The sequence below is a fragment of the Paenibacillus sp. JT31N7 genome, from assembly GCF_059692095.1.
Genome location: NZ_JCAUAT010000004.1, coordinates 287,774 through 403,116, shown reverse-complemented (window position 1 = coordinate 403,116; position 115,343 = coordinate 287,774). Strand labels below are relative to the sequence as shown.

Genomic DNA, 115,343 nt, shown 5'->3' with positions numbered 1-115,343 from the left:
GCCTCGATACTGTCTTCATGCACGAGTGAGACGGTACAGCCCCCAAAGCCCGCTCCCGTCATCCGTGAGCCGAGAACGCCCGGGACGGCCAGTGCGGCTTCCACCATCACATCGAGCTCCCGGCATGTAACTTCGTAAAGATCGCGCAGAGATTCGTGAGATGCGGTCATCAACCGGCCGAAGGCTTCCAGGTCATTGGCTTTCAGCACGTCTATCGATTTCAGCACGCGGTCGATTTCCTCCACGACATGCTGCGCTCTCCTCCGGACGGTGTCGTCCTTAATGGCATCCTTGTTCGCCTCGAACTGCTCCAGGCTGATTTGGCCCAGAAGCGTCAGATCCGGGAATCGGGTTTGCAGGTCCAGGACAGCCTGCTCGCACTGGCTTCTGCGTTCGTTGTATGCCGAATCGACGAGGCCGCGGCGTTTGTTCGTATTGCCGATCACAAGCTTATAGCGGCCGCTTTGAAAAGGCACGAGTTCATATTCCAGAGTGTCGCACATGAGCAGAATCGCGTGATCCTTGCGCCCGTTGGCAACGGCAAACTGGTCCATGATGCCGCAGTTTACGCCCATGAACTCGTTTTCCGCTTTCTGAGCAAGCAGCGCCAGCTCAACCCGGTCGGCCGGATATCCCTCCGCTTCCAGCAGTCCGTAACCCGTGACCACTTCAATGGAAGCCGAGGATGAAAGACCGGCCCCGTTCGGAATTTCACCGTGATACAGCATATCGTAGCCGGACCGAGGGCCTTGGCCTTTCTGCCGGAGCTGGGCGACGACGCCCTTCGGGTAGTTCATCCAGTCGTCTTCTTCCCGGTAGACTACATCGTCCAGGGAACAAGACCCTTTATGAGTGAAATTCGTGGAAGCCATGCGAAGCAGACCTTCCCCATTTTTGCGCAAAAGAAGGGTAGTGCCGAAAGTCAGGGCAGCCGGAAACACATAGCCCCCGTTGTAATCGGTATGTTCCCCGATCAGATTGACACGGCCGGGAGCATGGAAAACTGTGATTTCTTTTTCCGCGCCTCCGTAAAGCTCGGTGAATTGTTTTTTGAGGAGATTAAGATCGGCCATTTCGGCACCGCCTTTAAGTAGAGTTATATACAGCTGAGATTTTGATGGGTCAGGGCTTCATTCTTCTATCTTCAGTATAAGCGCGAACCTCTACAAGTCCTATGGAATGATGTAAGGATCATATGGAAAAATGTGATGTCGGATGTACTCAGGAGATGATAGGATGAAAGGACAGCGGAGGGTGCGAATCAAGCTTCTTGTCCGGAGGTACACCGGAAAATAACGCCCGACCTTGCGCCGCTTGCCGTCCCGTTTTTTTAACTCATTATCGCAAACAGAAGGATGTGAAGTCCAATGAAGCGCGAACCCACTTACTATGTCGTGTCCAACCCCGAGCCGCCGGAAGATTCGGCTCTTCATATACTCTTCTCCGGGGAAAGCCAGACCAGACCGCTCCACCGGCTGGGGCCGAAGGTGTACGATTATTTCCTCATCCATACGGTTATCTCCGGAAAGGGGTGCTTTACCGCGGCGGGCCGGGAGCGGCTTCTCGGCCCCGGCGACAGCTTCTGCATCGCGCCTGAGCAGCTCGTCGGTTACGAAGCCGACGAAGCCGACCCATGGCGCTACTGCTGGCTGGCCGTCACCGGTTCGGAAGCGGCGGCCCACATGCGCAAGGCCGGCTTCACGCCGGAGCAGCCGGTAATTCACACGGCGCATGCGGGCAGCCGTGTTCCGGCGCTTTTCCGACGCATGCAGCGCGCGCTAAGGCATAAGAGCGGCACGGCCTCGCTTCGTGCGCTCGGCTATCTTCATCTGCTGCTCGCCGAATATGCCGATGCGTCACGGCCGCCCTTACCCGAACCGGGTAAGGCGCATTCCCGTTCCCGGACGGAGGTGACGGTGCAGCAGATGCTGCATTACTTGTCCGCGCAGTATGCCGAGGACATCTCGATCGAGTCCATGGCCGAGGCGCTCGGCTACAACCGGGCTTACCTGTCCCGGCTGTTCAAGGAGCACACCGGCCAGACGCCGGTGACTTTTCTGTCCAAGCTCCGTGTCGATAAAGCCCGTCAGCTTCTGCGGGAGCGGCTGGAGCTGACGATCGAGCAGATTGCTTTTTCCGTGGGATTCCGTGACCCGCTTTACTTCTCTAAACAGTTTCGGAGGTGGTACGGCCTCTCCCCTACGGAATACCGCAGCGATATGATACGTATGTAACTAGTGGAATCGGGATTTACGCGGTTTTTTATAATAACTTTCGCAGCATCCACCGACCAAAGAACGGTTCTCGCAAAGGCAGGTAACCGATCCGATCCCCTCTCTTAAATTTCATGTGGTATAATTTACCTTAACTTTATCGGGGAGGAACCTATGACTTTTCCAGTGTATATTAACCTCGGTTTTATCCGGCTGCATCCCCATTTGGTTTTTGAAGCGCTTGCTTATTTTATCGGATTCCGGCTTTATCTCTATACCCGGAGCAAGGAAAAACTCCAGGCAAGTCAGGCTCTCTGGATTCTCGTCGGTGCCACGCTGGGTGCCGCTGCCGGATCGAAGGTGCTTTACTGGCTGGAAGACCCCGCCTTGACCCTGCAGCGCTGGAACGACGTGTCGTATCTAATGGAAGGCAAGACCATTGTCGGAGGGCTCCTGGGAGGGCTCATCGGCGTGGAATGGACCAAAAAAAGAATCGGGCACACCCGTTCCACGGGAGATGATATGGCGCTGCCGCTCCTTGCCGGGATGATGATCGGAAGAATCGGCTGCTTTCTTACCGGTCTCGATGATCATACTTACGGAACCCCGACAGACTGGGTAACAGGTGTCGACTTTGGCGATGGAATCCTCCGTCATCCCACTCAGCTTTACGAGATCGCCTTCCTGCTTCTTCTGGGTATCGCCATCGTCCTGCTGAAAAACCGGGCCAAGCACGGATCTGTTCAACTGCCCGACGGGATGTCGTTCATTATTTTCATGGGAGGCTACCTTCTTTTCCGTCTGCTGATCGATTTTATCAAACCGACTCCCCACCCGTATGCCGGTCTGAACAACATCCAGCTCGCGTGCCTGGCGGGCCTGATCTATTACACCCTGCTTCTGCGGCGTAAGCTTACTGCGAAACCTACCTTAATACGGAAAGGAACCTGACTTCCATGCCTACCAAAAACCGTCCTTATTTGTTCTACGAACTCACCAACAGCATCTGCTCCCAATGTCTCCGTAAAGTGGAGGCCAAGGTCATTATCGAGGATGAGAATGTTTATCTGCTTAAATACTGCGGCCGGCACGGCCGGGAAAAGGTTCTGATCTCGGACGACGCGGAGTATTACAAGCGGTGCCGCGAATTTTTGAAACCCGCGGAAATGCCCCAGCACTGGAACACCCCGATCCGTTACGGATGCCCGTACGATTGCGGGCTGTGCCCGGATCATGAACAGCACAGCTGCCTGACGCTCCTTGAAATTACGGACAAATGCAATTTGCAGTGTCCGATCTGCTATGCCGAATCTTCTCCGAAACGGGAGACCTGGCGCTCTCTCGAGCAGATCGAAACGATGCTTAACGCCATCGTACGGAACGAAGAAGAACCGGATATCGTGCAGATCAGCGGAGGCGAGCCGACGATCCATCCCCAATTTTTCGAAATTCTCGATCTGGCCAAAACGAAACCCATCAAGCATCTTATGGTGAACACCAACGGGCTGAGAATCGCCCAGGACCGGGAGTTCGTGCGGCGGCTGTCCCAGTATATGCCGGGATTCGAGCTGTACCTCCAGTTTGACAGCTTTGAAGAAGAGGCCCTCCGCGAGCTGCGCGGGGTAGACCTGCGTGATGTGCGCCGTCGTGCGATCGAACATCTCAACGAGTTCAATATCTCCACCACCCTCGTGGTGACGCTAAAAAAAGGACTCAACGACTCCGAGGTCGGCGATATTATCCGTTACGGGCTGCAGCAGCGCGCGGTCCGGGGCGTAACGTTCCAGCCGGTTCAAGTTGCCGGCCGTACCGAAGCGTTCGATCCGGCCAAAGACCGGCTGACACTCAGCGAAGTGCGCCGGATGATTATCGAACAATCCGGTATTTTTCAGCCGGAAGATATCATACCGGTTCCGTGTCACCCGGACTGCCTCGCCATGGGATATGCTCTGAAGCTGGGAGGGCAGGCCATACCTCTGACTGGAATGATCGATCCTCAGATTTTGCTGGAAGGCGGGCGCAATACGATCGTATTCGAGCAGGATCAGACGTTAAAGGATCAAGTCTTCGACCTATTCTCGACCGCTCATTCTCCCGAGTCGTCGGCGCTTTCTCTTAAAAATCTGCTCTGCTGCTTGCCGTCCGTCGCCGTACCGGAGCATATCGGGTATGACAATGTGTTCCGCGTGCTGATTATGCAGTTCTTGGACCCATACAATTTCGATGTCCGTTCCGTAAAAAAATCTTGTGTGCATATCGCCCATCCCGACGGAAGAATCATCCCGTTCGATACGTATAATTTATTTTACCGTGACGGCCGTGAAGCCCTGTTGGAGGAGCTGCGCGCGGAGACAGGAGGGCTCGCATGAGCGATTATAAAAAAGATCCGGCCGAGAGCGGTATGCAGCCGGAGGCGGGAGCTTCATCCGAATCCGGGAAGGAAAAAGAAGCGGAATCCACCTGGAATTCCGAATCCGGAGATCATTCGGCGGACACCGTCTTCGATCAAACTTCCTCTCAGCAGTCTCGCGAACATGGCGGGTCCGGCCCGACCCGTCGTCCATGGAAAGGACTCGATGTCTGGAAAGGAATCGGCTGGGTGGCGCTCGGCCATCTCCTATGGCTCTTTGCCATTCCGATGTACTTTGGGATCGGCATCGTACAGATGATCTATGTTTTGCCGCTTCTCCTTATTTACAGCAAACGGACAGCCATCGTTCAAGGAATTCTTATAGGAGCGGGCATCACGTTTCTTTTGAATGCCGCTTGCTTCGGTTATGTGATGTTTAGTTTGGGCTGATCTCTCTTTCAGAGCCAGGAGTAGAGAACTGCCGGAATGGAGGCCGCTAGGTGAAAAAACGTCCGTTGGTGATCGTCTTTCTTCTGGCTTTGGTCAGCTGGGCCGGAAACCTATGGGTTTATGAAAAAAATCAGCTGCCGGAGCCTGTCTTTCTTTCACATTTTATTGATCTCCCCCTTGAACGGGGAACCAGCTTTCAGCTTTCCTATCTGGAGAATCACAGAGGTCTTCACATTGTAAATGTAGAGGTTCCTGAGCTGCTCCATGCATCCGTCCATTTTCTAAATAAAAACCAGTATACCTATCAAAATTATCAAACGGTGCTGATCGCTCTGGAACCGCAGACCCAAGAAGCAAACCAGCCTGCAGCACCTCTGCATATTACGCAGGTTCGCGCCTGGCTGAGTAACGGAAGCTCGCGAATGTTGGATATCGGTCACGTCACCCTCACGCCAAAGGCTAAAAATCCCGCCGATCGCTCCTTGTTCGAATTTTCAAGCGGCGGCACTTCCAACCAGAATGTCGGGTATGCTCTTGCGACGGCCAAGGAAGACCTGATACTGACAGGGATTGAAAACGCTTATCCGGATCAGAGCTCCCCGCGAATGAACTTGTATATCGATGCTCTCTCTTTGGAACAGGAACCTGGTTATCTGACCTCTCTGCGATCCGGAGATAAGGTAGAGGTGGAGGGACTGCCCGCCGAAGACATTTCATTTCCTTTAGCCGTAAAAAAGGGAAGCTACGTGCGCTTATCTTACCGTTTCGAAGACGCAAACACAGATACACCGGAACATAAAGGCACAATAGAATTTAATCAGATCGAAAAGACCGTACGGTTCAAAGTGCAAGCTCCCGACGGCTTTAAAGACGACATGGCGGTACATATACGCTATGAGGCCGATCTAAGCGATTCGGACATCAAAAAGATCGTTCAAACCGGAAGGGAGCTGCCCTGAGTTGAGTCGTTTGTATTCTCGGATAGCCTGGGGATTGACCCTCATTTTCCTTCACTTTCGCATTCAATCCGTGGATCTGCTTCCGGACTTCATCGGATTTTGGATGGCCGCTTCCGCACTCGGCGAGCTGGGAAAGCAGGAGCAAGCGTTCCGGATAGCGCGCCGGTTCGCTATTCCGCTTATTTTTTTATCGCTGCCTAACGTAATCAACCTCGGCGGTGCCCCGGTTACAGACCAACCATTTTCTTTCTTCTGGTTCTCGCTTGGACTGGTCAACTCGGCGCTCTTGCTCGCCTTCATCTATTATCTTTGTACCGGCATTATCTCTGCCGCTTCCAGAAATAGTCTTGCCGAGCTGGCACAAAGCGCTCATATCCGCAGGTCCGTTTTTTTGGCGTTCATGGGAGCCACGCTTATACTAAGCCCCCTGGTACTGAACATGCCGGAGGCCTGGCAAATTCTCCTGATTGCTCTAGGCATAGTCGGATTTTTGTCGGGAATCTCCATTATCCTGCTGCTGCGCAGGGCAGGCCAACTGTTGGGACCGCTGGAATCCGACATATCCACTGGAGAAAGTCCAATTCATGACGAGGACAGGGATACGTAAAAAGTTTCCCGCTTCCTGGCCAAGTTAACTGAGTCCCCCGCCCGCGGAGAATTAAAAAAAGCTGCTTTCCTTTTAAAGGAAAGCAGCTTTTGCTTCGTTGTCTTTTCCGGCTTAACGCTTACCCGGATCGTAAGGTTCGCCGAGGGCGGCAGGCGGATAAGCACGGCCGACCGCACCGGCAAGTACCAGAATGGTCAAGACATACGGGAGCATAAAGATAAATTCTTGCGGAATGCTCTGCGACCATTCGAACAGCTGCACATAGTTCCGGATCGCCTGGGAAAGACCGAAGAAGACGGCGGCTCCGAGCGCTCCTACCGGGTGCCACTTACCGAAGATCATGGCAGCCAGGGCGATGTAGCCCTGGCCCGAGATGGTGTTATGCGAGAAGTTGCTTGTCGTCGTCAGGGCGATCGTCGCTCCGCCCAGTCCGGCGAAAGCGCCGCTCAGCATAACGCCGATATAACGCATGCGGCGTACATTGACACCGACGGTATCAGCCGCACTCGGGTGCTCCCCGACGGAACGGAGACGCAGACCGAACGGCGTTTTGAACAGTACATAATAGGATACGGCCACAAGAATCAGCGCGATATAGGTGGTCGGGTAGGCCGTGAAAATACCGTAACCGAGTACCGGGATTTGCGAGAGACCCGGGATCGCCCATTTGCTGAATACTTCCGTCAGCGTTTCCGTTTGTCCGGCCCCCTCGAAGAGGAGCTTGACGAGGTAGACCGTTACGCCCGCCGCCAGGAAGTTGATGACCACACCGCTGATGACCTGGTCCGATTTGAACGTGATGGTCGCAACGGCATGGATAAGCGAAAACAAAACCCCGAATACGAGCGCCGCCAAAAGTCCGATCCACGGGGACATGCTTCCCATGCCGGCTTCCTGTGCGTAGAACGTGCTGACCGCCGCGGCGAACGCGCCGGATACCATCAGGCCTTCCAGTCCGATGTTGGTGACCCCGGAACGCTCCGAGAAAATACCGCCAAGGGCCGCAAAAATGAGCGCCGTGGAAAATACCAGCGTTGTATTGATCAGCTGACCCAAAATATCCAAACTCATCTAGACCACCTTCTCTTTCTTACGCTTGAAATAGAGAGGGGCAATCACCCAGCGCACGATGCCTTGTGCGGCTACGAAGAAAATGATCGAACCGATCACGATCCGGATCAACTCCGGCGGCACATCGGCGCCAAAGCTCATTCCCGCGGATCCGTAAGTCAAGATACCGAACAGAGAAGCGGCAAGAAGTACGCCGAACGGATTCGTCAGCCCCAGAAGGGCAACCGCGATTCCGTCGAAACCGTAGCCCGGCGATGCCGGCATAACGGTCTGGTAGTGGAACACGCCCAGCACCTCGAACACACCGGCCAGACCGGCAAACATTCCGCTGAAAAACATGGCTTTGATGATGTTCTTGTTCACATTCATCCCCGCATATTCAGCGGCATTCGTGTTGTGGCCTACGGCACGGAGCTCGTACCCCTGCTTCGTCTTCCACAGGAAGAAGTAGAAGAACACGGCGGCAAGGATGGCGATAAGCGTCCCCCAGTGCAGACGGGCGTTATCAAACATAGCCGACAGCCACTCTAAACTAACGGAAGCTGTAGGCTGAATATCAACCGAGCGCTGCTGGCCTTTCAGGAGCAGGAAATGGTTGACCGTGTAGTTCGCCAGATACAGAGCGATCCAGTTGAGCATGATCGTGGTGATAACTTCGTTCACGCCACGCTTTGCTTTCAGATAGCCGGCGATAGCCGCCCATAGTCCGCCGAGAAGGGCACCCACGATAATGGCAAGCGGCGCGTGAATGATAGCGGGCAGTCCGCCCAGCTTGATGCCGACGAAGGAAGCCCCTGTCATCCCGACGATAAACTGGCCCTCTCCGCCGATATTAAAGAGACCCGCACGGAAAGCGAAAGCGACGGCAAGCCCCGTCAAAATGAGCGGGGTAATCTCGCGGATCGTCTCGCCGAAATCGTACATATTTCCGAATACCCGCGAAAACAGCGAGGAGTATGCGGTTATGGGATTGTACCCGCCCGCCAGCATAACGATGGCGCCGAATACAAACCCGAGCACGATGGCCGCGAGAGGAATGATAGCGGAATCCCGCATAAAAAACTTCATTACTTTATTCATGGGTCACACCTTCCCGCTTCATGCTGCCGGCCATCATCAGGCCAAGTTCCTGATCGTTCGTTTCTTCCGGCAGAACTTCCCCGACTATTTCCCCTTCGTAAATGACCGCAATGCGGTCCGATACGTTCAAAATCTCGTCCAGCTCGAAGGAGATCAGCAGTACCGCTTTGCCCTGGTCGCGCTGGGCGATGAGCTGCTTGTGCACGAATTCGATAGCGCCTACATCTAGGCCGCGGGTCGGCTGCGCCGCGATAAGCAGATCCGGATTCCGGTCGATCTCCCGGGCGATAATCGCCTTCTGCTGGTTCCCCCCGGAGAGAGAACGCGCTTTCGTATGAATGCTCGGCGTACGGACGTCGAACGCTTCGATAAGCCGTTCAGCCTGCTTATCAATCGCCTCGTAATTCAGAAAACCGCCGCGGTTAAAAGCGGGACGATGGTATGTCTGGAGCACCATGTTTTCACTCATGGAAAAGTCGAGAACAAGCCCGTGTTTATGCCGGTCTTCGGGAATATGGGACACACCCGCTTCCGAAATATGACGAGGTGACCGGTTGACGATTTCTTGGTCCAGCAGCTTGATCGATCCGCTGTCCACTTTGCGCAGACCGGTCAGCGCTTCGATCAGCTCGCTCTGCCCGTTGCCGTCCACGCCGGCGATTCCGAGGATTTCTCCGGCTTTCACATCGAAGGACAATCCGTTCAAAACCGGCAGCCCGTCGTGCGATTTCGCATTAATGCCGCGCACCTGCAGAACAGGACCTTTCGGCTGCGCAGGCTTCTTGTCGACTTTGAAAGAGACGCTCCGCCCGACCATTTTCTCGGCCAGCTCGCGTGTTGTCGTCTCGGACGTTTTGACGGTATCGATCACTTTACCTCTGCGGATGATCGTAACCGTATCGGAAATTTGCATAATTTCCTTAAGCTTATGCGTAATGAGGATGATAGACTTGCCTTCGGCAACGAGACGTTTCATGATATCCATCAGCTCAGTGATTTCCTGGGGAGTCAAAACCGCTGTCGGTTCATCGAAAATAAGGATGTCAGCACCACGATAAAGCGTCTTCACGATTTCGACACGCTGCTGCATGCCGACGGAAATATCCTGTATTTTAGCATGGGGGTTTACTTGAAGGCCGTACTGTTCGGAAAGCTTTCTGACCTGTTCGGCTGCCGATTTGTAATCAATGTTCATGCCTTTCTTCGGTTCCATCCCCAAGATGATGTTCTCGGTAACGGTAAACGGCTGAACCAGTTTAAAATGCTGATGCACCATCCCGATTCCAAGCTCGATCGCCTTGTTGGGGCTGTCGATCAGAACCGGCTGGCCATTGACTTCGATACCGCCTTCATCCGGCTGGTACAAGCCAAAGACAATATTCATCAAGGTCGATTTACCCGCGCCGTTCTCTCCAAGGAGGGCGTGAATCTCCCCTTTTTGCAGCTTAAGAGAGATGGAATCGTTTGCGACAATTCCGGGAAAACGCTTTGTGATTTGCTTCAACTCAACGACAGGGGTCGCTGCACTCATGAAATCACCCTTACTAAGGTTATTGGTAGAAGGTCTGGAAAGTAAGAACAAGGCCAGTTATGCAACCAGCCTTGTTGTATGCTCCATCATAAAAACGTACATAAATATGCGTCATGCTACATGGTGAAAAGGGTGCGGTCTACACGAAATCTTATTGCTCGGGAACTTTGATTTCGCCTTTGATGATTTTCTCTTTATACTCGTCTGCAAGCTTGAGTACATCCGCAGGAACGTTCTTGCTGGAAGTGGAAGCAAGGCCTACGCCGTTGTCTTTCAGACCCAGCGTTACAGGAGCGCCCGGTTTGAAGTTGCCGTCAACGACCATTTTGGAGTACTTCGTTACCGCTTCTTCAACGCCTTTAACCATGGAAGTCAGAGTCACTTGATCGCCGAACTCCAGGGATTGGTCTTTGTCAACGCCGATAACCCATACTTTTTTGCCTTGCTTGATGCGGTCGTTCGCTTCGTTGAATACACCGTTTCCTGTTGCTCCGGAGGAGTGGAAAATGATGTCCGCGCCGTCGTTGTACATAGTGGCGGCTGCCGCTTTGCCAAGGTCAGGCTTATCGAATGCGCCCGTGTAGTTGATCAGGACTTTAGCTTCCGGATTTACAGCCGCAACGCCTGCTTTGAAACCGGCTTCGAAACGTTTGATAACCGGAATGTCCATACCGCCGACAAAACCGATTTTATTGGATTTCGTCATTTTTGCCGCTACCACGCCGACCAGGAAAGAACCTTCGTTCTCGGCAAAAGTGATGGATTGAACGTTCGGAGCTTCTACCACGTTATCGATGATGGCGAAGTTAGCCGTCGGGTTTTGCTGTGCTACGGCTTTCATAGCGTCCGCGATAACGAAGCCGATACCCCATGTCAGGTTGTATTTACCTTGTACAAACTGATTCAGGTTAGGAACATAATCGGAATCCGCTTTACTTTGCAGATACTTCGTGGAGATGCCTGTATCTTTCTTCAGCTTCTCCAGCGCTTCCCAAGCGGATTGGTTGAAGGACTTGTCGTTTACGCCGCCAACGTCAGTTACCATGCCGATTTTCACATCGGACTTCTTCTCGCCGCCGGATGCATTACCGTCGTTTGGCGCTGTGCCGCCGTTGTCGGCCTTCTTGCCGCAGCCTGCGAGTACAAGCGTGAATGCCAGCATCATGACCAGCGACAGCTTGAAAAATTTCTTCATAAAAGTAAAACCCCCTGTTTGGTTTTTGTAAGCCTAATCCCTATCCCATAGTATTGGATGCGAATTGTAAAAATATGTCGAGAGGATTAGGTTATTTATACCGCGTAACCGATTATACATCTTGGGTAATCCAAAATCCACAACTAAATATACTGCGGTTAATTAAAATTTTTTGTCACCGAGAAAACGCTGCCAAGCCAGGCGGCAAAAGAGTCCCGCACCCCAAGGGGGACGGCTCTTTTCAGCTATCAGATCAGCAGATTAAACAGGGTGGGATCGTTATTAATTTCGACATAATTGATATCTTTTTTGGATAATCTCGAGATGAGGCCTTCGTAATCGTCTTTGTTTTTCAGCTCAATGCCGACCAGGGCCGGCGCATTGTCCCGGTTCGTTTTTTTCATATACTCAAAACGCGTGATGTCGTCGGTCGGTCCCAGCACTTCTTCGAGGAACTCTCGGAGCGCTCCGGCCCTCTGGGGAAAGTTGACAAGGAAGTAATGCTTGAGCCCTTCATAAATGAGAGAACGCTCCTTAATCTCCTGCATGCGGTCGATATCGTTGTTGCCGCCGCTGATCACGCACACTACGTTTTTACCCGCAATTTGGCTGCGGTAAGCATCCAGAGCCGCTACTGACAGGGCTCCGGCCGGTTCGATGACAATGGCATTATTGTTGTACAGATCCAGAATCGTCGTGCATTCCTTGCCCTCCGGCACCAGCACGATGTCGTCCAGCACGCGCCGGCAGATTTCGAACGTCATTTCGCCGACCTGCTTGACCGCCGCTCCGTCAACGAACTTGTCCACCGTATCCAGAGTCACGACCCGGCTCGCCTCCATGGAGCGCTGCATGCCGGCGGCTCCTTCAGGCTCCACGCCGATCACGGCGGTTTCCGGAGATACGGCCTTCACGTAAGTGCCGACTCCTGCCGCAAGTCCTCCGCCACCGATGGACGTGAAGATATAGTCAGGCGACACCGGCATCTGATTCAGCACTTCCAGGCCGACCGTCCCCTGACCGGCAATCGTCCGCACATCGTCGAATGGGTGGATGAAGACTTTATCCTCACGTTCGCAGTATATGCGGGCCTGAGTGGACGAATCGTCGAAAGTATCGCCGATCAGGACCACTTCTACATAAGGCCCTCCGAACATTTTGACCTGGGAAATTTTCTGGCGCGGAGTCGTGGTGGGCATAAAGATCTTGCCCTCGATCCCCAAATGGTTGCAGGAATAGGCGACTCCCTGGGCATGATTTCCTGCGCTTGCGCAGACGACGCCCCGGCCCCGTTCCTCCTCCGTCAAACTTTGAATAACGTTGTAGGCACCGCGTATTTTAAAAGATCGGACGACTTGAAGGTCCTCTCTTTTCAAATAAATATTGCAGTCGTACTGCCTGGACAGAAGCTCGCTGCGCTGAAGCGGCGAAGGCTCAATCACCCGGCTTAGCGCATGGTTGGCGCGTATGATTTCTTCAACTGTGACTGTGCTCGGATTGCTCACGACAGGACTTCCTTTCCGCTGTGGTAATGGTATTCCGATTATTGTAGCACAAGTCGGGGTTTTAGCGCTTGTCTCTGCCGAAAATAAAGAAACCCGCCTCCCGGCTCAATCCGGGAAACAGGCTTCAGATGCGGAAAGGCGATGAACATCACCCTGGGGCGCCGGGGCAGATCATGCCGAACACCGACACAGCGCTTAGTCCTCCAGCTCGGAAGCCGGGCGTCTGCGCCTGAATTTCGCCAGAAATTCGTACACGACGGGTACGATGATGAGCGTCAGCAGCGTCGACGAGATCAGCCCGCCGATCACGGTAACGGCTAGACCCTTGGAGATGAGGCCGCCGCTTTCGAATCCGAAAGCCAGTGGCAGAAGGGCGCCGACGGTAGCGAGAGCCGTCATCAGGATAGGCCGCAGCCGGGTAGCGGCCGCCTCAAGGAGCGCCTCGCGCGTTCTCATGCCGGTCTTTTCGTTATGAATCACCCTGTCCAGCAGGACGATGGCATTCGTGACGACAATGCCGATCAGCATGAGCGCCCCCATCATGGCCGACACGCTCAAGGTCTCGCCTGTCACAAGAAGGGCGACAATAGCGCCGATGATCGTGAAAGGCAGCGAAAACAGAATCGCAAACGGAGTCAGCGCCCCGCCGAAGAACATGACGAGCACGAGATACACGATAGCGACGGCCGCGACCATAGCTAGACCGAGCTGGGAGAAGGTCTCGTTGATCTGTTCCGTTACTCCTCCGAAATCGACGCGTACGGAAGCAGGAAGGCCGAGCTTGTCAATCTCGCTCTTCAGTCCTGTCGAGGCCGCGCTCACATCCTTGGAAGTAATATCGGCCGACACCTCGGCGTACAGTTTCGTATCCCGATGGGTAACCGCATGGGGTGACTGCCCCTCCTCTACTTTGGCCACGTCCTTAAGAGGGACCTCCACACCAAGCGGGGACGTGATGGTGCTGTTCTCGATCGCCGATAGATCGGCGTACGTTTTTTTGTCGGCTTGTACATAAACCTCGACCTCTTTGCCCTCGACACCGATCTTGGTCAGAACGGGACGCTCGCGTTCCCGTCCGAAAGCCGTGGCGATCTGTCCGGCCGTCAAGCCGAGCTTACTGAGCTTGGCCGGGTCGGCGACGATCGTGTACTGGTCGTATGATTCCGAGAGACTCGAGCCGACCTTATCGAATTCCGGCCGGTTTTTCATTAGAGCCTGAATTTTATCCGCAGCCGCACGGATTTCGTCCAGCTTCTCTCCGTAAACGTAGAGGCTCAGCTTGCTGCCCCCTACGCCGCCTCCCATATCCATCGGCTTCCAGCTGCCGGGAACGGTATCCGTCAACCCCTGGACCAGCCTCTGTTTCTCAGCCGTAAAATCGGCGAATTCGGGATCGTATTCCACATAAAAAAGCGCGGACTTGGACGGCCCGGGCGACATCGGATTCTGGCCGCCCACCGAGTACTGCAGATTTCGGACCCCGCTGCGTCCAAGGACATATTTCTCCGCTTCCAGAGCCCTCCGCTTCACATCGTCCAACGTCTCGCCCGGAGAAGGCGTGTACGTCACCATCGCATATTTCTGCTCTTCCTCCGGAAGAAAGCTGACGCCGACCCGTGTAGCCAGCAGAAGGCTGCCGGCGAGAAGGAGAATAGCCGTGCCGAAGGCGATGAGTTTATGATTCAACGTTTTGTCCAGGACCCGCCTGTAAAAGCCCCCCAGACGGCCGGTTTCGTCATGGCCGCGGCGGCTTTGGCCTTTGCCGCGGACGCGTAACCGGACCGATTCGGCCGGGTCCATGCCAAGCGGAAAGCCAGCGGGCGCGCCTCCTTCCGCATAGGCGGGAACCGGAGCCGGCCCCATGCGCTCCAGCCTGCGGCGGAACATGGAATGCCCCAGCATCGGCACGATGGTGATCGCGACTAGCAGCGAAGCAAGGAGCGCGAACACCATCGTCAGGGCGAAGGGCAGGAACAACTGCCCCACTGGACCGCTCACGAAGCCCAGCGGCAGAAAGACCGCAATCGTCACGATAGTCGACGAGAGGATGGGCATAAACATCTCCCGCGTCGCTTCGCGGATTAGGGCTTTGCCTCGCAGCGGATCGGACGGACTGGACATCCGCCGGTAGATGTTCTCGATGACGACAATCGAGTCGTCGACGACGCGGCCGATGGCGACTGTCATCGCTCCCAGCGTCATGATGTTCAGCGTGATGTCCATCTGCTGCAGCAGCAGGATGCCGATAAGCAGCGACAGCGGAATCGAGACAATGGAAATCAGCGTCGTCCGCCAGTTGCGCAGAAACAGCATGATGATCAGTACGGCGAACAAAGCGCCGAATACGGCCTTGCTCAGCATCGTGTTAACCGAATCCTCGATCGGCTTGCCTTGATCGAGCATGATCACAGTCTCCACGCCGCTGTTCGCCTGCTGGAACCCCGCGGCCTTCGCCTTGACGGCGTTCACGACGTCCACCGTGTTCGCGTCCGGCGCCTTCACGACCTGGATGCCGATGGACTCCTTGCCGTTCGTGCGGGAGATCGAGTCGGCCCGGTCGGCCAGCTCGATTGCGGCCAGCTCGGCAAGCTTCACGGTCGGCAGACCGGCCGCTCCCGCTGCCGGAGGCGCTGCGCCGCCTCCCCTGCCGGTGCCTGCGGCGCTGCCCGGGACGGCTGCCGCACCTGCACCGGGTGCTGCACCTGTGCCCGGTGCCGCGCCCGACGCCGCACTGCCGCCGGCGGCTCCGGGTGCTCCGCCTGCACCGCCGGCTGCCGCTCCGCCGGTGCCTGCCTGGCTTGCGGCGCCCTCCGAACCGGCTCCGCCGGGAACGAGCGGAATCTCCAGATTCCGCAGGTCTTCTATGCTCTTCACGTTGCCGTCGACGACGAGGGTTTTCTCCGTCCGGCCTACTTCATATAGGCCGAGGGGGACCTGTACAGCCGCACCCTGGATGATTCCTTTGACAGTCTCCTCGCTCAGTCCGTAGGCCTTCAGCTTGTCACGATCAAAAGTCAGCCGGACTTCCTGCTGGTGCTGGCCCGAAATCTCCACGCTTGCCACGCCGGGAATCCCTTCCAGCGCCGGAAGCAGATCGCTTTCGATCTGCCGGGTCAGCTCGTCCAGCGACTGCTTGTCTCCCGCTACACTCAGCGATACGACCGGAAATGCATTTATGTTGATTTTGGATACTTTCGTTTCCTGCGCACCGCTGGGAAGCACAAAATCGGCGACCGCTTCTTTCACTTCGGAAGCGGCCTTGTCCATGTCCTTCTTGTACGAATATTCCATCACTAAGGAAGATACGTTTTCCATGGATGTCGAGCTTACAACGTCTACACCGTCCAGGCTCCGGACCTTCTGTTCGAGAGGGCCCGTAATCCGGTCGGCCACATCTTCCGGTGCAGCACCGGGATATACCGTTGTAACGGTAAGAACAGGCACTTCCAGATTCGGAAGCGTCTCCTGCTTCATGCTGAGACCCGCGTAAATACCCGCAGCCGTCACAAGAATCGTCAGCAGCCAAATAACCAGCTTATTGTTCAGAGAATACCGGATAATTCCTCTCACTATTTTCACTCCTGTCTGTTCGTCTGATATGTGCGCTGTAAAAACAGTGACTCCTTAAATAAGGGTAATCCTGCGAATCTCCCTGAGCAATAGAGCCCGACTCAATTCCTGCAAGTTACGGAGGTCTCCTGCCTATTCTCCTTTTTTCCCAAAAAAAAGACTGCCGAACCCGGCAGTCCCATAATTTTTTATTCAGTTGTGCACAACGAAGGTTAACGCTTCTGTAAATACCGGTAGAACGCTGTCGCCGCCTGAGCGCGCGTCACTTCAAGCTTCGGACTGAACTTGCCGCCGTCCGCGCTCATGATGCCCATTCCGGTCACGATTGCGGCGTTCCCGATGTTTTTCAGCTCGGAAGCATCCGCAAAGTTACGGTTAAAGACGTTATCGAACTCCGTCAGCTTCTTGTAGTTCAGCGCACGGACGATCAAAGAAGCCATTTCCTCACGGGTGATCGGCTGGTCCGGATTGAACTCATCGGACGTCCGGTCGATCCACTTGCGGTCCAGAGCCGTTTCTACATAGGAGAAGTACGCGCTGCTTTTCCCCACGTCCTTGAACGAATTGCTGCGGCCATCCATCGCTCCGGCCGGATAATACCCGCCGCCGCTGTCGGCGATGACGAGCATCTTGATGAGCTCGCCGCGCTTGATGGACTGGTCCGGCTTGACCTTGCCGTCTTTCACTTCGAGGGCTTGATAATCAAGCATCAGTTGGAGCTCATTTTGCGCCCAGTGGCCGGCGATATCGTCAACTTTCACCGGCTCCAGAGAGATCACCTCACCGGTATCCCGGCTGCGCCATTTGCCGCTCTCCGCATCAAGGAAATACGCGGAGTTTTCGTATTTGTTCTCCAGCGTGTAAACAAGCTGAGCTTTCTGATTTTGGCTGTCCGCCGGATATTTGGCGGAAGCTACGAGAACGTTGTAACGCTCAATAGGAATTCCCGGCGGAATTTGACCTTCGATGCCGACGCTCTGGTAAACCAGGCGAAGCTGATATTGGGAAAGCAGAAGCTCTTTCGCCTTGTCTTTATCCAGAACGGCCGGTTTCTTGGCCGGGAACGCCAGCTTGCTAATATTCACGTAGCTGTTCTGGACTTCGCCCGTCCGTTTATCCACGCCTACATGGATATTGTCGTTCTCTACCCGTACTCCGTCAACGAACCGGGAGAACAGGAAGGTATACGTATTATCCTGGTCGATCCCGACGATTTTGCCGTCCGTTTTGGGAGCTTCCGTCGTTTCCAGCACAAGCTGATGTGTATAAGAAGGGATCGTTTTCTTGACGAAATCAACCGCCTTCCCTTTCGCTTCTTCAAAAGAAACTTTAACTTCCTCCGGCTTGATCGTACGGCTGGAACTATAGTCATAATTAGAGAAGTTCGTCAGTTCACCGGTTTTGGCGTTGATTGCCAGAGACACGTAACCTCTGTTATCCTTCGCTCCGTCTTTGCCCGGGAGCGCCCATTGGAAATTCCAGTTAGCTTCCGTCTGTTTCGTGGATTCGTTCTCGTATTCGCTGTAGTTCGCTTCTTCAAGCTTGGCATCCGCCGGGATTTTAACCAGCTGCTGGGCCCGCTTAAGCGCGGCTTCCTTCGTCGTTACCGCCGTTCCCGTGCCGCTCTGAGGCTGTTCGGTCAGTGCCCTGACGGCGGCGGGAGCTTTGCTCTCATACAGCGGCTTGCCCGTTTTGGCATCAATCTGAAGCGCCGCCATGCTGTAGGAAATCGCCGGTTTGAGTTCCTTCGACTGGTAAGGAATGAGGTATTGAAGCACCGGTTCCGCTTGATTGCGGAATGCTTTGTCAGCCTGCTCCGAGGTGATGACGCCTTCCTTTTTATCGAAAGCCGCATCCTTATCCCAATACACGCGGTAATCGGAAAGACGGCCTTCGCTGTCTACGGCCACCGTGATATTGTTCTGAGGGAACGGAACACCGTCCACCACTCTTTCGAAAGTAAACCGGTAATCTTCGTATACAGTCAGCGGAGTTTTGCGTGAAGATTCGCGCAGGTCGTTGTATTTCACCTGCTTTTGAAGCTCGGGACTTAATTTCGCTATGTAATCGGATGCGATTGTTTTAGCTTGATCCAAGCTGGTTTTCGGCGGGTAAACGGGCTTGCTGTCGGGATTTTTGCTGCTGAAATTGTACCCGAGCAAAGCGCCGGAATCCGCATCCAGCGTATAGGACAAATAAGAATAATAGTCTTTCTTCTCTTTATGGCTGAAATTCAGGTTCCAAGCCTTTGCTGGCTTGCCGCCGAACCCCCGGGACACGCTTAAATTAGCTCCCTGCAAAGAGAAGCCTTGCGGCAGGGCAACGTATTTTTTAGCCAGCTCGACGGCCTGCTCTTTAGTTACCTTTACCTCTTCCTGGGAAATGTCGATCTGCTCTTTCCCTTGATCCGAAACCGGATTCGCAACAGATGCGGACGCCCCCGTAACCGCTTTGCTCGCCATAACCGGCGTAACCGTGCCGAACAGCAGTGCGGAAGTGACCACTGCCGTACCTGCTTTCAGAATAATTTTCAAACGGACCTGCCTCCTTCGAATAGGTGGAATGGAACATACTGGATTCCAGTTCTCACCATCTGAGACGGACAAATCCGGGCAAAGGTTGCGGAAGAATCCCCCATTCCGTAACCTGTTACTTTTTTGTCATTTCTCTACGGTTTGCGGTAGGGCTCGTAGCCTTCTTCTTCCCTCTTCATATCGTTAAAATGCCGCCGTCCAGCCGCTTGATCCCCCTTACGGAAGAAAGATCCTCGGCAAGCTTCAAACAGGCGAGATCTTTACGTTTGGCCTCCACCATCACATCCAGCCGGTCCAGTCCTTCCTCCTTGCATGCTTTCAGAAAAACAAGCAGCGGTCCCGCTTCCGCATAATCGGCATGGGAGCGGAAGTCTTTGTCGTTCTTCGGCGAGGAAACATGAATTTTCATCGGCCGGTCCTTCCATGTCTCCGCGATTTGCGGAATCAAATCGATACCGGCCCGGGAAGAGGGATTGCACCAGTCGTGATGAAGATCGAACATCATGGGAACCCCGCTTCGCTGACACACGGACAGCGTTTCTTCGGCGGTGTAGGTTTTATCGTCATTTTCCAAAGTCAGCCTCTTCAAAATGCGCCCCGGTACCCGCGGCAGGTTCGAGACCAGACGTTCGGCCGAGGCCCGTTTGTCCCCGTAGGCTCCGCCCACATGAATATTCATGATGCATTCGCCGCCCATCCCCATGCCGTCGAGAATGTCCGCATGATAGTCCAGGTCGCGTATCGCGGCTTCCACCACCGCATCCGAACCGTTGAGCAGCGTAAACTGGTTGGGATGCATGGACAGCCGGATATCGTGGCGCCGGGCAAAAGCCCCCAGCTCGGCAAGCTGCTCCCGGTACACTTCCCTGACACCGATATGGACATCGGGATGGGTGGCGAGCGGGATCAGCGAGGAACTGAGCCGGTACAGGCGGATCCCGTGCGCCGCATTATAATAAAGAATTCTGCGCGTAGCTTCCAGATTGCGACGCCCTACCTCGATCGCCTTTTCGAGCGATTCTTCGTACGGTCCTTCTTTGAACCGCTTATAAGTAAACGTAGAGCTTGGTGTAGTGTGATAGATAGCCAACGCCTGCGATACGTAGCCGATGCGAACCTCCAAGCTTCTCACCTCTTCTTCAGGTTTCCCGTACCCAAGCTTTTTACCCCGGCGCTTCCGAGTTGTATCTCCTGAGTGAGTGAAGAGGTTGTGCGAATTTGGCAGGCATACACCTTCCGGGGGCGGCAGATATTATTCCCGTATGGTTGTCAGCCTGGGCGTGCCGGAGCCGGGCGCCTCGATAAAACACAAATCTACCGCATTCCGCAGGAGGGTTCCTTCATGTCTACGCTTCTTTATATTACGGCACATCCGCATGACGACCGGGCTTCTTACAGCATGGCCGTCGGCAAAGCGTTTCTCGATGCTTACCGCGAAAATCACCCAGAAGACGATATCGTAGCCCTGGACCTGTATAAAGCGTACATTCCGCAAATCGATACGGACGTGTTCAGCGGCTGGGGCAAGCTGCGCTCCGGCAGTTCGTTTGATCAGCTCTCGGAAGAAGAAAAGAAAAAGGTGACCCGTTTCGGCGAACTGACGGATCAATTTGTGGCGGGCGACAAATATGTTTTCGTCACTCCGATGTGGAACTTCTCCTTCCCTCCCGTTATGAAAGCCTATATCGATACGATTTGCACGGCGGGCAAAACGTTCAAGTATACGGAGAAAGGCTCGGTCGGCCTGCTCACCGGCAAAAAGGCGCTGCACATCTACGCATGCGGCGGCATCTATTCGGAAGGTCCAACAGCCGGCTCGGACTTCGGAAGCCCGTATTTGAAAACGATCATGACGTTCTTCGGCGTGCCGTCTTTCGAAACGCTTTATGTGGAAGGCATGGCCCAGTTCCCCGACCGCGCCGAGCAGATTAAACAAGACGCCATTAAAAATGCGCAGGAGAAAGCACGGACGTTTTAATCCAAAAAGACTCGTACCGGCAGTGCGGATGAAGAATGTTCCGTCGCTGAACAGAGAAAAACCCGTAAATCGCAGATTTACGGGTTTTCTTGCGTTCATGGACGCCGCGGCGTCCCGGATAGGAGCGCTAAGCTTAGTAGCGTTCGCGTCTGATCAGCGAAATGTTGTACGCCGACACCAGCAGACCGACAATTCTCGTTACATAACCGACGAGCGGAATGTAGCTGAGGAAGGCCAGCACGATGTTGACGACAGCCGGCAGCAGCGTCCGGTTGCTGTTGATCAGGCCAATCACGGCGCTCACGAATACGAGAGGCACCACCCAGCCGCCGGACCATAGGAATCCGAACGGGATAAGGCCGACTACATAGCCGATGATAATTCCGATTTCCACAATAAGTTGAACCACATTCAAAACGCGTTTCGTTTCCGAACTCACGATAAATCCCTCTTTTCGCAGGCGGCCGGCGTGTTGACGAGTACGCCCCGTCCTATATAATTTCCAAAATGCCAGGGTGTGACTCTCGGGCTGGACAACCTTGCACAAACGCAGGAGCAGTCTGCGAATCACGCAAGCGTTTCACCCCGATTCTTATTCCCCATAATTTAATTTACGTACCGGGGCGTCTACGCGTTTCATGCGTCCGCCTTATTTTCTCCTAATTATACCTTAATTTTTATAAAAAGAGACCCCATTTTTTTCCGGGCTCAATAGAAAATATATAAAAGCGAAGGGAACCGCTCATCCCGTGTCCTCGGTGAGCCGTGCGAAGTCTAGAAGCGTACCGCGGCACCGTTCATCCGTGTGAACCCGGCGGGCAGCGATAACAGGCCGGGTTCACGCCGAGGCATCGCGGCTTTTTACGTAGAAGCCGCGATGCCGGTAGTTACGCCGCCCGGCGCAGCGCCGCCGCCCTGCTGCAGACGATACATCTGGGAGTACCGCCCGCCCATTTCCAGCAGTTCCTCGTGATTCCCCCGTTCCACAATCTCACCGCGGTGCAGGACCAGAATCAGATCCGCGCTGCGGATCGTAGACAGCCGGTGCGCGATGATGAAAGTCGTCCGGCCTTTCTTGACGACATCGAGCGCGGCCTGGATCACGGCCTCCGTCTCCGTATCGATGTTCGCGGTCGCTTCGTCCAGGATCAGAATCGCCGGATCGAAAGCAAGCGCGCGCGCAAACGAGATCAGCTGCCGCTGCCCCGCGGAGAGCGTGCTTCCTTTTTCGAGCACGGGCTCGTCGAAGCCTCCCGGCAGGTTGGCGAATATGCGCTCGCCGCCGACATCGCGCAGCGCCGCGTTCACCTTCTCCCGGGAAATCGTGCCGTCCCCGAGACTGACGTTGCTCGCAATCGTGCCCGTGAAGAGAAACGGATCCTGCAGCACGATTCCCATGTGTTGACGCAGAAGCTGCTTGGGCATGGCCGTGATATCTTGGCCGTCCACCCGGATCGTTCCTTTCTGCGGATCATAGAACCGGAACAGAAGGTTCATAATGGAGCTTTTGCCTGAACCGGTATGGCCCACGAGCGCCACGGTCTGGCCCTGCTTCGCATCGAAGGAGATGTTCTTGAGCACGTAATCTTCCTTGTAAGCGAAGGAAACCCGCTCGAAGCTGACATCGCCTTTGTAACGCGGCAGCCGGCCTTCGGTCACATCTTCTCCCGGTTCATCCATCAGCTCGAACACGCGTCCCGCCGAAATGATCGATTGATCGAGCGTCGCAAGCTGATTCACCATCCCGGTGATCGGCTGGAAGAGCCGGTTCAAGTAATCGATGAAGGCGTACAGCACCCCGAAGGAGATTACCGATTCGGCTCCCGTTCCCATTGCGGCGCCTCCGAAATGCCAGAGCAGCAGCGCGAAAGATATGTTCCGCAGCACTCCGACCAGGTTATGGGAGGTGAAAGCGTTCAAGCTTTGCAGCTTCTGCTGGTGCTTGAGATAATCCTCGTTGAGCGTTTCGAACTCCTCCATCGTTTCTTTCTGACGACGGAACGCACGGATGATCGTCATCCCCTGGATGGCTTCATTGATCATCCCGTTAATGTCGCTTAAGCGCGATCGGATGATTTTGTTGTACCGCGAAGCGTACTTGCGGTAAACGATGACCCAGACGACCAGCAGCGGGACGATCAGAAGACAGATCGCGCCCAGCTTCGGGTCCAGAAGAAATAGGGCGATAAAGATACCCGTGATATACACGAAGCCGGTGAAAAAGTTCGCCAGAACCGTCACAAACAAGTCGCGCACGGCCTCGGTATCATTGGTTACCCTGGATACGACCTTTCCGGCCGGAAGATTGTCGAAATAATGGATGGGCAGCCGCTGAATTTGCCTGTACACATCCAGCCTCAGCTTCTGGATAACGCGGTTCGCGGAAACCTGAAGCATATACCGCTCTCCGAAAGTGAAGACAGCCGCTACGGCCAGCAGCCCGAGATAAAGCAGGGCAAGCTGGATTAATTTGGCCAGTTCCGGCCGGTAGAACACATACAATTCGCCTTTGGTCAGCGACTTCGCCTCGTATACGGCGTTCTCTCCGCCTCTCGTAACCGTCAGCTTGCCGTCCTGCCAGGACCGCTGGCCGTCGAAGGCGATCGGCCCGTTAACGAAAACGAATCGCGTGCCCACCTGAAGCAGCCTGGCTTCGTCACCGCGCACTTCGCCTTCCGCGAAACGGTCTCCGCGTTTGTAAAAGGCGTCCCCGTAGGGCACCGTGTCCCCTTTTGCCACGGTATTCCCGGCATTGCCGGTTTCCTGCCGGACTTTGTACCAAGACTGCTCGATCCCGAGAATATGGGTGTCGATCATACGCTTAGCGATAAAAGGACCCGACAGCTCTGCCGCTACCGCGACGGTAAGCATAATAAGAGCAAGAATAAACAATTTTTTATGATGAAGTGCGTACTGCACCAATCGTTTGCCTGTGTGCAAGGCCGATCACCCCGCTTCCGTCAAATTGGATTCGACCTGCTGGCGCTCGTACTGTTCCTTGTACCAACCGCCCAGCGCCAGCAGTTCTTCATGGGTTCCCGCTTCGACAATCCGGCCCTCGTCGAGAACAAGAATCCGGTCCGCGTGCTCGATGGCGGACAGCCGATGCGTGGAGATGAGCGTCGTTTTGCCGGCACGCTCCCGCCGGATGTTCTCGATGATTCTCGCTTCGGTCCGCGCATCCACGGCCGACATCGCATCATCCAGCAGAAGAATCTCCGGATCGGCGATCAACGCCCTCGCGAGCGAGACACGCTGCTTCTGGCCTCCGGACAGGGCTACGCCCTTCTCACCGACAAGCGTGTCGAGCCCGTTCGCCAGCGTACCGATGTCCTGCGTGAAGGCGGCCCGTTCGATCGCCTGCAGTACTTCGTCCTCGCTTGCGTCGGCCTTGCCGAATTTGATGTTCTCCCTTACGGTTTTGGAGAACAGAATCTGCTCCTGCGGCACATAGCCGATCCACGACTGCAGCTGCTCCAGCGGAATCTGCTGGATGGGCACGCCGTCGATGGTGATCGAGCCGCTGCCGGTCGGGTACTGCCGCAGCAGCTGCCGCAGCAGCGTAGATTTCCCGCTGCCCGTCCGGCCGACTACGCCGAGGGTCTCCCCCTGACGCAGCGTGAAGCCGATGTCCTCCAGGTTGGGAGTAACCGAGGACGGATATTTGAACGCGGCTTCCCGGAAGCCGATCGTGCCCGGCTTGGCATCCGCCGCCGGCTGCGGGACGTCCTGCACATCGGGCCGGTACCCCAGCGTTTCGTTGACCCGGTCCAGAGAGGCGTTGCCCCGCTGCAGGATGTTGATGAGCTCGCCGATCGCGAACATCGGCCAGATCAGCATCCCGAGATAGATGTTGAAGGACAGGAGCTGTCCCAGCGTAAGCTCGGTCTGAAACACGAGATACGCGCCGTAGCCAAGACCGATCAAATAACTCGCCCCGACAAGCAGCTTGATCGTCGGATCGAACAAAGCGTCGATTTTCGCAACCGCAATGTTCTTGTTGTACACATCCTCCGTCAGCTCGCGAAAGCGTTCCTGTTCGTTGGCTTCCTGAACATACGCCCGCAGAACCCGGACGCCAGACGTCGCTTCCAGCACCTGATCGTTCATCTGACCGAACGCATCCTGGGCGATCGTGTACCGCTCATGAATCGTTTTGCCGTAAAACTTCATGGCCAGCGCGATGAATGGAAGCGGCAGCAGGGCCGCAAACGTAAGCTTCCAGGAGATCGTGACGCCCATCGTAAAAAGAATCACGAGCATAAACGCGCTGGAATCCACCAGCGTCAAAATACCGAAGCCCGCCGTAGAGGAGACGGATCGGAGATCATTGGTGGCGCGTGCCATCAGATCGCCCGTCCGGTACTTTTCGAAAAAGGTCGGAGTCATCTTCAGCAGATGCCGCATAAATCTCGAACGCAGCACGCGTTCCACCAGAAAAGCGCCTCCGAACAGCTGGTACATCCAAACATAGGTCATCAAATAAATAATTACCGTAATTCCCAGCGTCCACGCGATCATGGCGATCAGCCGGTCCGCCGTAATCGAACCCATATGGATCTCGTCGACCGCGTAACCGAGAATCTTCGGAGGAATAATTTCCGCGATACCGGCGACGATCAGCAGCGTGATCGCCACGGTATAGCGGATCCAGTGCTTTTTAAAAAACCAGCCGAGCTTCTGTAAAATACTGAACAAACAGGTCACCTTCTTTCTTTGTCCACGAAAAACGCTCTTTTTCTTTGCTTCCGTGTTCGTTTCTATGTAGAAAAATGAGGGCGGTCTCCTTGCGAGACCATGAAAAAAGGACGCACCGTTCAACTAACAAACGGTACGTCCTCAAAAGCGCGGCAAAGCCTGCGCTCATTAAACCGGCTGCGGGCAGCCATTATTACGGAAATGCGGGCGTCTGAACGCCGCTATCCCGATGTGTGGTTTAACGGGTGTACCGAATATTCAGCTGTTCCCTTGTTCACTGCATACGGACGTAGTCCATGGACAGGCAACATTCTAAACATCGATACCACCCTTTCTTCTCCGGTCATTTTTCTGCGCTTTCGCGTCAACTTGGTGTGATTGTATCACCCGTTGGAAAGGAATGTCAACCCGAACAAGCCGGAGAAAATCGTTATAACCAAAATGGAGCAGTGCCTTCCGAACGGGCCTTTCTGTTCCGTTTATTCCTTTTGCAGATAGCGCTTATCCTTTAGAAAAAGTCTCCAAAACAGATAAAACACGGGAACCAGAATCGCCGAGCTCACGATATACCCGATGAAAAGCGAACGGAACATCGTCGGATTCGTAATCCCTTCGTCGAATGTCAAATGAGGATAAACCATGTAAGGCATGTGAGCGGAAAAATAAGCATAGCTCGCCAGTCCGTACTGGATGATGACCGTGATGATCGAAGCCCGCGGGTAACCGCTGCGGCCATCCGGCCTTCGTTTAAGCAGCAAAATATAGGCGGCGATAAAAGCGGCCACCGAAAGGCCGAACCAGAGGGCGTACCGCTTGAAGCCCTCCACCATCCACGGCGCATGCTCCGAAAAGGTGCTGACGGTGAGCAGGGCCATCAGAAGGTTGATGGGCCCCCAGATAATCGCGAGCCTGCGGTAATCGCGGTACGTCTCCTCGTCTCCCGCCTCGCGGGAGTAGTCCGCCAGGAAGAGCGCGGACATGAACAGCTCGGTAGACAGCCCGAAGCCGAGATGCGCGTACTCCGTCGAACTGGTGAACAGTTCACCGAGATGAAGGACCGGCACTCCGTCTTCGATGGTGACGAACCCCCCCAGCGTGATCGGCAGCACGCTGACCAGAAGTCCCGGGATAAGGAGACCCGTAATCCCGGAAACGACCCGCAGCAGGCGGCCGTGCTTCGCCACGGAGTAGGCGTAGACCATGAACGTGCTGCGGACGAGCAGCAGCAGGAGAACGAGCGACACCGGCACGAGCAGGGCCGCGCCGAGCATATGGGTCGCCTTCGGGAAGAAGCCGACGAGGGCCACGACGAACAGAACGAGAAACACGTTCGTCACTTCCCACGTCGGCGACAAATACCGGTTCGCCAGGGCTCCCGCCTTCGTATGATGCTGCCCGCTGAAGTACATCGACCAGAAACCCGCGCCGAAGTCGATGGAGCCGAGAATCGAGTACGTGAACAGGAATACCCAGAGTACGCTGACCGCCAAAGTTACGTCGCTCATGTAATCGCCCCCTCGGCAGCCTGGGGCTGGTCTCCGTTCGCGGCGGCAAGTCCGAGCGCTTCCGATACGGGATGCCTTTTGAAGTAAACATGCATGACGATCGACGTCACGACAAGCAGAAACACGTAGACGGACACGAACATGACGAACAGGGTTCCGATGCCCTGGGACTGCAGGGCGGCTTCGCTGGTCCGCTGCACGTGGTAAACCGTCCAGGGCTGCCGGCCCGTGCAGCTGAAGATCCAGCCGATCTCGATGCCCAGCATGGAGAGAGGCCCCGAAGCGACAAGGACGGTCAGCAGCCAGCGCGGGTAGGGCTTTTTGAACCAGATGCGGATCAGCAGGCCCAGAAAGGCCAACGCGAGCAGGAACATGCCGATGAACACCATCAAGTTAAAGAGGGTGTGAATGTACAGCGGCGGCCAGTTCTCCCGCGGGAATTCGTTGAGGCCCCGGACCACGGTATCGAAACGGTTCCCTGCCAGCAGGCTGAGAAAGCCCGGCAGCTCGATCGCCCCCTTGATAGACTGCGTCTCTTCGTCGACTTTACCGAAGATGGCAAGCGGGGCGTGAGACTGCGTCTCGAACAGCCCTTCGGCGGCGGCGAGCTTTTCGGGGATGTTATGATGCAGCATCTGGGCCGTCGCATGTCCGTTGACGGCCGTGAAGGCGGTCATGATGCCGCCGAAGATGAGCGCAAGAAACAGGCCCTTGCGGTGGTAATCCGCTTCGCGGGGAGCTTTGCGCGCCTTCAGCAGCTTGTAAGCCGCCACGGAAGCGACAGCGAAAGCGCCTGTCATATAGGCGGTAGACAGGACGTGCAGCGCCGTCGACCAAAGGCTCGGGTTGAACACGGCCTCCCACGGGCGGATGTCGACGAAGTCTCCGTTTGCGTTGATGGAGAACCCCCGCGGCGTGTTCATAAACGCGTGCGCGTCCGTGATCATCACCGCCGAGGCGCTGGCCCCGATCGCGACGAAGATGACGCTGACGATCCGGGCGGCCGGAGGCAGCCGGTCCGCCGCGTACAAGTAGATCGACATAAAGAGGGCCTCGAAGAAAAAGGCCCACATTTCGATCTGAAACGGCAGGGCGATCACCTGTCCGACGATCCGCATGAAACCCGGCCAGAGCAGAGAGAGCATCACGCCGACGATCGTTCCCGACGGAATGGCTACGCCGAGCAGAATGCCGGACGCTTTCGTCCACCTTCTGGCGAGCACCACGTAGTCGCGGTCTTTTTTGACATGATACATAATTTCCGCAAACACGATCATCATCGGAAGCCCGACCCCGAGTGTCGCAAAAATAATATGAAACGCCATTGACGTGCCGAACAAGGCCCGCGCCATCACGACGGTATCCATAGATCCACACTCCTTTTGTAGCCACCTGGCCCAATTCCTTCCTGTAATATGGGTCAAAAAGGAAGGAAGTATGCGTTTGGGGCACCTCGGAGTACAACAGTTCCTGACTTAGCCTTTTGGCTGGAGCAGTTATAACGGAGAAGAACTGTCCGAAAGGTGATGAAATCTACCTTTAGACAGCTCCTTTAATAGGGACACTATTTATTTTTGTTCATTCGAAAATGTGTAGAAACATCTTGCTCTGCCGCTTTATCTACCATTGTTTTTAAAAGCCGGGCATCTTCTTTATGGTCGGTTTTCCATTGTTGCGCATTAAAATCTGAAGGAGAGATAGATGGAAGATCGCTTGAGTTGACTATTTTTTGCAGCGATGTCTCCAGTTCTTTTGCTCCCTTTTCCACTTTCTCCAGAACAAAAGGTATTGCAGGAGCACCGAGCTCCATCAATTTCTCATTTTTCCATTCCGCAGACTCTTTGGAATTCACGATTTTCTCTACCTTACCGGGAACAGCTTTCAAATGGAGTTTCCAAGAACGTGTAAATTCTTCCGGATCCGACCATTTAAATTCACTTTTCTTCAAGTCAACTCTGGCAATTTCTTCAGCTGCCGCCGCCAACATATATTTATCCAGTCCAAAACTGTTCCCTTCCATAATCCGCTCTTCAATAACAGGTAATGCCGGGTAACCCATTTTAACGATTCGCTCGTATTCTTTATTATTTTTGATAAATGCATAAGGGTTCGAACTAAGACCTAACGTAGGGTCTTCTTTTGTTAATCGGTCTATTTCTTCTCGCATATCGGATAAATTTATATAGGTTGGAGTAGATAATGAGGCTGAGGTTGGGGGACTGAATAGATGGATATAACCCACGCCCATGAGTAGTCCCGAGAGTGCACTGACCATTATTGTTTTTTTCACACATATGCCTCCTAATAGTAATATTGGACTGCAGGTCCGTATCCGGCCGAACTATTATAAGGACTTAGTGAATAAGTGGTGACCAACTCAGCAATTCCCCATTTTGATTTAGTCGTACTAGAATCAAGTACTCTCGCAATATGACCCACCGATGAAAGCGACTTGCCATAAGCAATAAGCTTAGGTGGATTGTTGGGATTTCCAGTATTCCGATCAGAGTATCCATAACTTCTTAAAAAGGATGTCATTTCAGTTGCTGTAGCATCACGGTCATATCCCGAACTCTTCCAAGGCCAAACCCACTTGGTTGTTTCATCAATGGCATAAGCAAGACAGTTATAAGGAAACAAATGATTACCGTCCGTCCCTGAGTTAAAATCTGCAGAGTATGAAACCCCGTTTCTAAGATGCTCCCGAAACCAGGCGTCTGAATGATTCGTTACTGCAAAAACAGTGCTACCAAAAGTAACTATCATTACAGTAAAAAAGACGACAGCCAGTCTAACCTTTTTCACGATCAAATTAATCGCTCCCTCATCTCATCTATTCGTAATTCGGCTTATGGCTTCTGGATGAATCTCCTTAAGAAGGGTCATTAAGTTATCTGACAGCTCACTGTAGCGCATTTCATCGAAAGGATAAGCATACAGCTGTGAAGTCCGTATGGCGCGCAGGTTTTGCCACTCCTCACGTTCCTTAGGAGGAACATATTCAGGTGAACGGAAGTAATTTTGGTATAGAATCAGATCCGGATCAGCCTTAAGCAGTTGCTCCAGTGTAACTGGGATACTATCCGGGTTTTGGTTTTCTAGCCAAGGTAAAATATTTCCTCCTCCGGTCAAGGAAAGCATATCGTCTTCCAACGTATTTTTTCCCACGCCTATACTGGTCACTTGATTATTCTTGGAAAAAGAGCGGTTGTACCCCCGTTCCCAGTAGACCTTTTTCATCGGCAGTCCCTTCCGGGCTTCCTTCACCTGTGCGATAACCTTCCCCAACTTGTCCGATGCCTGTTCCGCAAGCTCTCGCCTGTTTAGAATGATCCCGACTGTAAGCATGTCCGAAGCAATCCGGGCGATCTCGGTATGCCCTGTTACCCAGATAGGAAACCCCATTGTTCGAAAGCTTTGTATATTCATGCACATCTCCGAACCTGGATAAACCAGCACGGAAGGAGCAGGATAGAGGAAAAAATCCGGTTTAGATTTTGCGATAATCCGTTCCCTTGATCCCCACAAACTGCTTGCCGAATCTTCCGTTACTTCGACGATTTTATCGCGTGCGCCAATGACCTCCATAAAGTCTTTAAGTTCAGCATTGTCTACCGCAACTCGTTGGGGTTCGCTCGGAATAGTAACTTCTTCCCCGCAAGCGTCCTTCAAGACCAGAGGATAGGTCGTTTGCTTAGCTTTTGGTCTTGAGACTAGAGAATCGGGAGTGGCAGCAAGTTGCGGATTCAGGGACTGCTCGTTAGAACAGCCGGAAGCGGCTATTATACTTGACAGCGCAACCAACTTGACCAGGAAACACCAACACTGCCCGACACGTTTATGTTTAATTTGAATAGGTGCGGCCTCCTTCCTAATTCTTTTCCATTACAACAATACAATTTTTTTACATATTTGTAAGTCGAAAAGCATAAAGAATGCATAAAACTAGGGTGATTTGATAAGGCTCCATCTCAACAGTTTTGTTTACATCAAAAAAAACCACCCCGGCCGAAATAGCCAAGGCAGCTTAATCTTATTGCTATTTTAAAAATCGAAATTGTCCGGGTCCGGACCCACACGCTGATCCAGATTCAAAGCGTCGATACGCCCTATCTCTTCAGCGGTAAGTTCGAAGTCGAAAATATCGGCGTTTTGCGCGATACGCTCAGGCGTGATGGACTTCGGAATGGTAACGATTCCGCTTTGGACGTCCCAGCGCAGCACGGTCTGAGCCGGGCTTTTGCCGTACTTCTCGCCGATCTCGATCAGCACCGGGTTATCCAGCAGTTGGCCCTGCATTAGCGGGCTCCATGCCTCCAGCTGGATGCCGTTTTTGCGGCAGAAATCCCGGAGGGGCTGCTGCGTCAAGCGCGGGTGGAATTCCACCTGGTTCACGGCCGGAACGATCTCGCTATCTTTCAGGAGATCTTCCAGATGATGAACATGGAAGTTACTCACGCCGATAGCGCGCACGCTTCCGTCACGGTACAGCTTCTCCAGCGCTCTCCACGTTTCCTTGTACTTGCCCTTAACCGGCCAGTGAATGAGATACAGATCTATGTAATCCAGACCAAGCTTGCCGCGGCTTTCTTCAAAAGCCTGCAGGGTCGTTTCGTAACCTTGATTGGCATTCCACACCTTTGTGGTGATAAAAAGGTCCTCGCGCTTGGCGCCGCTGTCTCTGATCGCCTGGCCCACGCCCGCTTCGTTCCCGTAAACTGCCGCCGTGTCGATGCTGCGGTAACCCACTTCGATGGCGGTGCGCACGGCGCGCTCGACATCTCCGCCTTCCGCGGCTTTCCACACCCCAAGCCCGAACCAAGGCATCCGGACATCGTTGTTCAGAACGGTTGTATCGTTTAACTGTTTCGGCATTTTGACCAGCCTCCATTGTTCTTCTAGGTTTACAAGGCATATGACGTCTGCTTGTTTCTTTTTTATGATAGCACAAAACGAAGGGACGAACTAAAATCATACATGTTATAGCGGCCGCCGAAGGACTGCAAACCCGGTTACGGCATAAAAAAAGCCCCATTCCCCTCAGTCTGGACTGAAGGGAATGGGACCGCCTGTACCTGCCGGGCAGGGAAGCTTCAGGACCGCGTACTGTTGTGCAGGTCTTCGATCTCCTGCCGCAGGCCTGTTTCGACTTCCTCGAATGCAGCCTGGTTAAAGCTCAGCGAAGCGTCCTCTACGGCGCGTTCGGCATGCCGGATAGCCTGATTCGCCTGTTCTTCAAGCTTGGCTGTCGGATGAGTCAGCGCTTGGGAGACGGCGTTGTGGACCTTTTCCAGCGAATTTTGCGCTTGGGAAATCGGGTTTTGCGACTGCAGACTGGAATCGCGCTCGGTCATGGTTGAAGCCTCCTTCGTCTCGATAGGAATTTCAGACTTCTATAGGATGAGGCAACCTTACGGTGTTTATGCTCCCGATCCGAATGCGGACTAAGAAATGATTCCGACCGAATACAGGAAAATAAGGACGATCAGCGGCGGAATTACGATGCGGAGCAGGAAAACCCATACCCGCAGCAGCGTGCCTTTGAGTCCGGCCTCTTCCATGGCGCGTTTCGAGGCATACGCGATAAAGAGCGTAACGACCAGGCCGCCGATAGGAAGCAGGACGTTGGAGGTAACGAAGTCCAAGGAATCGAACACCGTCTTGCCGCCGATTTTGAAATCGCTCAGAACACCGCCGACCGATAAGGCCGATGGCACCCCGACGATAAAACAGACCGCGGTCGTCCAGGACGTCGCCTTAAGCCGCGACCATTTCCAGCGATCCATCGCAAAAGCCACCGGCACTTCCAGCAGCGATAGGATCGACGTGAAGGCGGCGATGGCCAGCAAGACGAAGAACAGGCCGCCGAAAGCCGCGCCCAAAGGCATCGAAGAGAATGCCGCAGGCAGCACGACGAATACGAGTCCGGGTCCTTGGGCCGGCTCCAGGCCGAACGAGAACGTCGTCGGGAAGACGACGAGGCCCGCGATAAGGGCGTAAAGCAGATTGCCGCCCGTAACCGCTACGGTCGCCCGTCCCAGGGACTGCTCTTTTTGCACATAAGAGCCATACGTAATCATGACGCCCATCCCGACCGACATCGAGAAGAAGGCTTGCCCCAGGGCAACGAGCGCGGACTCGCCCGTCAGCTTGCTGAAATCCGGCTTCAGGAAAAATTCGATCCCCGCTCCGGCTCCCGGAAGCGTCAAAGCGCGTGCCATCAGAATGAGCAGCACGACCGCAAGTGCGGGAATAAGCACCTTGTTGAATTTTTCGATACCGCCGGATACTCCCCGGGCAATTACCCAGCCGGACAATCCCAGAATGAGGAACTGCCAGGCAATCGGGCTGTACCCGGAGGTGAAGGTTTGAAACTGAACGGCGTAATCCGTTCCTTTGTACAAAGCTCCCGTAAAGGAACTAAGCGCATAATGCAGCGTCCAGCCCGCAATAACGGAATAAAAAGACGTGATCATGAAGGAACCGAACACCCCGAGAAAACCGAAGAAGCTCCAGCGTTTGGAACCCGACAAATTAAGAAAAGAGGTAGAGGCGTTCCCCCGTCCCGCGCGTCCTATGGCCATTTCGGCCAGCAGCACCGGCATACCGACGATGATGAGACAGATGATGAACAGCAGCACAAAAGCCGCTCCACCGTATATCCCCGTTATATAAGGAAATTTCCATAGATTGCCGAGACCAATCGCACTCCCGATCGCCGACATGATGAAACCGAGGGAAGAGAAGCGCTCCCCGCTCTTTTCACCGGCTGCCGGGCCTGAAGCTCTCCCGTTTAAATCTTGTTTGCTCATGCTTTCACCTGCTTGTATGGGTCTAGGATTTTAACGGTCTGTATATAAACAGAGGTTTATTCTATCGGAAAGGAGAAGGTGTGTCCAGTTATTATTGACCTATGTTCAATAAATCACTATAAGTTCTTGAGGACTATAGCGACAAACCAAAAAACGGCCGCCCGCAAGGGCCGCCGCTTCACGATCTATTCGATTAAACAGGCAAAGGCGTCGGTTCGGACAAAGGCGAATCCGGCGACGAGACTGATTTGGTGTTCACGTAATTCACCATCTCCTCACATCCCGGAAGTCTCCGTCCTTTACCGAAAGGCACGCACGTAGGCGTTCCGAAAATGGGATCGCGGACGAGGCGGCAGTTCAAACCGAACACGTGTCGGACCAGTTCCTCCGTCACGACTTCTTCAGGCTTGCCCGCAGCGTAGACCTTCTTGTCGCAAATAGCGACGATATGGTGCGCATAGCGGCAGGCCAGATTGAGATCGTGGAGAACCATGACGATTGTCGTGTTTTCCTTCTCGTTGAGCTCCCATAGAAGATCGAGAATTTCGATCTGATGCGTCATGTCGAGATACGTCGTCGGCTCGTCGAGCAGGATCGTATTGGTCCCCTGCGCGAGCGTCATGGCGATCCAGGCCCGCTGTCTCTGGCCGCCCGACAGCGAATCCACCTGGCGTTCGGCCAGCGGAGCCATGCCCGTCGCTTCCAGCGCCTTGGTTACCGCAGCCTCGTCTTCCCGGGTCCACTGCTTCAGCCAGTTCTGGTGCGGGTAGCGCCCCTGCTTCACCAGCTCGAAGACGGTCATTCCTTCGGGAGCGGTTGGGCCCTGCGGCAGAATCGCCATTTGACGCGCGACTTCCTTGGTGGACTGCTTCGCGATTTCCTGACCGTTCAGCAGCACGGCACCGTTCTTGGGCTTCATCAGCCGGGCCATGGAGCGCAGCAGTGTCGATTTACCGCAGCCGTTGCAGCCGATCAACACGGTAATCTGACCTTTCGGAATCTCCAGATCGAGATTCTCGATAATATCCGTTTGATTGTAAGAAAGCGTCAGCGACTTGGTTTCGATCCCAGACATACGCTCAATCTCCTTTGCCAAGAAAAAGTGGTGTTCATCAAGATGACCAGAGGCTAAACCGTTCAGAGCGGCAGTCGGCGCTGCGGATACCGGCGTGATCCGGCTGCCCGCCGAAAATGCGGATGACAGCAGCCGTCTCTGGGCGCAGCGTCTCACTATTTATATACCGGATAATTCGTCTATGTGTTCCGGGATTTATACAGCAGATAAATAAAATACGGGGCACCGACGCAGGCCGTAAAAATCCCGGCGGGATAATCGTGCGGCGGAAACGCCGTGCGGCCGATATAATCGGACACCAGCACGACCAGAGCGCCGAACAGCCCCGAAGCCGGCAGCAAAGCGCCGTACGCGCTTCCGACAAGCCGCCGCGCCATATGCGGCGCGATCAGCCCGACGAAGGTGATGCCTCCGCCGAAGGCAACGGCCGAACCGGCAAGAGCGGTGCTGAGCAGAATCAGCACGACGCGCTGGCGGTTCACCCGGCTGCCCACGCTGGTGGCGACCGAATCGCCCAGCGCCTGGACGTTGAGGCTGCGCGCCATGTACGCGAGAATCGGAATCAGCACCGCCAGCCATAAGGCCAGCGCTCCGACATGGCTCCAATTCGAGCCGTACACGCTTCCCACCTTCCAGGTGACGGCCTGCGTAGTCAGAACCGGCGGGGCGAGCAGGATCAGCATCGTGTTCACCGCGGACAGAGAAGCCGCGATCCCAATGCCGATCAGCACGAGCCTCACCGGCGGCAGCCCGTTCTTCCAGGCCAGGGCCATGATGGCCAGCGCCGTCAGCGAGGCGCCGGTGAAAGCCGCAAGCGGCAGCCACTGAGCCTGGGAGAGGAACGTGCTGCTCGTGCCGGTCGTCATCACGATGAAGGCGACAACGAACACTCCGGCACCGTCGGTGATGCCGATGATATCCGGGGACGCCAGCGGATTGCGGCTGACGCCCTGCAGAATCGCTCCGGCCATAGCCAGAGCCGCTCCTACCATGACGGCCACGAGAACCCGCGGCAGCCGGAACGTGTTAATAACGAGCGCATCCTGCGGCGTGCCCATCCCGAACAGCGTGCGGAGCACCTGCAGCGGGCTGATTTTAATCTCTCCCGTGCCCGTCGAGACGAGCATAAGGAGGAAGAGCAGCACCGCCAGGATCGCAGTGACGAGCAAAGCCCGCTTATCCAGTACGAATGAGACGGACGGCCATTTTAAACGAATGTGTTTGTAGCGGCTCATGAGGAAGTCTTAAACCCCCTCCGCGCGATATAGACGAAAAACGGCGTTCCGATAAAAGCCGTCATCACACCGACGGGAACTTCCTGCGGCATAATGATGAAACGCGAAAGCGTATCGGCCGCCACCAGCAACAGCGCGCCGCAGATTCCCGCGTACGGGATAACCCAGCGGTGATCGAAGCCGACGAGAGACCGGACAAGGTGCGGCACGATAATGCCGACGAATCCGATCGGGCCCGCCACGGCGACGGAGCCTCCCGCCAGGAAGACGACAACGACGGCCGCGATCAGCTTGATGTAGACCGTACGCTGTCCCAGCCCGACGGCCACGTCCTCGCCCATCATCAGGACGTTGACCTGGCTGGACAGCAGCAGGGCGACAAGCCAGGCCGCGCCCAGATAAGGCAGCACCGGGAGCAGAATGTCCAGCTTGCGCCCCTCGACCGATCCGGCCAGCCAGTACAGGACGTCCTGAATGCGCGTCTCGTTGGAGAGCAGCACACCCTGCGTGAGCGAGTTCGCCAAGGCGGCAACCGCTGCGCCCGCAAGCGTCAGCTTCATGGGCGTGAGCCCCTCCCGGCCCACGGAGCCGAGCAAGTAAACGACCGCCGAAGCGATGGCCGCTCCCAGAAAGGCGATCCACGCCAGCGTGGACAGCGAGCTGATCGACAGCAGAGACATGGCGATCACGATGAGCAGGCCCGCTCCCGCATTAATGCCGAGAAGCCCGGGCGAAGCGAGCGGATTCTTCGTAAGCGCCTGCATCAGCACACCCGCAATAGCGAGGCTCGAACCAACAGCGGCCGCGATCAGCGCCCTCGGCATCCGCGCTTCGCGGATGATCAGATGCTCGTTGGAGCCGTTGAAAGCACGGTAGGCATCCCAGGCGGTATGCCAGTTAGTGCCCGTATATCCGTAAACGATGCTGCATCCCATAGCAAATATAAGCAGGGCGGCACCGGTCAGAAGTCCTATGGTTTTGAAAGTGTTCGTTCTTAGAGGCAAATCGGCAAACCCCTTTGCTAGTACCGGGCATACGGACAAACCCTATATACCCTATCCCTATTCTCCCTTTAGTGTAAAATACCCCCCGCCCAATGTCAATGAAGTTGATAATCATTATCATAGTTAAACGGGACGATTGTACTTATTCTTATCTAAGAAAAAATACCCATTCGCCCGGGTTCGGGCGAATGGGTACGGCTTTGCAGGCCCGCTATCGGATTTCCGATCCGAGCGCGCGGGCGGCCAGCGCCAATGCGCCGCAGATTCCGGCATTGTCGCCGAGCTGCGGGTATACGACGTAGTCGGCGATCCCCGCCATAACTTCCTCTTTCTGAACGTAGCCGTTCAGAAGTTCCTGCAGGCGGGCGTGGATTAACGGAAACAGCTGCTGCTGTTTCATCACGCCTCCGCCCATGATAATCTTCTCCGGCGACAGGATCAGAATGTAGCTCATCAGCGCCTGGGCCAGGTAATCGGCTTCGAGTTCCCAGGCTTTGTGGTCCGTGCCCAGCTCGGTTCCCTTCACTCCCCAGCGCGCCTCGATGGCCGGGCCTGCCGCCAGTCCTTCCAGACAATCTTTATGGTAAGGACATTTTCCTTCGTAAGTGTCTTCCGCATTGCGGCGTACGAAAATGTGGCCCATTTCCGGATGCGTGAGCCCGTGCACGAGCTTGCCGCCTACGACCGCTCCCGCTCCGATGCCGGTTCCCACCGTAATATAAAGGCAGCTCTCCAGCCCTTTGGCCGCTCCCCAGGTCGCTTCCCCGAGCGCCGCGCCGTTCACGTCCGTATCGAATTCCATCGGTACGTCGAAATGCTTTTTCAATTCACCCAAAATGTTATAGTTGCCCCAATGCGGCTTGGGGGTCGTTGTAATATAGCCGTAAGTCGGGCTCTTCTTATTCGGATCTACCGGCCCGAACGAGCCTACGCCGAGCGCTTCGATTCCTTTGCCCTCGAAGAACGCAAGAACGCTGCCCATCGTCTCTTCCGGAGTGGTCGTCGGGAAGCTTGCCCGCTCCAATACCGTGCCATCCTCATTGCCTATCGCACAGACAAACTTGGTTCCGCCTGCTTCAATTGCTCCTAGTGTACGCATCTGCTGTGTCCTCTCCTCTTCCGGTTACGAAAACAGACGGTCAGGAGAACGCGTCTCCCGGCCGTCTGTCCTGTTATGCCCATTGTAAGAGATGCCGGATGGACATGCAATCGTTCCTGTCACACAAATCCGACTATTTTCCGAAAACCATCGACCGGACCGCCTTATTCAAACGCTCCGCATTCGCCTCGGTATGCACCGCGTCGTTCAGCCTGGCCGTGATTACGTAGACCTTCCCGTTTCTGGAAAGTACATACTCGGTTTCCTCGTAGCCGACTTTTTTCACCGAGTAATGAACGGTAAATTTGCGGGCTGTCGTACCCAGCAGGCTGACATCCTCCGCTTTGACCTTGTAATCCGCATCGGCCTCGGCGCTTTTCTCGTGTCCGGCGTTTATTTCCGCGGCTTTCTCCTGCCAGTCGGTTTCCTCCTCCACGTCTACGGCAAAGTATCCGCCGGTGAAGGTATAGAAAGAAGCGCCGCCTTTTTCGAAATCCGGATCGTCATAATCTTCCGCATATTCGCGGGTCCACGTTTCCGGTATTTTCACCGTATACCCGTAGTCCTCATCGGCATACCGGATCGTCCGGTTTTTGTCCAGGATTTCCTGCTCGTCCTGAATGAAGCCTACGCCAGAGTCCATTTTTTTCACATCCAGCCGAATGGAGGAGATAACGGTTCCGAGCAATTTGTCTGCTTCGTCGGCCTTCAGTTCTTTCGGATAATGGATCGAGAACTTGTATTTGTATCCTTCTTTCACCAGGTAAACATGGTGGATGCTTTCCCATTTGTCGCCCATCGTCGCGGAGAACGTGACCTCCCGGGACTCCGTACCGTCCAGTGTCCCCTGCTTTATTTCCGAAGTTTCCCTATAGGAAGGCGCAAAAGTTTCTTCGAAAGCCGTTTTGTCCCGTTTCACCCAGGCATCGAGCGTGTCTCCAGTCGTTTGGGAAGTCACTTCGATGGAGATGCCCTGGCTCATGGTATCGTTCGAATACTGGACATCGGTCCGGTAAGGCGACTCGTTCCATTTATCGGGCAGGGCAAAGGTAAGCCCGTATTCGTTCGATACCTCGTCCCCGCCGCCGCTTTTTGCCTTGGCAATGTCCTTGAGCTTGGAATCCTGACGGTCGAAAGCGGTCCGGAAGCTGTCCAGCAGATCGCCGTAGCTGTTCGGCCCCGCTTTCGTGCCGTTCTCTTTGTCCTGGCTGTAGGTCAAAGCCAGCCCGTACAGCTTGTCATGGTCCTGATAAAGCCGGATCTGGTAGACCATGCCTCCCAGCTTGCCGGTTACTTTGGCGTACGGCTGCGCGCCGCTCTTTACGTACTGCTTTTCCAAAATCGTGCCCATTTTCAGCTCCGCAGCCGTCTTAAGCAGCATGGCAGGCGAAAGCTCGTCATCCTGATCTTCGACGGAGACGGACAGCGTAAAGTCGCCTTTGGCGTCGGCAAACCGCACCACCGTGCCGTCCGCGCTCTGGAACTGCTTGACCAGCCCGCTCGGATACTTCATCGACCAGTTCAGGCTGCTATCTCCGATTTTCGTCTTGCCCCGGTCCGTATTCAGTCCCGTACTGTCGGTAGTGTCTGTCTGACGGGCATCCTCGGACTTCTCTTCTCCCAGTACGACCTCGCGGGTTACCATCTTGCCTCCCGCCTGCATAGTCAGCTTTACGCTCTGTCCGGGCAAGTACTGCTTCAGAACTTCGTTGTATTGGACGGTCGTGTCTACCGCCTTGTCACCGACAGATACCAGGGTGTCTCCCTCTTCGATACCCGCCTTTTCGGCCGGCGAACCCGCTTCCACATGCGAAACCGTCAGGCCGTCATCGGAAGGAAGGCCGACGGCCGCTTCCCAGCTTTCTTCCAGCTTCAGCCCCAGAAACGGGCGCTTCACTTTACCGTAAGCTTCGAAATGCTTGAGCACGTAGTCGACTGTATCCATGGGAATGGCAAACCCGAGATTGTCGACCCCGTACTCGGAGTATTTAAGCGTGTTGATGCCCACGACTTCGCCCTTCATGTTCACGAGAGCGCCCCCGCTGTTGCCCGGATTGATCGCCGCATCCGTTTGAATGAGCCTGTATTGATCGTTGACCGAGCGGTCGATGCCGCTCACGATCCCCACGGTCACGGAGTTGCGCAGCGCGAAGGAAACCGGCGTACCGATCGCGACGACGGTCTCCCCCACGCGAAGGCTCTTCGGATCGGCGAACGAAGCCGCCTGAAGGCCGGTCGCTTCAATCTTGACCAGAGCCAGGTCGCTCTGTTCGTCCAGATTGGTCACCTTGCCGGTATGAGACTTGCCGTCGGATGTCACGATGACGAGGTTGCTCATGCTTTTCACCACATGCGCGTTCGTCACGATGACTCCGTTCGATTTAATGATCACTCCCGTGCCGTGCGCCAGATCGTAGCGGTCTTTATCTGTGCCTTTATCGGTTTTGCCGCCGGTCGGCTTGCCGATGATGGCCACTACGGACGGCGATGTGCGCGTGATAATCTGCGGCAGTTCATCCGAATTGACCGCGGCCCGCACAGGCGTACCGAACCCGAAGCCGGAAGCGGCCGCCAGCATGATTGCCAGCATAATTCCGCACAGCCGGAAGGTATTGCGGTTTAGCATTTCTTGACCCCATTCCCCATGAAAATTTTGGTAATCTATGTATTCCGCTTCAAATCTAGCACATTCCTCCGAGGCGGGCAATGGAATTTTTTCATAGCAAAACATCTCGCGCCGGACGTTTGCCCGGCACCAAATGCCCAGCCGGCACATACAATACGGCAGCTACTATCCTAACTCCGTTTATGGGAGGAACCTTTATGATTACTTATGTCGTGCAGCCCGGCGACACGCTGTATCTGATCGCAAACCGCTACAACACAACGGTGGAAGCTCTTCTCCGTGCCAACAACTTGTCCACCCCCTATGTTTATGTGGGGCAGACGCTGTATATTCCCTCCCCCGGACCGGTACCGGGTCCGGGGCCTGCACCGGGACCAGGACCCGGCCCTGGCCCTGGCTTCGGGAACCTGGAGCAGCGCGTAAACCGGCTGGAACGCGAATTCAACCAGCTTAACCGGGAGCTGGGCAGACTCACGCGGGAAGTCAACCGGCTTGATCAGCGGCTGGATCGTCTGGAGCAGCGGGTTACCAGGCTGGAACGCTAAGACCGGTATCCCGCGGCGGCAAAAGGACTTTGGAGCGTATTCGCCTCCAAAGTCCTTTTTGTTATTACGGCGTGTGATGGCCCATAAATTGATAACTTCCTTTGGGGTGCACATTCCATTCTCCGTACTTGGAGAACTGCTTCGATCCGGTAGAAACGCCGGACTTTCTAACCAGCGTCCCGCCGTTAGGCAGGAACTGCGCCGTCGAAGTCGGATCTCCGAGCACATCGACGACCTGGCCGTCTTTTTTCAATACAAGGGCCACCGTATTCAATTCGGCGGGATTATAAAATCTGATCCCGTCTTCGTTATAATAGGTTGCTGTCGTTTTATCAAAGAAAGAGTAAAAAATAGAATCAATAAAAATGTAAGGAGTAATAAGCGGTTTGCCCGGCCCCTGATCAAGAAGCGCCTTGCTGATCACGTTCATTTTCCCGGTTTTTTTCATATATTGATGCACTTCGAGGGTGTAACCGGTAGGCTTCTTGTTCGGATCCATATCTCCGCTGTAAAAGAGTTCGATGGCGACCTCTCCGTTCCCCGCGTCCAAATATTCCGAGAAGAAAATTTGCGGAACGCCCTGGGCTTCAGTAACGACCCGGAATACGGCCGCTCTTCCTTGAGCACCGATTACCCACATATAAGGGGTTTCGTTACCCAGCATAACTGTGGTCCCGTTAAAAGTCATCGGGCCGCTGACGATCATATCGGCCGTTCCTCTGTATACGCGGAACGAGTTCTCCCCCGGAAACAGCTCGGCCAAATCGTACGTGAGCGGATCTCTTATACCCTGCTTGGTCCGTACGGTAACGATCTCGTTGTTTACGAGCTGAGCCGTGCGCACGTTGATCCGCAGCTCGGCGGTCCCGCCCCTACCGTCGTCCGCCGTAACCGTCACCTGGCCGTCCGCGCTTCCCATGCCCGGATTCAGCGTCAAGACACTGCCCGACACGGCAGCCGAAACGACGGCCGGAGAAAAGCCAGACACCGTGTACGACAGCGCATCTCCGTCCGCGTCCGCGAAGTACGAAGCGAGATCGAACGTCCGCACATTCGTGACGCCCGGTGTAAGGAGCTGATCGGGGATGGTTTTCACCACCGTCGGCGCGCTGTTCAGACGCTGGACGACACGGATAGCGAACTGCGTGCTCTGATCGCCTTCCACCGGGTGATAGACGCTTAGGGTAACCGTAGCCGTCCCTTCGCTTACCGGCATCATAGTCAGCTTTCTGTCCGACAACAGAACCGTCGCAACAGAAGTATCGTACGTGCTGGCGGTTACCGTAGCAGCATAATCGAAGCCCGCCAGAAGGACGGTCAGATCCAGCAGTTTAGGCGTACCGAGCTCCACCGTCTGATCCGGGATCGTGCCCAGCATATTCGGCATACGCACGTTGACGGTAAAGGTCACGGAGGCCTCGCCGCCCCGTCCGTCTTTGGCGATGACCCGGAAAGCGGAGGTGCCGACCTGAAGGGCGTGCAGCTTCAGCTTCTGTCCGGCTACCTCCCAGGACGCCGTACCCGGAACCGATGACTGGACTTCATAGGTCAGAGGGTCCTGATCTCCATCCGTAAACAGCTGCGAAAGATCCAGTTCGCCGTCCGCTCTGCCCGCAACGAGGTACACATCGTCCGGATTCCGGACAGCCGCCGGCGCACGGTTAACGGATACGGTGAAAGTGGCGCTCACCTCTGCGCCCTTGCCGTCCTTGGCCGTCAGCTTAATCACGGCCTGCCCGCCTTGGAGCGCCGTCAGCAGCAGGGTATCGCCCTGCCGGACCGCCCCAACGACGGAAAGATCCGATACGGTATATTCGTAAACAAGCGCATCCTGATCCGGATCGGCAAATACTTGCGCCAAGTCCAGAGCAGTATCCGTCTGGCCTACGGCAAGCAATCTGTCCGCAGGCTGCCGGCTCACAACGGGAGACTGGTTGAAGGAGCTGACGTGAACGGTCACATCGGCGGTGCCTTCCCCGCCTTTTCCGTCCTTCGCCCGCAGCTTGATCACGGCCGTGCCAGGCTGGCTGGCCTGGATGGTCAACAGGCCGGACTGGACACTTGCGGCGGCAACGGCCGGATCGCCGGACTCCACCTCGTAAGTGAGCGCGTCCCCATCTCCATCCGTGAACACCTGCGAAAGATCGAGAGACGAATGGGCGGCTCCCGGAGCCAGATACACGTCAGCGGGATTTTGCGATGCCGCCGGAGGCGTATTTACCGTGAGCCCGAACGTAACCGACGCTTCGCCTCGCGTTCCGTCATTCGCCACGATATCGTTCTGGGCCGTAACCGTTACGGACGTGTGCCCCGAGCGGAGAGGGGTCAGACTCAGCCCGTCCCCGTTAACCGACACATCCGCGATGGCCGGGTCTGTCGAGGAAGCGGAATAAGTCAAATTCCGCAGCGCCTTGTCGCTGAAATAATCGCTCAGCCGCACTGTGCCGGCCGCTCCGTTCAACTGGATAAGCTGATCGGGAATGGCCCGGGCGACCGGCAGCGCATAAACGGTAACCTTGACGGACCCGCTGATTTTATTGCCGTGCTGGTCGTCGACGGAAACTTTAATGGTTGCGGAGCCGCTTGCCGCAGGCGTCAAAGTTGCCGTGTTGCCGCTCGTTGACACGGTCACGACCCTGTTGCTGCTGGAGATGGCCGAAATTTTCAGGATGTCTCCATCGGGATCCGTAAAAAATGCAGACAGGTCGATCGAGGTCCCCGTGCCCCTCTCCATGAAGATATAGTCGGCGAACGGAGTCACCTGAACAGGTGCGCCGTTGGACGAACCCGAAGAGGAGGAGCTCCCTGTGCTGCCGGAAGGAGCCTGGCTTCTCGTAACGGCCGAGGCAGGTACACCCTGACCCAGCGAAACCGCCGTCACTTGGGCCGACGATCCGATTACCACTTGGGAGGCCGCATTCGAGACCTGCAGTTGGTCAATCGTTCCCGTGCCGTCGATGATTACGGAAGCCGAACCCGCAACGTTCAACTGCCTGATCGATGCGCTTCCTGTAATCTGCGCGGACTGTGAGCTCTGTACCGTAACCTGCCCAAGCGATCCATGCAGATCCACTTTGGCGGAACCGTCGGACAGAGTAAGCTCCGGCACCCGGGCTTCCACGCCGACTTCCAGTTGGGCCGAAGACCGGATGTCCATCTGCCGGACAACGGTGTTACCCGAGGCTACGATCCGCACGTTTTCTTTAAGAACCGTCAAGCCGTTCAGCTCGGAATTTTCAAAAACGACCGTATTGTCGTCGCCTCCGGCTACTCTCGTCTGCCCTTTAACTTCGATACCGCTTGCGTAAAAGTCGTTTTCCAGCCCCTTCGCGACGGTTAAATCCCCATTGATTTGCAGGCTGGTCACAGACAAATAATTATTGGATACGATCAGATCCCCAGGTAGGACGGCCCCGTTCCCGTCCAGTACCAGATTGCGGGAAAATTCCTCTTCCCCTTCCCCGGCCGGACTTCCGGCTGCGCGCAGTTCAAGCGAACGGATCGCGTCGATCTTGCGGCCGCTCCCATGAAATTTCAGCTTGGCTTTAGAAAGAACCGCTTTGTTCTTCTCCGTAAAAAGGGCCGCCGTCTCTTCGGACAGCTCATATACGACACCGTTCAGTTGGATGTGGCGGGAATCTCTGATTTCCTGGAGGATCATGTCATGTTCGACGGAAAAAAAGGTGGCCAGCAGCATTTCGGCCGCTTCGCCGCGAGAGACGGTGCCTGCCGGGAGAAAAGAGCCTCCGGCAAGCTTCATGGAACCTTGTTCCAGACTGGCCCGGACGTAAGACTGCGCCCACGGCGCGGTCCGATCCCAATCCCCGGGCAAATCGGACAAACCGGCCCCTTCGGGGGAGAGCTTGGCGGCGCGCATCAGCATGGCCGCCATTTCCTGGCGGGTTACGGGAGCTTGAGGGCGGTAGTTTCCTTCTCCGTCGCCTTGGACGATATCGGCTTTGCGAATCGCCTCAATATAAGGACTGCCCCAGCTGCTTGCGGAAACATCTTTGAATGACGAGGATGGCGCGTCCAGCGGAAGCTCCAGTGCATGTGTAAGGAGAACCGCCATCTCCACCCGGCTCAGCGGATCTTTCGGCCGGAAAGCGTCCGCAGCTCCGTCAAAAAGCCCCAATTCGACCGCCCGTTGAATACTTTGCAGCGGATTTCCGGTTATGCCCGAAAGATCGGCAAACCCCGCTTTCCCGGCTGCGGAGGCGGCGCTTACGGCCGATCCTCCCGCCGTTCCGGCGGAAGCTGCCAGAGCGCCTGCCATCAAAACAGATAAAACTTGTGGGATTTTTCGTATCTTTCTCATCTTTCATCTCCGCTTTGGTTGAATTTTCTTAGTTGAATGATCCGGCTCAGATTCACAGAGGATTCGTCGCAACAGAAGCTTGTCCGATTCTTCTGAATATCACGAGTTTCATTCTTTACGGCGTTTTCCGATTCCTCTTTAAAACGACAAAAAAGCCATTTGCCCCCTAAAAGGCATCATGGCTCCTTCGTTTGGATCAAGGATCAGAATAAGTCCAGCTGTCTCGGAGCGAGTCCCTGCTCGTCTTCAATGCCGAGCAGCCCCATCATCTCCTTGGCGTTGGCGGCTGCATCCCCGCCGGAGTTATTGTTGAAAATAACCGCGACTTCGCGGCTGCTCCTTTCCAGCACCTTGAGGCGCTCCTTCCACTCCAGGAGCTCGGCCCGGCTGTAGCGGTACAGGTATCGCACGTCGCGCCAGCTCTTGCCCGGAGGCGCACCGACCCAGCCGCCGTCGTTGCGGCCGTGGAACCGGACCAGCGTCAGATCCGGATTGGCGGCGCGCAGCACGATCGGCACCGACCCGCTGCCGACCTGGGGCTCGTCGCAAACCGTGTGAATCCAGCCCTCCTGCTCCAGGAAGCCGAGCGTGCGCTCCCGCACTTCCGGCGCATACCAGCTGCGGTGCCGGAACTCCACCGCAAGCGGCAGCCCGTCCAGGAGGCTCTTCGCTTCGCGGAGCGTGTCCACATTTTCGCGGATGCAGTCAAACCAGGGCGGGTACTGGAGCAGCACCGCCGTCAGCTTGCCCGCCTCGCGCATCGGTTCGATGGACTCGGCGAAAGCCCGGAACATTTCCTCCGTGCTGTCAAAAGGATTTTTCCCGCGCAGGTGACCCGTCATGCCCTGGTACGCTTTGACGACAAATCCGAAACCGGGCGGCGTCTCCTTCACCCATTTCTGGGTATTGCGCAGAGGCTGGACGGCGTAGAAAGAGCTGTCCAGCTCCACAACCGGAAAGTGTGAGGAATACACTTTCAGCTTTTCTTTTTTGTCCGCAGGAGTCGTATAGAGATCGTCATGATCTCCCCAGCCTGCCAATCCGATTCGTATCATGCCAATCCCTCCTCCGGCGGCGTCCTTTATCCGGCTGCAAGCAGCCTCTTTTTTCCATTTTAACACATAAGTACGATTACCCGAATTCCCCCGGATTGTCCCAGCCTGGATCAGATTTTCCGCTTGAAGATCCTTTTGACCACAAGAACATTCGCCAAAAAGTCCAAAAACAAAGCCGCACGAAAAAGCACAGGAGAAAACAACGAAGCAGCACAAAAAACGCCGGAGAACGATTCCCCGGCGCTTTCGCCGCTAACTAGCTGGAACAATTAACGGACGGGAGAAGGACAGAATTCGTCTTTCACCGTATAGCAGTAGACGTGCTTAGGCACGGGCACACAGTGATGACGGTTGACGATTTCGATCGGATGAACGACTTCTACGATTTGCGGGTGATAGAAATCTCTGTAAACTCTCGTCGGCGGATCGAACACCTGCTTCTCCGGGCAAAGACAGTGATTATGGTGGTGGTGATGATGTTCACTCATATTGAACCTCTCCCTTCGGATATTTCTAATTCAGCATACGAAAGGAGAGACATTTATGCCTGTTCACTTGCCTATGGGGCGGAGACTTTTTTCCGCTCTTGTCCCAGGGCATGCCCATAGGCGGCGGCCCTTATAAGGGCAGATGACGCGGCACATGATCGTGCGGCCGTGTGCCTGCTGTCCGGTAAGTCGGCAGCAGCCGGAGAAGCCGGCATCCGAAGCGGCCCTTGTTATTGTCCGAAGAGCATACGCACCCCTTCGAGAGCAAGCCCGATAATAAATCCGCAGACGGCGCCGTTGACCCGGATCCACTGAAGGTCTTTACCGACCTTGTTCTCGATGAAATCGATCAAGGCGGCATTGTCCATCTTGTCGATATTCTCCCGGACAAGAGCGCCGATCTTGGAATGGTTGCGCTCTACGAATTCCGTAATCTGCGTCTTCAGCCATTCCTCAAGCTTGCGCACAGTATCTTCGTCGCCGCGCAGGCGTCGGACCCCTTCCTGGAGCAGCGGCATGACGGTCTCATCCAGGAGAGGACCTTCCTGCAGCTGCTCCAGGAGCCGGTCGCGCCAGCTTTCGATCAGAGCGGCAAGCCGCTCCTCCAGCCGGAGCCGGTCCGGCAGCTGCTGCGCCAGGCTGCCGACGGCTTCGTGCAGCCGCTCGTTGTCTTTGAGGCCGGCCAGCTCCCGCCGGACGAGGTCGAGCAGGCCGGCGCGGTTGCGGTGGCCGGGAAGCCGGAGGGCGGCCAGGTTATCGAGCAGCGCATGCTGAAGCATGCCGCCAAGCTTGTCCCCGGACATAAATCCGAGGAGAGCATTCTTGGCGAAGGCCATCAGCCCGTTCATCTCGATCCCCTGGATAACCCCCTCGGCAATCTCCCCGAGGAGGCGGCGCGTCTCGGCCCGTACGGCCCAGCGCTCGGCACGGTCGATCAGGAAATCAACGGCCGGCTCCTCGTAGCCGTGCGTCAGCACCTGATCGACCATCAGCCCGACAGCCGCGGCCGGGTCCATTCTGCCCGCCGCCTGCCGGATCTGCTGCGAGGCGAAAGCCGCGATCTGCTCGGCGGGCAAACGCTCCAGCGCGTAGCGGCAGGCGCTTCGCACCGCCTCGCGCGCGCCTTCCGAGCCGAGCGCCTCTTCCGCTTTGGCGAGCATGGTCTCGACAAGGCGCATCTGGCCGATCCGCAGCGCGATGCTTTCCTTGCCCAGCAGGTTGTCCTCCACCGCGGAAACGACCGCCTTGGTCAACTGGGCCCGGTTGTTCGGCAGCAGCGCCGTGTGCGGGATCTTGATCCCCAGCGGGTGCCGGAACAAGGCCGTAACCGCAAACCAGTCGGCGAGTCCCCCGACGAGGCCCGCTTCGAAGCCACTCTGCAGAAAGGCTCCCGCGGTATGCGGAGTGAAAGGAAGCGTGGCAAGGAAGCCCGCTCCCATCACACCGAGCGAAACCGTCGCGATATGTTTGGTCTCTTTAGGTTTTTTCTCTCTCGATTGAAATTCCTGCATAGATGAATCCCTCCGACAGGGCATAACCGGGTGGGCAAACGGATGCTACCGGTTTCCTGGTTTTTATCGTTAACAGCATTATCGCCGATTTTTCCCGTGAACTCCAGAGGAAGCGTAATCCGCGGCCCCCGGATACCGAAGCGGGGCTGCCTTTGTACGTATGTACGCAGACAGCCCCCTCGATTTCGGTTTCCCTATCTTTGCTCCGGAAGCCCCTGCAGGTCCTACACGTCCAGGGTCTCGCCCGGAGCAAGCCGGACGCCTTCCTGATACGCCTCCTTCAGCTTTTGAATCCATTCGCTTGCGTCCTGCTTGATCGCGTCGAACGTATTGTAGTGGGTCGGAATGTACTTTTTGGCGCGCAGCCACGTAGCCGCAAGCACCGCTTCATCCGGTCCCATCGTAAAAACATCTCCGATCGGCAGCGCCGCTACATCGATGTTGTATATTTCGCCGTACAGCTTCATATCTCCGAAAAGGGCCGTGTCGCCCGCGTGATAGAACGTTTTGCCGCCCATAGTGAGCAGAATGCCCCCGGGTTGTCCGCCGTCCACGAATTTGCCCGGCTCCACCTCAATACTGGAGGAATGGAAAGCGAGTGTATATTGGACGGTGCCCCATTCGAACTTGGCGCTGCCGCCGATGTTCATGGCAAAGGTTTTGAGTCCCTTGGATGCGAAATAAGAAGCAATTTCAAAATTCGCGATAATAACGCAGTCATTTTTGCGGGCGATTTCCTCGGCATCCGCGATGTGGTCACTGTGGCCGTGTGTAAGCAGGATGGCGTTCACTTGAATTTCTCCCGGATCGGCAACAGCCAGTGCATTTCCGCTTAGAAAAGGGTCCATTAGTACCCGGTATCCTTCGTTCTCTACCAAAAAACACGAGTGTCCGTGATAAGTAATTTGCATATGAGCGCCTCCTTTAAGTTTCAACTCATTCATTACCCGGCTGGCGGGCTTCCGAAACATCCTTTTTAACCGATAGGTGTATGTATAAAATGCCGGCCTGCAAACAGACCTTTCAATGGAAGTGTGCCCAGTGGAACGCCGGTTCAAACAGGAGCTTTTCTTCTCTGTCTCTATTAAACCCCAAACGGGAAGGCGAATACAACTTTTCGGGCATGCAAAAAGCCCGCTTGCGCAGACAGACGGCGGTATTCGCCAAGCATCTGTCCGCCTCAAGGGGCTTTATTTACCTGCGGTTTCATGGTTTATGTTGATCTCTCAGCCGAGCAGACGCAGCACATAGACCTCCGCGATGCCCAGCAGCGAGAGCAGCACCGAGCCCAGCAGTACGGCTGCGGAAGCCCGGAGGCCGTGACGCCGGAACACGGCCAGGTTCACGTTCAAGCCGAGCCCGGCCATCGCCATCGCGATCAGCAGGTAGGCGCCTTGAACGGCCGCCGCAGCCGCGGGCTGCGGGACGATCCCCATCGTGTTCAGAGCGGCTGCCGCCAGAAAGCCCACGATGAACCACGGGACCGGCACGCCCGCCCTGCGGAGAGCGGCGCCCTCGGCTGCGCCGGAAGCCGCGGAGCCGGGGGCGCCGCCTTCACCGGCGCTCCGGCGTTCCCGCCGCGCCGCCCAGACGCCTAGCGCCAGGGCGACCGGCGCGAGAAGGGCCACGCGCGTCAGCTTCGCGACGAGCGCGCTGTCTATCGCGGCACTGCCGCCGGGAGCGGCGGCCGCGATGACGTGGGCGATCTCGTGCAGCGTCGCGCCCGAGAAGAAGCCGTACTCGGCGGACGAGAAGCCGAGCAGCGGATACACCAGCGTGTAGGCCACGGTGAACAGCGTGCCGAGCAGCGCGATGATCGTGACGCCGACGGCCGTTTCGTCGTCGTCCGCCTTGATTTGCGGAGAGATGCCGGCGATAGCCGCTGCCCCGCAAATCCCGGTGCCGCAGGCGCTCAGCATCGCGAGGCGCGGGCCTACGTTCATCCGCCGGGCGATGGCGTAAACGACGACGGTCGCGAAGAGGATGTTGCCCGCCGCCGCAGCGAACACCGCCGGTCCGGCGTGCACCACATCCAGCAGGCTGAGGCGCATGCCGAGCAGGATGATGCCCGCGCGGAGCAGCTTCTTGCTGGCGAAGGCCAGCCCGGCCGGAGCGGATGCCGGCACGGGAATGGCGGCACGCCAGGCGATGCCGAGCAGCAGGGCGAGCACGAGCTGCCCGACGACGTTCAGGCCCGGAATGAGGGCGAGCGCTTTGGCCGCGAGGGCCAGCGCAAGCGTCATTCCGAGGCCTGTGGCGAGGCGGGAGGCGCCTTTGCCGCGTCCGGCCGCGGGCTGCGCCGCTACTGCGGCATCGGTAGGGTTGGGAGCTTCCGCTGTGGAGGCGAGGGCGGCGGGAGTTTCCCCTGCGGAAGCCGCTTGAGCGGCAAGAGCTTCGCCGGCAATGGCGGAGGCTCCGGCGACTGCGCTGCCGGAGACAGCAGCCGCAGCCGGGATGGCCGGCGTGCTTTCCGTTTCGCCAGAGCCGGATGTACGCTCCGCGGACTCAGCCGCGAAATCGGAGACGGCAAACGCATCGGCACTCTTCAGCGCCCCGTCTACTTGCGTCTCCTCCGGCCGTGTTTCTTCTTTTATAACAGGAGATGCTATTCTGTCTTGAGAAACGGTGCTTAACCGTTCGTTTATCGGGGAGCGGCTTTCATTCGAATCCGTCTTTTCTTTTCCCGTTTCACGTAAAGCCGGGGTTCCTAACCGCTGTGTAAAAGTTTTCATCTGTCGACCCCTCCAGTTCGTTTCCGGCTCGTGTTCGCACGGCTGTCGAACGCGTTCTTTATCTTCACTATAAGAGGACGCGCGGGGGAACGGAAATACGAATACGCGATGCCAATCATTACAAAAACTTATGATACAATGGAGACAAAGGACGTAAGCTCTTTTTCCTTTTCCAAAAAAGGCTTTTTAAAAGCCAAGTTTTTAGACACATGCAGCCGTTTTCCGGCTGTCTTCTACACTTACACTCGATTGCGGAGGAATTTACGATGATCGTCGATCATTTGCGCGTGTTTGCGGCCGTAGCGGAACAGCGCCATTTTTCCCGGGCAGCGGAGGCCCTGAATATTTCCCAGCCCGGCGTCAGCCAGCATATTCGTAATCTGGAGCAGGAGTTCGGCGCTAAGCTGATGATCCGTTCTCCCAAACAGGTAAAACTGACAGAAGCCGGAGAGCTTCTTTATGCGAGAGCCAAAAAAATTCTGAGCCTGTACGAAGAAGCCCGGCAGGAAATCAACGCTTTGCGGCACGTGGTGACGGGATCGCTTAAAATCGGCGCCAGCTTTACGATCGGCGAATATATTCTTCCCCGCCTGCTGGCCGATTACGCCAAGCACTATCCGAAGGTAGACATCCATTCGACAATCGCGAACACCGTCGAAGTCGTTCAAGGCGTCCGCCGCGATCATTTTCATATCGGGCTGATCGAGGGTGTCGCGGACGCTCCGGACGTAGAGATCGAGCCTTTTATGGAAGATGAAATGATTCTCATCGCTCCGCGCGACCATCCTTTGACCCGGGAACCGTTCAAGCTCCAGGCCTTGCAGAACCAGACGTGGGTTTGGCGGGAGCCCGGGTCGGGAACACGGGATTACAGCGACAGGCTGATCGCCGAATGGCAGCTGAGCGTGAAGCGCTCCTTTATGTTCAGCAGCTCCCAGAGCGTGAAGGAAGCGGTATCCGCCGGGCTCGGTATCGCTCTCTTGTCGAGATGGATCGTGCGCAAGGAGCTCGAATCGGGAGAAATCGTCCACTTGGGAGCCGGCGGCCGGCGTCTGACCCGGACACTGACTATGGTGCGCAGAGCCGCCGGCGAAAACTCGAAGGCCCTGGAAGTATTCGTCCAGAAAGTCCGCGGCGCTCATGAGGCGATGCAGGCTCCGGGCCCCCCCTCTGCACCTTGACTGGTTTCCGGTCCGATTTCCGATCCGTTTTCTTGTACAGACGTCATAAGCTAATAGCTGCGGTTCCGTTCGTTTTCTTGTTCCAAAACTCCCCTGCTTCACATGGCCCTTCCCGGCGTTAAATAGTCGGTAGTCTGTAACGGCCTGCCGAAACCGTGCGGGAGCTTCCGGCTCCCCGCGTTAGCGGCAGAATCCGTTACGTCCATTACATGTACGGGGAGAATACGCATGGAGCCCTTAAAACGATCCGAACGGAAAACCCGGCCCCCGGGCCGCTCTTCCGGAGAGACATTGAAGCACACCGAAAAAAGCTGGCTGTCCTCGAAATGGCTGAAGGGCGGTATCCTGCTTCTCGTCTTCTTCATTTGGGCGGGCATCGTGGCCGCCGTTCATACACACAAAGCTTTGCCTCCGGGCTTGTCGTTCGAAGGAAAAGCCTACCGGGCGGAGAACGTGGATTTTCTTTATGATCTTTCCTATAAAAAAGACGGCGGCTATCATCAGGAACAGATGATTTTCGACCGGGTCAACCAAGCTATCGCGGAAGCGAAGGAATTTATCGTGGTCGACATGTTTCTGTACAGCGGTTACTACGACAACGACCAGTCCTTCCCTCCTCTGAGCGGACAACTGACGGAAAACCTCTTGGACGCCAAGCGGAGGAACCCGGACATGCCCATCACGGTCGTTTCCGACGAAGTGAACACGACCTACGGCTCGCACCCGTCTCCGGAGCTTGAACGGCTCAAGGCAGCCGGTATCGGGGTCGTACTCACGGACACGGTCCCGCTTCGAGACTCCGTCCCACTGTACTCCGCCGTCTGGCGCATGGGGTTCCAGTGGTTCGGACAGTCGGGCAAGGGCTGGCTGCCCAACCCCCTGGCGGATTCCGCCCCCAAAGTGACGCTGCGCTCTTATTTGAAGCTTTTCAATGTCAAAGCGAATCACCGCAAAGTCGTCGCCACCGAAAATACGGCGCTGGTGCTGTCCGCCAACCCGCATGACGCCAGCTTCAACAACTCGAATATCGGGTTTCAGATAACCGGCAGCAAGGGCTTCATCTCCGAAGTCGTCGGAACGGAGCAGGCCGCTTCCGTTATGTCCGGCGGGCCCGCGCAACTTCAGCCGAAGGCGGCCGATAAGCCGGGGGAGCCCGAACGTCCCGAAGCGGCGTCCGGAAACGGAACGCAAGAACCGGCGGCTTCCTCCAAAGACGCCGTAACGGTGCGTCTGCTTACGGAAGGGAAAATCTACTCCCGCCTGCTTGCCGCTATCTCGGCAGCACCTAAGGGCAGCGAGATCCGCATGGGCATGTTCTATCTCGCCGACCGCAAGGTCATCGACGCGCTGCTGGATGCTTCCGCGCGGGGCGTATCCATTCAACTGCTGCTCGATCCGAACCAGAATGCGTTCGGGCACAGCAAGACCGGAATTCCCAACCGTCCGGTCGCCGCGGAGTTGAGGGAGAAATCCGGCGGTAAAATCGCCGTGAAATGGTACAACACCGCACAGGAGCAGTTTCATACGAAGGTGATTGATATCCGCGATCCGGACGGCAACGCCGTCATTAACGGAGGTTCCGCCAATTTCACGCCCCGTAATCTCGACGATCTTAATCTGGAAACGAACGTGGAAATAACGGCTCCCGCCGGCAGTAAGATTACCAAGGACCTCGACCGCTATTGGGACCGCCTGTGGAATAACCGGGATGCCGAGTATTCCCTGGACTATCCGGCCTATGAGGATAAGCTGGTCGGCTTCAAGCGGATCGTGTACCATTTGCAGGACATGCTCGGATTTACGACTTACTAATCTCAAATCCTCGCTAAGTTCTTAGTCTATTTGTTATTTTTGTAATTTTTTCCTTGATGATGGTATAATCTTCTTAATAAGAACCTATGTGATTTAGTACCTGATCATAAACAGATTTTTTGGGGAAACAGATAACAATTAGGAGTGAATTATTTGTTTAAAAAAAATATTGTAGTGATATCTGTTACTGTTGTACTTTTGCTCATCGCTGCTTCATTAATCTATAGCCAACAGAAAAATAAAAATTTAGGCATGGAAAGCATTGTAGGTCATTCGTTATCAGTTGTTCTTAATAGCTATGATGAGATAGCTTCCATTAAAATGGAGAGCTTTTCCCCTGATAATATAGCCAGCTTAAGACAAAAATTAGTAAAAATTGAGGCCTACTCAGATATAATAGATCAAGCGGTCGAACACGAGGTGCTAAAGCCTATAGCTGCAAATATGCTGTCACTAGCTGAAAATATGGAAAAGAGCTATAAAGCAAATGACGGAAAACTTACTGACAGAAGTAAAGAAGACTATAAAATATTGGAAACAGAAATACAGAAATTAATTCCTCTTATCCACAAAACTTATTACGTACCTGGAACTGAAGCGAAAGCTTCTTTAAAAATTACTGAGCAGGGGATTAATCAAATTAAAGAAAGACTTAGTAAGTATGTTGCAAGTACATTAAAATAAAAAAGGTAGGGCAGGGGTATCCCCCACCCTACCTTTTTTTAGTAGCCAGTGTAATCTTCAAGGCCCAATACAATGAAATTCGCGGTGTTGTCCAAAGCCTTTGCATCATCCAACCACGATTCGTCAATATTGGCAAGCTCGATAAGTGTTTTTTGACCAGCCCGATTTGTGTCGCGAATAACTGCAAAGTCGCCTTCGTGTGCAGGAGTACCATATCGTTTCGCAATAGCCTCCGCAAAAGCTTTCGAGGATACAGTACCTTTTTGATAGTATGGACCATAGGTTCCAAATCGGGCGTTAACGTGAATACTTATTTATCCATTAACGCCGGGGAAGTTCTGATTAATGTACTGTACACGTTTATTTACGTCGGAATCCAGTGTCTCTCCTCCAAAATCAGTATCACTGGTACGTGTCATATAAACAGTGCATCCTTTGGCCAGCAGTTTGTTTTTAAGAATATTACTGAACCGCAATGTGACATCCTTTTCTTTTCTAGAACCATAGGTTGCTCCATCATGACGTCCACCATGTCCTGGGTCAATGATAAAAGATCTTCCGCTAATACTTGGCATATAAAATTACCACCTTCAAAATAAAGTTAAGGGTTCTGGCCAGAAACCCTTTCACTTATATAGGTAACTATCAATATACTTTTAAAACTTGATTTCGAATTTCATTTTATAAATTTCTTACATAAAGGCTACCTGATTTCTCGATTTATCGTATAATCTTTACATATTACTGACAGAAGAAAGCCATTCTTTTTCCCCAGTGACTATGGTATAGTTGCAAGTGGATTTAGAAAGGTGGGACATCACGTGAATACAACTCCAATTCCGGCTTCCACCAAAAGCAGACAGCGGACTGCTTACTGGAAGCCTTTTTTATTTATCGCCATTCTCATAGGCGGATTGTTTTACGTAAAGTGGGAGCCATACTTCCACAAAGCTCTTACCGCGGCCGCCAAGCATGACATCGGGAAGTCGATTCTCGCCGGCACCGCCGAGCCTTCGCTGGCCGCGGCTTGGGACTACTCCGTCGTCTATTTCAAAGCCGTCTGGAAAGCCGCGATTCTCGGCATCGTCCTCGGCTCTCTGCTTCAGGTGCTGATCCCGCAGGACTGGCTGAAGCGGGTATTCGGCAAGCGCACCTTCGGCAGCACGGTAGCCGGCGGCCTTAGCGCCATGCCCGGCATGATGTGCTCCTGCTGCGCCGCTCCGGTAGCGGTCGGCATGCGCAAGCAGTCGGGCTCCATCGGGTCGGCTCTCGCCTTCTGGATCGGCAACCCGGTACTGAACCCGGCAACGATCATTTTCATGGGCTTCGTGCTCGGCTGGAAATTCGCCGTCCTGAGAATAGCCGCAGGGATCGTGCTCGTGTTCGGCGTCTCGTACTGGGCGGAGCGCCTCGTCAAGAAGGACGAGGTAGTGACCGGCGAGCTTCCGAAGACGCCGGCTATGCAGCCGCAGTCCGGACCGGTTGTCGTCCGCTGGCTAAAAGCGCTCTGGACGATGTTCTGGACCGTGGTTCCCGTTTACTTCATCGCCGTGTTCATTCTCGGCGCCGTACGCGCCTGGCTGTTCCCGGCCCTTGACCCCGCGATCGGCAACAGCCTCGTCGCCTTGATCGGGCTCGCTTTGGCCGGAACCCTGTTCGTCATCCCGACCGCCGCGGAAATCCCGATTGCCAAAACGATGATGGCCCTGGGACTGGGTACGGGCCCGGCCGCCGCGCTTATCATGACGCTGCCCGCCGTTAGCCTGCCGTCCCTGATTATGGTGCGCAAGGCTTTTCCTGCGCGGGTTCTCTGGTTCACAGCCGGTATGGTTGCCCTGACGGGAATCGTAACGGGCGTAGTCGGCATTTTCGTTCTATAAGTCGGATTTGCAATTCAGGCTTTGATTCGATAAAAATACTTTACGCGAGAGGGCGGGCCAACCCCTCTCGTTTTTCTTTTGCCCAATTAAAAGACAGCGATTGCAAAAAACAGCTAAAAGAGAGCCCGCGAAGCGGATTCCGACAGCCTTTCTGCCTTGAAAATCACGCCTTTTCCGCAATTGACAAGGTTTGGGACATCCTGTAGTATTATCACGGAAAACCGCATATTTGTGGAAACAGGTATTTTAGAGACACTCTAAAATTTAAAAGGGAAGAACGGTGAAATGCCGTCGCGGTCCCGCCACTGTAAGGGGAAACACTCTCATTCACATCCGGCAAGAAGCCACTGGAACTAAGACGTTCCGGGAAGGCGCCGGTATGGACGCCCCGAGCCAGGAGACCTGCCTGTTTTGACAGCACTGATACGACCTACGAGGAATAGGGAGGTGTTTGAGATCGCAAACTTTTTTTGTTGCGTGCATAAGACATCGTGTTCCCGTGCGAAGGGAAGGATGTCTTTTTTTGTGTGCGGAAAAGAGGCCCGGGACCGGAAACCGCCGGATCGGAATCATCGGAAAGAGCTTGCGGAGCCGGCAGCCTGGCCGCCGGTGTAAAGAATCAGCGTTCGAAAGCACAGCCGGGTAAAACCCCGTTCTGCCGCATCACCGCCAATTAAGGCGGCCCCACATCATAAAGGAGGATTTCCGATGAATATCCGCAAACCCCTGGCGTCTTTCCTGCTTATAGCCGGAATCGTCTGCTTTTTCCTGATAAACGAGCCGGAATCGGCTTACGCCATGCATATCATGGAGGGATTTTTGCCGCCCTTCTGGGCCTTATTCTGGTGGGTTGTCTTCCTGCCATTCTTCATTCTGGGCGTCCGCGCTCTGGTCCGAATTACAAAAGAAACGCCGGAACTCAAGCTTATGTTGGGCCTGGCCGGCGCCTTTACGTTCGTTCTGTCCGCCCTGAAAATCCCCTCCGTTACGGGGAGCAGCTCCCACCCGACAGGTACCGGACTCGGAGCCATCTTGTTCGGACCGCTCCCCATGAGTGTCCTCGGCTCCGTCGTCCTTCTCTTCCAAGCCCTCCTGCTGGCCCACGGCGGTCTTACGACACTGGGTGCCAACGCATTCTCCATGGCTGTTGCGGGACCGTTTGTCGGCTATGCCGTGTACAAGCTCATGATCAAATCGACGGGCAGGCAGAAGCTCTCCGTCTTTACGGGAGCCGCGCTTGCCGATCTGACCACCTATCTGGTCACTTCCGTGCAGCTTGCAGTGGCATTTCCCGCAGCCGAGGGCGGCATGCTCGCGTCTTTCGCCAAATTTGCGGGCATTTTCGCCGTGACTCAGATTCCGCTCGCCATCAGCGAAGGATTGCTGACGGTACTGGTTCTGGGCTGGCTGCAAGCCTACACGCCGCATGAAATTTCCGCTCTGCAGCGCAATTTGAAGGGAGCTGACCGTTCATGAAAACGTGGAAAAAGAATGTGTGGATTCTGGTTGCGGTCGTCCTGCTTGCCGTGCTGCCGCTCGTTTTCGTCCAAGGAGAGTTCGGGGGAGCGGACGGAGCCGCGGAAGAAGCGATTCAAGAAATCGCTCCGGATTACGAGCCCTGGTTCGCGTCGCTGATGGAGCCTCCGGCTGAAACCGAAAGCATGCTTTTCGCACTGCAGGCTGCGCTCGGGGCCGGTTTTATCGGGTATGTGATCGGCCTGTATAAGGGGAAAGCCTCCAAACCGAAACCCAAGGCATGATGCTCAAGCGGATTGACACGATTTCTTATGCCAACGCTTTCCGGGGAATCTCCCCCGTCTGGAAGTGCGGATTCGCCGCCTGCCTCTTTATCCTGTCCTATGTCGGGACGCCGCCGGTTCAAGCGGCTGTGTTCGGCTGGATCACCTTTTGGTCCCTGCTTTATGCGCGTGTTCCCGGCAAGCTTTACTGGCTCGTTTACGGCGGATCTCTGCTGTTTTTCGCCGCCGGCCTTCCGGCTCTTCTGCTCGAATTCGGAAGAAATACGGGGACCGGGACCCCCCTTTCTTCGGGGTGGACCATCGGAACGGCCGGTTCGTGGACCGTTTATGTCACGGGGGAATCTTTAGCCCGCACGGCGGAACTGTTTATGCGGGTTTCCGCCTGTCTGGCTTGTCTGCAGTTTGTTTTGTTCACGACACCCTTGCTGGAAATTCTTCAGGTGATGAAAAAAATCCGCGTTCCTCAGATCGTGATCGAGCTGACCCTGATTATGTATCGCTTCATTTTTTTGCTCGCCGATACGGCTCACGGTATGCGGACCGCCCAGCGCTGCCGGGGCGGCCAGAACGGATTCTTGGGCGGGCTGCGCGATACCGCTCTGCTGATCGTTCATCTGTTCGGCCGGACGATGCAGCGTTACCGTGGCCTAACCTACGGGCTCACTTCCCGCGGCTTCACGGAACAGATCGAACTTGCCCCCTATGAAGCGGCCCCCGTCCCGCGTCGCTACAAAGCCGAAGGCGTGATGGGGATTCTTATGCTGACGGCAGCACAGATTTGGCTGAAATGGAGGGGACTCGCATGAATCCGAATCCAGATCAGAATCAGAACCCGATTATGGAACTGGCGGGCGTCGTCTACAGCTATCCCGGCACCGGAAAAAAGGCCCTGGACGGACTCAGCCTAACGATTCCGGCCGGCCGGAACATCGCGCTTTGCGGACATAACGGCTCCGGCAAATCGACGTTTTTCCTGCATGCCGTCGGCATTCACCGGCCGCAATCCGGAACCGTTCGCTGGAAGGGTGCTCCTGTGTCCTACAAACGTAAGGATCTGCAAGAGCTTCGCAGACAGGTGGGGCTCGTGTTCCAGGACCCCGAGCAGCAGCTCATTCTCGGTACGCCGTACGAGGACGTCTCCTACGGCTTGCGGAACGCCGGCGTTCCCGAGCCGGAAATCCGCGTCCGGACCGGGGCGGTATTGGAAAGAATGGGCCTGGAACAGCTCGCCCACACCCCTATCCATCACCTCAGCCTCGGGCAGAAGAAGCGCGTCACTCTGGCCGGCGTTCTCGTGCTGGAGCCGAGCCTGCTGCTGCTCGACGAGCCGACGGCGTATCTCGACCGCGCGTCGGAACGGCTGCTGCTGGATGAGCTGGCGGACATCGGGCGGAGCGGCGTCACCGTGGTCATGGCGACCCATGACATGGACCTGGCCTACACGTGGGCGGACCAAGTGCTGGTCATGGACAAGGGCGCATGTCTGCTGCAGGGGACGCCCGAGCAGGTTTTCGCGGAGACGGAGACCATCGAACGCATCGGTCTGGAACTGCCCCTGCTTCTCCGGCTGTGGCAGTCCCTTCCCCGTGCGCTGCGGGAAGGCTCCGGCCCGCCAAGGAGCGCCGATGCCTTCGGGGAGCTGCTCACGGCCCGGCTTCAAGCGGCTGCCGCGAAGAGCTAGCCGGTTCTCGCCGACGCAAAAAAAAGCAGGTCAGGAATTTCTCCTGTACCTGCTTTTTGTTAGGTCTCGAACCGAGCCGGGCAAAGCCCGTTTGTGCGGCCGTTAAAACCCGGGCCGCGCTCTTTTCCCGATGCGATGCTTAAGCTTTCTTGATATCGAAAGAGCTTTTCAGCGATACCGTCAAATTGAAGACCAGATGGTCCTTCGTGGAGGCTTTAGGGTCTACATTGAAGTACCCGTGGCGGAAAAACTGGAACTTATCGTTGCCCTCCGCATCCTTCATGTTCTCCTCCACAAAGCCGTTCAGAAGCTCCAGAGAATTCGGATTGATCCGGTCGAGGAATGTACTTCCTTCTTCCTTCTCCTCCTGTTCCGGAAGGACCAGCGGCTCGTAGAGCCGGAACTCGGCAGGCACGGCGCGGCTCGCTTCCACCCAGTGGATCGTCCCCTTCACTTTGCGGCCGGTAAACCCGCTACCGCTCTTCGTTTCGGGATCGTAGGTGCAGCGGAGCTCGATCACGTTACCCGCTTCATCCTTAACCGCTTCTTCGCATTTGATGAAGTAGGCGTGCTTCAAACGCACTTCGTTGCCGGGAAATAAACGGAAATATTTGCTCGGCGGATTTTCCATGAAATCGTCCTGCTCGATATAAATCTCCCGTGAAAACGGAATTTGGCGGACGCCCATCTCCGGGTTCTCCGAGTTGATTTCCGCGTCCAGCATTTCAACCTGGCCTTCGGGATAATTCGTAATAACCACCTTCAGCGGTTTTAGAATGCCCATCGTGCGCGGAGCCTTCAATTTTAAATCTTCCCGGATAAAATGATCCAGGTATTTCACATCGACCGTGCTGTCGCTCTTCGTCACGCCGATTTCGCGGCAGAAATTGCGGATCGATTCCGGCGTAAAGCCCCGGCGGCGCAGCCCCGAAACCGTCGGCATGCGGGGATCGTCCCAACCGTCCACAACCCCTTCGTCCACCATCTGCTTCAGATAGCGTTTGCCCATGATCGTATCCGTCAGCTTCAGCTTGGCGAATTCGTATTGATGCGGTACATGTTCCGTTTCGCACTCCTGGATGACCCAGTCGTAAAGCGGACGCTGGTCCTCGAACTCCAGGGTACAGATGGAGTGGGTAACCGCTTCGTAGGCATCTTCCAACGGATGCGCGAAAGCATACATCGGGTAGATGCGCCAGGCATCCCCGGTGCGGTGATGATGCGCGTGCGAAATACGGTAAATGACCGGATCGCGCAGGTTGATATTCGGCGAAGCCATGTTGATTTTCGCCCGGAGGACCATTTCCCCGTCCTTAAACTCGCCTTTGCGCATGCGCTCGAACAAATCCAGGCTTTCTTCCGCCGGACGGTCCCGGTACGGGCTTTCCTTGCCCGGCTCCGTAAGCGTTCCGCGGCCTTCACGGATTTGATCCGCATTAAGCTGGCACACGTAGGCTTTTCCTTTGCGGATCAAAAACTGCGCTTTTTCGTACATATAGTCGAAGTAATCGGAAGCGAAAAAGAGGCCGTCCCATTCAAAGCCCAGCCACTGCACGTCTTCCTTGATCGCTCTGACGAACTCCTCGTCTTCCTTGGCGGGATTCGTATCGTCGAAACGCAGGTTCGTCTTGCCCCGGAATTCGTCCGCGAGTTCGAAGTTCAGGCAGATCGACTTCGCGTGCCCGATATGCAGATACCCGTTCGGTTCGGGCGGAAAACGCGTGACGACCGTATCTACACGGCCTTCGTTAAGATCTTCGATCACGATGTTTTTAATGAAATTGGTATTAGTTGTGCCGCTTTTGTTCTCCATCCGGATCAACCTTTCTTTCTTATCGGAAATCGCTGCCGCAGTCCAATTCGGTATTTGTATTCCATCATACCCATAACAAACGGAGAGTTCAACCTGCAAAAGACGATCGGCGCCCCGAAAAAGTCCCCGACCTTTCCCTTCCTTCGCGTCTTCATCACTCTTTATTCCCTCTCAAGGCCGTTCCTAAGTATATTCCTCGTTTTTCCTTTGCCGACCCGTACAGCCTGACCGCACTGTAAATATCGCTTTTCTTTAAAATGCCCCTCGGGCCCGCACAGATTACCGCGCCATGCTCTGAAGCCAAAAAACCGCCCTCGGATCGAAGCCCGAGAACGGTTCTTAACGAAAGGTTTGTGCGAGGTACCCCGAGAGCATTCGAAAAATACGGAGTACCTACGATAATGTCGGATAATAACCCGATATTCCCGGTTTTTCCCGGTCGTTTCCGGTTGTTTCCGGTTGTTTCGTGTTATTTCAGATCATGCCGGGCGATTCCCGAGCATCAGCCGCAGCTCCCAAAATTTCCGGCGAAGCTCTTGCCCCTCTCCCGTTTCATACAGAAAACAGACCAGCCGTGAAAAATCAGTACTCGCGCGCGCTCAGCTTGTAAATCACGCTTGCGGATTCCGCCCGCGTGGCGCCGTTCAACGGCTTGAATGTGCCGTCTTCATAGCCGTCGATCAGACCGAGCCCGGCGGCCTTCCGCATAAACGGCACCGCCCAGGTCCCCGCCGTGCCTTCGTCGGCGAAAGAAGCCGTCTTCGGCACGGGAAGCCCGTCCGGCGTTATGCCGCTGCCGTAAGCGAAGGCGCGTACCAGCATGGCGGCCATCTGCTCGCGCGTGATGGGCTCGTCCGGCATGAAGCGGTCATCCGTGACGCCGGAGACGAGCCCCGCGCTGTAGGAGCGGGCGATGACGTCGGCGTACCAAGCGCTCTTCGCGACGTCACGGAACTGCTGCTTGCCGTCCGCAGCAGATGGAAGCTGCAGCAGACGGGCCAGCATTGCCGCGAACTGGGCGCGTGTCACGCCCGCCTGAGGAACGAAACGGTTCGCGTCCATGCCATCCACGATCTGCCGGGCGGCGAGAACTTCCACAGGTCTTTTCGCCCAGTGAGTGTTCATATCCGCGAACGTGCGGCTGACCGCGAAGACGGCCGCATACGAAGAACCTTCGACGGCAAACGTCATGCCGCCCTCATTTTCGATACCATTTACATACTTCCACTCCGAATCGTCCTCCGAGTAAACGAAGGCGCCCATTTTCTCGGGATCGGCCCCCAAATCGGACGCCGCGGCATGAGCGAGGGTCACGGTTGCGGGCTTTTGAAGATTCCCGATCATCCGGCTCCCGGCCGTTATTTTGATCTCCAGGATGGAAGACATAGGCGATGCGCCTTCGGGATAAGCCGATGTCAGGCTCTCGGTCGCGTGCGCCCGGCGGAGTGAAAAAACCACTTCCTCACTGCCGTCCACTTGTAGAGAACCCGGGTCCATCCTCAGCGTTCCTTCGCTGGTCATAATGAGCAGTCCTTTGGGCTGGCCGCTGCGGAAGAAGGATGCCGGAAGATGAACTTTCGCCCCGGCGGTGTTGTCTTTTCCAGACGAGACGGCCTGCACCCCGATCAGGGTTACATCCGGATTTTTAAGCAGCGGCTGCAAATTCTCGTCGGCAACCTTTACATCCAGCATGGCATAGCCTTTTTCCTGGATCACGGTTGAGTCCGCCTTCACGGCAGTGGCGGGTTTTTCCGAAGGTTGTCCGTTTCCGTCCTCCCCTCCGGTATTCCCGCTGCTTGTCGCGATATCGTAGCGGTAGGTCTGGACTTCACTGACGGCTCCGCCTACGGCCGAGATAACTCTCAGGGTGCGTGTCTGGGAGATCTCGATAGGACCGGTATAAACGGCAGACTGTACGGTAGGTGCCGCTCCGGTCAACGTGTAATACATTTTGGCACCGGGATCGGCTGCGGTCAGCGTGACTTTCTGTGTACCCGTGTAGCTTCCGCTCCGAAGACTGGCCTGCGGAGCTTGGGGCTTCTTCTCGAACGTAAGCTCGCCGCTCACCCAAAGCGGACTTTTCTCATCGTTGTAGGCAACCAGTAAATATTTGCCGGCTTTATCCGGCTTGTATGTAAGAGAAGCTTTTCCTTGACTGGCTTGAAACGTTAAAGTTTTAACGAACTGGGGCTCCGTGCCGTTCGACGTGTAAGCGAACAAATCCGCCTTACCGGCACCGCCGGCACCCGCTGCGAGGGAACCGTCTTTGTTAAGAAGCCGGATGTCAGCCTGAAGCTCGCCCGTTCCGGTCAAATTCGTATCGCCGTTAGCCGCTTTGATATTTACACGCGGTGTTTCCATGGCTTTCTTGACATCGATCAGCCCGGACCCATATTCATCGTCAAAACCGGAGGGTCCGAGATCCTTGGCGGTTTCGGAAATGATGCGGCCTACGCGCTCTACCCTTTCGGGAGTGGAAAGTTCATCCAGGCCCGCATCCCCGGCGAGGATTAGAGCGGCAAGGCCGGACACCATCGGAGCCGCCATAGAAGTGCCGTTGCGTCCCGTGTAGCCGTTGCCCTTGTCCGTGCTGTAGATGTCCACTCCCGGTGCGACTACGCTCAGGCTGCTGCCGGAGTTGGAGAAATCCGCCACGATAAATTCCGTTTGGGGATACCAGTCCACGGCGCCTACCGCAAGGACTCCCGGCAGCTTGGCCGGAAAGGCCACATCCTTCACGAACCGGTGGGCCAACGGATCTTCGCTGCCTTTTACCTGGTCCAGTTCTCCCGTATCGTTGCCCGTCCAGTGATTGCTTTCGTTCCCTGCGGCGGAAACGACGATTACGCCTCTTTGCAGCGCATATTGGACCGCTTCTTCCATAACCCGGGAAGAGCTCGCCGACGTCAGGCTGAGATTTACCACATCCGCTCCGTGATCTACGGCCCAATAGATGCCTTCGGTAATGACGTCCGTTCTTCCGTAGCCTTCGTTGTCGAGAACCTTAACGGGCATAATTTTGGCTCCGCTGGCCACTCCGGCAATACCGACTCCGTTGTCCTTCCGTGCCGCAGCAATGCCCGCCACGTTCGTGCCATGGCCGTTATCGTCCCGGGTATTCGGCGTGTTAGTGACGAAATTGTACCCTTCCACTAGGCTTCCTTTCAGATCGTCATGGGAAGGGTCCACTCCCGTATCGACAACGGCGATCACAATACCGGACAGTTTGGCATCCGCCGTACCGGTATCCGCGAGATCCGACTGGATCGCCCGGTACCACCACTGCTGCTCCACGTAAGGATCGTTCGGCACGGAAGCCGCTTTAGCGGGCGAATCCGCTGCACCTGCGGCACCCGTCGTTGTCCGTGCCGCCGCTCCCTGCCCGGCTCTTCCCTTCGTTCCGGCGGCCTCCGTCTCGGCGGCCCATACGGGATAAACGGGTTCGACGAAATCCACGTCGGGGTCGTTCTCCAGCTCCTCAAGCACGTCCGAAACCGGCTCGGACTTGGGAAATTCCATCGTGACCAGACCCTTGGGTCCTACACGCTGCTTGTATTTCGGACTCGGCGGATCGGGAAGTTCCGCTTTCTTCTCGGGACCCATCAGACCCATCCTACTCATCGTATCCGCTTTTTCTTTGTATTTGACGATAACTTGGCCAGGCAGCGCGTCCTTCAATGCCTGCGGTCTTTCATAGCGGGGAGACGAACCGCTTTTTTTCAAAGAAGCCGGAGGCTCCGCTCCGAACGCCGGGATAGACAGACTTATGAACAATAGTGCGGCAAGCACCAGCAGACTTATTTTCCGCATACAAAAAACCTCCAAACCTCACATCGCGATCCTTATTAGGCATTCGCTTCCGGTTCCCGAATTCCTGCTTCATCCCCACTTTTGTAAATAAACGGAATATATGAAAGGATTTCTTCCTCAAACTTGCTGAAAGTCATGCAATCTCTTCGCAGAGGCCTCATTATGGAGCTATTCTCCCGAATATTTGTTATATCCTGCATAAAAAGTTCTTTCGCCTCTTCCGCCGCATTAGATAAACGACCGACACTGGCCTGTCATCGTCTTACACGCCGCCTTTTCACGCCGAGCGCGACTTCCCGCGGCGGTGCGGCGTCGCATGACGGCGGTCACCCGTGCAAGTGCCGGCAGGACACAGCATCGCAGCGTATAGCGGTGGTCATCCAGGTCAGCGCCGGCAAACACACAGTGTGCCGAACCGGTAGTTCGGCATGTTTCAGCCGTCCCATTCCGACCCGATGCCAACAAATCCGCGGCAAGGGAGGCTCTGTTAGCTGCGGATATGGGCTAATAGAAGCGACAACCGGAGCTCTGCCGCTTGCCGTACGCGCCTCCCTCGTCTCCGTAAATATGCCGGAATGCCGCAGGGATGCTTTCGATTACGTCGCTGGCCAGAACATCCGCAAGGGAGTGGCGCTCCTCCGTCAGCAGACTGGCAGCGAGCCCGTGGATGTACACGGCATTGCTTACGGCCTGCAGAACGTCCTCGTGCTGCAGGAGAAACGCCGCCGCGATGCCTGTCAGCACGTCGCCGGAGCCGCCCTTGGCCAATGCGGCGCTGCCCGTCGTGTTGACGTGCTGCGTGCCGTCCGGGGCCGCAACGATCGTGTGCGGCCCCTTCAGGACGACATAGGCGCCGGTCTCGGTCGCAAAGCGGGCGGAAACGCCGAACCTGTCGTCCTCCACCGCCGCGGCGGTACTGCCCGTAAGCTGGGCCATTTCGCCCGGATGCGGCGTCAGCACCGTCGGCTTGCGGCGCTTTCGCAGCAGCGGCAGAAGCTCTCTGGCGTGGAACAGGGCGTCCGCGTCCAGCAGGACCGGCACGTCCTGGCGCAGCACCCCTTCCACGACAGCCCGGCCGCCCGGCGTGCGGCCCAGCCCGGGCCCAGCGGCGATTGCGCCGAAAGAGGCATCGCCCAGAGGCAGCTCGCCCCGGAAGTGACCGTCCGCCGACGGTGAAGGCAGGTACATCGCCTCCGGGTAATGCCCCGCAGCAATCGCGTGGATGCAGTCCGGCACGGCCGCCGTCACGAGCCCGGCTCCGCTTCGGAGCGCCGCGCGGGATGCGAGCACGACAGCCCCGGGCATCGGCAGAGACCCGCCGACCACCAGCAGCCTGCCGTGCGTCCCCTTGTGCGAGGACGCTTCCCGGCGCGGTAGGGTCCGCCGCACATCTGGCAGTGTCCACAGGGAGCGGCGCGGCAGGCCCGCGGCTGCGGCAGGAGGGATGCCGATGTCGGCCACGATCAGCTCGCCGCAGTAGGAAGCGGCCGGGTTCGTGAACGCCCCGAGCTTCGGGTACTGGATCGTCACGGTGACATCCGCCCGCACGGCCGCTTCGACCGGTCCCCCGTCCGCGGGAACACCGCTCGGAAGATCGATCGCGTAAACGTCTGCCGCACGCTGCTCGTTGATCTTCCCGATCAGGTTCCGGTACGGCTCGCGGATAGGGCCGTTCACTCCGATGCCGAGCAGAGCGTCGACAATGGCGTCCGCCCGCTCAAGCTCGCGTTCCAGTTCGGCCTCCGAGCCTCTGTAATCGGAAGCGGTGTAGCCCGATTTTTCGTAGACGGACAAAGCGGCCGCGGCGGTCCCCCTGATTTTGTCCCGAGGCGGAATCAGCCACAGAGAAACCGGCCGGCCGTGCGCCTTCAGGACTCTGGCGATCACAATTCCGTCCCCGCCGTTGCTTCCCGCACCGGAGAGCACGACAACCGGCGCCTCCGGCGGAATGCGCTCCAGCAAAAGAGAAGCGGCCGCCCGGCCCGCGCTTTCCATCAGGGTGTCGGGGCTTATACCGATGAGGTTTACGGTTTGACGGTCGATTTCGTACATGTCTTCGCCTGATACGATTCGCATCGCTTGGACCTCCTTAAGCGGTGGTTTCGGTTCGGAAGAAAAATCCCGTCCGAATCTCTTATTCTATTTAATCCTCTACTAACCAGTATAAAAGGCTGGCACGCAGAATTAAACTTTTGGGTCAAGTAGCGGATAACCGGGAAAAAAGAAGGGTTTACCTTCCCGTTACGGAAAGGTTTACGATAGAAAGCAGAGAAAAGCGAAATTCCGGCACGCTGCCGGTTGAAATAGAGAGGAAGGCCGCTATGTACATCAAAGAAGCAGCCAATCGGCTGGGAATATCGGCACGGGCTATCCGCTTTTACGAAGAAAAAGGGCTAATCGCACCGGGTAAGGAACGGTCCAGTGGTTACCGCTCTTTTACTGAACAAGAAATCTGGAGGCTGCAGACGATCGTCGCTCTCCGCGAATCCGGCATGTCCGTCAGCGGTATTCAGGCCGCTCTGGAGCAGGTGGAACGAGGCGAGCACGATGAACTGCTCCATTATCTGGAGCTGCAGCGCTCTGTCCTCTATGCCCGTATGCTGGAGACCGGACAAACGCTTCAGACGACCGACCATATGATCGGGCTTTTGCAGCGGAGCCGCGGGCTTCCCTTAGAGGACTTTTACCGGCTTGCCCAGGATTCCAGAGAGGTCCGGGAGCTCCGCAACTGGGAGGACCGTTGGAACTTCGATGAGCTGGCTTCTTCTCACGACGAGCGGGTATGGAGCGGGGATTCGGCCTATCCCGGTTACCGGGAGGCCCTTGAACGGACCGTGGAGGAAATAAACCCGGCACCCGGGGAAACGGGGCTCGATCTGGGCACCGGGACCGGCAATCTCGCCGGATTGTTTATGGAACGCGGAGCGGTTATGAACGGAGTCGACCAGTCTAAAGAGATGCTCCGTATCTGCCGGTCCAAATTTCCGGGCATGACGGCCAAAATCGGCAACTTCCTGGCCATTCCCTACACGGACGGGCAGTTCGATTTCGTGGTGACCAGTTTTGCGTTTCACCATTTGTCCGGCAGGCAGCAAAAATTGGCGCTGAACGAAATGGCACGGGTGCTGAAACCGCGGGGCCGCATCGCGATTACGGGTTTTATGAACCTCCATGAGGATGGAAGAATCCCGGCTGATCAACATCGTTCAGGTTCACCGGCTTGTGAATTGGATTTTTGGGACTGGTTTGCTCCAAACGGTTTTGAAAGCAAGTGCCTCAAGCTCTCACCTGAGCTTTATCTAGCGGCCGCCCGGCGCGTGTTTACGTGACACAGGAGCTTCAACGGAAAACTAGACCGTTCGACATCATCCCGGCCTGTAGCGGTATACCGGTATCCTGCTCTGCATACCTGCGAAGGCATTGGCGTGCTTTGGTCTTATCGAAGCGGAGAAGGCTGTGCTTGATCTGGAACCCAAAACCCGCTTGACCTTGCCGCTGCGTTAACGCTTAGGGTGTAGAGGGAATCTCATTCCGCATCTTATTACGCACATGGAGGAACGAACCGCATGCCCGACCATACCGACATTTACCTCAATCAGACTCAGCTGTACGACCGGATGATCTCCAGACAACCCGGCTTGGCGGAAAGAATTGACCGCATCCGCCCGCATGAAGGGCTGGACATCGTGGACATCGGAGCGGGAACGGGCCGCCTGACGGCCGCTTTGGCGCCGAGGGCCGCATCGGTCACCGCCCTGGACGCCTCGTCCGGCATGTTGGAGATTACCGCTTCCAAGCTCCGGCAGGCGGGGCTGACGAACTGGCGCTGCACAGCCGCCGACCATCGCAGCCTTCCTCTGGCGGATGGTTCCGCCGATCTTCTCGTCTGCGGCTGGAGTCTCTGCTACCTCGCGGGCCCGGACATCCCGGGCTGGGAAGCTGACCTGGCGGAAGCTCTTGCCGAGATGAGACGGGTGCTGCGCCCCGGTGGAACTCTTATCTTGCTGGAAACGATGGGCACCGGCACAGAGGTTCCGGACCCTCCCGCGTTCCTGAAGCCTTACTACGCGCTGCTGACGCAAAAATACGGCTTCGCCCACGAGACGTTCCGTCTGGATTACACCTTCGCGTCCCTGAAAGAAGCCGAGGAAATGGCACGCTTCTTCTTCGGAGAGGAGCTGGCGGCGAAAACCGTGCGGAACAACTGGGTCACGCTGCCGGAGTGCGCCGGGATCTGGTGGCTGCACATGCCGGCGGGGACGTAAACGAGTAACGTTTACCGCGTTCCCGCTTGAAGCCGTATCCCTCCGCTTCTTTTCCGCACCGCGCGAAGCTCCAGCGCGCGGTGCTCGGCGTCACATGACGGTGGTACTTAAGACCCGGCGGTTTCGGTGGAGCACCCAACATGAATGGCTTCCCTGCGACGGCCCTCTCCTCCCGATCCGCCCAGGCAGCGGGCGCACCAAAAAGCCCTGCAGACGATATTCCGTCTGCAGGGCTTACTTCGTTCACAGAAAGCCGCCCACCCACAACCTGGAGAACACACGCGCCGAGTCCGGACCGGCTCGTACGATTCGCGGCATGCCGTATGCCTCAGCAGGTTAGCGGGCCATGACGCTTCCCGGCTAAAACAGCTTGATTACGGTCAGCTCGGCGATTTACGCTCTGCCTAAAGCCCAGGTTAACCCTGAGCCCGTTCCGCAACAGCGCGGGCGATCCATACGCCCGCCGCCCCCGCCTGGGCCAGTCCACGCGTTACGCCGGCGCCGTCCCCGCCGCAGTACAGGCCTGCGATTTCGGTTTCGAGCTGCTCGGTGAGCTTCGGACGGGCGGAGTAGAATTTCGCTTCCACGCCGTAAAACAGCGTATGCTCGGACGCGATGCCCGGCGTTACTTTTTCCAGTGCTTCTACCATCTCCACCAGGCTTTTCATCGTGTTGTAAGGCAGAACGAGCCCAAGATCGCCGGGAACGGCCTCTTTCAAGGTAGGCTCCAGGAACCCTTCCTTGATCCGGCCTTCCGTAGAGCGGCGGCCGCGGATGATGTCGCCGTATTTCTGAACGATGACGCCTCCGTTGGAAAGATCGTTGGCGCGCTTGCAAATCTCGCGGGCGTATTCGTTCGGTTTGTCGAACGGTTCCGTAAACTGGTGCGAGACGAGCAGGGCGAAGTTCGTGTTCCGCGAACCGAGCGCCGGATCTTTGTACGCATGGCCGTTGGCCGCCATGACACCGCTGTGATTTTCCACGACAACATGCCCCGACGGATTGCTGCAGAAGGTGCGGACGCGGGTACCGACCGACGTGTTGAAAATGAACTTCCCTTCATACAGATGCTTGTTGATTTCCTGCATCACGACATCGGATGTTTCCACGCGGACGCCGACGTCAACCTGGTTGTTGTACATTTTCAGGCGGCGTTTGCGCAGAACGCTCGTCAGCCATGCCGAACCGTCGCGGCCGGGCGCCACGACAACGGAATCGGCTTCGATCTCTTCTCCGCTGTTGAGCACAATGCCCCGGATTTTATGGCCCTCGGCCGTTTTACTCGTCAGCAGGTCGGCTACTTCCGTTTTGAAACGCATGTCCACTTTCGTTTTCAGGTACGTGTTGATGGACCGGAGAATTTCGAGATTCTGCTCGGTCCCCAGATGGCGGACCTGCGCCCTTAAGAGCTTGAGTCCCGCCGCATAGGCACGGTTTTCAATGGAGGACACGACGTCCGTAAGCGGATCCGTCAGCGTCTGCTGGGCGCCGTGCTTCAGATTGATGTCATCGACATACCGGATGAGATCCAGCACGCGCGAAGGCGGCAAATAGTCCGTCAGCCAGCCTCCGAATTCCGTTGTGATGTTGAACTTGCCGTCACTGTAAGCACCCGCACCGCCGAAACCGGCGGTAATCGAGCAGGCGGGCAGGCAGCCTGCAAATTCCTTGCGTCCCGCGGCAGGCGGGCACAGCTTGATCTTCTCTTCCAAAATCGGACAGCGGCGGTTGTCTATGTCAAGCCCTTTATCTACAAGCAGCACGTTAAGGTGCGGTGATTTTAACGAAAATTCATAGGCAGCGAATATCCCGGCCGGTCCGGCCCCCACAATAATGACATCGTAACGGTTGCTCATGATCGTATCCCCCAGTCAGTTATGAAAGGTATCAGGTTTGAGCCGGGCACGCAAAAAAATCCCGGCCTTCGAATGGTACGGTAAAACCGTCCATTCGTAGCCAGGAATTTCCGGTTCCTTGTAGAGACCTCTGGCCCGTATTGCCAAAGATATACGAATAGGTAAAACGCAGATTTAGTTGTTAACGGAGACGTTCGCCCCTTAAACAGGTTAACGAAAATTATGTTCGAAGTCAACCTAAATCCCATTAAACATTCGGTTTATTTTTTGTAAATAGTGATTTTACACAGAAACGGAACGCTTAAATTGACTAAAACACGAACATTAATAAGAAAACGCAATATAGCCTGCCGACAGCCACATCACAACCGCCGACACCTTGCCCAGTACCGCCGTAAACCGGGCGGACCCGCTTACCCGGCCCGTTAACCAGCCCAATACCGCCAAACCGAAGAACCAAACCCAGGAAACAAAAATGCACGCCAGAGCGAACGCCCACTTATGCGTTCCGGTATACTGCAGGGAGCTCGTCCCGATCACACCTACCGTATCCAAGATTGCATGAGGATTCAGCAGGGAAACCGAAGCGGCGAATGCGACCTGCCTGCGTGCGGGGTATCGCGTCTCATCACCGGGTACGAATGCATCAGCGTCCTTGCGAGAAGAACTTTTCCACGTTGTCCATCCCATATAAGCGAGAAAAATTACTCCCGTCGTCATGAGCACGGTTTTGATCCACCAGATTTTCAAGACAAGAACGGAGACGCCGAAAACCGCCAAACCGATCAGAAGCGTGTCGCAGACCGAAGCGGTCAGAACGGCCGGAAGGGCGCGGGTATATTTTTTATGCAAAGCCCCTTGATTGAAAATAAATACGTTCTGCACCCCGAGAGGCAAAATAAGCCCCAAAGCCAGTACAAAGCCGTGCAGAGCGGCCGCAGCCGTCAACATCATGCCGATTCCTCCATCTCTCTACGATTAATCTCTTGTCTTCCCTCCTCATGATATAGAAAAATCAGCGTTTGTGCTCAAACTGACCCGCTCCCTCTCCATGAGAGAATTGTTTGAGAAAGGGCTCCAGGCAGGCATCCCCCTGAATCCGGGAGATTTGTACGACCCTCTCCCCGGCCCTTATCTCCGGATTTCATATTCCTACGCTTCTTTTGAGGATCTGGAAAAGGGGCTGCAGGGGCTCTCCGCTTTGATCCGCAGACTTGCCCGCTGAGAGAATGTCATCGCTCGGGGCTTTTGATCCGGTTTGCCGGACCGGACGTCTAAAAACCTTTTTCCCGCAATAGGTTAAGCAGGAGACGACATCCGGAAAGGAAGAAGAGCATGACCTCCTTATTTCAGCTTCCCGTGCAGGTGGAAACCGAAACCGTCACATCTCCGGGTGTGACGATCTATACGCCGAGACTTTCGGGCCTCCGGAATGCCGCCGCTCAGAATAAGTTGAACGCGGCGTTTTCCGGCCTCACGGCCTCGCTCGTTTACGAACAGAAGAAGTACCAGACCGGCACTCTCCGGGAGATGACGGGTCATTATGAGGTAAAAACGAATCAAAGAGGACTCCTCAGCCTGATCGCCACCAACTATGCCTACTCGGCTCCCATGGCCCACGGTTACACTGTTGCGGAATCTCTTACATGCAATGTAAATTCCGGGGGTTTTTTCACCCTTTCACAGCTTTTCAAACCCCGAAGCGGCTACGTGGAACTGCTCTCGCGGCACGTAAGGGCACAGCTTCACCGGCGGAAACTGCCCCTGCTGAACCCTCCGTTCAAGTCCGTCTGGCCCGATCAAAACTTCTATCTGGCGGACAAAGCGCTGGTGGTGTATTTCGATCTCCTTGAAATCACTCCCTATTACGTCGGATTTCCCATGTTTCCGATCTCCGTGTACGATCTGCTTCCTATTGCGGCAGAAGGAGGTCCCCTGGACATCCTTGCGGTAGACGTCACCTAGTATGACCACGTCCGGTTATCGGACGAAGCGGCAGCCTCTCAACCGGAGGCTGCTTTTTTGCGTTCTACTTCAACACCCAAACATTAATAAAATTGGTCTACCTTAAAAAATAAACAAAAATATAATTGCCCGCTCCGCTAAATTTCCTCAGGCTCCGAAGAAATGCGGGCCTGCACGACTTTAATCCCTGTCCTTGTTTGAAGGACAGGGATTTTTTGAGATTTTATCGTTCCGGAGGGTAATATAAGAGAGCAAGACCCATACCTAGGAGGCGAATAAACATGGAAACCAGCTTATACGAAAAACTTGGCGGAAAAGACACAATCGGAAAAGTCGTGGAGGAGTTTTACAAGCGTGTCATAGAGGACGAATCGGTCAATCATTTCTTCCGGGATACGGATATGGCGAAACAGCTGCGTCATCAGACGGCTTTCATCAGCTATGCGCTCGGCGGCGCCCCCTACTCAGGCAGGTCGATGGCTGCAGCCCATACGGGACTGAATCTGCAGCCGGAGCATTTCGACAGCATCGTCAACCATCTGCAGGCTTCTTTGCGGCATTTCGGAGTTACGGAGGAGGATATCCGTCAAATCACGGAGAAGGTGGGATCCCTGAGGGGCGATATCCTTTATAAATAAACCAGATACCGGGCATTTTCTCCGGAAATGCTCTCGGTAACTGCCTTTGCCCCGGCCGCCTCGGCTTGGACGAATGTTCTCCTGAATCTTTGTCCTCTTTTCCCGCGGGGACCGGATGTGCTACAATTTGCAAAACGTCTTCACGTGTTAGGATTACTCACATATAGAGAAGGTAGAGGGGGGAAACGGATGGATATGCGCAAGTACCGTTTGGATGAACCCGCACTGGGTACATTCAGCGAGGAACGGGACGAATACGAGCGCGATTACGCCCGTCTTATTCAGTCTCCGGTGTTCCGGCGGCTGCAGGGCAAATCGCAGGTATTCGGGGCGGGGACCGGGGATTATTACCGGACGCGGCTTACCCATTCCATAGAAGTTTCGCAGATTGCCCGCGAGGTTGCCCGGCGTATGAGAAAACAGTACGCGTTTTGTATCGGCGGGGAGCATCCCGGCTTGATGATCGACCCCGCCGTCGTGGAATGCGCTTCGCTCGCGCACGATTTGGGACATCCTCCGTTCGGCCACAAAGGCGAGGAAGTGCTCAATCACCTCCTCGGGGAGGAGCACGGCCTGTCCTACGAAGGAAACGCGCAGAATTTCAGGATTCTGACGTTTCTGGAGAAACGCGCCGGCAGCGACAGCGGCCTGGATCTGACGGCCGCCGTGCTTCTGGCCATCAACAAATACCCGTACAGTCTGGAAGAGCCGGGACGGCTCAAAGGCGTGTACGGGATGGAATGGGAGGGCATCCGGCAGCTTCGGGACATGTGGAACATGCCGGAAGGCTGTCCGACGCTGGAAGCCCAGCTGATGGATTTGTGCGATGACATCGCGTACTCCACGCATGATATTGAAGACGGCATCCGCGCCGGCAAAATTCAGATGAACCGCTCCTTCTTCGAAGACGACCGGCTGATCGGGCACCTCGTTCAGGAAATCGTGAACGATCAGGGAAACCTTGAGGTCGGCTGGGAGCAGGTGGACATCGCCGCGATGGTGAAGCAGGTGCTCGCCTCGTACCTCGAGCAGTGGGAGCTCATCTACGCCCAGTGCGACCGGGAAGCCTCACGCACGCGCAGAGAAATGAAAGCCCGCTGGGTCAGCTCCTTCGCCGGCAAAGTCGGCATCATCGACGACCCGGACAAAGGCTGGAAGCGCGTCACGTTCGTGCGTGAAGGCCGCCAAGACCTTGATCTTCTCCGTACAATGGAGATTATCAAGAAGCTGGCCTGGGTCACGCTCGTCAAGGACTTCCGCGTCCAGCGGCTTCAAAAGCGCAGCGAAATCATCATCCGCCGGCTGTGGGACAGCTTTAAAGTGCCGGATCACGGACAGCTCATTATCCCGCCGGACTGGATCGAGAACTACGAGCTGCACCGCACCGTGTGGTCTTGGCCCCGTCTGGTCGCCGACTATATCTCCGGCATGACCGATGCGTACGCGGAGAAAGTCGCCGCCGAACTTTATGCGAGCAAATCCGGCTCGATCTACGAGATGGATTAAGGCATCGCCCGTTTTTTTAAAATAAAGCCTGTATATTTATGCAGGCCAGGACGGCAGAATTCTTAGCGGCTGAGGCTCCGGCTTGCCGAAGTAATAGCCCTGAAACCATTCATAGCCCAGATCCCGGAGACATTCCAGATCGTCGCGGTCCTCGATTCCTTCCGCGAGCGCACGGGAATTGAGCTCCTGGGTCATTCTTGCCACAGCGCGTGCCACGCGCTGTTTTCCTTTATCCTTGCTGACGCCACGGCAAAATTCAAGCGCCAATTTCACAACGTCGGGCTCCAGCTCGGATAGGACCTGCAGGCTGTTGAAACCCGTTCCGACATCATCCAGTGCATAGCGGAAGCCATGTTTTTTGTAAAAAGCCAAGATGCTTCTCAGGTGGTCCATATTGTTGATTTCTTCGCTCTCCACCACTTCGAATACGATCGATTCGGGGTTTACGCCCGTTCTCTCCACCATTTCAACCGTCGATTGAAGACAATGAACGGGATTATAGATGGACGTCGGGAGGAAGTTGATGAAAATCAGCCCGTCATCCAGACCCCCCGCGTTCCGGACAGCTTCCAGACGGCAGGTGCGGTCCAGCGCGAACAGACGGTCTCTCGCTTTAGCGGCCTGAAAGAGCTGAACCGGCGGAATCAGCCCGCCGTCCTGCGCGGTTCCCCGTGATAGCAGCTCGTATCCGATAATGGAGCTCTCCACGCCGTCAAAAGAAACGATCGGTTGATAAAAAGTCCGGATAGAGCGGTTTGTAATGACATCGTCAATCCAATGGGCATCTCGTTCTTCCTTGAAAAATTGGAAGGGCTTGAGCTTGTCCAGCCCCTGCAAGGGATCATGCTTGTCCGCCCGCACGGCCCGGATATTGGCATATTTCAGATGCGCGGTCACATAATCGAGCATGGCGTTGAACAGAGATTCGTGCATCCAGTACAGCCGTGAATCGATTTTATCCCACTGATCCGCCGGGTATTCCGGCAAATAGGCATCCAGAAACGCGGAAGTTTCACTTCCGCCAAAATAGACCGTGTAGCCGCGCTCCCCAACGAAGCATTTCGAACAAAATTTTTGCATGAAAAGCGCTCCCTATGTCACATAATGGATGGATTTACGTCTATCTTACTTAATAAGCGTTCTAATTTACAACCTTTAAGGATAAAATTTCATTTTATTGCGGAATTCAGGTTTGAAAACGGTTTTTACTTCCTAATTCCCCTGAAACCTCCTTAAGGCATTTTCACCGAATTCCCACTCCGGCGTTTTCAGACCGCCTCCTTCTTTAAGCGCGTACCAAGGGCTCTGCGCGGGATTCGCCGGATTAGTTAAGATTTGCGTCTCCTGGGCGGGTGTGTAGCTTTGCGCCAGCATAAATACGGTCTCCCCCGTCGACTTGTTCACCGCCGTATCCACGACAATAACCGCGTGTCCCGGCGATCCCCCGACAATAAACACATCTCCCGGCTTCACATCGCTTTTCTTGACCGGTATCAGTTCTTTTTCCAACGATAACGTTCCCGCATAGGCGAAAACCACATCCATAAACTTGCGGAATCCCTCCTGGCTGTTATCGGCTCCAGCATTTTTTACCCACGATGCCTGATTTCCATTCATCTTAATTCGATAGCCGTTCATCCATTTTGAATATTCGGCTTTAAACCCGTTCACAAAGTTAAAATGAATCTCCCCGTACTGCTTCCGGTCGAATAAATATTGGGCCCGCAGCAGCATGACCGCATCGGCGCACTGGTGAAGATCGCGGCTGCCGATCGGGATATCGACCACCGCCTCGTAGACCCCCGGCTTGTTTTTCTCACGCCCGTCGAACAGATGAACGACCGAACCGTCCGGCTTCAGCTTCAGTCCGCGTAAAAAGGCCGCAAAGCTTCCGGGCTCGGCCCCCGTGCGTTCGTATCCTTTCGGCGCTTTAAACCTCTCCTGTAAGGTAGCGCCTTCGGGCAACACGATGGCGGCGTTCTTTGCGGCAGTCTTTCCGGCTGCCGCTTGTTCCTTGCCGGCCTCTTCGGCGGCCTTCTTTGAAGCCGTCTCCGGCGAACCGGCCGACTCACACGCCGACGCTCCCAGCGACAGGACCAATAGGCCGAGCAGCGCGCTTTTTCTCCATGTATCGATTCCTGTAAAGGACATGCCGATCGTCTCCTTTGAACTCTTTTTCTTCATTATAATGGATACTAGAATTTATTTACAAAAGATGCAATGAAATCTAGTCTTTTCGATGCGCGCTCCGCATTACCTTAAACCAAGCAAAATATTTTTCCCCGCCCGCCGCTCTCCGCCCTCTTCTATTCCAATGAACCTTTACATAGATTTGAAAAACAACTTGAAAATTGACGCTTGACGTTTGCGAGTTCCGGTAGTACGATACATATCATTAATCCCGACTAAACTTATGAGCATTAAGGGGGAACAGGCTCCATGAATAACAACTTGATCAAAGCCTTCGAGACCAACTGGATTTCCCTGGTTGTTTCTCTAATTATTATCGGCTTTCTTTATTTTTTGGCCAAAAAACGCGTCAGCTTCGGCTACCGCGTCCTGATCGGTCTTGGTATCGGTCTTATCGTAGGGTTCATTTTCAACACCTACAAAGTCGACGCGAAAAGCGTCAGCACGATCGGTACGATCTACGTCAATCTCATCAAAATGATGGTGATTCCGCTCGTAGTCGTTCTCGTCATCAACAGCATCGCCGGTCTTTCCAACCTCGGACAGCTCCGCAAAATCGGGCTGAAAACGATCGGACTGTTCCTGGGCACCACCGGTATCGCCGCCTTGATCGGGCTGCTTGTCGCACTCGTTTTCAATCCGGGTTCCGGCATTCCGCAAGGCACGCTTAAAGATTTCAAACCGAAAGAAATCCCGACGTTCTCCCAGGTTATCCTGGATCTCGTCCCGTCGAATCCTTTCAATGAAATGGCGACCGGCAAAGTCGTTCCGGTTCTGATCTTCGCAATCTTCGTTGCCGTTGCCATCGTTCATATCGGTTCCAAGAAGCCCGATGCCGTCAAGCCCGTGAAGGACCTGATCGCTTCTCTGGCTCAAGTGCTTCACCAGGTGATCAAGTACGTCATCCGCCTGACTCCATACGGCGTATACGCACTGATCGCAGCTATGTCCGCCAAATACGGCGTGGATACCTTGAAGCCGCTGATCATGCTCATTCTGGCGACGTACACGGCGCTTCTGCTTCACTTCATCATTACGTTCGGCGGTCTGGTTACGTTCGTAGCCAAGGTTAACCCGTTCAAGTTCTTCCGCAAGGCTTACCCGACGATCGCCGTTGCTTTCACCACCCGCAGCAGCTACGCGACACTCCCGGTTAACCTGGAAGTCCTGACGAAAAAACTGCGTGTATCTCCGCGTATCGCCAGTTTCGTGGCTCCGCTCGGCGCGACGATCAACATGAACGGCTGCGGCGGCGTATGGCCCGCTGTCGTTGCGATCTTCGTCGCAGGCGTCTACCACATTCCGCTGAGCGTGTCCGATTATATTCTGATCGTGCTCGTCAGCATGATCTCCTCCGTCGGCGTTGCCGGCGTACCCGGACCGGCTGCCATCTCGACGACGGTCGTTCTGACCGCTCTCGGTCTGCCGCTCGAAGGTCTGGGCCTGACCCTCGCTATCGACGCAATCGTTGACATGGGCCGTACGGCCGTGAACGCGACGGGTACTACGGTGTCCACGCTGATCGTGGCCAACTCCGAAGGAGAATTCGACCGCGCGTCCTTTGACCGCGACGAAGAAGATGAATTGGAATTGAACCCGTCTTAAGCGGGACGTTAATGAAGGGCAGACTCCGGTCTGCCTTTTTTATTTGCCTGTATCGCATGGAATCGAGAGCGGGCCGGCCTGTACTCGGTTCTTTTTTTATATACTGCCTTGTGTGTCCCTCTTTACGGCTTGCAAAACCCGCCCGGTGCTGTTAACATCATGATTCCCTGTTTAAATATACAAAAGAGGGAGCCTGCGTCCGATAATGGGTATGTCTGGGAGGCAGCTAAGCAATACTAACATCAACTCTGTATGGAGACAGGAGACACAGAAACGCTTATGAGAAAAATTGGGTCCATCTACGCCCGTGATATCCGAAACATCGCAACCAATTGGGTGGCCGCTGTCATTATTTTAGGCCTTGTATTCCTTCCCTCGCTTTACGCGTGGTTTAATATCGAAGCTTCCTGGGATCCGTACGGCCAGACCGGGGGCATCGCCATTGCGGTCGCCAATAACGACGAGGGAGCGACACTGCGCGGCAAGCAGCTGAATCTGGGGAACGAAATCGTAGCCTCGCTCAAAGAAAATGAAAAGATCGGCTGGACCTTCGTCGACGAGAAAGAAGCGATGAAAGGCGTCAAACACGGGGATTATTACGCCACTATCGTCATTCCCGCCGATTTTTCCGCCAAAATCGCTACCGTGCTGACCGACGATCCGCAAAAAGCGGACATTCTCTACTACGTGAACGAGAAGATCAACGCCGTCTCGCCGAAAATCACGTCCAAGGGAGCCACAGGCGTCATTGACGAAGTCAGCCGCAATTTTATCAAGGTGGCGAACGGAACGATTTTCCAGATCTTCAACGAGGTCGGTGTCGAGCTTGAGAACGAACTGCCGACGATCGAGAAAGTGAAAACACTCGTTTTCAAACTCGAAACGGTGTTCCCGGAACTCAATCAGGCCGTCGGCGTCGCGCTGGACGATGTACATAAGTCGAATGACATTGTAAAAAAAGCGCATGATAACCTGCCGACCGTGACCCAGCTTGCCAAAGACGGAGAGGCATTCACCAACAAGCTGGGTGACTTCCTCGGCAAAGGCTCGGAAGCCGTCGAAGCGCTCGGTCCGAACATCAAGCAGGACCTCCTGCTGCTCCAGCAGACAGCGACGGCCACGGAAGAGCTGACCGGCATTTTGAAGGACGCGAACTTCGACCCCGCCGTCGCCAAGGCCGCGATCGACCGGGCTTCGCAGCGCCTGACGGTTGCGGTCGATGTGACGGACCGGATGATCGGCTTGTTCGAACAGCTGAACAAGTACACCGGCGGCAAGGTAATGCCGTTCGTGATCGACCGGCTGAAGTCGGTCAAGGACCGCTTCCAGCAGCAGCTGACAACGATCGGCAAAATCAGGGACGCGATCGACAAAGGCGAGAAACCGGCGCAGGAGCTGGTCGACAACCTGAACCGTCTCTCGAAGGAAGCGGCCGGCTTCATCGGCGACATTCTGGGCCGGTACGACAGCGAAATTCAGCCTCAGATTCTCCAGGGAATCGCGAAAGCGAAGAAAACCGCCCAGAATGCCCATACCGTGCTGACCGAAGCCGTCAAAAGCATCCCCGATTTGCAGAAAATTCTCGGCGATGCGGCGAAAGGACTGGCCGTCGGAGACAAGGAGCTCAAAGAGATCCAGGCCCGCCTGCCGGAGGTAGAGACGAAAATCAAGGATCTGGCCGATAAAATCCGCGCCTTTGAGAAAGAAGGCAACCTGACGGAGCTGATCGACCTTCTGAAAAACAACTTCGAGAAGGAAAGCGAGTTCTTCTCGGAGCCGGTACAGCTCAAAGAAAACAAGCTGTTCCCGATTCCGAATTACGGTTCGGCCATGTCGCCGTTCTTTACGACGCTTTCCCTGTGGGTCGGCGCGCTGCTTCTCGTATCGCTTCTGACGGTAGAGGTGCACGAGCCGGGCTACAAGAGCTACCAGGTATTTTTCGGGCGGTATTTGACGTTCGGTACGCTGGCCGTTATGCAGTCGCTGATGGTCACGCTGGGCGACATGTTCATCCTGAAAACCTATGTCGTCGACAAGCTGTGGTTTGTCCTGTTCGGCATGGTCCTCAGCGCGGTCTTTATGCTCATCGTGTACACGCTCGTCTCCGTATTCGGCAATGTCGGCAAAGCGATGGCCATCGTCCTTCTCGTGCTGCAGTTGGCAGGTTCCGGAGGTACGTTCCCGATCCAGGTGACCCCTCCGTTCTTCCAGGCGATCCACCCGTATCTGCCCTTCACATACGGGATCAGCATGATGCGGGAAGCCGTCGGCGGTATCCTTTGGGACATTATTATGGAAGACTTGATCATGATGGCCATTTATATCGGCATCACCCTGCTTATCGGACTGGCGCTTAAGAAAGTCATCAATAAATCCAGCGCCAAATTCATAAGCCGCGCCAAAGAAAGCAAGCTTATCCATTAGAAGCGGGACCTGCCTCCGGGCAGGTCTTTTTTTCTGAAATTTAGGATAGGGACAGTTCATTTTCAAGGATTCTGTCCATTGACCCCATCCCGATATGACAGTACACTAATTATTAGCCGACTAACTAATAAAGGAGGGAACCGAACGCCATCATGGATATTTACCAATCGGATTCCGTCTTGCAGATCTTGTCACGGGTCTTCAAGCTTCACCGCCGCCATCTGCATGAGCTGCTTCAGGACTACGAGGTCTACCCGGGACAGCCGCCCCTGCTGATCCGCTTGTCCGAGAAAGATGGCCAGAGCCAGCACGAACTGGCCGCCCAAATGCGCGTAAAGCCCGCCACGCTTACCGTGATGATCACCCGCATGGAGAAAACCGGACTTCTCCGGCGCGGAGCCGACAGCAAGGACCAGCGGGTATCGCGGGTCTATCTGACGGATAAGGGGCATCAGGCAACGACTGCCGTAAAGCGGGCCCTCCGCGAAATCGAAGAAACATGCCTGGAGGGCTTCCTGACGGAAGAGAAGCTTCTTTTCCGCCGTCTTCTTCTCCAAATGTATGAAAACTTGAAAGATATCGAGGAACAAATCGATTAGCCGGCAAATTAAAAGGAGGTGACCGCTCTGTTTGCTTTGAGCCGATATTTAAAACCTTACTGGAAAGCGGCCGTTCTGGCTCCGCTTCTGATGCTGCTTGAAGTATACATGGACCTGCTCCAGCCTAAACTGATGGCCGACATCGTAAATCAAGGCGTGGCAACCGGAGACCTCGCCACGATACGAAACACCGGTCTGCTTATGCTCGGTGTGGCCTTGATCGGACTGATCGGCGGGGCCGGGTGCACCATATACTCCAGCATCGCTTCGCAAAATTTCGGTGCCGATCTGCGGGACGATCTTTTCCGGAAAACCCAGACATTTTCTTTCCGGAATCTGGACAAGTTCAAATCCGGGTCGCTCATTACACGGCTGACAGGAGACGTCGTGCAGGTTCAGACCCTGGTACAGATGACCTTGCGAGTGCTTGTCAGAGCGCCTTTTCTCGCCATTGGCGGCGTCATTATGTCGTTTCTGCTGAATCCGCGGCTTGCTTTGATCCTGGCTGCGGCCATTCCCGTTCTTTTTCTCGTGCTGTATTTGCTCATCCGCGTGTCCCAGCCCCTCTTCTTGAAGGTTCAGGAAAAACTCGACCGGGTGAATACGGTCCTTCAGGAGAATCTGGGCGGAATCCGGGTGGTGAAGGCTTTCGTACGTTCCGATTTCGAGCGCAAACGCTTCGGCGAAGCCAACCGGGATTTCACGGATATCGCCCTGAAGGCGGCACGGACGATCGCTTTGAACGCCCCCATTATGACGTTCATCATGAACGTCAGTCTGGTAGCCGTGCTCTGGTACGGCGGCGCTCAGACGTGGAATCTTTCTTTTCCCGTGGGAGACCTTATCGCTTTTCTTAACTATGTAACCCAGGTTCTCACTTCCCTGCTTACCGTAGGCATGATGATGATGTTTGTTACGAGAGCGAGAGCTTCCGCCGGGCGTATTAATGAAGTGCTCGAAGCGCAGCCGGAAATCGCGGACAAACCGGGTGCTTCCGCCAATGCCATCCGTGCGGGCCGGGTCGCCTTCGACCGCGTCTCTTTCGCTTACGATGAAGACGGCAGAGAGCTTGCCCTGAGAGACATCAGCTTCACGGCAGAGCCCGGGCAAAAGCTGGCTATTCTGGGAGCGACGGGCTCGGGCAAGACCTCCCTCGTCCATCTCATCCCGCGGTTGTACGACCCGACGGCCGGCCGGGTCCTTATTGACGGAACGGACGTCAAGGACATGGCTCTGGAGCACCTGCGCAGCCGCGTAGGCATGGTTCTCCAGCAGGCCATTCTCTTCAGCGGCACCATCCGCGAAAATATTTCCTACGGCAGGGCGGACGCCACGCAGGAGGAAATCGAGGCGGCAGCCCACGCAGCCGAAATCCACGCCTTCATCGCCGGTCTGCCGGAAGGCTATGACACCCTGCTCGGCCAGAGAGGCGTCAATCTCTCCGGGGGCCAGAAGCAGCGCATCTCGATCGCCCGCGCCCTGCTGGTCCGGCCGGCAGTGCTCATCCTCGACGACTCCACGAGCGCGGTGGACCTGGCGACCGAGGCCCGTATCCAGCAGGCGCTGAAGGAGCGGATGGCGCACACTACGTGCCTGCTTATCGCACAGCGCATTTCATCGGTCGTCGACGCCGATCGGATTCTCGTGCTGGAAGACGGCCGTATCGCCGCCAGAGGCACTCACGCCGAGCTGCTGGCCGCCAGTCCCGTTTACCGGGACATTTACAAATCCCAGCAGGGAAGGGAGGAAGTCATCCATGGCGGATAAACCCCAAAACAACGGTTCCCCCGCACCGGAACCCCCGATGGGCTTAGGCGGACCTGCCGGCCGGGGTCCGGGTCCCGGAGGCCCGCGCATGACGCAGAAAGTACGCGCCAAGAACACGGGCGCCACGCTCGGCAGGCTAAGCCGGTATCTCGGACGTCAGCGCAAGGGACTGGCGGCGGTCGTCCTCCTGACCGTGCTCAGTGCCGGCGCCGGACTCATCGCCCCTTACCTGCTCGGACGGGCCGTGGACGACTATATTCTGCCGCGGGATTACGGCGGCCTTCTGAAGCTCTGCCTTCTTCTGCTCGGCATTTATCTGTTCAGCTCCGTGATGGCCTGGTTTCAGACGTACGTGATGGCCGCCGTTTCTCAACGCACGGTGCAGAACCTGCGCCATGACTTGTTTTCTCATCTGCAGAAGCTGCCGCTGAACTTCTTCGACAGCCGGACGCACGGAGAGCTGATGAGCCGCACGACCAACGATATCGAGAACGTCTCGAACACGTTAAATCAAAGTGTCATTCAGCTCATGACAAGCGTGATTACGATTGCCGGCTCGCTTGTGCTTATGCTGACCATGAACGTCTGGCTCACGCTCGTCACGCTTCTTTCCGTACCGGTAACCATTTATTTAACCGGACAAATCTCCAGGCGGACCCGCACTCATTTCAAGGGCCAGCAGAAAAGCCTGGGCGCGCTGAACGGATTTATCGAGGAAACGATATCGGGCCAGAAAGTGGTTCAAGTGCTGCGCCGGGAACACCAGACAGCCGCCCGTTTCAAGGAGATCAACGACGAGCTGCGGGAATCCGGGACGAAGGCTCAGATCTACTCGGGCATGGTAGGCCCCTTCAACAACGTGGTCAACAACTTCAGCTTCGCTCTTATCGCCGCAATCGGCGGATGGCTCGTAATCAGAGGCTGGACGACTCTCGGGGTCATTGTCAGCTTCCTGAATTACTCCAAGCAGTTTACGCGCCCGATCAACGACCTGGCGAATCAGTACAATCTGATCCAGTCCGGGATTGCCGGCGCCGAACGGGTTTTCGAAGTACTCGATGCGAACACGGAGTATCCCGACATTCCTCAACAGAAAAAGGACAACACCGCCGGCGGCCGTCCTCTGAATGTGGCGGGTGAAGTCGTTTTCGAAGATGTCTCCTTCTCTTACAAGCCGGGTTCCCCGATCCTTTCGGATATCTCCTTTACCGCGAAGCCGGGGGATACGATTGCTCTTGTGGGACCGACCGGAGCCGGCAAAACGACCATCGTCAACCTGCTTACCCGGTTCTACGAGATTGACGGAGGGGAGATCCGGATCGACGGAACCGATATCCGGGAGCTCGACAAGGACAGCCTCCGCGGACAGCTCGGTATCGTTCTCCAGGACGCCTACCTGTTCTCGGATACACTCCGCGAGAACATCCGGTACGGGCGGCTGAACGCCACCGACGAGGAAGTGGAGGCTGCGGCCAGACTGGCGAACGCCGACAGCTTCATCCGCAAGCTTCCTCAAGGCTACGGCACGCTGATGTCCTCTGAAGGCGGCAATCTAAGCCACGGCCAGCGGCAGCTGATCACGATTGCCCGCGCCATTCTCGCCGATCCGGCCGTCCTCGTTCTGGACGAAGCTACAAGCAGCGTCGACACCCGGACGGAGATGCATATCCAGGAGGCGATGAACCTGCTCATGAAAGGGCGGACCAGTTTCGTCATTGCGCACCGTCTCAGTACGATACGCGACGCCGATCTTATCCTCGTCCTGAACGGAGGAAAGATCCTGGAACGCGGAACGCATGAAGAGCTTTTGGCTGCCAGAGGATTCTATTACGAGCTGTACAGCAGCCAGTTCCGCGAAGTGGTGTAAACCGCAAGCACGACAAAAAACCTCCGGCTCACTTATAGAAGTGAAACCGGAGGTTTTTTGCTAATTAAACGTTATTTTTGTGCCGTAAAGATAAGAACCGTTCCTAAAATCAACCCATGGCGGGTATAAGCTACTTCGTCTGTTTCGTTTTCGGTCACTGACCGATTTTCCGCTAACTGCCGTTAATCGTCTATGCGCGCCACTTCGAGCTTCAGGTACCGGTTCTTCTCCCGCTCCAGCACGGTAAACTTCACGTTCTCGTAGGTCAGGGACTCTCCTTCGGAAAGGTCGTCACGATGACCGTACAGCCATCCTCCGATGGTATCCCATCTTTCGGTTTCAAGATCCACAAGCAGGCGGTCGTTCACGATAGGAACGGATACTTTACCGTCTAATACGAGATGACCCTCGCCTTTTACCAGAATCTCCGGCTCATCCTTCATATCGAATTCGTCACGGATTTCCCCGACGATCTCCTCCAGAATATCCTCGATGGTAACCATACCCGAGGTACCGCCGTATTCATCGATAAGAATCGCGATATGCGTGCCTTCCTTCTGCATCCTTTTCAGGAGTGCATTGACGGGAATGACCTCGGAAACCGCCATAACCGGCTGAATCAGCGTGGTGACATCAAGCTCCTCGTCATCCTCGTAAGCCAGGAAGAATTTTTTCGTATTCACAATCCCGATCACGTTATCCTTGCTCTCCTCGACAACGGGAAAACGGGTATACTGCTGTTCTTTGATAATCACCAGATTCTCTTCCCTGGTCTTGTTCGCGTACAGGCAGATCATGTCGGTGCGGGGCACCATAATATCTTTGGCGAGCATATTGTCAAAAGCAAAGATCCGGCTGACATAGCCGTACTCGGCCTGGTTAATTTTACCGCTTTCATAACTTTCGTTAATAATAATCTGAAGCTCCTCTTCCGAGTGCGCTTCTTCATGCTCCGATGCCGGTTTGATGCCGAAAAGCTTCACGAGCTGGTTGGCGGAACCGTTCAGCACCCAGATAAAAGGATACATGACTTTGTTAAACCAGATGATCGGACGGGCAGTCAGCAGCGCCACAGCCTCTGTTTTGCGGATAGCGATCGTTTTCGGAGCCAATTCGCCAATTACGACGTGAAGGAAGGTGATAATAACGAATGCGATAAGAAACGAAAGCAGTCCGGTTAACGATTCGTGCAGATGCAAGGATTCGAAAACGGGGTGCAGTATTTTCTCGACCGTCGGTTCACCCAACCAGCCTAAACCCAGAGACGTAATGGTAATACCGAGCTGACACGCGGACAAATATCCGTCCAGATTGGTAAGCACCTGCTTCACGGCCCTCGCGTTGCTTTTGCCTTCGGCGATCAACTGATCCACCCGGCTGCCCCGGAGCCGTACAACGGCGAATTCCACTGCCACGAAAAACGCGGAGAGTCCAATCAATAAGGCAATCATAAAAAGGTTTAACAAATAACTGTCACTTTCCATTTCGGTAATCTACTCCCTTAAACTAAAGATAACCATTCCTTACGTGGACTCTAGCCTTATGGTTTCATTTCTCCGGCCTAAAAAAACGGATATTTTCCGCCAATATATTGAAGACCCGAAGCTGGACAAAAACTTCTGGAAAGTTATAGGATGAATAGGAATGACTTCAAGATAGAGAAATACTATTTCGGATAAAGGATTGGTTTAGAGATGAAAAAACAGGTTTTTATGTTGACTTCTACGCTCTTTCTGCTCACGGGCTGTACGGGCACGGGAGAGAAAATTGAAACCGCGGGGACTCCGGTTTCTACGGCCGCAACGCCCTCTTCCGGATCGGGCGAAACGTCTGCATCCGTTACGCCGTCATCCCGCATTGCAGGAACGCCCGTGCCATCCTCAACATCGGTGGAACTTCCCACGGTAACTCCGATTTCTTCCATCCCGGCGAAGCCTCCGACTCAAGAGGAAAAGAAGGCTTCCGTCAGACTAGCCGACCAAAGCGGAACAGCAGCCGGGCAGGGCAGCTTTCTTTTCGACTTCGAAACCGGGGACGGATTTCAGTTTTATCTGGAGAACAAAGGCACCCAACGCCTGTTGTATCGCGTCAACTATCCAAGCGGACAAAATCAGGTAGAGAAGACGATTCTTCAACCCGGAGAATCCCATTCTTTTACCTATCGGAAAAGCAGTCTGGACTTACCTGGAGTACACGGGGCTTACATAGTGTACATGTACAACGATGACGGATCGAGCCTTGACTACAATCTAGTGGTACGTGGTTTAAATGAATAAAAGAACCTCCGGACCGCTTCAATAAAGCGAATCCGGAGGTTCTTCTGCAATTTCAGTGTGTTTAATGCAGGCTGCGCGAATTCGAGTCGGCGCCGTAAGAAGTGTCTTCCCCACGTTCTTTGCGGCCCATAAACGGCCACCAGTTGGCCGGACCGAACATCCGCACCATGACCGGAATAAACAGCGGCAGCATGATGAGCGCGTAAAGGAACAGTCCGCACAATACAATAGTCGCGATCTGCAGCAGGGACATGACGCCCGACGGCAGCATCGCCGCAAACGTTCCGCCCAGAATGAGGGCGGCGGACATAATGACCGTCCCCATGTTTTTCATCGCTTCAAGAATCGCCTGCTGCGGAGACAGATGGCGGTATTCTTTGAACCGGTCCATGAGGAAAATACTGTAGTCGATTCCGAGCGCCATCAGCATCACGAAACCGAAGAACGGAACGGCCCAAGAAATGCCGGAGTATCCGAGCATCCGTACGAAAATCACTTCCGTAATCGCCATGGACGTGTAGTACGTCAGCAGAAGCGAAAGAATCAGATAGATCGGAATGACAATCGAGCGGAACAAGACGATCAGGATAAGCGCAATTCCGATCAGCATGAGCATCGCGGTACGCGAGTAATCCGCTGCGGAGATGTTTTTCAAATCGTTGTTCATGCTCGTAACACCGTCTACGGCATAAGTCGCATTCTGGAGCGGAGTGCCTTTGACGGCGCGTTCGACCGCTGCCGTAAGCTCGCCGGACTGCTCCAGCGTCTCGACTTCGTACGGGTTGCCTTCGAAGATGACTTCGAACTTCGCGATCTTGCGGTCCTTGGACATATACGCATCCAGCGAAGGCTGAAAGTCCGCTCCGGAGATGACATCCTGCGGCATAAACCAGCCGCTGATCTGTTTATTCGGCGCGGCCGACAGTTCCTTCAGGTAGTCCTGCGCGGATTTCAGGCCGCCGGACACCTGCGACAAGCCGTTCACGCTCTTGTCGAGGCCGCCCGTCAGCTCGCCGAGCTGACCGTTCAGCTGAGCGAAGCCCTGCTGCAGCTCTTTCTGCCCGCTGCTCAGCTTGTCGAAGCCCTTGGTCAGCTCGGGCAGCTTCGCCACGATCTGGCCCTGGCCGTCGGCCGCCTGATCAATGCCGGCCTGCAGCTTGGCGATGCCGTCGGAAAGCTGAGCCAGCCCCTGCGCCAGCGCGGCCTGGCCGCCTGCGGCTTTCTCGAAGCCGGCGTTGGCCTGCTGAAGGCCCTGATTGGCTCCGGCAAGCTGCTGGTTCAGCTGCTTCAGCCCTTCGCCGAGCTGGGCCGCACCCGACTGAAGCCGGGTCACCGCGCCCTGCGTCTTGAGGAAGTCGGGGTCCGACTTCAGCTCGGGGTACTTCTGCGCGAGGCCTCCCAGCCCCTGGCCGACATCGCCGAGCCCTTGGGCCAGGCCGGAAGCCTGCGAGGCGACGTCGCCGTAAGCTTGGGTCAGCTGGCCCAGGCCGCCGCCGACCTGCTTGTAGCCGGCAAGCAGGTCACTGCTCGCCGCCGCGAGCTGATCGGCGCTTGCCTTGGCCTGCGCGAGCCCCGCGCGGAGCTCTCCCGCACCGGCGGAACCGCTGCGCAGGCCTGCCTCGAGGCGCTCCAGCCCGTCGCCGAGCTGAACGACGCCCGTCTTGAGGGCGTTCGTGCCGTCGACCAGCTGCTTCGCGCCGTCGGCGGCCTCGTTCAGCTTCGGCGCATTGGCGCTGAGCGCACTGCTTGCTTCGGAGAGGCCTTTGCCGATCTCTCCGAGGCCGTCGCCGCTTTGGCCGATGCCGCCCTCAAGCTTCTCGACCTGGCTGGCTACCTGCAGATCGTCGAGCGGCTCTCCCGTCGGACGGGTTACGCTGCGGACGTTTTTCACGCCGTCGACCTTCGCCAGCTCGCGCGTGACCTGCTCGACGGCCGCCAGCCCTTCCGAGTTGTCGAGCGGCTTGTCGGTTTTCACGACGACCGTCGAAGGAAGCGTATCTCCGGGGCCGAAGCTGGAGGAGATCAGGTTAAACGCTTTGACCGAATCGTACTTTTCCCCGATTTCATCCAGGGAGTTAAACGAGGTCGATCCCTTGTACGCGACCAGGAAAGGAACGATAATAACCGCAAGAATCACAAGCGACCAAAGCGGTTTTTTTAACGAAAAAGAACCAACGGCGCCCCACAGGCGGCTCGGTTTATGCTCCAGAGAGCCCTTTGCCGGCCAGAAAATCACTTTGCCCAGAAAGGCCATAAAGAACGGCACGAGCGTGACCAGCGCCAGCAGCATCACGGCTACGCCGACCGCAACGGCAACTGCCGATCGGTACAAGACGAAGGTCGAGAGGCCGATGGAAGCGAACCCGACCAGAACCGCCAGACCCGAGAAAAACACGGTCCGTCCCGCCGTCCGGTACGTGGCGAGAATCGCCTCCGTTTTATCTCCGGAATGGGCAAGCTCTTCCTTGAATCGGGAGATCAGCAGAATGCAGTAGTCGGTCCCGATCCCGAATAAGACGGCGACGAGGAAAATCTGCGTAAAGTTCGACAGCGGAAAATCCGCATATTTCACAAGGAAGGCCACGACGGATTGCGAGACCAGGTAGCTGAAACCCACGGTCAGAAGCGGAATAAAAGGCGCGACCGCCGAGCGGAATACGATGAACAGGATGGCCAGAATGAAAATAACGGTGATGTACTCCGTTTTCTTGAGCCCGTCCTGCGAGCTTGCCATCACATCCTCCTGGATCAGCCAGTTCCCGGTGTAATAGTGCTCCACCTTAACGTCGGAAACCGTGCCGTACAGCGCATCGCGGATTTCTTTGGCTTCCCGGCCGTCTTTGGCCGTATTCACCAGCACGAGTACGGTTTTCCCGTCCGCGGACACCATCTGCTTTTCCAGTTCCTTATTGTCAAAATGCGTCATTACACTCGAAACGCCGGCAGAATCCTTGGCGTTCTTGAGCTTGTCGACTCCCCGCTTGACTTCGTCAAGCTGAGCTTGCGTCAGTTTCTCCGTGTCGTGAAATACCAGCACCGATGATTCCTCACCCTCGGCTTCCGGAGAGCCCTTCTTCATTTCCTCGATCAGTTTCGACGCCGTCGTGGAGGAATACCCTTCCGGTACGGTAATCTGGCCTTTCTCCCGGACCAGCGATTCCATGTTCGGCGCAGTAAGCATCAGCCCCGCCGCCACGGCGATCCACAGCACCAATATGAGCCATCTGAGCTTCAATACGGTTCTCATCCCTTGTGTCTGCTCCCCTCATCCGTCTGCATCAAGACGTTCGCAAGTTTTTCAAAGGTCTCTATAAACACTATTGCTTCCTGCCCGTCAAAATGTTTGATAACGCCCGCCAGCAGCTCCTGAATGCGGAGCCGCATTTCGTTGACGGCCGCCGTTCCTTTATCGGTGAGCGCCAAATAAGTCACCCTGCGGTCCTTTCCGTCCGGCAGCCGGGTAATGAGCTTCTTGTCGACAAGCCGGGTGATAATCGCCGTAATGGAGCTTTTGCCCACGCAAAAAATGTCCGCCAGCTCGGAGGACGTGCATTTATCCCGGCTCTGCATATAACGAAGGGTAGAATACTGCTCCTGAGTCAGTTCTTCCGGCATCCGGTCCTTGATCATGGCGTTGAGCCGCCGGTTTACCGTGAAGGACGTGCTCTCGTATCTGTCGATAATTTGTGCCAGCAATGTTTCGTCCATAATAACCCCTTTCCTGTGTGCCTGCGCTGTCTTCTACATAGTTCTATTATCACATAGTTCACCTGTAGAATTATTTGATGAGAGAACTATAACAAATATTGCCTGCCCCGTCAACAAAAGCCCGGTGAAGGGGTTGCCGGGGGTTACCATCCTTATTTTTAGCCGGCGAAAAAAAAGACTCCTCACCCAAAAGGCACCTGTTTAACAGGCCTTTCCGGACAAGGAGTCTCTATCCTACCTTTATTTCATACGGTCAATCCGTTCTACCCATATGCTCTATCCATGCTTCCTATCGGTGCTTTCAATGTTCTGTTAGCGGACAAGCTCGGGAGTTTTCTCGTCAATCGGCACGACGGCGTCATGCAGATCCCGCTCCAGCTCCGCCGTATAAGCGGCGCGCTGCTCCTCCGTCCAGTTGAACCGGGACGCCATGTAATGGATCACCGGCTCTTTCCAGGTTCTCACCCACTTGATGTTGAAAAACACCGCGCCCGTCCGGCGGACGAAGAAGTCCGAGGGCTTCACGGTCATCTCCTGCTCGATGGAGTACACGAGCGCACCGAACAGCGAGGCCGGCATCCGGAACGTCTCCGCTTCTCCCCGCTTCGTTTCGATCAGACGATAAACTTGGTCGATGTTGGAGCCGTAGCGCTGGGCCAGCAGACGGGCTTCCATCACCGTCAGGCCGAGCTTCTGCCCGTCCGCGACTTTCTGCTCCACGAACTGCGGGTAGCGGGCGGAGCCGCCTACGTCGCCGCCCGAGATGGGGAGCGTTCTCGTCTGGCATTCGGACACCTGAATGCCGCCCTCTTCCTGAAGCTGGCGGACGACCAGGTCCACAACGGTTTCGGCCATTTTCCGGTACCCGGTCAGTTTACCGCCCGCAATGGAGATCAAGCCGGAGTCCGAAACGAAAATTTCGTCCTTGCGCGAAATCTCCGACGGGTCCTTGCCCTCCTGGTGGATGAGCGGACGAAGCCCCGCCCAGCTGGATTCGACGTCCTGCTCCGTCAGCCGGAGGCTCGGGAACATCTCGTTGGCCGCACGGATGATATAAGTCCGGTCTTCCGTCGTCATGACCGGATGAGCGATATCCTCCTTGTAGTTCGTATCGGTCGTGCCGATGTAGGTTTTGCCGTCTCTCGGAATGGCGAACAGCATCCGGCCGTCCGGCGTATCGAAGTAAATCGCCTGCCGAAGCGGGAACCGCTCCCCGTCGAAGACAAGGTGGACGCCCTTCGTCAGACGGAGCGTTTTTCCTTTCTTCGAGCCGTCGCGCTCGCGGAGAGTGTCCACCCACGGTCCGGCCGCATTGACGATCCGCTTCGCCCGGATCAGATGCGTTTCGCCGGACAGCTGGTCGGCCACGCGCACGCCGGTCACCCGTCCGTTCTCGTACTCGAAAGCTTCCACTTTCGCATAAGACACGGCCTGCACGCCGAAATCGACGGCTTTCTTCATCACTTCGATCGTCAGCCGCGCATCGTCCGTACGGTATTCGACGTAGTAGCCGCCGCCTTTCAGGTGCTTCTCCTTGAGCAGCGGCTCTTTATCCAGCGTTTCCTGCGGGCTCAGCATGCTGCGGCGCTCGCTCTTCTTCACGCCGGCCAGGAAATCGTATACCCGCAGGCCGATGGACGTCGAGAAAGCCCCGAATGTCCCGCCCTGATAGAAGGGCAGCAGCATCCATTCGGGCGTCGTTACGTGCGGACCGTTCTCGTATACGATCGCCCGCTCCTTGCCGACTTCCGCCACAACCTTGACTTCCAGCTGCTTCAAGTAACGCAGCCCTCCGTGGACAAGCTTGGTCGAGCGGCTCGACGTGCCCTGCGCGAAGTCCTGCATATCGACCAGCGCCGTTTTCAGTCCCCGGGACTGGGCATCCAGGGCAATCCCCGCCCCCGTAATGCCTCCGCCGATCACGAGCACGTCAAATATCCGGTCTTCCATTCTCCATAGGCTTTCTTTTCTTGTATCTCCCGAAAAAGCTGTTTCCATGTTGCTCTCCCCTCTGAGATAAACAAAAAAACCACAAACATGCCGGCTACGTCTACACGTAACGGCTGTCGTGGTTTCTCCTGATCTCCAACCAAATGTATGAACTTATATAATCATTTTACCATATTCCTTCAGAACTTGAAAGCAATGCGGAACAAAACAGGCTCATGCCCGATAGTGTTTCCAGAGCGAGCTGTCCGAGGTCGTCACGGCCGTGGCTCCCGCCTCCAGCGCGTTCTCGACATCGCTTACGGTCCGGATCAACCCCCCTGCAATGATAGGAATGCCGGTAGCCTCTCCGACCTCCTTGATAATGTGGGGCATGACTCCCGGCAGCACTTCGATGTAATCGGGCTTCGTCCTCTCCAGAAGCGTGTAGCTTTTGCGCAGGGCGCTGGAGTCGAGGAGAAAGAGCCGCTGGATCGCCAGCAGTCCGTTCTCCTTCGTCTTCAGGATGACGCTCGCACGCGTCGAAATCAGCCCGGTGGGCTTAATGTATTGGCAGAGGTATTCCGTCGCGTACTCGTCGTTTTTCAGCCCCTCGACAAGATCCACGTGCAGAAGCGGCTTTTTGCCGTGGGATTTCGCCAGGTCCACAAGGCTTTTCAGCATGCCGATATGGCAGTCGAGCAGCACGATGTACTGGAACGGAGACGTCAGCAGCTTCTCCAGATCCTTGATTTTGCGAACAGCGGGCAGAACCCTCTGGTTGTTAAACGACATGGGCTTAACTCCTTTACTGCGGACTTACGAGCTGATCGTTTCGACCTCAACGGCCACCACATCCGTGATGTGTTTGATCTTGGAATAAATGACCGTGGTCCGGTGCTTCTCCGGCGCGGAGACGACCAGTTGGATTTGCTTCAATTCGTCCTTCAAGTCCTTGATTTTGATGTGCTTCACTTTCAGAAACTCCTGGTGAAGCTCGTCGATGACGTAGGACAGGTCGGCGCCGGGGCTTACAATGATGAGAATGGCCAGGTTCCGCTCGCTCAGCTTGCGGGGCCCGAACCATTTGAAGAAGAGCGGGATCAGGTTGATCGCCATAATGATCAGCACGACCGCCGTAGCCGCTTCCTTGTAAAAGCCCGCGCCCGCCGCGATGCCGAGCGCCGAAGCCGCCCATACCATCGCCGCGGTGGTCAGGCCGGAGATGATCTCGTTGCTGCGCCGCAGAATAACCCCGGCGCCGATAAAACCGACGCCGCTGATGATCTGCGCGGCCAGACGCATCGGGTCCATAGTCGTCGTCCCGGGAATGGCATACTTGTGAACGGATTCGATAGACACGATGGTGATGAGACAACTGGCCACCGAGATGACCATGCTCGTCTTGAGGCCCAGCGGTTTATGCTTGAGCTGGCGGTCGATCCCGATAAAGGCTCCGAGGATGAGCGCCATAAAAAGCTTTTGAAGAAACACGTAACTCATGCTGTACTCACTCCGCCGCTCCGCCTTGGAGCAAATCTTTCAGTCGGCCGGGATAATTGGTGATGATCCCGGACACGCCTTTGTCCGTCAATTCCTTCAAATCATGAATTTCGTTCGCCGTGTACGGATAGACTTGCAGTCCGTTCTCCACCGCCTTCACGACGTCTTCCGCGTCAATCGCCTTGTAATGGGGATGCAGGGAATAAACCTCCACATCGAAACTGCGCGCATAAGCGGTCGGGTCCAGCAGGTTGTTGGCATACAGCAGGCCGATTTTCGCCTTGGGCTCGATCAGCTTTAGGCGTCTAAGGCATTTGTGATCGAAAGAAGAAGTCACCACGTTGTCGATCCGCCCGCGTTCGTTCAGAAAATCCGCCAGCTTCTGCTCCATGCCGTTGCCGGGCGCCTTGATCTCGACATTGATCATGATCGAGTCGGGCACCTGATCGAAAACTTCCCCCAGAGTAGGCACTTTCTCCCCTTTGTAGGCTTCCGAGTACCAGGAGCCTGCATCGGCTTCTTTAATCTCGGCCAGCGTTTTCTCCGCGATAGCTCCCTGTCTGTCCGTCGTCCGGTCCAGCGTATGGTCATGGATCACGATCAATTCACCGTCGGCAGACAGATGGACGTCAAGCTCAATGCCCTCGCAGCCCTGCTCGAGTCCCAGTTTGAAAGCGCCGAGCGTATTTTCGGGTGCCATGCCTTTGGCCCCGCGATGCGCGATAATCATCGGTTTGTTTGCTGTCATGATAATTCCCTACTCCCTCCGAAGCGTCGTTGTGATGTGATCCCGGACTTAATCCGCCGTCATCCTAAGTGTACTTCTCTTTCCCGGATAAAATATCCTTTCGCGGTCGTTTCCATACGGCTTTACAAAATCGTTAAGCCGCCAGCGGCGAATAGAAAAAACACATAAGCCACCTGTCGCTAGACAAGCAACTTATGTGAGTCTCCTGTTCTCCGTCACATAGTATTAACTTGTACCCTATCATAGTTCGGCCCGCTGCATCTGTCAACGGATTTCCGGCCTATTTTTAACAAGGAATTGGAAAGTCGCAGGACTTTGTCCCGTCTTTTATTTGACGGTTTTGTTGTACTTCTCGATCTTGGACGTGATGTCCTTCGCGGCCGCGTCCAGGGCGTCCTGTGGAGATTTCTTGTTGTTGAGCACTTCCTCGATCGCCCCTTCGACAATCTGTCTGGCTTCCGGGAATACGCCCATTACGGCGCCCTGGGTTGCCGTGTTCAGCTTCGTCTGGTGCAATTGGTCGACTGCGGTCTGGAACTGAGGGAAGCTTTTCATGTTGTCCTTGACGCTCTGCTCGTCGTACGCCTTCTTCGTGATCGGGAAGTAGCCCGTGTTGATGTGCCAGTACGCCTGCTCTTTGGGCGAAGTCAGGAACTTGATGAAGTCCCAGGTCGCTTTCTGCTCGTCGTCCGCACGGTCGTTCATAATCCACAGGCTCGCTCCGCCTACAACGACGCCCCCGTCTTTGGCGTTAGCCGGTTTCGGCAGGAAGCCGGTTCCGACTTCGAACTTGCCTTTGGAGCTGTCCACAAGGCCCTTCAGAGCTGCCGTGGAATCGAGAATCATGCCGACTTGGCCGGCGGAGAAAGCTTTCTTCGAATCGTCCGTTTTGCGTCCGAGGTTGTTCATCGCTTTGCTGTCCACCATGTTCTTCCACCAGGTCAGTGTCTGGACGCCCGCTTCGGAATTGACGAGCGACTGGGTCGCCATCTCTTTACGGCCGTTGCCGTTGTTGATGTATTCAGCGCCCTGATTGGCGAAAAACTGCTCCATAAACCAGCCGTAAATCGCGAAGTTGCCTCCGGTCGCTTTGCCCGTTTTCGAAATGGCTTCGGCCGCTTTCTGGAACTCCTCGTACGTTACCGGCGGCTTTTCCGGGTCGAGTCCGGCCGCTTTAAACAAGTCCTTATTATAGTAGAGAACCGGATTGGACGTGTTGAACGGCATGGAGAACAGTTTGTCGTTAAACGTGTAGTAGCCGGTAATGTTCGGCTCCAGCTGCGTCAGGTCGTATTTGTCCGCATCTATGAAATTTTGCATAGGGGTAACCATCTTGGAGTCGATCATGAATCGGCTTCCGATTTCGTACATTTGTACGACGGAAGGGCCTTCTTTCGTACCCATCGAAGCTTTCAGCTTGCTGAGCAGGTCGTCATAAGAACCCTGGAATATCGCTTCCACTTTAATTTTGTCTTGGGAAGCGTTGTAATCGGCCACGAGTTGGTCGACGACTTTCGTGTTGGCTCCGCCCATGGCGTGCCAGAAGACTACTTTCTTCGGTCCGCTGCCGGAGCCGCTGTCCGCGCTTCCTTTGTCTCCCGTACCGGTATCCGATCCGCCGCAGCCGGCGGAAACCAACATAACAGCCGTCAATAAAGAAGCAGCCATCCCTTTTTTATTCATAGCTATTTCTTCCCCCTAGTTAAACAAGATTGGTTTGGTTTATATATGAATCATCCGCCGCCGGAAGACCGGCGGCAGATTAGACATCAGAATGAAGCTCAATCAGCCTTTGACCGCCCCCGCCGTAATCCCTCGTACGAGCTGCTTGACGCCCAGCGCAAGCAGCAGGAAGGACGGCAGAAGGACGATGGTGATTCCCGCGAGAATCATGTTCCACGACATGACTTCCGCATGCTGGAGCATGGCGACGCCGATTTGAACGGTCCGCATGGACACCTTGTTCGTGATGAGCAAAGGCCAGAGATAGCTGTTCCAGTGCGTCAGGAACTCATAGACGGCAAGCGTGGACAAGGCCGGCTTGGAAAGCGGCAGCACGATGGAGAAGAAGTTCCGCCAGTGCCCGCATCCGTCGATCTTCGCCGCATCGAACAATTCGTTCGGCAGTTGGAGGAAAAACTGGCGGAGCAGGAACACGCCGAAGGCCGCCGCCATGAAAGGCACGATCAGGCCCGGGTAACTGTCCATCCATCCCCAAGACTTGATCGTCAGGTAGTTCGGGATGATGGTGACTTCCCACGGGATCATCATAGTCGCCAGGAAAACCATGAACAAGGCATTTTTCCCCGTGAAATTCAAAAAGGAGAACGCGTAGGCCGCCATGGCGGACGTGATAACCTGGCTGACCATAATCGCGGACGACACGATAAAACTGTTCAGAATGAACTGAAAGACCGGAACGTTGTCGATAGCGGCTTTAAAATTCCCCCAGTAAAGCTGGCCCGGCACAATTGCCGGCGGGAACTTGGAAACCTCCTGCTCCGTCATAAACGAAGAGAGCACCGTGAACAGGAGCGGGTACAGGACCACCAAGGCCAGCACGATAAGAAGCAGGTAGAGCAGCGTGTTGTTCAGTCTCCGTGCGATCATTGATAATGCACCTTCTTTTCCAGAACCGTAAACTGCAGAACGGTCAATAGCAGAATGATAAAGAAGAGAATGAGCGCCTCGGCGCTGCCCGTTCCGAAACGGAAGTTGACGAAGGCTTCCTGGTAGATGGAGTATACGACCACATTCGTCGAATCCATCGGTCCGCCTTTAGTCAGAATGTTGATTTGTCCGAACGCCTGGAAGGCTCCGATCACCGATATGATAAGAGCGAAGAACAGAGTCGGGGACAGCAGCGGCAGAACGATCTGGATGAAGGTGCGCACCGGACCCGATCCGTCGATTTTGGCGCTCTCGTAAATTTCTTCCGGCACTCCTTGCATACCGCTGGACAGGACGATAAACAGGAAACCCATGTTCATCCAGACGGTCATGAGGGAAACGGAGATCAGCGCCCATGCGGGATCGGTCAGCCACGGAATGGCCTGAATGTGAACCAGGCTCAGGAAGTAGTTGAGCATGCCGGCCGTAGGGTGAAACAGGAGCAGCCAGATGATCGAGCCCGTACCTACCGAAATGACGAGGGGCAGGGAAAACACGAACTGGAAAATCTTCATCCCTTTCAACTTATTGTGTGTAATGGCCGCCAGGAGCAGAGCCCAGATGATACTAGTCGGTACGGTATATAAAATAAAGAGCAGCGTCACTTTCAAATCCGAATAAAACTGGCCCGACTGGAACAAATCGACGAAGTTATCAAACCATACAAATTCAGCGACACGCCCCCTCGGATCGGTGAGCGTCATACTCAGGTAAACCGATCTCAGCATCGGGTAGAACAAAAAGGTGGCGAAAATAATCAGGGATGGCGCCAGAAAGAAATACGCGAGCGCGTTTTCCCGCCATCTTTTCTTTTTTGATAAAACGCTTTCATTACCTGGCAAGCGGCATACCCCTCTCTCTCAATCGTGCTTTATACCCTACCCGTCCGGAGGTTCATCTGCAGCTTGAACTAGTTCCCGGCTTCACCGATGGAAGTTCTCTTTGAAAGAGAGTACCAGGTAAAGCTACGGATAGCCGTTATAATCCGACAGAAAAAAGATTCACATAAATTGCAAGGCCGCCTGGACCTTGCAACTTACGTGAATCTCCACTTCTCCGTCACAAATTATTAACTTATTTCATATCATAAGCGGTAAAACCGGTTATGTCAACGCTTACAGACCATTTTTTTACTAAGAAAAAAAGGAATCATCCTCCTTTAGATAGATGACTCCTTTCCGGTTTATTTCATCCTTAGAACGGAATCTATCCCGCAGCCCCCGCTCCTCCCCGTTTTCCCCTGCCCCCAAACATTATTTTCTGTCCGGCATATCCGCCCGCAAAAATCAGCAAAGAAATCCAGGGCGATACGGTAAAGACAGGCAGGTAAGGCTTTAACAGTATCCCGGCAGCAGTCACCGCTCCGATACTTACGATGTAAAGCAGCAGGAAAAGCAGACGAAATTTACGCTCGCTCCCGTTAAAGGCGGTTTTATTCATCAGAGCAAGAATTAGCTTCACCACAAGGATGGAGTCAACGGCGACAATAAGCAGAAAAGCCGGACTGATTTCGTTCATTCGTCCGATCTCGGCACCCGCCATTATCGTTAGAAAGCCGGTAACGGCGTAGGCCAGGAACATCCAGGTAAGGGTGATCCAGGGGATCATAACAACCATGCTGAACCGCTCCGCCCGGCCCGGAGAAGGCAGCTGGGAAACAAGATCCTTACAGTATGCGAGAGGATCGGATCCGAATACGACGCGGGCGCTGCGTCCTTCCTTCTGCGCCTGCAGCAAGTGCTGAAGCATTTCAAGGAGCAGTTCTTCCCCCTGTCTCTGATCGATATCGCTCGTTCGGATATAAACAAGCATGCCTCCGTAGTACTTTTTATTTTCCTCATTGAGCTGCTGCTGCAGCTTGGCATTTTCAGCACTCATTTGACTTGTATTCATCGGGATTGTCCCCCTTCTAAAATGTGATCCACACTCCGCTTCATTGCGCTCCAGTTGTCATGGAACTGAGCCAGCACCTCCCCGCCCGCTTTCGTAAGCCGGTAATATTTCCTTGGAGGGCCTCCGGAGCGCGTGTCGGCCTTCATATAGCCCTCAATCCATTTCTCCTTCTGCATGCGGAGCAGCAGCGGATAAATGCTTCCTTCGCTGACATAGTCGAACCCGCTTTCCTGAAGCTTTCGGGACAGTTCGTAACCGTAGACTTCATTCTGCGAGATGATGGCGAGAATACACCCCTCCAGGATCCCCTTTAACATCTGTGTGTACGTAGAAATGCAAATCACCCCCTCAATCCGCACTTATTCACTTGCGCATCTAACTTGCATTGCAATGTAGTTACCCGGAAAGAAAACAAGGAGTCTTAATCCGATGACTACCTTGTTATATAAGTTAGTTTAGCTGACTTTAATTTCCCTGTCAAGCCTCGGCCTGATTAATCCCAGAATCCGTCGCAATCTGCCAACGGACGCCGTAGGCATCCTCGATCCTGCCGAACATTGTCCCCCAGAACATCCGCTGCAGAGGCATCAGGACTTTGCCCCCCTCCGACAATGCGCCGAACACCTGCTCCGCTTCGGCATCCGTGCCGAATTCAAGCGTAAGGTCCAGTCCGCTGCCTCTCTCTACCCGATCGCTGTCCGCCATGTAGAACGTTAACCCGCAGGCCTTCAGCACCAGATGCATCACCCGGTCGCGGTGCTGCCCGTATTGGGAGGGGGCATCCCCGAAAGTTTGAATACTGACAATTTCCCCTTGGAGGGCCCGGGCATAAAACTCTCCCTGCTTCCTTGCATTTTCACTGTACAAATAAGGACGCAAAACAGCCATCGAAATTTCTCCTTCGCGGTTTATTCGGATGAAGTTCCACAAATTTCCTGTTCCAATATTTCTCGGAAAGGGTATGGCAATTCAGAAGTCTATACGTTGGATTATTTCTTCCAATGAAACCGTAAAAACCCTTCCTCGTACTAAAACTTTTACATGATTTCATTCCATTCCTGCCATCGAGGAGGTTGCACTTGTGCGAACAGACGAACATCTTTCAAATCCGTTTTTGATTCATCAACGCTCCGGCCGGCGGATGGAGCCTTTTTACTGGATTCTTACTTTCGAGGCTCTGACTCTGCTTCTACTGCTGGGCCTTGCCCTCGCGACCGGTCCGGTTTACCTGGCCGTCACTTTCCGTCATTTCTGGGCCTACCTGTCGCTCCTTCTTATTATTCCGGGCCTCTGGCTCATCCGGTTTTCCATCCTCACGTTAAAGGCTTATATCTGGAAAAACCGTCACCTGGACCGCTTCAGCCTCTACAAAGACGAAATCCGCTATCTGCATTATGAGCATGGGGAAAAAGAGGAAGGCTCCGTCCGCTTGGACGAAGCGGACCGGGTATACATAGCGTACTACGTCGCCCAATACCATTACGCTTACAATAAGACGAAATGGTTCGAAAGCCGGTCCGTCCTCCACCTGCTTCCCATGCTGTACGTCCGTTACCGGAGGGATGCACAGGAGCGGATACTGCAAGTTCCGTTCTACGAATTGCCGGATATGAAAAAATGGCTGAAGCACCTCAAAAAGCAGGGCTCTATCGAAATTTGGGCGACGGATCTTCTTCTGGAGCAGAAGACGGAAGCCGAGCAGCTCTCCGCCCTGCGAGAGCCTCTCGATACCGCTCCTTTCGACATCGAAAGAAAGGGCTTCAAGAAGCGGCTCGACAACCTGCTCTACGAGCTCGGCCGCAAGCGCAGCGAGCGGGAACGCGCGGGGCACGATGTCGCGGCCGGAAGCCCCGGAGGCTCCGAAGCTCTGCGGGCCGGAAGCGGTCGGCCTCAGCCTCAGCGGCCGTTTTATCGCGGAGGGGCGGGAGCAACGACTTTCAGAGAGAACTCCCCCGGTCAACGATCAAGACGGGAAAGCTCAAGTAAGCCGCGCATGTCTACCGTTGTGATCTTCGCGCTGCTCTTCACCACCCTGTATGTGCTGACCGGTTTCGTTGTCGACGGCCGGGTATCCCAGGATAACATGTGGCTGTGCATAGGCTGCTTCCTGGCCGCTGCCGCCGCCTACTTCGTCATGGCGGACCGCTTGACCTTCTGGCACGCCGTCCGGTTTACGATCACCGCCTTTATCGGGTGGTTGTTCATCGGGGCTATCATGCCTTTGACGGATACCGGGGCCGGAAAAGAGTTTTACAGCACGGCTATCGGCGCGACGATCCTGCTGCCTCTGACGATCTGGCTTCCCTTCGGGATGGTCTGGTTGATCCGAAGACAGTTCGGTCTTAACGAAGAAGAGGAGGTCACGTTATGAGCCTGTATGCCGATATGTTTATTTCGAAGTGGCATTTGATTACGCTCGGTCTTATTCTCATCGCCTGGATCGCCCTCATCGCGGGCGGTTACGACAAGCGGACGATCCTCCGCAGCGGCGGCGGAGCCGTGCTCCTTTTGTACATCGTTTCGACCATTCCGATCGCCACCATCACCCACGGGGCCCATAAAATCGACGAGTCGATGCGTTCGGAGCTCGACCGGCATTACCAGGAGCGGATGAACAAGTCGGAAGTCCGGGAAGATATCGACCGTCTAGCCGTTGCCGCGGGTGCTTTCTCCGATGGCGACACTTACGATATCCGGGTATATGTCGGGAATTACAGCTCCTCGTACACATTCCGGGGCAGCCTGACCTTCACTACCTATGATGCCCAAGGACAAGTCGTGCATGAAAAATCTTATGACAACGTCACAATCGCACCCGGCGAGAAAAAAAAGCTCGACAACTACAACACATCGAGCACATTCGCTACGTACCGGTATACCTTTACCGCTCTGTAGCGGGCCGTAAAGGATGGTATGAACATCCGCGGTTCTTCTATCCGTAGATAATGACTCGCCCTGTTATCCCGATTTGGATCGTGACCTAATAGACACCGCAATACACGGTTCACATCACGGCTTCACCTTGCTTTTCTTGCTTAGCGCTTATCCTGCCGCATTTGTAAAAAGGTATCGCTGGAAAAGAAAAACGTGCATGATGCCGACTGTCACGGCTGTCATATGCTGCTCCCCTTGTTCGCGAAAGCAGCAAAATCCAAAGAAGGTTCCGGCCATATAGACCGGAACCTTCTTTTTAGTGTGCCGCCGCGACCTCAAGCCACTGCCCGTCTGCCGGAACTTCGGTCCGTTCCGACAGCCCCTCCTCCTCCAGGCGCGCGAGAAGAACTTCGCGCGTCAGGAGACAGTGATTGATCGCCTCCATGTGCACGGCGATCACCCGCGTTTGCGGCGCCTTGCGGCAAACGGAGACCACATCATCGGCCGTCATCGTGATCGGATCGCCGGCCGTGAATACGGCACCGCCTGCGTTCACGACCGTTACCGCAGGCTGATGTCTCTCCAGCGCCTCCGCCACTTCGGCGCAGTAGATCGTATCGCCGGCGATATAGACCGCCGGCTCCCCTTCCGCGCGGAGCACGAAGCCCGACACCGGACCCATAGCTGCGCCGATGTCGCCGGTGCCGTGCTGCCCGGTTGTACGCGCGATGCGCAGACCGCGCCAGGCCGTCTCCTCTTCTACGGCGGATACGGCCGTGAAGCCCTGCTCCGCAAGGGTCTCCGCGTCCCCCGGCTGGCACAGGACGGACGTTCCCTTGGGCAGCCTCGAGGCAGCCTCCGCGTCCCAGTGATCCCGATGCAGATGCGTGATCAGCACCAGGTCCGGCTTCAGCAGCTCATCCGCGGGTACCGGGAGCGGCACGAGCGGATTCCGCCGGTCGTTGGCCGTGTTCGGGATCGGCGGGTTGGCCCCGGCTGCGCTCAGCATCGGATCCACGAGAATGCGCCGGCCTCCGTATTCCAGCCACAGCGTTGCGTTGCGTATCAAGCGGATTTTCATAGAATCGCCTCCATCATCGCCAATATCTTTTTAAAAAAGGATTTGATACAATTTTATAAAAAGAGGAGCGGCTCCGGAAGAACCCCATGAAAGATCTGAGGTTGTCTCTTTTTCACCATGAAAGTATTCGGAAGGCGGATGGGCATGTTCGGTGTAGATGATACGGATCACAAGATTTTGCAGTTTCTTCTGGAGGATGCGACTCGCTCGAATAAAGAGATCGGCCTCAAAGTTCATTTGACCGGCCAGGCGGTAGGCGCACGAATTCGGAAGCTGGAAGACTGGGGCATTATAGAGGGACGGACCCTCAAGTGGAATCCGGAAAAACTCGGTCTTGCGGTGTATGCCATGGTTACGGTATTTCTGAAATCCCAAAACGCTCACGGCGATCTGCAAACGTTCGCCTCCCGGGACTCCCGCATTTTGGAAGCCCATCGCGTAAGCGGAGAAGGCTGTTACTGGCTCCGTGTACAGGTCGCAAGCAACGAGGAGCTCAATGCCTTCCTCGACGATTTATTGAAGTACGGCAATTATAAAGTCAGTTTGTCCATCGGCAAAATCAAATAACGTCCCAGCAATTGCCGGGGGTAAAACAAAGAAGCTGTCCACAACATATAGTTGTGAACAGCTTCTTATCGTTTTAGCTGAAATTACAGCTTAACAACGTTCTCAGCTTGCGGTCCGCGGTTGCCTTGAACTACGTTGAACTCAACGCGTTGGCCTTCGTCCAGGGATTTGAAGCCATCGCCTTGGATAGCGGAGAAGTGTACGAATACATCGTTGCCGCCTTCAACTTCGATAAAACCAAAGCCTTTTTCAGCGTTGAACCATTTTACTGTACCAGTTTGCATGTGTGGTACCTCCTAGAAATTAAATTTAACATGTTCTTTTTACTCTTGAAGCAAATAAAAATTCACATATTATAAAAGGCTCCATCTCACAAATGATAACCCTTTATAATAAGTGAATTCCAGGTTTCATATACTCGATTGACTTCATCTTACCATAGACAATTTCCAAGTGCAAGTTATTTTCCAAATCTTTTCGAAAAACAATTTTTGCAAACCTGATTAAAGAAAAAGCAATGAGGTTAATACTAAGCAACCACGTAACACAAACTAAAACATAAACATTTAGGAGGTAATCTAGATGAGTTTCTTATGGTCATTAATTATCGGTGGTATCATCGGTTGGTTAGCCGGCATGATTATCGGTAAAGATATTCCCGGCGGCATTATCGGCAACATTATCGCAGGTTTCCTGGGCGCATGGCTCGGCGGTCTGCTGCTTGGCAACTGGGGTCCTGAAGTCGGAGGTTTCTACTTCTTCCCTGCTTTGATCGGTGGTATCGTACTGGTATTCATCGTCAGCCTGATCCTGCGTTCTATGGGAAGCAAACGGGCATAACCGTAAGCTAACCTGTCTTCCAGGATAAAAAAGACCACGCGAAACATTCGCGTGGTCTTTTTTTGCGTTTAACGCACTATGCGGCACATAAACGGCAAATCGTTTGGTGTTCTGCAGATTTGCAGCCGTCCGCTGCATGCGGCATCTTGAATTTCGCAGCTTTTTGCGGTTCCGCTGCAACATTCGGAATTTTTATTCGTTCTAAATATAGACAAATATTCCAAATGAATACATAAGGAGAGCTGACTTTCATGAAAAAATATGTAATCGGTTTTGCCGTTGGAGCTATTGTGTCCGCCTCTACGGTGGCTTACGCGGGCAACACGATACAAGCCGTACTTTTTCCCGCAAAATATCAGGTAAACGGCGAGTCGAGAACGTTACCCGACGACTATAAAACCTTAAACGTGGACGGACACGCTTACGTGCCGATCCGCTTCGCGGCGGAAAGCCTTGGCGCCGTAGTGGCATACGAAGGCAAGACAAACACCATTTCCATCGATAACGGGTTCAACGTGACTACCATGGACAGCACCATCCGGGCCGGCCATTTAAAAGTATCCGACGCCGCCAACAGCACGGTGGAAGGACAGCTTTACATAGGCCAGGACCACTGGGACCGCATGGCGCAAGCGCGGAACAGCATTGAGCCGGGCTCGGAAGTGGACGTGAAGGGAACCCTCCTGTTTTTTGACGCTCAAGGAAAACCGTTGGGCCAAGCCCCGCTAGAGACCCAGTTTACGGCTGAAGGCGACCGGATCAAAGCCTTCAAAGCGGCTGCCGACCACAACGTAAGCGGCTATGCCTTCGCTTCTCTTCAAGCCGGGCCCGTGCCGCACCCGCTGCCCGCCCCTCCAAATTTGTCCATCTCCGACGAGAGCGGCACGCTGGGAATCGGAACGCTGAAGCTGATCAAACAGAACGATTTCACGAAAGTCAGCGGCTGGGTCAGCGTGAAGAAACCGGGTACGCTCCGCTTCGATGCGACTCTCCAATTTTATGATGCGGAAGGCCGGGAGCTGGGCACTGCCGCTGTCAAAGGCACGAGCACCGGAGCCACCGGAGATGGCGTCTCGGCAACCACGTTCGAAACGGCCGGCAAAGGCGACCTCACCGGCTATAAATCCGTAAAAGTGAAGCTTAATTCTGCCGAGCCCGTCAAGTAAATCTGGGTTGAATCAAGTCACGGCAATGAATTGAAACCGTGAGGTGAGTTTTCCGGCATAAACGAACTATCCCCTTCAAGTGAACAGTGCCGAATAAGCGCGGCGCCGAACGTTTACTTGGAGGGGATTTTTTTCACGTCATTCGCGGCATTATGCGGCGGTCGGGGTAAGGATAAGACATATCCCAATCTCTCCGAAGATCGGAAGGAGGCTGTTCCTCATGGCTAAAAAATTCGACTATTCGCTGGATTACGAACATCTGGACCTTCGTAAAAAACCGGAACTGTACACCGTGGGCCGCGGAGAACAAGGCGTTCTGCTCGTCGAGCCCTACAAGGGCGAGATTTTGCCGCACTGGCGGTTTAAAACACCGGAAATCGCGAAGGAATCTTCCGAGAAAATTTATGACATGTTTCTGGATTATAAAAAATCAGAGGATTTTATCGGGATGGACATGGCGAGAAAATTTCTCCAGATGGGCTACACGCGCGCCAGGCGCTACACGAACCACAAGGGAGGCCGGAAATATTCCAAAGAAGACGGTTCGATTTTGCCCTACCAGAACGATCCCGTAAAAGCGGAGTCCGCCGCTATATTCAAAGCTCAATGGGAGATCGCGAAGACGGACAAGGACTATATCCGCATGAAGAAAGAACACCAGGATAAATACGAGAAGCAGGATGAAAAATAGTGTGAAAATTAATGAGTCCGTTCTTTATCCTGGCCGGGGATCGTAAAATGCCGCCATTCCGGCGGGAGCAGGGACTGGTAGCGTCTTTGCAGGAACCGGTCGTCGATAAGGACCAGCGTTCCGTAGTCGTTTTCCGTCCGGATCAGGCGGCCGCCGGCCTGCATGACTTTATTCATGCCGGGAAATACATACGCGTAATCGAAGCCGCTTCGACCGTCCCGGTCAAAATGCTCTTTGATGATATTCCGCTCCGGCCCTACCTGGGGCAGCCCTACACCTACCACGACGACGCCCGTGAGCCGGTCGCCCCTCAGATCGATGCCTTCGGAGAAAATCCCGCCCATTACGGCAAAGCCGATCAGCGTATGGGGAGGATCCGCTCGGAAGGAAGCGAGAAAGGACTCCCGCTCCTCCTCCGGCATCGAGGGCTGCTGGACGAGGATACGCAGCATGCGGCTGCCGTGCTCCCCTCTCCCCGTGTCATCGCCGGGTCCGCCGGTCCTCGCTTCCTCCGCCAGGATAGACCCGTCGCGGCTCTCATCCGAAGCGGGCAGCCGGTCTTGAAGCACGACTTCTACCGCTTCGAAAAGGCTTTGTCCGGGTGCGCCGCCGGCAGTTCCACCGGTATGATTTGCGGCGGACTCCGTTCGGGTAACTTCATCGGTTACCGCACCGATTGCACCGGCTCCGGTATCGGTTGGGGAATCGAATGAGGCACAAGACTCCGTACCCGCTAAAGTACCGGCGGCCGGTTCGGACCCTGCGGCGTTATTTGAGCCGGCTTCCGCATCGCTGCCTATTGAATCCTCACCTAAGCCGATTTCTGCCGAGACTGCCGCGCTGGCCTCAAGGCCATCTTCCTCAGCGGCCATTGAAGCCGCTTCTGTGCCGTCAGCTCCTCCGTTAACCGGAGTGCCGGATTGCGGCCCTCTTTCCTGTTCCAGGAAAAGGGCGGCCACTTCCCGCATGTATTCGTAAGAAGGAAAGAAGACGAGATAATTGCCCGGTTTCTCACGGACGAGTTTTCCCAAAAGCCGTGAGATCGGCAGCTTGGTCTTGTCCCGGTCCTTGTAGCGGGTGGAGAGCGGCTCGATCCACACATCGAGCTGCTCCTGCCGGAACGGCCACGGAATCGCCACCGTGTAGTCGTCCTCTCCGCCGCCCAGCATGTCCATGTAGTAGGAAAAAGGCGACAGCGTGGCGGAGAAGAACACATGCGCCCGGTACCCCTTCCCCATCTGCGCGAGCAGCGCGGAAGGGTCAAGGCAGAGCAGCTTGAGCCGCACATCGCTGCGCTGCACCTCGGCGAGGGTGACATACCGCTCGTCGTAGTACTTCGCCGTGCGCAGAAAGCTCTGCACCGCGAAGTAGGTATCGAGCAGCAGCTCCTGCGCCTCGCCGCCCAGGCCGGGAACGGCGAGCTCCCGCTCCGCCTGCTGCGCGAACGCTTCCAGCAGGACCGGCAGCTCTTCCGCCACTTCCCGGAGCACGAAGCTGCCTCCGCTGCCCTGTTCCTTGCGGAAGGCGATGAAATAATCGTTCACGGCCTTGGCCGCGGCTTCCACGGCGGAGTTCCGCCCCTTGAAATCCCTTTTCAGCTGCAGAAAAGGGGCTTTCGTCAGCTCGGCGGAAAACATCTCTCTGCCGCGGTCCACAAGATTGTGCGCCTCGTCAATCAGAAGCGCCGTCTGCTTTTTCACTTCCTCCGGAAGCCGTTTAAGATATACTTTAGGGTCGAAAATATAGTTATAGTCACAGATAACCGCGTCGGCCGCATATGCCGCATCGAGCGAAAACTCGAACGGACATACTTTGTGCTTGCGTGCGTATTTCTCGATGACACTCCGGTTCATCCGTTTTTCATGGGACAGCATGTCCAGGACAGCCCCGTTCACCCGGTCATAATACCCGTCGGCAAACTCGCACATTTCCTTCCTGCAATCCACTTCTTCACGGAAACAAATCTTGTCTTTCGCCGTCAACGTGACGATGCGCATATCAAGCCCCCGCTCGATCATGAGAGAAAAAGCTTCCTCCGCGGCCGTACGCGTCAGCGTCTTCGCCGTCAGATAAAAAATCCGCTGAAGGAGCCCTTCGCCCACCGCTTTGACGGACGGGAACAGAGTCGAAATGGTTTTGCCTGTGCCGGTAGGCGCGTTTGCGAATAGCTTGTGGCCGTCTTTAATCGTTTTGTAGACCGATCCGGCGAACTGCCGCTGTCCTTCCCGGTAGGCCGGATACGGAAAAGGCAGCTCCCTGATGCTGGCGTCCCGTTCCCGGCGATTATGCAGCTGCATCGCTGCGTATGGGGCATATAGGCGCACGGCTTCCAGCACGGCGGCCTCCAATTCGTCATAGGCGTATGCCCTGACGTACCGCTGCTGCTCCTCAGTCCCGACCTGGACGTACGTAAGCTGGACTTTCATGCGGCCCCTTCCGTGCTGTTTCGCGTACATATAGGCATAGCAAACCGCCTGGGCCCAGTGAACGGGATGGCGGTTTTCCTCCACAAGCCGGGGATCGCCCGTCGAAGATTTGATCTCATCGATCGTAACCTCGCCACCTTCATGGTCGAAAAGCAGTCCGTCGCAGCGGCCCTCCAGCACAAATACGATCCCGTCCCGGAGAATCTCCGTTTGCAGGAAAACCTCCTTCTGGTCGCTGTCCCCGTAAGTTTTCTGCACTTTCTGGTGGGCCTTGGTCCCTTCGGTTAAAGCCGTGGCGGTCCGGAAGCCGGATTCAATGCTTCCGCTCCGGTAAGCATACTCCACCAGGGTACGGACTGAAATTTTCACCTCGCCGGTCATTCTCTCACCGCCTTTTTTATAAATAAGCCGTTCCGCGAACGTTCGTTCTATCTCCCGATTATATCATCCTCCGGGTTATTTCCCAACCAAAGGAAACCGAAAAGGAACTGGGAGACTTAACCCGGCCCGCCCCTTTCAAACCGTTTAAACCGGCATCCTTCGAACCGAACAGTGCCGGACTCCAAACCTTCCGTAAGACACCAAACCCTATTCGCAAAAAAAGACTCCCCCGGAGACCGGAAAAGTCTTTATACCATGAGAAGGCAAACGAAAAGCAGGCTGTGTCACCCCTGTTCTTCCCCGGCGGCCAGCGGATTCTGCCTTTTACGGTAATAGTCCAGAACGCCCCCGATAAGAAAAAGAACGACACCGATGTTGATGGCGATATCGGCCAGATTCAGAATGCCCCCGCCGGGACGGAATTCAAGAAAATCCGTCACTTTGCCGAACCAGAAGCGGTCGATGGCATTTCCGGTTGCGCCACCCGTCAGGAAACCCATGCTCATATTCATCAGCGGGCCCTGAATATCCCCTTTCCGGCGATAGTAAAGCACAATGGCGATGAACACAACCGCCAGCACGGCGAATACGCGCGCATAGCCCTGGAACCTGCTTCCGGCCATCCCGCTGTTCTCGTAATGCGTAAGCGCCATGTCCCCCCAGAACGGAACGGATTCCCCGACCGCCATAGTGGCGCGGATTAAAGCTTTGGCAAACTGGTCGACAGCTGCAACCAAGGCGGCGGTGAAATAAAACAGCATAGCAGCTCTCTCTCCTTTCCCTTATGGCAAGCTTCTGATCATTAACGGCATAAATTGTTCCACAAGGAACATTTTCGTATCCCCGGATCGTTTTCAGACAATGGACCCGGGCATTGTTTTTAGACGGCGCCTTCTATATTTTTGAACTGATTGTAGAACATCCGGTAATACACGCCCTGCTGCCCGATCAGCGAATCGTGGGCGCCTTTTTCCACAATTTCTCCGTGGTCGATGACCATAATGGTATCCGCATCCCGGATTGTGTTCAGCCTGTGCGCAATAATGAAGCTGGTCCGGTCCTGCATAACCTTGAGCAGCGCATCCTGGATGTGAAGCTCCGTACGCGTGTCGATGCTGCTGGTCGCTTCGTCCAGGATGAGGATAGAAGGCTTTGCCAGAATAACCCGGGCAATCGCCAGAAGCTGCCGCTGGCCTTGGCTTAGATTTCCGCCGTTCTCCGAAAGGAGGGTCTCGTATTTCGCCGGCAGCCGGTTAATGAACGCGTCCGCGTTAGCCATGGCGGCTGCGGCTTCCACCTCGGCATCCGTGGCGTCCGGCCTGCCGTACTTGATATTTTCCTTGATCGTCCCCGAGAAAAGGTACGTATCCTGGAGCACGATACCGAACGTCCTGCGCAGGCTGTCCCGCGTGTACTCCCGTATATCCCGCCCGTCGATCAGGATGCGGCCCCCGGTAACATCGTAAAACCTCGTCAACAGGTTGACGATCGTGGTTTTTCCCGCCCCGGTCGGGCCGACAAGCGCCGTGGAGCTGCCTTGGGCGGAATCGAAGCTTACGTTTTTCAGAATGGGCACATCCGGGCGGTAGCCGAAGCTTACATTTTCAAAAACGACATGGCCCTTCGGCTGAAGAAGCCCGACGGCCTCCGCAGAGTCGGACGGCTCCTCTTTCTCGTCGATGACCTCGAATACCCGCTCCGCTCCCGCCACACCGGACTGGAGAATGTTGAAAATATTGGCCAGGTCGTTCAATGGCCGGACAAACTGCCGCGAATAGCTTAAAAAGCTCGCGATGACCCCGACGGTAATTTCTCCGCGCACGGCGAGAATCCCGCCAACGAGAGCCACGGCCGCAAAGCCTATATTATTAATGACATTAAGCAGAGGCATGAGGAAACCGGAACGGATTTGTGCCTTGAGCCCTACCTCGCACAGTTCGGCATTGACCTTTTCGAACTCCGCGATTGCCTTTTCTTCGTGATTGAACGCTTTGACGACCTGGAGACCGGAAATGGTCTCTTCGATATGTCCATTCAGTTTGCCGAGCTGGACCTGCTGGTTCTTGAACAGGACGCTCGTCTTCTTCGTAATGGTCCGGGTCAGCACGAACAGGATCGGCACGGTAACCAGACTGGCCAGCGTCAGCGTCGGACTGAGAACGAGCATCATCGCCAGAGAGCCGACAATAGCGATGACGCCGCTCATAAGCTGCGTGGTGGACTGCGAAATCGTGCTGCTCACATTGTCGATATCGTTGGAAAGGCGGCTCATCACTTCCCCGTGAGGCCGGGTATCGAAATAAGCGACCGGAAGCTTCTGAAGCTTGGCAAAAAGAGCTCCCCGCAGCCGCATCACAATTCGCTGGGATACGCCGGCCATAAGCCAGCTCTGGAGGAAGGTGAACGCCGCGTCGATGAGGTACGCCAGAAGGAGTACGAGCACCATCGTCTGAAGGATGCCGAAATCGACGCCTTGTTCCGGATGAGACATCGCATCCACGGAGACTCCGATCAGATAAGGCCCCACCAAGGTCAGTGCCGATCCGATCAGAATGAGGGCGAAAATGACCGTCAGCAGCTTCCGCTCGCTGCCGAAATAAGCCCACAGCCTTCGCAGCGTTCCTTTGAAGTTCTTCGGCTTCACGACAGGTCCGCGGCCGCGCATTCCCCCGTGCCCCGGCCCTCCTCTGGGCGGGATTGTCACGGGGCCGCCGGGAGGGTTCTGGCCGCCCGGCCGTTCTTGGGAAGCTGCCATGTCAACCGACCTCCTTTCCCATTTGCGACTGGAATATTTCCCGGTAGACCCGGCAGCTTCCGAGCAGCTCGTCATGTGTGCCGGAGCCTACTATCTCGCCGTGATCCAGCACGACGATTTTATCCGCGTCCATGACGGACGTGATGCGCTGGGCGATCAGCAGGCAGGTGAGCCCCTCGGCGTATGTCTTCAGCGCGTCCTTGATCCGCGCCTCCGTTGCGGCATCGACGGCGCTGGTGCAGTCGTCGAGGATAAGGATCTCCGGCTTTCTTACGATGGCGCGCGCAATCGAAAGCCGCTGTTTCTGGCCGCCGGAGAAGTTCACGCCTCCCTGCCCCAGCCTGGTCTCATAGCCTTCGGGCGAAACGGCTATGAACTCGTGGGCCTCGGCCATCCGGGCGGCTTGCTCCATCTCCTCCGGCGAGGCGTCTTCCTTGCCCCAGCGGAGATTGTCGGCCACCGTGCCGGTGAACAGCACGGTTTTCTGGGGCACGACGGCGATTCTCTCGCGCAGACGGCTCGGGTCCAGTTCTCTGACATCGGCGCCGTTCACTTTGACGGTTCCCGACACCGCGTCATAGAACCGGGGAATGAGGCTGACGAGCGTGCTTTTACCGGAACCCGTGGAGCCGATAATGCCGACGGTCTGTCCCGGCTCACAGGAGAAGGTGATCCCTTTGAGCACCGGCTCGCCGGATGTTCCCTCGTACGAGAACGTCACGTTCTCGAACTCGACGCTTCCCCCGGGAGGCGGGGCGGACGGAGCCGCCGCATCCGGGTGTCGGCCGC

92 protein-coding genes and 2 riboswitches (2 of these 94 running past the window's edge) are annotated in these 115,343 nt (G+C 55.5%); of the genes, 34 read left to right on the top strand and 58 right to left on the bottom strand.

What is annotated here, in order from left to right:
- A protein-coding gene (locus AC58P5_RS20415) for a galactokinase (RefSeq protein ID WP_497389766.1) crosses the window boundary here: on the bottom strand, positions 1-1,073 show its 5' portion. The gene continues 103 nt to the left of window position 1, outside the view; the window shows 1,073 of its 1,176 coding nt (coding positions 1-1,073); the start codon lies at positions 1,071-1,073; its stop codon lies off the left edge, out of view.
- 294 nt (positions 1,074-1,367) lie between these two features.
- Here AC58P5_RS20415 and AC58P5_RS20410 point away from each other — a divergent pair, with 294 nt between their 5' ends.
- The 6 genes from AC58P5_RS20410 (at position 1,368) to AC58P5_RS20385 (ending at position 6,579) form a co-directional block, all read left to right on the top strand.
- Entirely contained in the window at positions 1,368-2,234 is an 867-nt protein-coding gene (locus AC58P5_RS20410; RefSeq protein ID WP_497389764.1) for an AraC family transcriptional regulator, read from the top strand.
- Positions 2,235-2,387: 153 nt separating this feature from the next.
- Positions 2,388-3,164 (top strand): prolipoprotein diacylglyceryl transferase, encoded by a 777-nt coding sequence (locus tag AC58P5_RS20405; protein ID WP_497389762.1) that lies wholly within the window; start codon positions 2,388-2,390, stop codon positions 3,162-3,164.
- Positions 3,165-3,169: 5 nt separating this feature from the next.
- A complete protein-coding gene (locus AC58P5_RS20400) occupies positions 3,170-4,582 on the top strand; it encodes a radical SAM protein (protein ID WP_497389760.1) in 1,413 nt (470 codons plus the stop codon).
- The gene (locus tag AC58P5_RS20395; protein ID WP_497389758.1) at positions 4,579-5,013 is read left to right on the top strand and encodes a hypothetical protein; all 435 of its coding nucleotides are present in this window, start codon (positions 4,579-4,581) and stop codon (positions 5,011-5,013) included. The genes AC58P5_RS20400 and AC58P5_RS20395 overlap by 4 nt, the downstream gene beginning before the upstream one ends.
- 50 nt (positions 5,014-5,063) lie before the next feature.
- The gene (locus tag AC58P5_RS20390) at positions 5,064-5,972 is read left to right on the top strand and encodes a hypothetical protein (protein ID WP_497389756.1); all 909 of its coding nucleotides are present in this window, start codon (positions 5,064-5,066) and stop codon (positions 5,970-5,972) included.
- 1 nt (position 5,973) lies between these two features.
- Positions 5,974-6,579, top strand: a complete 606-nt coding sequence (locus tag AC58P5_RS20385; protein WP_497389754.1) for a hypothetical protein — start codon at positions 5,974-5,976, stop codon at positions 6,577-6,579.
- 111 nt (positions 6,580-6,690) lie between these two features.
- Here the strand turns inward: AC58P5_RS20385 and AC58P5_RS20380 are convergent, their stop codons facing one another.
- The 8 genes from AC58P5_RS20380 to uvsE form a co-directional block, all read right to left on the bottom strand.
- Positions 6,691-7,650 carry an ABC transporter permease gene (locus tag AC58P5_RS20380; protein WP_009675785.1) on the bottom strand — a complete coding sequence of 320 codons (960 nt, stop codon included), beginning with the start codon at positions 7,648-7,650 and terminating at the stop codon, positions 6,691-6,693.
- Complete coding sequence (locus AC58P5_RS20375; RefSeq protein ID WP_497389752.1) at positions 7,651-8,730, bottom strand: ABC transporter permease; 1,080 nt, start codon at positions 8,728-8,730, stop codon at positions 7,651-7,653.
- Positions 8,723-10,261, bottom strand: a complete 1,539-nt coding sequence (locus tag AC58P5_RS20370) for an ABC transporter ATP-binding protein (RefSeq protein ID WP_497389750.1) — start codon at positions 10,259-10,261, stop codon at positions 8,723-8,725. The genes AC58P5_RS20375 and AC58P5_RS20370 overlap by 8 nt, the downstream gene beginning before the upstream one ends.
- 151 nt (positions 10,262-10,412) lie before the next feature.
- Positions 10,413-11,456, bottom strand: coding sequence for a BMP family lipoprotein (locus AC58P5_RS20365; RefSeq protein ID WP_497389748.1), 1,044 nt, complete (start codon positions 11,454-11,456; stop codon positions 10,413-10,415).
- Positions 11,457-11,704: 248 nt separating this feature from the next.
- On the bottom strand, positions 11,705-12,961 hold the full coding sequence (gene ilvA / locus AC58P5_RS20360; RefSeq protein ID WP_497389746.1) for a threonine ammonia-lyase IlvA: 1,257 nt from the start codon (positions 12,959-12,961) through the stop codon (positions 11,705-11,707).
- A gap of 195 nt (positions 12,962-13,156) precedes the next feature.
- On the bottom strand, positions 13,157-16,531 hold the full coding sequence (locus AC58P5_RS20355) for an efflux RND transporter permease subunit (RefSeq protein ID WP_497389744.1): 3,375 nt from the start codon (positions 16,529-16,531) through the stop codon (positions 13,157-13,159).
- Between the two features lie 212 nt (positions 16,532-16,743).
- The gene (locus AC58P5_RS20350; RefSeq protein ID WP_497389742.1) at positions 16,744-19,065 is read right to left on the bottom strand and encodes an S-layer homology domain-containing protein; all 2,322 of its coding nucleotides are present in this window, start codon (positions 19,063-19,065) and stop codon (positions 16,744-16,746) included.
- Positions 19,066-19,240: 175 nt separating this feature from the next.
- Positions 19,241-20,197 carry a UV DNA damage repair endonuclease UvsE gene (gene uvsE / locus AC58P5_RS20345; RefSeq protein ID WP_497389740.1) on the bottom strand — a complete coding sequence of 319 codons (957 nt, stop codon included), beginning with the start codon at positions 20,195-20,197 and terminating at the stop codon, positions 19,241-19,243.
- A 210-nt stretch (positions 20,198-20,407) separates the two neighbouring features.
- On the opposite strand from uvsE, the gene AC58P5_RS20340 reads away from it, so the two are divergent.
- Positions 20,408-21,043 (top strand): FMN-dependent NADH-azoreductase, encoded by a 636-nt coding sequence (locus AC58P5_RS20340; protein ID WP_497389738.1) that lies wholly within the window; start codon positions 20,408-20,410, stop codon positions 21,041-21,043.
- 133 nt (positions 21,044-21,176) lie between these two features.
- On the opposite strand, the gene AC58P5_RS20335 is transcribed toward AC58P5_RS20340, so the two are convergent.
- The 16 genes from AC58P5_RS20335 to AC58P5_RS20260 all read right to left on the bottom strand — a co-directional run bounded on the left by AC58P5_RS20335 (position 21,177) and on the right by AC58P5_RS20260 (position 41,097).
- Positions 21,177-21,482: a hypothetical protein gene (locus AC58P5_RS20335; protein ID WP_497389736.1), complete on the bottom strand. Its 306-nt coding sequence runs from the start codon at positions 21,480-21,482 to the stop codon at positions 21,177-21,179.
- Positions 21,483-21,904: 422 nt separating this feature from the next.
- Positions 21,905-23,914 (bottom strand): ABC transporter ATP-binding protein, encoded by a 2,010-nt coding sequence (locus AC58P5_RS20330; protein WP_497389814.1) that lies wholly within the window; start codon positions 23,912-23,914, stop codon positions 21,905-21,907.
- A 75-nt stretch (positions 23,915-23,989) separates the two neighbouring features.
- Positions 23,990-25,741: an ABC transporter ATP-binding protein gene (locus AC58P5_RS20325; protein WP_497389734.1), complete on the bottom strand. Its 1,752-nt coding sequence runs from the start codon at positions 25,739-25,741 to the stop codon at positions 23,990-23,992.
- Positions 25,742-26,220: 479 nt separating this feature from the next.
- Positions 26,221-27,246 carry a cytochrome d ubiquinol oxidase subunit II gene (locus AC58P5_RS20320; protein WP_497389732.1) on the bottom strand — a complete coding sequence of 342 codons (1,026 nt, stop codon included), beginning with the start codon at positions 27,244-27,246 and terminating at the stop codon, positions 26,221-26,223.
- Positions 27,243-28,613 carry a cytochrome ubiquinol oxidase subunit I gene (locus AC58P5_RS20315; protein ID WP_497389730.1) on the bottom strand — a complete coding sequence of 457 codons (1,371 nt, stop codon included), beginning with the start codon at positions 28,611-28,613 and terminating at the stop codon, positions 27,243-27,245. The genes AC58P5_RS20320 and AC58P5_RS20315 overlap by 4 nt, the downstream gene beginning before the upstream one ends.
- Before the next feature lie 197 nt (positions 28,614-28,810).
- The gene (locus AC58P5_RS20310; protein WP_497389728.1) at positions 28,811-29,536 is read right to left on the bottom strand and encodes a hypothetical protein; all 726 of its coding nucleotides are present in this window, start codon (positions 29,534-29,536) and stop codon (positions 28,811-28,813) included.
- An 11-nt stretch (positions 29,537-29,547) separates the two neighbouring features.
- Positions 29,548-30,051 carry a DUF7689 domain-containing protein gene (locus AC58P5_RS20305; protein ID WP_497389812.1) on the bottom strand — a complete coding sequence of 168 codons (504 nt, stop codon included), beginning with the start codon at positions 30,049-30,051 and terminating at the stop codon, positions 29,548-29,550.
- A 24-nt stretch (positions 30,052-30,075) separates the two neighbouring features.
- Positions 30,076-31,050, bottom strand: coding sequence for an ABC transporter substrate-binding protein (locus tag AC58P5_RS20300; protein ID WP_497389726.1), 975 nt, complete (start codon positions 31,048-31,050; stop codon positions 30,076-30,078).
- 240 nt (positions 31,051-31,290) lie between these two features.
- The gene (locus tag AC58P5_RS20295) at positions 31,291-32,121 is read right to left on the bottom strand and encodes an aldo/keto reductase (RefSeq protein ID WP_497389725.1); all 831 of its coding nucleotides are present in this window, start codon (positions 32,119-32,121) and stop codon (positions 31,291-31,293) included.
- A 218-nt stretch (positions 32,122-32,339) separates the two neighbouring features.
- Positions 32,340-32,600 carry a hypothetical protein gene (locus tag AC58P5_RS20290; RefSeq protein ID WP_497389723.1) on the bottom strand — a complete coding sequence of 87 codons (261 nt, stop codon included), beginning with the start codon at positions 32,598-32,600 and terminating at the stop codon, positions 32,340-32,342.
- Between the two features lie 90 nt (positions 32,601-32,690).
- Positions 32,691-34,058 (bottom strand): sodium-dependent transporter, encoded by a 1,368-nt coding sequence (locus AC58P5_RS20285; protein WP_497389722.1) that lies wholly within the window; start codon positions 34,056-34,058, stop codon positions 32,691-32,693.
- Positions 34,059-34,251: 193 nt separating this feature from the next.
- Positions 34,252-35,133 (bottom strand): ABC transporter ATP-binding protein, encoded by an 882-nt coding sequence (locus AC58P5_RS20280; protein ID WP_497389720.1) that lies wholly within the window; start codon positions 35,131-35,133, stop codon positions 34,252-34,254.
- Between the two features lie 179 nt (positions 35,134-35,312).
- A complete protein-coding gene (locus AC58P5_RS20275; RefSeq protein WP_497389718.1) occupies positions 35,313-36,368 on the bottom strand; it encodes a FecCD family ABC transporter permease in 1,056 nt (351 codons plus the stop codon).
- Complete coding sequence (locus AC58P5_RS20270; RefSeq protein ID WP_497389716.1) at positions 36,365-37,372, bottom strand: FecCD family ABC transporter permease; 1,008 nt, start codon at positions 37,370-37,372, stop codon at positions 36,365-36,367. The genes AC58P5_RS20275 and AC58P5_RS20270 overlap by 4 nt, the downstream gene beginning before the upstream one ends.
- A 211-nt stretch (positions 37,373-37,583) precedes the next feature.
- The gene (locus AC58P5_RS20265; protein WP_497389714.1) at positions 37,584-38,471 is read right to left on the bottom strand and encodes an ROK family protein; all 888 of its coding nucleotides are present in this window, start codon (positions 38,469-38,471) and stop codon (positions 37,584-37,586) included.
- Positions 38,472-38,604: 133 nt separating this feature from the next.
- Positions 38,605-41,097 carry a S1C family serine protease gene (locus AC58P5_RS20260; protein WP_497389712.1) on the bottom strand — a complete coding sequence of 831 codons (2,493 nt, stop codon included), beginning with the start codon at positions 41,095-41,097 and terminating at the stop codon, positions 38,605-38,607.
- A 197-nt stretch (positions 41,098-41,294) separates the two neighbouring features.
- Here AC58P5_RS20260 and AC58P5_RS20255 point away from each other — a divergent pair, with 197 nt between their 5' ends.
- Positions 41,295-41,642: a LysM peptidoglycan-binding domain-containing protein gene (locus AC58P5_RS20255; RefSeq protein ID WP_497389710.1), complete on the top strand. Its 348-nt coding sequence runs from the start codon at positions 41,295-41,297 to the stop codon at positions 41,640-41,642.
- A 64-nt stretch (positions 41,643-41,706) separates the two neighbouring features.
- Here AC58P5_RS20255 and AC58P5_RS20250 read toward each other — a convergent pair whose 3' ends face one another.
- The 6 genes from AC58P5_RS20250 to AC58P5_RS20225 form a co-directional block, all read right to left on the bottom strand.
- A complete protein-coding gene (locus tag AC58P5_RS20250) occupies positions 41,707-45,960 on the bottom strand; it encodes an S-layer homology domain-containing protein (protein WP_497389708.1) in 4,254 nt (1,417 codons plus the stop codon).
- 203 nt (positions 45,961-46,163) lie between these two features.
- Positions 46,164-47,015 (bottom strand): DUF72 domain-containing protein, encoded by an 852-nt coding sequence (locus AC58P5_RS20245; RefSeq protein WP_497389706.1) that lies wholly within the window; start codon positions 47,013-47,015, stop codon positions 46,164-46,166.
- 269 nt (positions 47,016-47,284) lie between these two features.
- Positions 47,285-47,503, bottom strand: a complete 219-nt coding sequence (locus AC58P5_RS20240; protein WP_497389704.1) for a hypothetical protein — start codon at positions 47,501-47,503, stop codon at positions 47,285-47,287.
- Positions 47,504-47,733: 230 nt separating this feature from the next.
- Positions 47,734-49,014 carry a DUF445 domain-containing protein gene (locus AC58P5_RS20235; RefSeq protein WP_497389702.1) on the bottom strand — a complete coding sequence of 427 codons (1,281 nt, stop codon included), beginning with the start codon at positions 49,012-49,014 and terminating at the stop codon, positions 47,734-47,736.
- Positions 49,015-49,238: 224 nt separating this feature from the next.
- Positions 49,239-49,925 carry a metal-dependent hydrolase gene (locus tag AC58P5_RS20230; RefSeq protein ID WP_497389700.1) on the bottom strand — a complete coding sequence of 229 codons (687 nt, stop codon included), beginning with the start codon at positions 49,923-49,925 and terminating at the stop codon, positions 49,239-49,241.
- A 315-nt stretch (positions 49,926-50,240) separates the two neighbouring features.
- Entirely contained in the window at positions 50,241-51,257 is a 1,017-nt protein-coding gene (locus AC58P5_RS20225) for a YeiH family protein (protein WP_497389810.1), read from the bottom strand.
- A gap of 755 nt (positions 51,258-52,012) precedes the next feature.
- Between AC58P5_RS20225 and AC58P5_RS20220 the strand changes: the two genes are divergently transcribed.
- From AC58P5_RS20220 to AC58P5_RS20210, 3 genes are all read left to right on the top strand, one after another.
- Positions 52,013-52,927, top strand: coding sequence for a LysR family transcriptional regulator (locus tag AC58P5_RS20220; protein ID WP_497389698.1), 915 nt, complete (start codon positions 52,013-52,015; stop codon positions 52,925-52,927).
- Positions 52,928-53,155: 228 nt separating this feature from the next.
- Positions 53,156-54,739 carry a phospholipase D family protein gene (locus AC58P5_RS20215; RefSeq protein WP_497389696.1) on the top strand — a complete coding sequence of 528 codons (1,584 nt, stop codon included), beginning with the start codon at positions 53,156-53,158 and terminating at the stop codon, positions 54,737-54,739.
- Positions 54,740-54,892: 153 nt separating this feature from the next.
- Entirely contained in the window at positions 54,893-55,423 is a 531-nt protein-coding gene (locus AC58P5_RS20210; protein WP_497389694.1) for a hypothetical protein, read from the top strand.
- Positions 55,424-55,737: 314 nt separating this feature from the next.
- On the opposite strand, the gene AC58P5_RS20205 is transcribed toward AC58P5_RS20210, so the two are convergent.
- Complete coding sequence (locus AC58P5_RS20205) at positions 55,738-55,998, bottom strand: N-acetylmuramoyl-L-alanine amidase family protein (protein WP_497389692.1); 261 nt, start codon at positions 55,996-55,998, stop codon at positions 55,738-55,740.
- A gap of 246 nt (positions 55,999-56,244) precedes the next feature.
- Here AC58P5_RS20205 and AC58P5_RS20200 point away from each other — a divergent pair, with 246 nt between their 5' ends.
- The 5 genes from AC58P5_RS20200 (at position 56,245) to AC58P5_RS20180 (ending at position 60,744) form a co-directional block, all read left to right on the top strand.
- Positions 56,245-57,303, top strand: a complete 1,059-nt coding sequence (locus AC58P5_RS20200; protein ID WP_497389690.1) for a permease — start codon at positions 56,245-56,247, stop codon at positions 57,301-57,303.
- A 222-nt stretch (positions 57,304-57,525) separates the two neighbouring features.
- Positions 57,526-57,727, top strand: a riboswitch (cobalamin riboswitch).
- A gap of 284 nt (positions 57,728-58,011) precedes the next feature.
- Entirely contained in the window at positions 58,012-58,779 is a 768-nt protein-coding gene (locus AC58P5_RS20195; protein WP_497389688.1) for an energy-coupling factor ABC transporter permease, read from the top strand.
- Entirely contained in the window at positions 58,776-59,063 is a 288-nt protein-coding gene (locus AC58P5_RS20190; RefSeq protein ID WP_497389686.1) for an energy-coupling factor ABC transporter substrate-binding protein, read from the top strand. The genes AC58P5_RS20195 and AC58P5_RS20190 overlap by 4 nt, the downstream gene beginning before the upstream one ends.
- Entirely contained in the window at positions 59,060-59,869 is an 810-nt protein-coding gene (gene cbiQ / locus AC58P5_RS20185; RefSeq protein ID WP_497389684.1) for a cobalt ECF transporter T component CbiQ, read from the top strand. Before AC58P5_RS20190 ends, cbiQ begins: the two co-directional genes overlap by 4 nt.
- On the top strand, positions 59,866-60,744 hold the full coding sequence (locus tag AC58P5_RS20180; RefSeq protein WP_497389682.1) for an energy-coupling factor ABC transporter ATP-binding protein: 879 nt from the start codon (positions 59,866-59,868) through the stop codon (positions 60,742-60,744). The genes cbiQ and AC58P5_RS20180 overlap by 4 nt, the downstream gene beginning before the upstream one ends.
- A 139-nt stretch (positions 60,745-60,883) precedes the next feature.
- Here the strand turns inward: AC58P5_RS20180 and AC58P5_RS20175 are convergent, their stop codons facing one another.
- The 3 genes from AC58P5_RS20175 to AC58P5_RS20165 form a co-directional block, all read right to left on the bottom strand.
- On the bottom strand, positions 60,884-62,557 hold the full coding sequence (locus AC58P5_RS20175) for a glutamine--tRNA ligase/YqeY domain fusion protein (protein ID WP_497389680.1): 1,674 nt from the start codon (positions 62,555-62,557) through the stop codon (positions 60,884-60,886).
- A 582-nt stretch (positions 62,558-63,139) separates the two neighbouring features.
- The gene (locus AC58P5_RS20170; protein ID WP_497389678.1) at positions 63,140-66,367 is read right to left on the bottom strand and encodes a S8 family serine peptidase; all 3,228 of its coding nucleotides are present in this window, start codon (positions 66,365-66,367) and stop codon (positions 63,140-63,142) included.
- Positions 66,368-66,871: 504 nt separating this feature from the next.
- A complete protein-coding gene (locus tag AC58P5_RS20165; RefSeq protein ID WP_497389676.1) occupies positions 66,872-68,443 on the bottom strand; it encodes an NAD(P)H-hydrate dehydratase in 1,572 nt (523 codons plus the stop codon).
- Positions 68,444-68,688: 245 nt separating this feature from the next.
- Here AC58P5_RS20165 and AC58P5_RS20160 point away from each other — a divergent pair, with 245 nt between their 5' ends.
- Together AC58P5_RS20160 and AC58P5_RS20155 are read left to right on the top strand one after the other, a co-directional pair.
- Entirely contained in the window at positions 68,689-69,696 is a 1,008-nt protein-coding gene (locus AC58P5_RS20160) for a methyltransferase domain-containing protein (RefSeq protein WP_497389674.1), read from the top strand.
- 237 nt (positions 69,697-69,933) lie between these two features.
- Positions 69,934-70,632 carry a class I SAM-dependent methyltransferase gene (locus tag AC58P5_RS20155; RefSeq protein ID WP_497389672.1) on the top strand — a complete coding sequence of 233 codons (699 nt, stop codon included), beginning with the start codon at positions 69,934-69,936 and terminating at the stop codon, positions 70,630-70,632.
- 416 nt (positions 70,633-71,048) lie between these two features.
- On the opposite strand, the gene AC58P5_RS20150 is transcribed toward AC58P5_RS20155, so the two are convergent.
- Both AC58P5_RS20150 and AC58P5_RS20145 read right to left on the bottom strand, forming a co-directional pair.
- On the bottom strand, positions 71,049-72,488 hold the full coding sequence (locus AC58P5_RS20150; RefSeq protein ID WP_497389670.1) for an NAD(P)/FAD-dependent oxidoreductase: 1,440 nt from the start codon (positions 72,486-72,488) through the stop codon (positions 71,049-71,051).
- 77 nt (positions 72,489-72,565) lie between these two features.
- A riboswitch (purine riboswitch) is annotated at positions 72,566-72,665 on the bottom strand.
- Positions 72,666-72,812: 147 nt separating this feature from the next.
- Complete coding sequence (locus AC58P5_RS20145) at positions 72,813-73,442, bottom strand: LysE/ArgO family amino acid transporter (RefSeq protein WP_497389668.1); 630 nt, start codon at positions 73,440-73,442, stop codon at positions 72,813-72,815.
- A 70-nt stretch (positions 73,443-73,512) separates the two neighbouring features.
- Here AC58P5_RS20145 and AC58P5_RS20140 point away from each other — a divergent pair, with 70 nt between their 5' ends.
- The 4 genes from AC58P5_RS20140 to AC58P5_RS20125 all read left to right on the top strand — a co-directional run bounded on the left by AC58P5_RS20140 (position 73,513) and on the right by AC58P5_RS20125 (position 76,597).
- Complete coding sequence (locus tag AC58P5_RS20140; protein WP_497389666.1) at positions 73,513-73,713, top strand: hypothetical protein; 201 nt, start codon at positions 73,513-73,515, stop codon at positions 73,711-73,713.
- Between the two features lie 110 nt (positions 73,714-73,823).
- Positions 73,824-74,453: a DUF3298 and DUF4163 domain-containing protein gene (locus AC58P5_RS20135; RefSeq protein ID WP_497389664.1), complete on the top strand. Its 630-nt coding sequence runs from the start codon at positions 73,824-73,826 to the stop codon at positions 74,451-74,453.
- Positions 74,454-74,734: 281 nt separating this feature from the next.
- Entirely contained in the window at positions 74,735-75,091 is a 357-nt protein-coding gene (locus tag AC58P5_RS20130; RefSeq protein WP_497389662.1) for a group I truncated hemoglobin, read from the top strand.
- A 189-nt stretch (positions 75,092-75,280) separates the two neighbouring features.
- Complete coding sequence (locus tag AC58P5_RS20125; protein WP_497389660.1) at positions 75,281-76,597, top strand: deoxyguanosinetriphosphate triphosphohydrolase family protein; 1,317 nt, start codon at positions 75,281-75,283, stop codon at positions 76,595-76,597.
- Positions 76,598-76,633: 36 nt separating this feature from the next.
- Here AC58P5_RS20125 and AC58P5_RS20120 read toward each other — a convergent pair whose 3' ends face one another.
- Both AC58P5_RS20120 and AC58P5_RS20115 read right to left on the bottom strand, forming a co-directional pair.
- The gene (locus AC58P5_RS20120) at positions 76,634-77,677 is read right to left on the bottom strand and encodes an EAL domain-containing protein (protein WP_497389658.1); all 1,044 of its coding nucleotides are present in this window, start codon (positions 77,675-77,677) and stop codon (positions 76,634-76,636) included.
- 132 nt (positions 77,678-77,809) lie between these two features.
- Entirely contained in the window at positions 77,810-78,748 is a 939-nt protein-coding gene (locus tag AC58P5_RS20115) for a DUF4846 domain-containing protein (RefSeq protein WP_497389656.1), read from the bottom strand.
- A gap of 288 nt (positions 78,749-79,036) precedes the next feature.
- Between AC58P5_RS20115 and AC58P5_RS20110 the strand changes: the two genes are divergently transcribed.
- The 5 genes from AC58P5_RS20110 to AC58P5_RS20090 all read left to right on the top strand — a co-directional run bounded on the left by AC58P5_RS20110 (position 79,037) and on the right by AC58P5_RS20090 (position 87,049).
- A complete protein-coding gene (locus AC58P5_RS20110; protein WP_497389654.1) occupies positions 79,037-80,392 on the top strand; it encodes a dicarboxylate/amino acid:cation symporter in 1,356 nt (451 codons plus the stop codon).
- A 279-nt stretch (positions 80,393-80,671) separates the two neighbouring features.
- Entirely contained in the window at positions 80,672-82,816 is a 2,145-nt protein-coding gene (locus AC58P5_RS20105) for a YhgE/Pip domain-containing protein (protein ID WP_497389652.1), read from the top strand.
- 152 nt (positions 82,817-82,968) lie between these two features.
- Positions 82,969-83,415, top strand: a complete 447-nt coding sequence (locus AC58P5_RS20100; protein WP_497389650.1) for a MarR family winged helix-turn-helix transcriptional regulator — start codon at positions 82,969-82,971, stop codon at positions 83,413-83,415.
- Between the two features lie 27 nt (positions 83,416-83,442).
- Positions 83,443-85,182, top strand: coding sequence for an ABC transporter ATP-binding protein (locus AC58P5_RS20095; RefSeq protein WP_497389808.1), 1,740 nt, complete (start codon positions 83,443-83,445; stop codon positions 85,180-85,182).
- Between the two features lie 88 nt (positions 85,183-85,270).
- Complete coding sequence (locus AC58P5_RS20090) at positions 85,271-87,049, top strand: ABC transporter ATP-binding protein (protein WP_497389648.1); 1,779 nt, start codon at positions 85,271-85,273, stop codon at positions 87,047-87,049.
- A 182-nt stretch (positions 87,050-87,231) separates the two neighbouring features.
- Here AC58P5_RS20090 and AC58P5_RS20085 read toward each other — a convergent pair whose 3' ends face one another.
- Positions 87,232-88,533 carry a hemolysin family protein gene (locus tag AC58P5_RS20085; protein ID WP_497389646.1) on the bottom strand — a complete coding sequence of 434 codons (1,302 nt, stop codon included), beginning with the start codon at positions 88,531-88,533 and terminating at the stop codon, positions 87,232-87,234.
- A 210-nt stretch (positions 88,534-88,743) separates the two neighbouring features.
- On the opposite strand from AC58P5_RS20085, the gene AC58P5_RS20080 reads away from it, so the two are divergent.
- Positions 88,744-89,325 (top strand): hypothetical protein, encoded by a 582-nt coding sequence (locus tag AC58P5_RS20080; RefSeq protein ID WP_497389644.1) that lies wholly within the window; start codon positions 88,744-88,746, stop codon positions 89,323-89,325.
- Positions 89,326-89,386: 61 nt separating this feature from the next.
- Here the strand turns inward: AC58P5_RS20080 and AC58P5_RS20075 are convergent, their stop codons facing one another.
- The 12 genes from AC58P5_RS20075 to AC58P5_RS20020 all read right to left on the bottom strand — a co-directional run bounded on the left by AC58P5_RS20075 (position 89,387) and on the right by AC58P5_RS20020 (position 102,661).
- A complete protein-coding gene (locus tag AC58P5_RS20075; RefSeq protein ID WP_497389642.1) occupies positions 89,387-92,572 on the bottom strand; it encodes an efflux RND transporter permease subunit in 3,186 nt (1,061 codons plus the stop codon).
- Positions 92,569-93,033 (bottom strand): MarR family winged helix-turn-helix transcriptional regulator, encoded by a 465-nt coding sequence (locus AC58P5_RS20070; RefSeq protein WP_497389640.1) that lies wholly within the window; start codon positions 93,031-93,033, stop codon positions 92,569-92,571. The genes AC58P5_RS20075 and AC58P5_RS20070 overlap by 4 nt, the downstream gene beginning before the upstream one ends.
- 312 nt (positions 93,034-93,345) lie before the next feature.
- A complete protein-coding gene (locus AC58P5_RS20065; protein WP_497389638.1) occupies positions 93,346-95,031 on the bottom strand; it encodes a glycerol-3-phosphate dehydrogenase/oxidase in 1,686 nt (561 codons plus the stop codon).
- 165 nt (positions 95,032-95,196) lie between these two features.
- Positions 95,197-95,754: a glycerol-3-phosphate responsive antiterminator gene (locus AC58P5_RS20060; RefSeq protein ID WP_497389636.1), complete on the bottom strand. Its 558-nt coding sequence runs from the start codon at positions 95,752-95,754 to the stop codon at positions 95,197-95,199.
- A gap of 24 nt (positions 95,755-95,778) precedes the next feature.
- Positions 95,779-96,462, bottom strand: a complete 684-nt coding sequence (locus AC58P5_RS20055; protein ID WP_497389634.1) for an MgtC/SapB family protein — start codon at positions 96,460-96,462, stop codon at positions 95,779-95,781.
- A gap of 7 nt (positions 96,463-96,469) precedes the next feature.
- Complete coding sequence (locus AC58P5_RS20050) at positions 96,470-97,210, bottom strand: glycerophosphodiester phosphodiesterase (RefSeq protein ID WP_497389632.1); 741 nt, start codon at positions 97,208-97,210, stop codon at positions 96,470-96,472.
- Positions 97,211-97,537: 327 nt separating this feature from the next.
- The gene (locus AC58P5_RS20045; protein ID WP_497389630.1) at positions 97,538-98,893 is read right to left on the bottom strand and encodes an ABC transporter substrate-binding protein; all 1,356 of its coding nucleotides are present in this window, start codon (positions 98,891-98,893) and stop codon (positions 97,538-97,540) included.
- Positions 98,894-98,995: 102 nt separating this feature from the next.
- On the bottom strand, positions 98,996-99,820 hold the full coding sequence (locus AC58P5_RS20040; protein ID WP_497389628.1) for a carbohydrate ABC transporter permease: 825 nt from the start codon (positions 99,818-99,820) through the stop codon (positions 98,996-98,998).
- A complete protein-coding gene (locus tag AC58P5_RS20035; protein WP_497389626.1) occupies positions 99,817-100,722 on the bottom strand; it encodes a carbohydrate ABC transporter permease in 906 nt (301 codons plus the stop codon). Before AC58P5_RS20035 ends, AC58P5_RS20040 begins: the two co-directional genes overlap by 4 nt.
- A gap of 364 nt (positions 100,723-101,086) precedes the next feature.
- Complete coding sequence (locus AC58P5_RS20030; RefSeq protein ID WP_497389624.1) at positions 101,087-101,773, bottom strand: DUF1129 family protein; 687 nt, start codon at positions 101,771-101,773, stop codon at positions 101,087-101,089.
- Positions 101,770-102,090, bottom strand: coding sequence for a PadR family transcriptional regulator (locus AC58P5_RS20025; protein WP_497389806.1), 321 nt, complete (start codon positions 102,088-102,090; stop codon positions 101,770-101,772). The genes AC58P5_RS20030 and AC58P5_RS20025 overlap by 4 nt, the downstream gene beginning before the upstream one ends.
- 160 nt (positions 102,091-102,250) lie before the next feature.
- A complete protein-coding gene (locus AC58P5_RS20020; protein WP_497389622.1) occupies positions 102,251-102,661 on the bottom strand; it encodes a VOC family protein in 411 nt (136 codons plus the stop codon).
- 193 nt (positions 102,662-102,854) lie between these two features.
- Between AC58P5_RS20020 and AC58P5_RS20015 the strand changes: the two genes are divergently transcribed.
- Positions 102,855-104,144 (top strand): hypothetical protein, encoded by a 1,290-nt coding sequence (locus tag AC58P5_RS20015; protein WP_497389620.1) that lies wholly within the window; start codon positions 102,855-102,857, stop codon positions 104,142-104,144.
- Positions 104,141-104,668: a hypothetical protein gene (locus AC58P5_RS20010; protein ID WP_497389618.1), complete on the top strand. Its 528-nt coding sequence runs from the start codon at positions 104,141-104,143 to the stop codon at positions 104,666-104,668. The genes AC58P5_RS20015 and AC58P5_RS20010 overlap by 4 nt, the downstream gene beginning before the upstream one ends.
- A gap of 295 nt (positions 104,669-104,963) precedes the next feature.
- Here AC58P5_RS20010 and AC58P5_RS20005 read toward each other — a convergent pair whose 3' ends face one another.
- Positions 104,964-105,728, bottom strand: coding sequence for an MBL fold metallo-hydrolase (locus AC58P5_RS20005; RefSeq protein ID WP_497389616.1), 765 nt, complete (start codon positions 105,726-105,728; stop codon positions 104,964-104,966).
- Between the two features lie 144 nt (positions 105,729-105,872).
- Here AC58P5_RS20005 and AC58P5_RS20000 point away from each other — a divergent pair, with 144 nt between their 5' ends.
- Entirely contained in the window at positions 105,873-106,295 is a 423-nt protein-coding gene (locus AC58P5_RS20000) for an Lrp/AsnC family transcriptional regulator (protein ID WP_497389614.1), read from the top strand.
- A gap of 83 nt (positions 106,296-106,378) precedes the next feature.
- Here AC58P5_RS20000 and AC58P5_RS19995 read toward each other — a convergent pair whose 3' ends face one another.
- Positions 106,379-106,579 carry a cold-shock protein gene (locus AC58P5_RS19995; RefSeq protein ID WP_210019370.1) on the bottom strand — a complete coding sequence of 67 codons (201 nt, stop codon included), beginning with the start codon at positions 106,577-106,579 and terminating at the stop codon, positions 106,379-106,381.
- A gap of 298 nt (positions 106,580-106,877) precedes the next feature.
- Here AC58P5_RS19995 and AC58P5_RS19990 point away from each other — a divergent pair, with 298 nt between their 5' ends.
- The 3 genes from AC58P5_RS19990 (at position 106,878) to AC58P5_RS19980 (ending at position 108,992) form a co-directional block, all read left to right on the top strand.
- Positions 106,878-107,135, top strand: a complete 258-nt coding sequence (locus tag AC58P5_RS19990; protein WP_009675854.1) for a GlsB/YeaQ/YmgE family stress response membrane protein — start codon at positions 106,878-106,880, stop codon at positions 107,133-107,135.
- A gap of 251 nt (positions 107,136-107,386) precedes the next feature.
- On the top strand, positions 107,387-108,301 hold the full coding sequence (locus AC58P5_RS19985; protein ID WP_497389611.1) for a stalk domain-containing protein: 915 nt from the start codon (positions 107,387-107,389) through the stop codon (positions 108,299-108,301).
- 220 nt (positions 108,302-108,521) lie between these two features.
- The gene (locus AC58P5_RS19980) at positions 108,522-108,992 is read left to right on the top strand and encodes a DUF4385 domain-containing protein (RefSeq protein ID WP_497389609.1); all 471 of its coding nucleotides are present in this window, start codon (positions 108,522-108,524) and stop codon (positions 108,990-108,992) included.
- 8 nt (positions 108,993-109,000) lie between these two features.
- On the opposite strand, the gene AC58P5_RS19975 is transcribed toward AC58P5_RS19980, so the two are convergent.
- From AC58P5_RS19975 to AC58P5_RS19960, 4 genes are all read right to left on the bottom strand, one after another.
- Positions 109,001-111,799 carry an ATP-dependent DNA helicase gene (locus AC58P5_RS19975; RefSeq protein WP_497389607.1) on the bottom strand — a complete coding sequence of 933 codons (2,799 nt, stop codon included), beginning with the start codon at positions 111,797-111,799 and terminating at the stop codon, positions 109,001-109,003.
- 284 nt (positions 111,800-112,083) lie between these two features.
- A complete protein-coding gene (gene lspA, locus AC58P5_RS19970; protein ID WP_497389605.1) occupies positions 112,084-112,560 on the bottom strand; it encodes a signal peptidase II in 477 nt (158 codons plus the stop codon).
- A 119-nt stretch (positions 112,561-112,679) separates the two neighbouring features.
- Positions 112,680-114,554, bottom strand: coding sequence for an ABC transporter ATP-binding protein (locus AC58P5_RS19965; RefSeq protein ID WP_497389603.1), 1,875 nt, complete (start codon positions 114,552-114,554; stop codon positions 112,680-112,682).
- A gap of 1 nt (position 114,555) precedes the next feature.
- Positions 114,556-115,343, bottom strand: partial view of an ABC transporter ATP-binding protein gene (locus AC58P5_RS19960; protein WP_497389601.1) — the final stretch only. 1,156 nt of this gene lie beyond the right edge of the window; only the last 788 of its 1,944 coding nucleotides appear in the window; the start codon falls outside the window, past its right edge — the gene reads right to left on this strand; the stop codon is at positions 114,556-114,558.

What these genes read in the sequence shown, in the direction of transcription:
- AC58P5_RS20410 (WP_497389764.1), top strand. Translation starts at nt 1,368, where the DNA reads ATGAAGCGCGAACCCACTTACTATGTCGTGTCCAACCCCGAGCCGCCG.
- AC58P5_RS20405 (WP_497389762.1), top strand. Translation starts at nt 2,388, where the DNA reads ATGACTTTTCCAGTGTATATTAACCTCGGTTTTATCCGGCTGCATCCC.
- AC58P5_RS20400 (WP_497389760.1), top strand. Translation starts at nt 3,170, where the DNA reads ATGCCTACCAAAAACCGTCCTTATTTGTTCTACGAACTCACCAACAGC.
- AC58P5_RS20395 (WP_497389758.1), top strand. Translation starts at nt 4,579, where the DNA reads ATGAGCGATTATAAAAAAGATCCGGCCGAGAGCGGTATGCAGCCGGAG.
- AC58P5_RS20380 (WP_009675785.1), bottom strand. Translation starts at nt 7,650, where the DNA reads ATGAGTTTGGATATTTTGGGTCAGCTGATCAATACAACGCTGGTATTT.
- AC58P5_RS20375 (WP_497389752.1), bottom strand. Translation starts at nt 8,730, where the DNA reads ATGAATAAAGTAATGAAGTTTTTTATGCGGGATTCCGCTATCATTCCT.
- AC58P5_RS20370 (WP_497389750.1), bottom strand. Translation starts at nt 10,261, where the DNA reads ATGAGTGCAGCGACCCCTGTCGTTGAGTTGAAGCAAATCACAAAGCGT.
- AC58P5_RS20365 (WP_497389748.1), bottom strand. Translation starts at nt 11,456, where the DNA reads ATGAAGAAATTTTTCAAGCTGTCGCTGGTCATGATGCTGGCATTCACG.
- AC58P5_RS20340 (WP_497389738.1), top strand. Translation starts at nt 20,408, where the DNA reads ATGTCTACGCTTCTTTATATTACGGCACATCCGCATGACGACCGGGCT.
- AC58P5_RS20330 (WP_497389814.1), bottom strand. Translation starts at nt 23,914, where the DNA reads ATGCTTACCGTCGCGGTAGCGGCAGAGCTGTCGGGTCCTTTTATCGCT.
- AC58P5_RS20320 (WP_497389732.1), bottom strand. Translation starts at nt 27,246, where the DNA reads ATGAGCGACGTAACTTTGGCGGTCAGCGTACTCTGGGTATTCCTGTTC.
- AC58P5_RS20315 (WP_497389730.1), bottom strand. Translation starts at nt 28,613, where the DNA reads ATGGATACCGTCGTGATGGCGCGGGCCTTGTTCGGCACGTCAATGGCG.
- AC58P5_RS20295 (WP_497389725.1), bottom strand. Translation starts at nt 32,121, where the DNA reads ATGCCGAAACAGTTAAACGATACAACCGTTCTGAACAACGATGTCCGG.
- AC58P5_RS20290 (WP_497389723.1), bottom strand. Translation starts at nt 32,600, where the DNA reads ATGACCGAGCGCGATTCCAGTCTGCAGTCGCAAAACCCGATTTCCCAA.
- AC58P5_RS20285 (WP_497389722.1), bottom strand. Translation starts at nt 34,058, where the DNA reads ATGAGCAAACAAGATTTAAACGGGAGAGCTTCAGGCCCGGCAGCCGGT.
- AC58P5_RS20280 (WP_497389720.1), bottom strand. Translation starts at nt 35,133, where the DNA reads ATGTCTGGGATCGAAACCAAGTCGCTGACGCTTTCTTACAATCAAACG.
- AC58P5_RS20275 (WP_497389718.1), bottom strand. Translation starts at nt 36,368, where the DNA reads ATGAGCCGCTACAAACACATTCGTTTAAAATGGCCGTCCGTCTCATTC.
- AC58P5_RS20265 (WP_497389714.1), bottom strand. Translation starts at nt 38,471, where the DNA reads ATGCGTACACTAGGAGCAATTGAAGCAGGCGGAACCAAGTTTGTCTGT.
- AC58P5_RS20260 (WP_497389712.1), bottom strand. Translation starts at nt 41,097, where the DNA reads ATGCTAAACCGCAATACCTTCCGGCTGTGCGGAATTATGCTGGCAATC.
- AC58P5_RS20255 (WP_497389710.1), top strand. Translation starts at nt 41,295, where the DNA reads ATGATTACTTATGTCGTGCAGCCCGGCGACACGCTGTATCTGATCGCA.
- AC58P5_RS20250 (WP_497389708.1), bottom strand. Translation starts at nt 45,960, where the DNA reads ATGAGAAAGATACGAAAAATCCCACAAGTTTTATCTGTTTTGATGGCA.
- AC58P5_RS20245 (WP_497389706.1), bottom strand. Translation starts at nt 47,015, where the DNA reads ATGATACGAATCGGATTGGCAGGCTGGGGAGATCATGACGATCTCTAT.
- AC58P5_RS20240 (WP_497389704.1), bottom strand. Translation starts at nt 47,503, where the DNA reads ATGAGTGAACATCATCACCACCACCATAATCACTGTCTTTGCCCGGAG.
- AC58P5_RS20235 (WP_497389702.1), bottom strand. Translation starts at nt 49,014, where the DNA reads ATGCAGGAATTTCAATCGAGAGAGAAAAAACCTAAAGAGACCAAACAT.
- AC58P5_RS20230 (WP_497389700.1), bottom strand. Translation starts at nt 49,925, where the DNA reads ATGCAAATTACTTATCACGGACACTCGTGTTTTTTGGTAGAGAACGAA.
- AC58P5_RS20225 (WP_497389810.1), bottom strand. Translation starts at nt 51,257, where the DNA reads ATGACGCTTGCGCTGGCCCTCGCGGCCAAAGCGCTCGCCCTCATTCCG.
- AC58P5_RS20220 (WP_497389698.1), top strand. Translation starts at nt 52,013, where the DNA reads ATGATCGTCGATCATTTGCGCGTGTTTGCGGCCGTAGCGGAACAGCGC.
- AC58P5_RS20215 (WP_497389696.1), top strand. Translation starts at nt 53,156, where the DNA reads ATGGAGCCCTTAAAACGATCCGAACGGAAAACCCGGCCCCCGGGCCGC.
- AC58P5_RS20205 (WP_497389692.1), bottom strand. Translation starts at nt 55,998, where the DNA reads ATGCCAAGTATTAGCGGAAGATCTTTTATCATTGACCCAGGACATGGT.
- AC58P5_RS20195 (WP_497389688.1), top strand. Translation starts at nt 58,012, where the DNA reads ATGAATATCCGCAAACCCCTGGCGTCTTTCCTGCTTATAGCCGGAATC.
- AC58P5_RS20190 (WP_497389686.1), top strand. Translation starts at nt 58,776, where the DNA reads ATGAAAACGTGGAAAAAGAATGTGTGGATTCTGGTTGCGGTCGTCCTG.
- cbiQ (WP_497389684.1), top strand. Translation starts at nt 59,060, where the DNA reads ATGATGCTCAAGCGGATTGACACGATTTCTTATGCCAACGCTTTCCGG.
- AC58P5_RS20180 (WP_497389682.1), top strand. Translation starts at nt 59,866, where the DNA reads ATGAATCCGAATCCAGATCAGAATCAGAACCCGATTATGGAACTGGCG.
- AC58P5_RS20175 (WP_497389680.1), bottom strand. Translation starts at nt 62,557, where the DNA reads ATGGAGAACAAAAGCGGCACAACTAATACCAATTTCATTAAAAACATC.
- AC58P5_RS20170 (WP_497389678.1), bottom strand. Translation starts at nt 66,367, where the DNA reads ATGCGGAAAATAAGTCTGCTGGTGCTTGCCGCACTATTGTTCATAAGT.
- AC58P5_RS20165 (WP_497389676.1), bottom strand. Translation starts at nt 68,443, where the DNA reads ATGCGAATCGTATCAGGCGAAGACATGTACGAAATCGACCGTCAAACC.
- AC58P5_RS20160 (WP_497389674.1), top strand. Translation starts at nt 68,689, where the DNA reads ATGTACATCAAAGAAGCAGCCAATCGGCTGGGAATATCGGCACGGGCT.
- AC58P5_RS20155 (WP_497389672.1), top strand. Translation starts at nt 69,934, where the DNA reads ATGCCCGACCATACCGACATTTACCTCAATCAGACTCAGCTGTACGAC.
- AC58P5_RS20150 (WP_497389670.1), bottom strand. Translation starts at nt 72,488, where the DNA reads ATGAGCAACCGTTACGATGTCATTATTGTGGGGGCCGGACCGGCCGGG.
- AC58P5_RS20145 (WP_497389668.1), bottom strand. Translation starts at nt 73,442, where the DNA reads ATGATGTTGACGGCTGCGGCCGCTCTGCACGGCTTTGTACTGGCTTTG.
- AC58P5_RS20135 (WP_497389664.1), top strand. Translation starts at nt 73,824, where the DNA reads ATGACCTCCTTATTTCAGCTTCCCGTGCAGGTGGAAACCGAAACCGTC.
- AC58P5_RS20130 (WP_497389662.1), top strand. Translation starts at nt 74,735, where the DNA reads ATGGAAACCAGCTTATACGAAAAACTTGGCGGAAAAGACACAATCGGA.
- AC58P5_RS20125 (WP_497389660.1), top strand. Translation starts at nt 75,281, where the DNA reads ATGGATATGCGCAAGTACCGTTTGGATGAACCCGCACTGGGTACATTC.
- AC58P5_RS20120 (WP_497389658.1), bottom strand. Translation starts at nt 77,677, where the DNA reads ATGCAAAAATTTTGTTCGAAATGCTTCGTTGGGGAGCGCGGCTACACG.
- AC58P5_RS20115 (WP_497389656.1), bottom strand. Translation starts at nt 78,748, where the DNA reads ATGTCCTTTACAGGAATCGATACATGGAGAAAAAGCGCGCTGCTCGGC.
- AC58P5_RS20110 (WP_497389654.1), top strand. Translation starts at nt 79,037, where the DNA reads ATGAATAACAACTTGATCAAAGCCTTCGAGACCAACTGGATTTCCCTG.
- AC58P5_RS20105 (WP_497389652.1), top strand. Translation starts at nt 80,672, where the DNA reads ATGAGAAAAATTGGGTCCATCTACGCCCGTGATATCCGAAACATCGCA.
- AC58P5_RS20100 (WP_497389650.1), top strand. Translation starts at nt 82,969, where the DNA reads ATGGATATTTACCAATCGGATTCCGTCTTGCAGATCTTGTCACGGGTC.
- AC58P5_RS20090 (WP_497389648.1), top strand. Translation starts at nt 85,271, where the DNA reads ATGACGCAGAAAGTACGCGCCAAGAACACGGGCGCCACGCTCGGCAGG.
- AC58P5_RS20085 (WP_497389646.1), bottom strand. Translation starts at nt 88,533, where the DNA reads ATGGAAAGTGACAGTTATTTGTTAAACCTTTTTATGATTGCCTTATTG.
- AC58P5_RS20080 (WP_497389644.1), top strand. Translation starts at nt 88,744, where the DNA reads ATGAAAAAACAGGTTTTTATGTTGACTTCTACGCTCTTTCTGCTCACG.
- AC58P5_RS20075 (WP_497389642.1), bottom strand. Translation starts at nt 92,572, where the DNA reads ATGAGAACCGTATTGAAGCTCAGATGGCTCATATTGGTGCTGTGGATC.
- AC58P5_RS20070 (WP_497389640.1), bottom strand. Translation starts at nt 93,033, where the DNA reads ATGGACGAAACATTGCTGGCACAAATTATCGACAGATACGAGAGCACG.
- AC58P5_RS20065 (WP_497389638.1), bottom strand. Translation starts at nt 95,031, where the DNA reads ATGGAAACAGCTTTTTCGGGAGATACAAGAAAAGAAAGCCTATGGAGA.
- AC58P5_RS20060 (WP_497389636.1), bottom strand. Translation starts at nt 95,754, where the DNA reads ATGTCGTTTAACAACCAGAGGGTTCTGCCCGCTGTTCGCAAAATCAAG.
- AC58P5_RS20055 (WP_497389634.1), bottom strand. Translation starts at nt 96,462, where the DNA reads ATGAGTTACGTGTTTCTTCAAAAGCTTTTTATGGCGCTCATCCTCGGA.
- AC58P5_RS20050 (WP_497389632.1), bottom strand. Translation starts at nt 97,210, where the DNA reads ATGACAGCAAACAAACCGATGATTATCGCGCATCGCGGGGCCAAAGGC.
- AC58P5_RS20045 (WP_497389630.1), bottom strand. Translation starts at nt 98,893, where the DNA reads ATGAATAAAAAAGGGATGGCTGCTTCTTTATTGACGGCTGTTATGTTG.
- AC58P5_RS20040 (WP_497389628.1), bottom strand. Translation starts at nt 99,820, where the DNA reads ATGATCGCACGGAGACTGAACAACACGCTGCTCTACCTGCTTCTTATC.
- AC58P5_RS20030 (WP_497389624.1), bottom strand. Translation starts at nt 101,773, where the DNA reads ATGAATACAAGTCAAATGAGTGCTGAAAATGCCAAGCTGCAGCAGCAG.
- AC58P5_RS20025 (WP_497389806.1), bottom strand. Translation starts at nt 102,090, where the DNA reads ATGTTAAAGGGGATCCTGGAGGGGTGTATTCTCGCCATCATCTCGCAG.
- AC58P5_RS20020 (WP_497389622.1), bottom strand. Translation starts at nt 102,661, where the DNA reads ATGGCTGTTTTGCGTCCTTATTTGTACAGTGAAAATGCAAGGAAGCAG.
- AC58P5_RS20010 (WP_497389618.1), top strand. Translation starts at nt 104,141, where the DNA reads ATGAGCCTGTATGCCGATATGTTTATTTCGAAGTGGCATTTGATTACG.
- AC58P5_RS20005 (WP_497389616.1), bottom strand. Translation starts at nt 105,728, where the DNA reads ATGAAAATCCGCTTGATACGCAACGCAACGCTGTGGCTGGAATACGGA.
- AC58P5_RS20000 (WP_497389614.1), top strand. Translation starts at nt 105,873, where the DNA reads ATGTTCGGTGTAGATGATACGGATCACAAGATTTTGCAGTTTCTTCTG.
- AC58P5_RS19995 (WP_210019370.1), bottom strand. Translation starts at nt 106,579, where the DNA reads ATGCAAACTGGTACAGTAAAATGGTTCAACGCTGAAAAAGGCTTTGGT.
- AC58P5_RS19990 (WP_009675854.1), top strand. Translation starts at nt 106,878, where the DNA reads ATGAGTTTCTTATGGTCATTAATTATCGGTGGTATCATCGGTTGGTTA.
- AC58P5_RS19985 (WP_497389611.1), top strand. Translation starts at nt 107,387, where the DNA reads ATGAAAAAATATGTAATCGGTTTTGCCGTTGGAGCTATTGTGTCCGCC.
- AC58P5_RS19980 (WP_497389609.1), top strand. Translation starts at nt 108,522, where the DNA reads ATGGCTAAAAAATTCGACTATTCGCTGGATTACGAACATCTGGACCTT.
- AC58P5_RS19975 (WP_497389607.1), bottom strand. Translation starts at nt 111,799, where the DNA reads ATGACCGGCGAGGTGAAAATTTCAGTCCGTACCCTGGTGGAGTATGCT.
- lspA (WP_497389605.1), bottom strand. Translation starts at nt 112,560, where the DNA reads ATGCTGTTTTATTTCACCGCCGCCTTGGTTGCAGCTGTCGACCAGTTT.
- AC58P5_RS19965 (WP_497389603.1), bottom strand. Translation starts at nt 114,554, where the DNA reads ATGGCAGCTTCCCAAGAACGGCCGGGCGGCCAGAACCCTCCCGGCGGC.